Genomic DNA, 111,645 nt, shown 5'->3' with positions numbered 1-111,645 from the left:
ATCGAAGACTTCAGCTTCTTCATAAGCTCCCACACGAATTGCTTGATTCACTAGCGAAAAGCGATTGGGTTTCGACCCGAGAGAGACGATTGGGTCTGTAGCTCAGTTGGTTAGAGCGCACCCCTGATAAGGGTGAGGTCGGCAGTTCGAATCTGCCCAGACCCACCAATTGTCATGGGATGTGGCCGATCTGTAGATGGGGCCATAGCTCAGCTGGGAGAGCGCCTGCTTTGCACGCAGGAGGTCAGGAGTTCGATCCTCCTTGGCTCCACCATTAACTCGATAATCGCTGAAAGCTCAGAAATGAGTGCTGCTTGGGCATCCTGCCGGATGTTTGAGGGTATTGATTTCTGGTCTTTGCGCCAGAAGTGTTCTTTAAAAATTTGGGTATGTGATAGAAGTAGATTTGAGTGATCACTTTCACTGGTGGTTATTCAAGTCAAGGTAAAATTTGCGAGTAAAATTGCGGATTTTCGGCGAATGTCGTCTTCACGTTATTAGACAGTAACCAGATTGCTTGGGGTTATATGGTCAAGTGAAGAAGCGCATACGGTGGATGCCTTGGCAGTCAGAGGCGATGAAAGACGTGGTAGCCTGCGAAAAGCTTCGGGGAGTCGGCAAACAGACTTTGATCCGGAGATGTCTGAATGGGGGAACCCAGCCATCATAAGATGGTTATCACACACTGAATACATAGGTGTGTGAGGCGAACCAGGGGAACTGAAACATCTAAGTACCCTGAGGAAAAGAAATCAACCGAGATTCCCTTAGTAGTGGCGAGCGAACGGGGATTAGCCCTTAAGCTTCTTTGATTTTAGCGGAACGCTCTGGAAAGTGCGGCCATAGTGGGTGATAGCCCTGTACGCGAAAGGATCTTAGAAGTGAAATCGAGTAGGACGGAGCACGAGAAACTTTGTCTGAATATGGGGGGACCATCCTCCAAGGCTAAATACTACTGACTGACCGATAGTGAACCAGTACCGTGAGGGAAAGGCGAAAAGAACCCCGGAGAGGGGAGTGAAATAGAACCTGAAACCGTATGCGTACAAGCAGTGGGAGCCTACTTTGTTAGGTGACTGCGTACCTTTTGTATAATGGGTCAGCGACTTATTTTCAGTGGCGAGCTTAACCGAATAGGGGAGGCGTAGCGAAAGCGAGTCTTAATAGGGCGTTTAGTCGCTGGGAATAGACCCGAAACCGGGCGATCTATCCATGGGCAGGTTGAAGGTTAGGTAACACTGACTGGAGGACCGAACCGACTACCGTTGAAAAGTTAGCGGATGACCTGTGGATCGGAGTGAAAGGCTAATCAAGCTCGGAGATAGCTGGTTCTCCTCGAAAGCTATTTAGGTAGCGCCTCGTGTATCACTGCTGGGGGTAGAGCACTGTTTCGGCTAGGGGGTCATCCCGACTTACCAAACCGATGCAAACTCCGAATACCAGCAAGTGTCAGCACGGGAGACACACGGCGGGTGCTAACGTCCGTCGTGAAAAGGGAAACAACCCAGACCGTCAGCTAAGGTCCCAAAATCCTGGTTAAGTGGGAAACGATGTGGGAAGGCTTAGACAGCTAGGAGGTTGGCTTAGAAGCAGCCACCCTTTAAAGAAAGCGTAATAGCTCACTAGTCGAGTCGGCCTGCGCGGAAGATGTAACGGGGCTCAAACCAGGTACCGAAGCTACGGGTTCAACGCAAGTTGAGCGGTAGAGGAGCGTTCTGTAAGCCTGTGAAGGTCAGTTGAGAAGCTGGCTGGAGGTATCAGAAGTGCGAATGCTGACATGAGTAACGACAATGCGAGTGAAAAACTCGCACGCCGAAAGACCAAGGGTTCCTGCGCAACGTTAATCGACGCAGGGTGAGTCGGTCCCTAAGGCGAGGCTGAAGAGCGTAGTCGATGGGAAACGGGTTAATATTCCCGTACTTCTAGTTACTGCGATGGGGGGACGGAGAAGGCTAGGCCAGCAAGGCGTTGGTTGTCCTTGTTTAAGGTGGTAGGCAGAGATCTTAGGTAAATCCGGGATCTTAATGCCGAGAGCTGATGACGAGCTTTCTTTTAGAAAGCGAAGTGGTTGATGCCATGCTTCCAGGAAAAGCCTCTAAGCTTCAGGTAACTAGGAACCGTACCCCAAACCGACACAGGTGGTTGGGTAGAGAATACCAAGGCGCTTGAGAGAACTCGGGTGAAGGAACTAGGCAAAATGGCACCGTAACTTCGGGAGAAGGTGCGCCGGTGAGGGTGAAGTATTTACTACGTAAGCCCATGCCGGTCGAAGATACCAGGCCGCTGCGACTGTTTATTAAAAACACAGCACTCTGCAAACACGAAAGTGGACGTATAGGGTGTGACGCCTGCCCGGTGCCGGAAGGTTAATTGATGGGGTTAGCGCAAGCGAAGCTCTTGATCGAAGCCCCGGTAAACGGCGGCCGTAACTATAACGGTCCTAAGGTAGCGAAATTCCTTGTCGGGTAAGTTCCGACCTGCACGAATGGCGTAACGATGGCGGCGCTGTCTCCACCCGAGACTCAGTGAAATTGAAATCGCTGTGAAGATGCAGTGTATCCGCGGCTAGACGGAAAGACCCCGTGAACCTTTACTATAGCTTTGCACTGGACTTTGAATTTGCTTGTGTAGGATAGGTGGGAGGCTTTGAAGCGTGGACGCCAGTTCGCGTGGAGCCATCCTTGAAATACCACCCTGGCAACTTTGAGGTTCTAACTCTGGTCCGTTATCCGGATCGAGGACAGTGTATGGTGGGTAGTTTGACTGGGGCGGTCTCCTCCTAAAGAGTAACGGAGGAGTACGAAGGTGCGCTCAGACCGGTCGGAAATCGGTCGTAGAGTATAAAGGCAAAAGCGCGCTTGACTGCGAGACAGACACGTCGAGCAGGTACGAAAGTAGGTCTTAGTGATCCGGTGGTTCTGTATGGAAGGGCCATCGCTCAACGGATAAAAGGTACTCCGGGGATAACAGGCTGATACCGCCCAAGAGTTCATATCGACGGCGGTGTTTGGCACCTCGATGTCGGCTCATCACATCCTGGGGCTGAAGCCGGTCCCAAGGGTATGGCTGTTCGCCATTTAAAGTGGTACGCGAGCTGGGTTTAGAACGTCGTGAGACAGTTCGGTCCCTATCTGCCGTGGACGTTTGAGATTTGAGAGGGGCTGCTCCTAGTACGAGAGGACCGGAGTGGACGAACCTCTGGTGTTCCGGTTGTCACGCCAGTGGCATTGCCGGGTAGCTACGTTCGGAAGAGATAACCGCTGAAAGCATCTAAGCGGGAAACTTGCCTCAAGATGAGATCTCACTGGAGCCTTGAGCTCCCTGAAGGGCCGTCGAAGACTACGACGTTGATAGGTTGGGTGTGTAAGCGCTGTGAGGCGTTGAGCTAACCAATACTAATTGCCCGTGAGGCTTGACCATATAACACCCAAACAATTTGATGTTTGCGTGTCAGACGGTTGAAGTCGACAAACAAACCGAAGATCAGCAACACTCGCAAGTAACATCGAAACAGACATCACATACCCAATTAGGGGAAGCGACTCAACACCGACTCCCCAACCGAATTGCTTGACGACCATAGAGCGTTGGAACCACCTGATCCCATCCCGAACTCAGTAGTGAAACGACGCATCGCCGATGGTAGTGTGGGGTCTCCCCATGTGAGAGTAGGTCATCGTCAAGCTCTTATCCCAAACCCCCGATCGGAGTAATCCGGTCGGGGGTTTGCTTTTGCGCTGAAGAAAGCCGCTGTAGGCACTGGCTGCTCCTGGCTCGGTGCGTCGAAGGGTTGACCGAACAGCGTGGGGGTAAGACGTGGCAGTGCGGGCCTTGTTCTGAGGCGCGTCTGCCTGCGATCTATATCGAGAGCTGTGGTAATGCCGTCAGATAGCGTCGATGCTGAAATCAGCGTTGTCGTTTTCTGCTGACCAACGGCTGCGCGATAAGCCGCGGGCCAGGCTGTCCTCGGGCGGCTATGCGTAGGCGCCCGCCAGACCGCGTACCAATGGCAACGCATCGGTAACCCCACACGGTCGCTCACCGCTACTGAGTGTCTTCGTCTTCGTCCGACTGACAGCTCACAGCGGCGTTCTCCGCTCGTTTAGAATGAGCACTTTGCTCGGATATTTGCCATGCCGGAATCGGCTGCTACGCCAGGGCTTGAGGAGGTTCCGCTCGAGCAGCTGGCCGCTTGTCCTGAATGTGACCTGCTGATGCTCAAGCCAGCGCTCAACCTCGGTGAGGTTGCCGAGTGCCCGCGTTGCGGTTGTGAGCTGTTTCGCTTGCGCCATCGTATCGTCGGGCCTGGAATGGCCTTGGTGCTTGCCGCGTTGCTGTTGTACTTCCCTGCCAATTTTCTCCCCATCATGCAATTGAATCTGCTTGGCAGGGTCACCCAAGATACCGTCTGGAGCGGTGTGCTGAGCCTCTATAACAGCGGCATGCAAGGCATTGCCGTAGTGGTATTTCTTTGCAGCATGGCGGTGCCGTTGCTGAAGCTGCTGTGTCAGCTCGCAGTGCTGTCGTGCATTGCTTTCGATCGAGCAAAGCCGTTAGGCGTGGCGCTCTATCGGACCTATCACCATCTACGGGAATGGGGAATGCTGGAGGTCTATCTGCTCGGCATCTTGGTATCGATCATCAAGCTCAGGGATATGGCCGAGCTTAGCCTTGGTATTGGGCTGGCGTGCTTTGCCGGTCTGCTGGTCGTTCAGGTCTGGCTAGAGTTGGTGATGTCACCGCACCAGGTCTGGGAAGCCTTGTCGGAGCGTCGCGATGCGCGCCGCTGACGCCGGGTTGATGGTTTGCCACGAGTGTCACCAGCTCAATCGAGCCGACGCCGGCCAGCGCCATCAGCGCTGCACCCGCTGTGGCGCCCGCGTGCATATGCGCAGGCCCAATAGCATCGTTCGAACCTGGGCGCTTTTGATCACTGCAGCACTGCTCTATCTGCCGGCCAATCTTCTGCCGATCATGACGGTGCGCATGCTCGGCAGCGGCACACCGGATACGATCATGTCCGGCGTCGTCACCCTGGCCAAGCACGGCATGTTTCCGATTGCCGCTGTGGTGTTCATCGCCAGCATTCTGGTACCGACCTTCAAGCTGGTCGGGATCGCGATGTTGCTGTTTTCGGTGCAGCGCCACCATCCGATGTCGCCGCGCCAGCGGATTCTGGTTTTTCGCTTTATCGAGTGGATCGGACGCTGGTCCATGCTCGATATCTTCGTCATCGCCATTCTGGTGGCAATCGTCAATTTCGGCAGCCTTGCCAGCGTTGAAGCCGGCTTCGGCGCAATAGCCTTCGCCAGCGTGGTCGTCCTGACCATGCTGGCTGCGATCACGTTCGACCCTCGTCTGATCTGGGATAACACGGAATCCGGGAACAAGCATGACTGACTTGCCACAAGCCAATACCCGTCCTGCCTCAAGCTGGTCGGCCATCTGGATTCTGCCGCTGATCGCTCTGATGATCGGAGCGTGGCTCGCCTGGCAGGCCTATAGCGAGCGAGGCATCCACATCGAGGTGGTCTTCGAGAGTGCCGAGGGTATCGAGATCGGCAAGACGTCGGTGCTCTACAAGGGCATGACGATCGGTGTCGTGCGTGATCTGCGCCTAGGCGACGATGAGCGTCGGCAAGTCGTGGTTGCGGACATCGAGATGAACAAGGACGTCGATGGCTACCTGCGCAGCGGTACACGCTTCTGGCTGGTCAAGCCCAGCGTCACGCTAGCCGGGATCACAGGCCTGGAGACGCTGGTGTCGGGCAACTATATCGGCATCAGCCCTGCCGATGGCGAGCCGACCAAGCGTTTCGTCGCGCTGGCGGAAGAGCCACCGATGTCGGATAGCCGTATCGGCCTGCACCTGACGCTCAAGGCCGAACGCCTCGGTTCGCTGAATCGCGGCAGCCCAGTGTTCTACCGGCAGATCCAGGTCGGGCAGGTGAAGAACTACGTGCTCGCCGAGGACGACAGCACTGTCGAGGTGCAGCTGTATATCCAGCCGGAGTACGCGCATCTGGTGCGCAAACACACGCGATTCTGGAACGCCAGCGGTGTCACCGTGGACGCCGGGCTGACGGGCGTGAAGTTTCGTACGGAGTCGCTGGCCAGCATCGTGGCCGGCGGCATCGCCTTTGCCACGCCAGCGCACCGCAAGGACAGCCCAGCCACCGACCCGAGCATTCCGTTCCGTCTTTACGAGGACTTCGATGCCGCCCAGGCCGGTATCAAGACGCTCGTATCGCTGCAGGATTTCGACGGGCTGCAGGCCGGTCGCACGCCGGTGATCTACAAAGGCATGCAGGTCGGTTTGCTGAAGAAGCTGGATATCGATTCGGACCTCAGCGGCGCGCAGGCCGAACTCTCCATCGACCCGCTGTTCGAGGACTATCTGGTCGAGGACACGCAATTCTGGGTGGTCAAGCCATCGGTATCGGTCGCCGGCATTTCCGGGCTCGAGGCCCTCGTGCGCGGCAATTACATTTCGGTTCGCCCTGGCGAGAAGGGCGCCGAACCCCGGCGCAATTTCGCCGCGCGAGCCAAGGCGCCGCCGCTGGATATACGTTCTCCGGGGCTTCACTTGGTGCTGACCGCCGACAATCTCGGCTCGCTGGATGTCGGCAGCCCGGTCCTCTATCGGCAGGTACGGGTTGGCTCCGTGCAGAGCTACCAGTTCTCGCGCGACCAGCAGCGGGTCGTGGTTGGCGTGCATATCGAACAGCCCTATGCCGATCTGGTGAACAGCTCGAGCCGCTTCTGGAACGCCAGTGGCATTTCCCTGACCGGCGGACTGTCCGGTATAGAAGTGCGCAGCGAATCGCTGCAGAGCCTGCTGGCCGGCGGCATCGCTTTCGAGACGCCGGATCCGCACGCGTCGGCCACCAGGAAAGTGCCCCGCTTTGAATTGCACAAGGACAGGGATAGCGCGATACGACGCGGTACCTCGATTGAGATTCGCCTGGACCGCGGCGACGGCCTCGGTGCCGGGACGCCGATCCGCTACAAGGGGCTGGAGGTCGGAGAGGTTGACAGTGTGACGCTGAGCGACGACCTCGGACACGTCGTGCTGCAGGCCCGGATTACCGCCGCGGAGTCGCGGATTGCTCGTGCGGGCACGCAGTTCTGGGTCGTACGGCCCGAGCTGGGCATCATGCGCACCGCGAATCTGGATACGCTGGTCAGTGGTCCCTATCTTGAGGTTGCTCCCGGCAAACCGGGTGCGACCGCTCAAGCGCGTTTCGTGGGGCAGGAGCGTGAGCCACAGAAGGCTGGCGAAGGGCTCGCCCTGGTCCTCAGCGCGGCGCGACTGGGCTCGATCAAGCCGGGTAATGCGGTGACCTACCGCGAGGTGAAGGTCGGTGAGGTGACTGGCTATGAGCTCGGTCAGACTGCCGACCGTGTGCTGATCCGTGTACTGATCGAGCCACGCTATGCCGCGCTGGTGCACACCGGCAGCCGGTTCTGGGAAACCAGTGGCTTCGGTGTCGACTTCAGCCTGTTCAAAGGTGCCAGCCTGCGTACCGATTCGTTGGAGTCGCTGATCGAGGGCGGCGTTGCCTTTGCCACGCCTGATGGCGAGCGCATGGGGCAGCGAGCCTTGCCAGGGCAGACCTTTGCCTTGTTCAAGGAGCCGCAGGAGGAGTGGTTCGACTGGGCGCCGAAGATCGAGCTGGGGCAAGCTGCCAGTGTCAGGTGACGCGCTGGCTTGATGATCCGGGTATTGGTGGGCCTAGCCCGTCCCACGCGAGAGCCGGATGCGCATAAAAAAGGGCCCCTGGGGGCCCTTTGTCGTTCAGGGAGATCAGGCCGGCTCTTCGGCCCTTTGGGCTGAGGCAGTGTGCTCGCTGGCGACCGGTTCGCGGCGGCTGATGTATTTCCAGTCCGCCTCGTCGATGTAGATGCCGGCAGGTCCGCTGCCGCCTTCCAGGTCGATGGCGACGTGGGCCGAGACTTGCGGCTTGACCGAAGCGAGGATCGGCACGAAGCCCAGCTGCAGGCTGGTTTCGATCAGCGCCTGCTGGTTGCGCTCGTCGATGTCCGCCGCCTCGTCGAGGTAGTAGGGTAGGCGGATGCGCCCGGCCTGCTCGCGGTCCATCAAGTGCAGCAGCAGGTACATGTTGGTCAGCGCCTTGATGGTCATGGTGGTGCCGTTGGACGCCGCGCCATCGATGTCGGTGTGAATCACCGGCTGGCCGCCGACCTTGGTGATTTCGAACGCCAGCTCGAACAGGTCCTTCAGGCCCAGCTGGTTGTTGTTCGCTGCCACCAGGCGCGCCAGGTACTCCTTGGCTTCCTCGTTCTTCGCGTCCTGTTCGGACGACTGGGAAAGATCGAACACCGACAGCGTCTCGCCTTCCTCGTACTGTCCAGCGCTGTGAATGATCTGGTCGATGTGTTTGAGCGCATCCTTGTTCGGCGCCAGCACGATGCGGAAGCTCGCAAGGTTGGAAACCTGACGCTTGTTGATCTCGCGGTTGAACAGCGCGAGCTGGTGTTCCAGGCTCTCGTAGTCGCTGCGGATGTTGCGCAGCGTCCGGGCGATGTCGGTGACCGCGGCACGGCGCGCCTTGGCTAGGGTCAGCGCCTCGTCTTGACGGTGGGCGTAGGCATTGACCAGCAGCTGCAGGCGGCGCTCGGGGTCTTCCTCGCTATCGAACTTGGCTACGCCTTTCAGGCGCACCTGCGCATACAGCGCCTCGATCTGGCCGTCGACGCGCTGCAGGGCCTGCCAGCTGTCCTGGTAGTCGTTGAGCAGCGGCAGCAGGTTGTCCAGCGAGTCGTCCACCGGGTCCATGAAGGGCGTGCCGAACGGCAGGTTCGCCGGTAACAGCTGGCGGCGGCGCAGGGCGTCTTCGAGGGTGCGCTCCTTGGCTTCCAGGTCGGCCAGTTGGCGACCGACCAGCTGCAGCTTGGCGGACAAATGCTGCACGCGCTCGGCGAAGGCGTCACTGGTGCGCTTGAGTTCTTCCTGGGCGGCTTCGGCCTGCGCCAGCTGTTCCAGCTTCGCCGGCTCCTCGGCGGCCAGGGTCTGGCTGCGGCGGAAATCCTCCAGCGCTTTCTGCGCATCCAGCACGGCCTGGTACAGCGCCTCGGCCTGGGCCTTGCTCGCGGCGCGGTCGACGGCCACGGCATGCTGGGTCTTGAGCTGCTTGAGTTCGCGTTCCAGGCGATCCTTCTGGTCGCGCAGGGCGGCACGGTCGGCCAGCGCCTGCAGCGCCGGTGGCTCGATATGCGAGAGGTCGATGGACAGGCCCGGCACCGAGAAGGTGTCGCCCTTGAAGCGATCCAGCACGGCCTCGACCGCCTTGACCCAGTCGTCGCCCTCGGCGGTGATGCCCTTCTCGCCCAGCGGCAGGCTGAACAGCTGGCCGTTGAACAGGCGCATCAGTCGATCCACATCGGCCTGGGAGAACTCCTCGCGCAAACGCGAGTAGCTGTTGTTGTCCGCATGGTCGAGCTGCTGCTTGACCGACTTCAGGCGCTTTTCCAGGTCGCGCAGACGTTCGTCGAGGTCCTCGCTGGAGAACTGGCGGGACTGCGCCAGCGCACCGGCCAGCTCGTCGTGGGCGTCCTTGGCGGCGAGCAGCTGCTGCTCCAGCACATGGGCGTCCTCGACCAGGGCGAAACGGTTCTTCAACACCGCCAGCTCGCCGAGCCAGCGCTGGGCTTCGCTGATCTCGCGTTCCAGGCGCATCAACTCGCCGGTCGAGCCGCGCTGTTCGTTCTGCAGGCCGTCCTGCTCGCGACGGTAGTGCTCGGCCTGGATCACCAACTCTTCCTTGCGCGCATCGGCGTAGTCGTGCCAGGTGCCGAGCAGGTTGTCGAGCAACGGCGACAGGCGATGCAGCTTGCCGCGCAGCAGCTCGCGCTGAGCGACACCGGAAGCCAGCGCCTCGACCAGCGGGCCGGCGGCGACCAGCGCCTGGTAGTCCTGCTCCATGCGGCGCACATCGCGGAAGGCTTCTTCGGTGGCGGCGATGTAATCGACGCTGCCCGAGCGCAGGCTGTGCTCGAAGGCATCGAGGAACAGCTGCTTCAATTTGGCCGCGGTGATCTCCCGCATGTGGAGGAGGTTGATAAACAGCGCGCGGAAGGTTTTCAGGCTCTGCTCGCTGGTCGAGCGCAGCGGGATCAGCGTCATGTCCAGCGGGATCGAGGTGTGCCCGCCGACCAGCAGCCGACGCAGTTCGTCCGGCTTGGCCTCGTAGGCCTTGATGCCGGCGCGTTCGAGGTTGGCGAACAGCTCGCGCTGGCGCAGGCAGGTGCCGTTCTGCTGGTAATGGTCGAGATCCAGCGAGCCCTGATAAACGAAGAACTGATGGCCGAAGCCGCCGCCCGGACCTCGGCCGGCCACGCCGATCACGTGCGGGCCGTGGGGCAGCATGACTTCGACGAGGATGTAGCTGGTGTCCGAGGCGAAGTAGAACTTGCGCGACTGCTCGAGGCTGTACTTGCCAAAGCTCATGTCCGACATGCGCGCCAGGATCGGGAACTGCAGCGCGTTGATCGACGCGGACTTGCCGAGGTTGTTGGCGCCGTAGACCGACAGCGGGTTTTCCAGCGGAAAGATGCCGAGGCTGTAGCCGGCGGTGTTCAGCAGGGCGAAGCGGCGGATGCCGTAGCGTTCCTGGCTCATGCTTCAAGCTCCTTTTCTTCGGCGATGGCACGGGCCAAGGCGTCTTCTTCCGACTCTTCGGCCGCTTCCTCGATGAGGATGATGTCGTCTTCGATGTCGTCCTCGGCGATCAGCTCCGGGGCCGGCAGCGGCAGGTCGCTGCTGTGCAGGCTGGCAGCCAGATCTCGGTCCTGCTGCACCGACAGGCAGACGTCGAGGAAACGGTGCATCGGCGGCAGAAAGCGGTAGACGCCGTTGCTGTCCTCGGCGAAGCCCAGCTGCGTCAGGCGGCGGATGACCTTTTCTTCCAGCTCTTCCTGGGTGGTGACTTCGGCCTGCAGGAAGAGGTCGCGGTACTTGTCCAGCAGCGCCGGCAGTTCATCGCGGCCAAGGCTGCCACCGTCGAGTACGGCCAGCGGATCGCGACCCTGGTCGGCCAGGTGCTCGACGAGGATGAAGGTGAACAGCGCCAGGCGCTGGGCGGTCTTGTTCACCTGCGCGCCCATCTGCTCGGGGACGAAGTAGTAGAAGCCGCGCGCATCGCAGACCAGCTCGAAGCCGAGCGCCTTGAACAATGCGCGGTACTGGTCCTGCATGTTCGACAGCTGCGCGTAGGGCTCCGGCTCGCTGCGCGACAGGTGATAGCCCTTGAACAGCTCGCGGAAGATCGGCGCCAGCTGGGTCATTTCCTTGAGGTCGATGTTCATTCAGGTCGCTCGGATATCGTCGGGGTGACGGTGGACAAGCTGCGCGTTGTCCACCCTACATAGGAATCAGCCATTGGCGTTGGCTACCAGCGCAAACGAGCTGAGGCTGACGCGGTGCTCGCGGGTCAGGTATTCACGACGCTCCAGGCGGTCGCGCTGGAAGCGGGCGTCGCGGGACAGGCGCGAAAACCAATAGAGCAGCTCGTCGGTGGCGCCCTCGGGTTCCTGTTCCAGCAGCCAGGCCATCAGGTCCGGCAGCGGCAGTGCCTGCTGGCAGCGCTCGATCATCTCTCTAGCGGTGCGCGGTGCGCGCGGCTGCTCGCCCTTGCGTTTGCCGCTGGCCCGCGGGAACTGCGCCGGCTTCGGCTCGAAGCGGGCCAGGGCATAGACGTAGGCTTCGACCTGGCTGGCGGTGCCGAGAAAGGTGCTCTGCGGACGGGTGAACAGCGGCAGTGAAGCCTGCGGCACGGCATCCAGGCCCTTCTTGCGGATCGCTGACAGCGCCAGCGCGGCGCCGCGGGTCACGGCGTTGTGCCGACGGGCTTCCTCGCGCAGCGGCAGCAGCAGCTCGCGGGCCTTGCGCAGGGTCAGCTGGGCGGTGGTCTGCATTTCGAGGATGCGCGCATGGGTGCGCAGCAAGAGGTCGTCGTCCACCAGCTGGCCGATGCGCTGCTGCTCGCCGAGCAGTTTCATCAGCACCTGCTCGACGCGATGCACGCCCTGCTCGAAGGCGCCATCGGCGGAGACCAGCTGGATCATCGGCTCGACGTACTCGTCCCAGGTCGCCAGGACTTCGGCATAGCGCTGGCGCAGTGGAATCTGGCGGTCGCTGGTCTTGGCCCGGTCGGCCACGGCGACCAGGGCCTGTTCGTCGTTGTCGAGCTTCTTCAATACATCGCGCACGCGCATGTCGAGCAGGCGAAGCTGGCGGGCCAGGTCGTTGCCGTCGCGAATCTCGAAAGCATCGAGGATATGCCCGGCCAGGCGCTCCAGGTGGCGCAGGTAGGCTTCGATCTCCAGGCACAGGCCGAGACGGTGCTCGCGGCGCAGGTAAGCGAGGAAATCGTGGATCTGCGCGTTCAGCTCGAAGCGGTTGGGGCTTTTGGCCACCGGCACCAGGATATCCAGGCGGATCCACTGGTCGAGCAGGGCGGTAATGTCGGTGGGCGTGCCTTCCGGCAGTTGCGCGGCCAGCTGATGACGAAGTTCGATCAGGCTCAGGGTGCCGGCGTCGAAACGCTCGCACAGTGGCTCGAGCAACGTCCAGTGTTCGGCGAGGGCACGCAGTACGCGCTTGGGTTCGATCATCGGGGCGCCAGTCCAGCCAGTGAAAAAGCGCGAATTGTACTGCATTGAGCTCCGGGTGAAGGGCCTCCCGGCGACTGGAAACGCACTACGTGACGTCAGGCGGGTAATTCACCCGAACGTCATCGCACCTGGGCTAGGCTGTCTGCCATCGGCATTAGCCGCCGGTAGTGGCATTACCGGATGTCCTGAATCATGACGAAGTGTTGAAAAACTATTCCGATATGCGTTGGTAATCGGCACAATTCGCGGCTTTTGCAAACGGGGAGCTGCCGGCTCCCGCCGGGGCGAACTACCTGGGGGCACCTAGACATGATCAAGACGCCGTATTACCTCATCGATAAGCAGAAGCTCCTGGGCAATCTGGAGAAGATCGCCTACGTGCGCGAACAGTCCGGTGCCAAGGCACTGCTGGCGCTCAAGTGCTTCGCCACCTGGTCGGTGTTCGACCTGATGCAGCAGTACATGGATGGCACCACGTCATCGTCGCTGTACGAACTCAAGCTCGGCCGGCAGAAGTTCGCCGGCGAAACCCATGCCTACAGCGTGGCCTGGGCCGACGACGAGATCGAAGAGATGGTCGCCAACTGCGACAAGATCATCTTCAACTCCATTGGCCAGCTGGAGCGCTTCGAGGCCGGCACCGAGGGCACCATCCGTGGCCTGCGCGTCAATCCGCAGGTGAGCAGCTCGGATTACCTGCTCGCCGATCCGGCGCGGCCGTTCAGCCGCCTGGGCGAGCACGACCCGGCGAAGATCGAGGCGGTGATCGGCAAGATCAGCGGCTTCATGTTCCACAACAACTGTGAGAACTCCAGCTTCGAGCTGTTCGACCAGATGCTGACCACCATCGAGGAACGCTTCGGCCACCTGCTGGAAAAGGTCGAGTGGGTCAGCCTCGGCGGCGGTATCCACTTCACCGGCGAAGGCTATCCGCTCGATGCCTTCTGTGCGCGGCTGAAAGCCTTCTCGGAAAAATTCGGCGTGCAGGTCTACCTGGAGCCGGGCGAGGCGGCGATCACCATGAGCGCCTCGCTGGAAGTCACGGTGCTCGACACCCTTTACAACGGCAAGAGTCTTGCGGTGGTCGACAGCTCCATCGAGGCGCACATGCTCGACCTGCTGATCTACCGCCTCAACGCCAAGATGGCGCCCAACGACGGCGAGCACAGCTACATGGTGTGCGGCAAATCCTGTCTGGCCGGCGACATCTTCGGCGAATACCAATTCGATCGTCCGCTGGCCATCGGCGATCGGCTGTCGTTCATCGACGCGGCGGGCTACACCATGGTCAAGAAAAACTGGTTCAACGGCCTGAAAATGCCGTCCATCGTGGTAAAGCAGCTCGACGGCAGCGTCGAGGTGGTTCGTGAGTTCGACTTTAACGATTATCTGTCCAGCCTTTCCTGAGGCCGCAGTACAAGGGGGTGAAACAATTGAAGAAAAACGTTCTTATCATTGGTGCAGGAGGTGTCGCCAAGGTGGTGGCCCATAAGTGCGCGCAGCACAACGACGAACTCGGTCGTATTGCTATCGCGTCGCGCAACATCTCCAAATGCCAGGCCATCATCGACAGCGTGCAAGCCAAGGGCGGGCTCAAGCAGCCTGGCGAGATCAAGGCCTATGCGCTGGACGCCATGGACGTGGAAGCGACCAAGGCACTGATCCGTGAAACCGAATCGCAGATCGTCATCAACGTAGGTTCTGCCTTTCTCAACATGTCCGTGCTGCGCGCCTGCATCGACACCGGCGCCGCGTATCTCGATACTGCGATCCACGAAGAGCCGGGCAAGATCTGCGAAACGCCGCCGTGGTATGGCAACTACGAGTGGAAACACCTGGCCGAGTGCCAGGAAAAGGGCGTCACCGCCATCCTCGGCGTCGGTTTCGACCCGGGCGTGGTCAACGCTTACGCTGCCCTGGCGCAGCAGGAATACTTCGACAAGATCGAGTCGATTGACATCCTCGACGTCAACGCCGGTTCGCACGGCAAGTATTTCGCCACCAATTTCGACCCGGAAATCAATTTCCGCGAATTCACCGGTCAGGTTTACAGCTGGCAGAACAGCCAGTGGGCGACCAATCGCATGTTCGAGGTCAAACGCACCGACGACCTGCCGGTCGTGGGCGAACAGAGCCTCTACCTGACCGGTCATGATGAGGTGCACTCGCTCTCCAAGCACCTCGACGTGCCGAACATCCGTTTCTGGATGAGCTTCGGCGAGCATTACATCAACGTCTTCACCGTGCTGAACAGCCTTGGCCTACTCTCCGAGCAGCCGGTGCGCACCGCCGAAGGCCTGGAAGTGGTTCCGCTCAAGGTGGTCAAGGCCGTGCTGCCCGATCCCGCCTCGTTGGCACCGGGCTACACCGGCAAGACCTGCATTGGCGATCTGGTCAAAGGCACGAAGGATGGGGAGCCGCGCGAGCTGTTCATCTACAACGTCGCCGACCATGAAGAAGCCTATGCCGAGACCGACAGCCAGGGCATCTCCTACACCGCCGGCGTACCGCCGGTTGCCGCCGCGCTGCTGGTAGCGCGTGGCGAGTGGGATGCGCAGCGCATGGTCAACGTCGAAGAGCTGCCGGCCCAGCCGTTCCTCAAGCTGCTCGATGTGATGGGGCTGCCGACCCGCATCAAGGATGAGCGCGGCGATCGGGCCTGGGATCAGGCTTGATCGGCTGCGCGTCGGCCCTGCTGCGTTAAAAACAGGCTCGGAATGCTCATTTACAGCAGTAAACTCCGCTTCCTCGCCTGTTTTTGCCTTGCATGGCTCTAGCTCGCTCGATCAGCCTAAAGCCCGCCTAAAGGCGGGCTTTGTGTTTTCTGGCGTAGGGTGGAAAACGCCGAAGGCTTTTCCACCGACGGGGAACGCTGGTGGAAAACGCTTCGCGGTTTTCCACCCTACGCGACAACAACCCAAGCCAAACGCAGCTTCGCCTTCCCGCTTTGTTCATTTCACGCGACAATCCGCGGACTACAGCGCCCCCTGAGAGGCGCTCGGCAGCCGTGAGGATTTCCTATGAGCAGCAATGATCGCGTCATCATCTTCGACACCACCCTGCGCGACGGCGAGCAGAGCCCCGGCGCTTCCATGACCGGTGAGGAAAAGCTGCGCATCGCCCGGGCGCTGGAGCGGCTGAAGGTGGACGTGATCGAGGCAGGCTTTGCTATCGCCAGCCCCGGCGACTTCGCCGCGGTGAAGCTGGTCGCCGACAACATCAAGGACAGCACCGTGTGCAGCCTGGCGCGGGCCGTCGATGCCGACATCGAACGCGCTGCCGAAGCGCTGGCCGGCGCCAACTCCGGGCGCATCCACACCTTTATCGCCACCAGCCCGATCCACATGCAGTACAAACTGCGCATGCAGCCAGATCAGGTGGTGGAGCAGGCCGTGCGCGCGGTGAAAAAGGCGCGCAGCCTGTGCGCCGACGTGGAGTTCTCCTGCGAGGATGCCGGGCGCTCCGAGATCGATTTCCTCTGCCGCATCATCGAAGCCGCCATCGACGCCGGTGCGCGCACCATCAACATCCCGGACACCGTCGGCTACGCCATCCCGCACCAGTACGCCGAGACCATCCGCCAGCTGCTCGAGCGCATCCCCAATGCCGACAAGGCGGTGTTCTCCGTGCATTGCCATAACGACCTGGGCCTAGCCGTGGCCAACTCCCTAGCTGCAGTGGTCGCTGGTGCGCGCCAGGTGGAATGCACCATCAACGGCCTCGGCGAGCGTGCCGGCAACGCCGCGCTGGAAGAGATCGTCATGGCGATCAAGACCCGCCAGGACCTGCTCAACGTGCACACCCGCATCGAGACCGAGCACATCCTCGCCGCCTCGCGTCTGGTCTCGGGCATCACCGGCTTCCCGGTGCAGCCGAACAAGGCCATCGTCGGCGCCAACGCCTTTGCCCACGAGTCCGGCATCCACCAGGACGGCGTGCTCAAGCACCGCGAAACCTACGAGATCATGTCCGCCCAGTCAGTCGGCTGGAACGCCAACAAGATGGTCATGGGCAAGCACTCCGGCCGCGCCGCGTTCCGTTCGCGCCTGGATGAGCTGGGCATCGTGCTCGAAGGCGACGAGCTGAATGCGGCGTTCGCCCGCTTCAAGGAGCTCGCCGACAAGAAGCACGAAATCTTCGACGAAGACCTGCAGGCGCTGGTCTCAGACACCCTGGCCAACGAAGCGCCAGAGCACTTCAAGCTGGCCAGCCTGGAAGTCGCGAGCAAGACCGGCACGATCCCCGAGGCCAAGCTAGTGCTCAGCGTCGACGGCGTCGAGCGCAGCGCCCAAGCCCAAGGCTCCGGCCCGGTGGACGCCACCTTCAAAGCCATTGAGGCGGTCGCCGAGTCGGGCGCCACGTTGCAGCTGTATTCGGTCAACGCCATCACCCAGGGCACCGATTCCCAGGGCGAAGTGACCGTGCGACTGGAGAAGGGCGGGCGCATCGTCAATGGCAACGGCGCCGATACCGATATCGTCGTCGCTTCGGCCAAGGCTTACCTCAACGCGCTGAATCTGATGCAGGTCGGCGCCAAGGCACATCCGCAGGTGGAGGGCGTTTGATCAACGAAGCCCGGCGTCGCGCCTACCTCGACGCCATGCAGGTGGCCAGCTGGCTGCCGCGTACTGAGCTGCCGTTCGCCGCACCGTCGCGGCCGGAGTTGCTGCTGCCAGTCGCGCTCGATGCGGAGCCGGACGTTGCCGCCGCTCCGCCAGCAGCCGAGGTGCCGGTGGCCGCGCCGGTAGTGGAACGGGCACCCGCAGCACCTGCAGTCGAGCCGCCGCAAGCGCCGCGCCCACGTATCGTTATGCCGGAGCCCAAGCAGCCGGAGCCGGTTGCTGCCGCGGCGGAAGAGCAACTGGCCGAGCCGGCCAAACCCATCGAGCCGCCGCCACGCTTCTCGCTGCAGTTGCTGCGCGCCGGCAATGTCTTGCTGGTGGTGGAATTGCCCACCGGCGAATCCTTCCAGAGCCGCGACCCGGCCTACATCCTGCTCAAGGACCTGCTGCGCGCGGCACGCCTGCCGGATAAGCCGCAGCAGGTTGGTGATGGCGAGCCGATCCGCTGGCCGCTGCTGAACAAGGGCAGCCTCGATCAGGGTGGCGAGGCCGCACGCGATTACGTGCAGGGCGTGATGGCCGCCGAGCTGGAAAACATGGGCTGCGATTGCATCTGGCTGATCGGCCGCCCGGCGCTACGTTTCGCCGGTGAAGTGGATGTCGACGCCTGCTATCGCGAACTGGCTGTCGAAGGGCTCGGTCGCGCACTGGCGATGCCCGGCCTGGAACAGCTGATGGAGCAGCCGGCTGCCAAGGCCGAGCTGTGGAAAACCCTGCGCCGCAGCATGCCGCGCTGGCATATAGGTAGTTCGCGTGATGAGTGATGCTGTCAGCTTCCGCCCGATGACCGCGGCGGACATCGAAGCCGTGTTGAAGATCGAATATGCCGCCTTTAGCCATCCCTGGACGCGCGGCATCTTCAACGATGCGCTGAGCGCCTACGAGTGCTGGGTGATGTTCGAGGGCGAGCAGCAGGTCGGTCACGGCGTGATCAACCTGATCCTCGACGAAGCGCACCTGCTCAACATCACCGTCAAGCCGCAAAGCCAGGGCCGCGGCCTCGGCCTGCGCCTGCTCGAGCACCTGATGGAGCGCGCCCGCGAACGCGGCGGGCGCGAGTGCTTTCTCGAAGTGCGTGCGAGCAATACCACGGCCTATCGGCTTTACGAGCGTTTTGGCTTCAACGAAGTCGGCCGGCGCCGTGCGTACTACCCGGCGGCAGACGGCCGTGAAGATGCGCTGGTGATGGCCTGCACGTTGCTGGATTGATTACTGCGGGCTGAGGCCGTGGCTCTGGGCTGGAGTGCGCTGGACCCACGTCTCGCGATTCCCGATCTGTCTGACGTCGGGATTGCAGTCGTAGGGTGGATCACGATCCACCGATCCACCGTGCTCACGTCATGGTGGATGTGAAAAACGACATCCACCCTACGCCTACTCGGTCGAATGCAGGAGCGGCTTTGGCCGCGCTGCTCGCTAGTGCCGTCAGCGGAAGATCGCGAAGAAGGCCCTGGTGAGTAGGATCACCTCTGTGGCAGCGTCGCAATCGTAGGGTGGATCACGCCTCACCGATCCACACGTGAACGTGTCATGGTGGATGTAAAAAGCGACATCCACCCTACGCCCTGTGGAAGTCGGACGAGGCCGCTCTATTCCCCCGGCCACTTGTCCCGGCCTGAATCCAGCGGCGCTTCGCCTTCCAGTTCTTCATCCGACAGCACGCTGTCGTCCTCGCGCAAAACCGCCTCACCGCTACTGAGGCCGGTGTCTTCGTCGCCTTCGGCCGGGCCATCCCAGGGTTTGCCGTCGAGCGGGTCGTAGCGGCCGAGTTCGGCTTCGTCGAGATCCACGTCGGCGCCGATCTCATGCTCTGAAACCACGCTCAGATCCTGATCCGCCGGCTCGCCATGGCCACGTTCATTCGGCCCGCGCGCACCGTCCTCGGGAATCAGCGTTTCCGGCGCCATGTCATCCATGGTGGTTTCGCCATCCGGCACTTCGCCGGCCGTCATGCCTGCTTCGGCGGCGCGGTCGGCGGTGAACTCATCGGCCACCTGCTCACCGGGCACTTCGTCACCGATGCGGCCCTTGCGCTCGTCGCGGCGCTGGTCGAAATCGAGCTGTTCGATTGAGCCCATGCGGTCTTCGGTGTCGTCGATTTCCGTCGGGGTGTAGGGTTTTTGATCGCTCATGATCGTCTCCTGTCAGGACATCGGTCTTGCAGGTTGTGACCTGGCCGCACGTGGAAGATTCAGGCTCCGGCTGGCCGGAATCACCGTTCGGGTCCATCCTTTCCCGTTGCCGTAGATGCCTGACCGTATTGGTGAAAAGGGGGACGAACCACCGCGCGTGATCTGGAGTCCTACTTTGCATGAATGATCAAAACGACCAACCCGCGCCAGAGGCACGGCGCTACGCCTTCTTCTTCGATGTTGACGGAACGCTGGCTGAGATTCAGCCGCGACCAGAACTCGTCTTCATTCCACCGGCCACCCTCGCGGCCTTGGAACGCCTGCATGCTGGCGGCATTCCCGTCGCCGTGATCTCCGGCCGACCGCTCGCACAACTCGATGCGCTGCTGGCGCCGCTGCAACTGCCCGCCGCTGGCGTACACGGTGCCGAACGCCGTGATGCCACGGGTAAGCTGCGCAATCTGGCGCTCGACAGCCAGGCGCTGGAGTTAATCCAGCGCGAGTTGCAGCAGGCATGTAGCGAACATCCCGACCTGCATCTGGAGAACAAGAGCGTCGCCTTCGCTCTGCATTTCCGCCAGGCGCCCGAGCTGGAAGAGGTTGCCCGCAACCTGGCCGAAGACTTCGCCCAGCGTTACGCCGAGGTACTGACCCTGCAGCCCGGCAAGTGTGTGTTCGAGCTCAAGCCTCGCGGTGCGAGCAAGGGCGAGGTGATCCGCGCCTTCATGCAGGAAGCGCCGTTTGCCGGTCGTACCCCCGTGTTTCTTGGTGACGACCTCACCGACGAAGCCGGCTTTGCCGCCGTCAATGCACTCGGCGGGCGATCCATCAAGGTCGGCGATGGCCCCAGTGAAGCCCGCGAACGGGTGGCCTCGGTGGCCGATGTCGGCGCCTGGGTCGAGGCGCTGTTGAACGAACTCGGCGTGTCGGCCGAACCCATAACAAAACCCGATTAGAGCGAGATTTTCTGCCATGAGCCGTTTAGTAGTGGTTTCCAACCGCGTGGCGCCCATCAAACCAGGCAAGGTGGCCGCCGGAGGTCTGGCGGTCGGCGTCTACGATGCGCTGCGCCAGGCCGGTGGCATTTGGTTCGGCTGGAGCGGCGAGATCAGCGCAACGCCTACCATCAGCACCGAAGAGGTGGGCAACATCACCTATGTCACGCTGCCGCTGAACAAGCGTGACTACGACCAGTACTACCGCGGCTTCTCCAACAACACGCTCTGGCCGATCTTCCACTACCGCATCGACCTGGCGCGCTACAGCCGCGAAGAGTACGACGGCTATCGACGGGTCAACGGCATGCTGGCGGAGAAGCTCAAGCCGCTGCTCAAGCCCGACGACATCATCTGGATTCACGACTATCACCTGATCCCCTTCGCCGAAGCCTGCCGCCAGCTGGGCATCCGCAACCGCATCGGCTTCTTCCTGCACATCCCGTTTCCCGCACCGGAAATCCTCACCGCGATTCCGCCGCACAACGAGCTGCTGAAGACGCTCTGCTACTACGACCTGATCGGCTTCCAGACCGACACCGACCGCCTGGCCTTCCAGGACTACATTACCCGTGAGGTACGCGGCGTGATCGAGCCGGACGGCAGCCTGACTGCGTACGGGCAAAACTTCCGCGCCGGGGTGTATCCGATCGGTGTGGTGCCGGACGAAATCCAGCAGCTCGCCGAAGGCTACAAAGGCCGCGCCCACCCCATGCGTCGGGCCAGCGACACCAGCCGCCAGACCATCATCTCGGTCGACCGCCTGGACTACTCCAAAGGGCTGGTGGAGCGCTTCCGTGCCTATGAAGAGTTTCTCGACCGCTATCCCAAACACCGCAACAACGTCGAGTTCCTGCAGATCGCGCCGACCTCGCGCTCCGACGTGCGCACCTATCAGCACATTCGCGAGCAGCTCGAGAGTCAGGCCGGGCATCTCAACGGGCGCCTCTCCGACCTCGACTGGACGCCGCTGCACTACCTCAACAAGAGCTATGACCGCCGCGTGCTGATGGGCCTGTTCCGCACCGCTGACGTCGGCTTCGTCACGCCGCTGCGCGACGGCATGAACCTGGTCGCCAAGGAATACGTCGCCGCGCAGGACCCGGAAGATCCCGGCGTGCTGGTGCTGTCGCGCTTTGCCGGCGCCGCGCGCGAGCTGACCTCCGCGTTGATCGTCAACCCGTACGACTGCGTCGGCATGGCCGAAGCCCTCGACCGCGCGCTGAGCATGTCCCTGGCCGAGCGCAAGGACCGCTACGAGCACCTGATGCGCGCCATCCGTGCCGCCGATCTGGATGCCTGGCGTGACAACTTCATGCGTGACCTGCGCTCGTTCGTCTCCCAGCCCAGCACCACAGTCACCGAGACGGAAGAGTTCGTCGAGCCGGACTGATTGCCCGCGCGAGCCGGCCTTGCTTGTCAAAGACCGGACCGGCTCGTAAGGTGCGGGGCCGAACCATAGGGACAACGTAGATGAGCGAGCTGGAACCGCTGTTCGAGAACAACGCCCGCTGGGCCGAGGCCATTAAGGAAGAAGACCCCACCTTCTTCGAGAAACTGTCCAAGCAGCAGGCGCCGGAATACCTGTGGATCGGCTGCTCCGATGCCCGCGTGCCCGCCAACGAGATCGTCGGCCTGTTGCCGGGCGATCTCTTTGTTCATCGCAACGTCGCCAATGTCGTGCTGCACACCGACCTCAACTGCCTGTCGGTCATCCAGTACGCGGTCGACGTGCTCAAGGTCAAACACATCCTCGTCACCGGCCATTACGGCTGCGGTGGCGTGCGCGCCTCCATGCGCGACGACCAGCTGGGCCTGATCGACGGCTGGCTGCGCAGCATCCGTGACCTCTACTACGAGCATCGCGTGCACCTCTCCAAGCTGGCCAGCGAAGAGGAGCAGGTCGACCGTCTCTGCGAGCTCAACGTCATCCAGCAGGTGGCCAACGTCAGCCACACCACCATCGTCCAGAACGCCTGGCACCGCGGCCAGCCGCTGGCCGTGCACGGCTGCATCTACGGCATCAAGGATGGCCTGTGGAAGAACCTCAACGTCACCGTCAGCGGGCTCGATCAGCTGCCGTCGCAGTACCGCCTGCGTCCGCCGCGTAACGCCTGATGAACAGCCGCCACGCCCCGGCATTCGCCGGTCTGCTCATCGCTGTGCTCTGCTGGAGCGGCAACGCGCTGGTCGCCCGTGCCTTTTACGATCAGATTCCGCCGCTGAGCCTGTCGTTCTGGCGCTGGGTGCTGGCCACCACGCTGCTGCTGCCCTTCGTGGCGAAAGGCATCTGGACCCATCGAGCGGACCTGCGTGCTGCCGGCTGGCGCTTGCCGGTAATCGCCGCGCTCGGCATTGCCAGCTACAACTCACTGCTCTATACCGCCGCGCAAAGCACCGAGGCGATCAACCTGACGCTGGTGAACACCTGCCTGCCACTGGCGACCTTTATCGGTGCGGGCTTTCTGCTCGGTGAATGGCCATTGCGCCGCGCCTGGTTCGGCATGGCCGTGGCGGCGGCGGGGCTGCTCTACCTGATCAGCCGTGGCAGCTGGCAGACGTTCGCCAGCCTGTCGTTCCAGCGCGGCGACCTCATCATGCTGCTGGCCGTGCTGGTGTGGGCGCTGTACACGCTGCTGCTGCGGCGCTGGTCCGGTTTCCTCATTGTGCCCCCGCTGGTGCTGCTCGGCGTGCTGATGCTGCTTGGGGTGCCGCTGATCCTGCCGTTCTACCTGTACGAACTGAGCCGGGTAGGGGGCTTCGCCGCCACGCCAACCAACCTCGGCGCCATCGGATACACCGCCGTGTTCGCCTCGCTGATCGCCTACCTCGCCTGGAACCACGGCGTAAAAGTCGTCGGCGCCGCCAAGGCCGCCATGGCCAGCTACCTGATGCCCGTGTTTACCGCACTGCTCGGCTGGCTGCTACTGGACGAAGCCCTGCAGCCCTTCCACTGGATCGGCGGAGCGCTGATCTTCGCCGGCTTGCTGCTGGCCACGCGGCCGTCGTTTCGCTAAGCCACAGGGCTTTCCGTGCAGCGGCCGAGCACGCCCCCGCCTAGATCACACGGGTCGAGGCAGTAGCGATCCCGATGCGGCAGCCGGCGAACGACCCACACCAAAGCTGGCCCTCGACCGTTCGTAACTAAGCGTTTGAAAAGGATAAAAAATCTGCGGGCCAGGGTTGACAGCCCAAATTCACAAGAGAATAATGCGCGCCACTTGGCTACATAGCTCAGTTGGTTAGAGCGCAGCATTCATAATGCTGATGTCCCAGGTTCAAGTCCCGGTGTAGCCACCAGACACAGAAAGGCGGTTAGCGAAAGCTAACCGCTTTTTTTGTTTTGTCCGGTGACTACACGCTGGCTACGGCTCGCTTTGGCAAGGATGCTATGAAGAATATCGCCGTATGGCTGTTCAGAACTGCAATGGTTCTAGGTGTGCTTGGGTGGTCTGCCCTTGGTTTGCTGGGTACGGAATGTCTGTTCTTTCTCGAGTCTGAAGACAACCAGACCGAATGTTTTGCCGTCGCTTTCTATGTTTATCAGCTCCTTTTGCTACCGGCGACCGTGTTGTCGCTCGTTGCTTTTGTATGGCTGACGAGGCGGCAGCACAATGCGGCTTTGCTCTTGATCATCATCCCGTTTCTGTTTGTTAAGTTTCACTTGTTCTGAGTCGGAGCCTTCGCTTCTGTTCGAAGTGCTTGCTCTGTAAGCGCGCAGATAAGCGAAGTGCTGATTCCAGATGATCCGCAAAAGGCGGCTCATAGCGCGTAGCCCTCGTGACTGGCGATCCTTCCTCGCGTTTAGTTGCCGCCCACTAGACATCCCAAGGCCCCTGGCCAAAGCTAGCCGCCTTTTTCGTCCCATCTATTTGCTGTTCCGTTTACCGAGGTAAACCATGCCTGACCGTTTTGATGAAATCCGTGCAGAGCGGGATGTTCGTTCCGTGGAGCCGTCCGTTTACAACCGTGATCCCCACGCCGGATTGTGGAAGCAGATCGCGTTGGGGATTGTGGTGGGTTATCTGGCGTTGGGCGTTTTGAGTGCCGTGGGTTGGGCGGTGTTTGCGCGGTTTGCGTTGGGTAGTCTGCAGATTGCTGTGCTGTGAAGGTTAGGGCGATAGGCTAGTGAGCAGAGTCTTGTGAAGGCCGCGGTATCAGAGGGCTGTGGCGCCTTAGGTAGCCGTTGACGCTGCCCATGGCTCGGCGCAGAATCGGCGCCATTTCGCGGGGAGCAATCCTCCGCTAGCGGTTTTTCTTTGCTGTCTTAAGGGCGTGTGATGAATACGTTGCTATCTGCGGTCTCGGTGGTGGTTTGTGTGCTGGCAATCAGTGCGGGTGTGATGCTGGATGTTCGCAGTAAGCCGAGCGATGAGGCGAAGCGGGCGTATACCGCGGAGCGGGTGAACGAGATTCTGCGGCGCGGCCCCAAGCAGGGCTGAGTCGAGAGGCGAAGCAACGGATAGAAGAAGAGGCGGCCCGAGGGTCGCCTTTTTCATGCCCGGAAAAAAGCCGGGCGCGGGGCCCGGCGAAGTCCAACGAGGAGAGGTGCTGCGGCGTGGTGCTTACCAGAGTGGCAGGCTGTAGCTGACGATGAAGCGGTTCTCGTCCAGGTCGCTCTGGAAGTTGCTGCGCGTGGTGGCGTTGCGCAGCTTGAAGCCGAGGTTCTTCAGCGGGCCGCTCTGGATGACGTAGGCGATGTCGGTGTTGCGCTCCCAGGTCTTGCCTTCGCTGGCGCCGGCGCCACGGTCGACGTTGTCACCGGAGACGTAGCGGGTCATCAGGCTCAGCCCGGGAATGCCCATGGCGGCGAAGTCGTAGTCGTAGCGGACCTGCCAGGAACGCTCGTCCTGGTTACCGAAGTCGTTGATCTGCAGCAGGTTGATCAACGCGTTATCGCCACCGGCGACGTAGGCGAAACCGGTATCGCCGCTCATGTGCTGGTAACCGCCAGTAAAGGCGTGACCGCCATGCTTGTAGGTGAACAGCGCGCCGAAGGCATCGTTGTCGACGTTGCTGCCGCCATCGTCGGTGGAGCGTACATAGCGCAGGTCGGTCTTGAAGCTCTGCGACTCGCCGATCGGCAGCACATGGACCAAGCTGAGGTTGTGCTGGTCGTAGATGCCGTCCAGCCCACCGTAGTAGTAGCTGGTGCTGAGCTCGGGCGACCAGGCGTAGCGCGCGCCGGCGAAGAGGAATTCGTCGCTGCTGGTCTGGCTGCCGAACTGGATGTTGCGGCGGCCGCCGTTGAAGGCGGTCATTTCCTCGTTATCCGAGGAGTTGCGCTGGTTGACGCGGTCGAGCTTGCCGAGGTCCAGGGTCAGGCCTTCGATCTCCTTGCTCTGCAGCCAGGCGCCGCGATAGGTCTGCGGCAGCAGGCGGCTGTCGTTGCGCATCACCACCGGCAGGATCGGTTGCAGGGTGCCGACGTGCAGGGTAGTAGCGGATAGCTTTGCCTTGGCCGTGATGCCAGCGGAGCCGTAGTCGTCCTGGGCGCGGTTGGGCGCTTCGCGGTCGCTCTGCAGGATGCCGGTGCCGACGCGGTCGGGGCTGGAATCGAGCTTCACTCCGAGCAGGCCGATGGCGTCGACGCCGAAGCCGATCGGGCCTTCGGTGTAGCCGGATTCCATTTTCAGCATGAAGCCCTGGGCCCATTCCTCGGCCTTGGATTGGCCGTCGCCGGAGCGGAAGTCGCGGTTCATGTAGAAGTTGCGCAGGTCGATGCTGGCCTTGCTGTCTTCGACGAAGGCGGCGCTGGCTGGGCCGGTGGCGATCACTACGGCGCCGCCGCAGAGGATGTGGCAGAGGGATTTGTGGTGCGGTCGCATGGTATTTCCTCTTGTTGTTGTTTTGGGCCGCTCTCGGGCGGCTACAGGGCATAGAGCGAAAGGCGTGCCAGTGGCGGGAGTACCGGCTTTGATCGGCTGAATGCCGCGCGCCAGAGCGGTTGCGTGGTGCGGTGGCAGGCCTCGGGTGCGGTCAGCGAAGCGTCCGGCTGGCTGGACATGTATGGCGTGCGGCCAGCTTTGGCGGGGCGGTGTCCAGCGCTGCGGACGGTTGAGGGAGGGCGCCGGCCCGGGAGCTGGCGCCGGTCAGCTGCTAGCGGGCGCCCTTACGGCTCTGTACGCAAACGAAGCTCGATGCGGCGTTCACATCGCCCTTGCCGACGTACTTCGGCCAGCCGGGGTATTCGCACAGCGGGCGGGTGCGGCCGGGCACGCCGACGCTATCGGCGACGACCTGTTTGCGCGGCGCACGACCCTGTTCGACCCAGTCTTCCAGTGCGCTCAGCGAATCCCAGGCGGCGTTGAACACGGTGCTGGCGGCGTGGCCGTAGCCGGGGATCTCGTAGTAGCGCAGGAAGCGCTGTGTCTTGCCTGGTCCCATGTCGCGGCGCACGCGCTCGTAATACTCGGCGGTGGCGCGGGTGCTCACCAGCTGGTCGGAGCTGCCGTGGGCCATGAGGATCTTGCCGCCGTTGCGGGCGAAGGCGGAAAGGTCGGTCCGGTTGACGTCCTGGCGCAGCGACAGCTCGCTGATGCGCGCCTGCCATGGGCCGGGGTTCTGCGGGTCGAGGGTCAGCGAGTTGAAGGTGGGGTTGCGCGTCACGAAGAAGCGCACCCATTCATCCCAGAAGCCGGAATGGTAGGGCGCGCCCTCGGCGAAGCCGGTGCCGTGCACGGGCATCGGATAGCTCGGCTGCAGGGTGTTGAGGCCGAGGCGGTTGACCACCAGCTGCAGGCCTTCCCCCGGCCGGCCGAGGTCGGTGCCCCAGGTGTTGAAGCCGGGGTAGTGGGTCTCGCCGCTGGCCAGCCGGAAGTTGAAGCGGATCGGGCTGTTGAACACCCGCAGCGCCTGGATTTGCGCATCCGACAGGCAACGCTGCGAGGTGTCGGCACCGCCCGGGCAGCGCAGCGGTTTGCCGTTGAGCTTGGCACGGGCCGGGTCGAACTGCGTATTGCACGCGGCCTGATGGCTGATCACGCCGTCGCGCACGCCATCCAGCTTGTCGCAGGCCTGCATCGCGGCTTCCAGCAGTGCGGCGCGTTTTTCCAGGCTGGGAAAGGCGCCGGGCTGGGCGAGGGCGCGGGTGATGCGGCCGAACTGCAGGTCCAGCGCCAGGGCGTTGTAGGCGGGGTAGAGGACGATGGCGCCGTGGAAGTCGGTCGGCCATTGCTGCACCACGGCCAGCGCCTCGCGGCCACCGGTGGAGCCGCCGGCGAAATAGCTGCGCTCGGGCGCGGCGCCGTAGCGTTGTTCGATCAGGTAGATGGCGGTATCGCGGGTCTTCTTCAGCGCATCGTGAGCGTAGTTGGCCAGCGCTTCGTCATTCCAGGCGAAGGAGCCGGGGCTCAGCGGATCGGCGACATGCCCGGAATCGCTGCCGAACACCGCGTAGCCACGGCCGAGCGGCGTGGGTTGATCGACCGGGCCGGCGGGTACGTTGCCGGCGACGTTCGGTACCGTGCCGTTGTAACCGCCGCCGCCAAACATCATCGCTTTGCGGTTCCACTGTTCGGGCAGCACCAGGCGCATGCGGATTGCCGGTGCGGCGGGGTCGACCGGGCGAATCTCGGCGCTGACATCGCAATAGGCGCCAAAGGTCTGCGGTGCGCTGCCCCCGGCTGCCACCGGGGTCGCCGCGGTGACGTGGGCACCGCTAGTGGGCAGGCCGATGGCCTGGGCCGGGATCTCGCGGCCCAGCAGTTCGGTACAGGTTGCCGCCTGAGCGGACTGGCTGGCCAGCAGCGCCACGGCGAGGGAGGCCAGGGGCAGGGAACAGCGCGCAAGCGAGTTGCAGGATGAATGCATCATTGAGGCTTTCCTTCTTCTTGTTGTCGGGCCGTGCGCCACGCGGGCGCAGCAGCGCTCAAGCCAATGCCATGCCACCGCCACGGACGCACGCGCAGCAGGCGATGGCCGGTCGCCGCGCTTGCGGCGAAGGCTCTGGCGCAGGGATCGGGTCGATAACGGGGAAGGTTGCGCGGGGTGCCTGGGGCTCAGGCGGGCGAGGCAGGGTGTCCGGTGCGCTGGACGACTGTCCGCCGCGCCGGACACTCAGGTGGCTAGTTGTAGCGGCCGTTCAGCCCGCCGACGCTGTAGCGCCCGGCGCCGAGCAGCAGGATGGCCAGCGAGCCGAACAGGAACAGACCCTGCAGTTCGATGGCCCAGCCACCCATCGGCCCGATGTCGAACAGTTCGGCCCGGTGCGCCAGGGCGAGGGCGACGACCATGTTGCCCAGCATCAGCAGGGCTCCGAGGCAGGTGTACAGGCCGACGATCACCAGCAGCGGGCCGACCACTTCGCCCAGGAACACGCCATAGGCGAGAAAGGCCGGCAGCCCCATGCCGGCCAGCATGCCGCCGATGCCGTCCACGCCATGCAGCAGCTTGTGGATGCCATGCAGCAGCATCAGTACGCCGACCGAGAGCCTGAGAACCAGTTTGCCTGCATCGTCTGTCATCGTTGCGCGTCCCCTTGCGGCGCCGGGAATCGGCGGCCCTGCCTCCAATGTAGATCAGCCGCTTTGACATTGCCGACTCGCCACTGGCGGCCAGCCCTCGGACTAGACCGCTCAGCGCTGGCTCAGGCCGTGTTGCTGCAGCTTGCTGTAGAGGCTGGCGCGGGAGATGCCGAGTTCCATCGCGGCACGGCGGCGGTTGCCCTTGCAGGCGAGCAATGCGCTTTGCAGCGCGCGACGCTCGGCCTGGGCGATGGTCTGGGCCAGCGGTTGCAGCGGCAGTTCTTCGAGACTGGCTGCCGCTGCGGCTTGAGCAGGTGGAGACACGGCTGCCAGATGGCTGCTGGCGTCTACTGAGCGTGCCTGATCGCCGAGCAATGGCATCAAGTGTGCCGCCTGCAGCTGCGGGCCATCGGCGGACAGCTGTGCGCGTTCCAGCAGGTTGCCCAGCTCACGCACGTTGCCGCGCCAGGGTTGCGCGCAGAGCAGCGCCAACGCCTCCGGGCTCAGCTCCATGGGTGGCTGCCCGGAGCGGTTGGCGATGTCGTCGAGCAGATGTTCGACCACGGCGGGGATATCGCTGCTGCGCTCGCGCAACGGCGGCACGCGCAGGGCCAGGACATTGAGGCGGTAGTAGAGGTCGTCGCGGAACTGGCCGGCGGCGACCTTGGCTTCCAGATCGATATGCGTGGCGGCGATCACCCGCACGTTGAGCGCCTTGACCTGGTTGGAGCCGAGCGGCTCGACTTCCTGCTCCTGCAGTACGCGCAAGAGCTTGGCCTGCAGCGGCAGCGGCAGGTCGCCGATCTCGTCAAGGAACAGCGTGCCGCCGTTGGCCACTTCGAACTTGCCGATGCGCGCCTTGCGGTCGGCGCCGGTAAAGGCGCCGGGAGCGGTGCCGAACAGTTCGGCCTCCACCAGGCTTTCCGGAATCGCCGCGACGTTGACCGCGACGAAGGGCCCGCGTGCCCGCGGCGAGAGGTTATGGATGCCCTGGGCCAGCAGCTCCTTGCCGGTGCCGGTCTCGCCACGCAGCAGCACCGTGGCATCGAGCTGGGCGGCGCGCCGGGCCTGGCGCTTGATCTCGCTGGCGGCCGGGCTGTTGCCGATGAAGCCGGCGATGGTGTAGCGCGCCCGGCGCGCCTTGGCCAATTCGTTCTGGGTGGCCACCAGCTGGGTCTGCAGGCTGGTGTACTTGGACATCAGCGGCTTGAGATGCCGCGCGCGGTCGAACAGCACGAAGCCCAGCGCGCCGACCAGGGTGCCGTCCTCGTCGCGCAGCGGAATGCGGGTGACGACGAAGTGCTCGTCGCCGAAGGCCATCAGGTCGAGCATGCTCGGCTGGCCGCTTTCCACCACCTCGCGCAGGCGGCTGGCCGGCAGCACTTCCTCGATCTCCTTGCCGAGCACGCTGGATGGGTCGCGGATGCCGACCTTCTCGGCGTACTTGTCGTTGATCCAGACGATGCGCGCCTGGCGGTTGACCGCGATGGTGCCCTCGCACTGCGCGTTCAGGTGATCGAACAGCAGCGGCATGGCCACGGCACGGAAGCGTTCCGGGGAAACGCCAACGATCAGGCCGTGGTTGTCGAGTGCGTCGCGGGCAATGCTCATGGGCAGTCAGGTCCGTTCTTGGTCGGCCGATTATGGTTGGCCCCGGCTGCCACGGGCAAGGCAGCCGGCTGGCTCAGGGCTGGGAATACACTTCGTTGGGCAGCCAGGTGGCCAGCGGGGCGAAGTAAAACACCAGGGCCAGGCCGATCAGCTGGATGACGATGTAGGGCAGCACGCCGAGGTAGACATCGCGGGTGGTGATGCCAGGCGGGCAGACGCCCTTGATGTAGAACAGCGCGAAGCCCACCGGCGGCGTGAGGAACGAGGTCTGCAGGCACAGCGCGAAAAGGATCGCGAACCACAGCGGATCGACGCCCATGGAAAACAGCACCGGCGCCACCAGCGGCAGGATGATCAGGGTGATCTCCACCCAGTCGAGGAAGAACCCCAGCAGGAAAGTGATCGCCAGCACCGTGAGCAGCACGCCGGTCTGGCCGAACGGCAGGCCGGTGAGCGCCGCGCGGATCACATCATCGCCACCCAGACCGCGCAGCACCGCAGCGAACACCGTGGCGCCGATAAAGATGCCGAAGATGAACGCGGCGGTGCGGCTGGTCTGGTACAGCGCATCCTTGAGCACCGGCAGATTCAGGCGTCGGCTGGCCGCGGCCATCAGCAAGGCCCCGAAGGCGCCGACTGCCGAAGCCTCGGTGGTGGTGGCGATGCCAAAGAAGATCGAGCCGAGCACGGCGAAGATCAGCGCCAGCGGCGGCACCACGGCCCAGAACACGTCGAGCAGCGCGCGGGCGTCGAGCTTCGGCCGGTTGGCCGGAGCCGGGGCGAAGTCCTTTTTCAGCCAGGCGACGACCACGATGTAGAGGATGTACATCAGCGCCAGCATCATCCCGGGGATCAGCGCGCCCATGAACAGCTTGCCCACCGAGGCTTCCGAGGTGCCGAGGCGGTCGGCCATCAGCACCAGCATGATGCTCGGCGGAATCAGGATGCCCAGCGTCCCCACCGAGCAGGCGGTGCCGACGGCGAGGCTCTTGTTGTAGTTGGCCTGCAGCATCGGCCCGATGGAAAGCATGCCGAGCAGTGCCACCGAGGCACCGACGATGCCGGTGGAGGCGGCGAGCAGGATGCCGACCACCACCACCGTTACCGCGTAGCCGCCACGCAGCGGGCCGAGTACGCGCACCAGGCTGTGCATCAGGCGTTCGGCGATGCCGGAGCGGTCGAGCATGATGCCCATGAAGATGAACAGTGGCAGGGCCACCATCAGCTCATTGGCGACGATGCCGTAGATGCGCGCGTCGAGCACGCCGATGGTGCCGTCCCAAGTGAACCAGAGATTGGCGTCGAAGTGTTCCACCAGCAGATAGCCGAGCACGGCGAACAGCAGGCCGATGCCGGCCAGCGACCAGGCGACCGGAAAGCCGAGCAGCAGCAGGCCCATAAAGCTGGCGAACATGGCGATGACGAGGATTTCTTCCAGACCCATGATTGCGACTACTCCATCAGGGCTGCGAACGAACGCGGTCGCGCTCGTCCGAGGGGGCCGTCAGGGCCCGCGGGAAATTGAACAGCAGGGTGCTGCAGCGCAGCGCGCGGGACAGCAGCGCCAGTGCCACCAGCAGCAAGCCCAGCGGCAGCACGCTCTTGAAGATGAAGCGGTAGGGCAACCCACTCGGCGCCTGGGAACGCTCGTTGTAGAGGTAGGCCTTGTAGGCGTAGGGGATCAGCGCATCGATCATCAGCGCGATCACCGGCAGGGCCAGCAGCAGGATGGCGATCAGCTCGATCCAGGCCTGACTGCGCAGGCTGAAGCGTTCGCGCAGCACGTCGACACGCACATGGTCGTCGCGCACCACGGCATAGGCGAGGGCGAGCATCAGGGCGGCGCCGAACAGGTGCCAGGACAGTTCCTCCAGCGCAATGGAGCCGCGTGAGAGCGCGAAGCGGCTGAACACATTGGCCAGCACGACCAGCAGCACCGCCAGCCAGAGCCAGGCGCTGGCTTCGCCGATGGCCACCAGCAGACGATCCAGCGGCCGCGAGATGCGGTTGTACGGCAGCGCGTCGGGCGCTGGCGCATCGGGAGAGACGGGCTTGAAGGACACGGCGGACCTCGAAATCTCGACACAAGGGATAGGAGGCGGGCACGCTACCGTGCCCGCGGGTTAGTGGCCTGTTTGGTAAGTCTGGTTGGTCAATTTCGGCGCCCATGGCCCCGATGCAGCGTTGCTGCTCAATGCCTCAACCCACTCACCGCACAGGCCACAGCGCGTAGCCGTCAGTCGTACTTGTAGAAGTCGCGCGGCAGGTAGCCCATGCCGTGCCAGATCGAGTGGTGCTTCATGAACTCGCGCTGGCTGGTCAGCACGCGCTTGAACATCTCGTCCTTGGCGGCCATCTCGTCGAGCACTTCATCGGTGACCTTCTGCAGCTCGCGCAGTACCGGCTCAGGCAGTACCTGGGCCTTCACACCCTGCTTCTGGTAGTCACGCAGGGCGGTCGGCTGGGCCCACTCGCTTTCGGCGAAGCCCTTGAGGGTGGCCGACTCGCAACCCATCTCGATCAGCGCGCGACTTTCCGGCTTGAGCTTGTCCCAGACGTCCTTGTTCACCAGCAGGTGCGAGGTAGTCAGCGTCTGGTGCCAGCCGGGCATGATGTAGTTCTTGATGATCTGGTCCAGGCCCAGCATCTTGTCCACCGCCGGCTGCGAGAACTCGGTGGCGTCGATGGTCTTGCGCTCCAGCGCCTGGTAGATCTCGCCGCCCGGCACCATGGTCACCGAGGCGCCGAGCTTTTCCAGCACCTTGCCGCCGATGCCGGCGAAGCGGATGCGCAGGCCGTCGAAGTCCTCCAGCTTCTCGATGGGCTTGGCGAACCAGCCGGCACCTTCCGGGCCGATGATGCTGCACAGCATCGGGTGGATGTTGCGCTGGGCATAGATCTCCTCGAGCAGCTTCTTGCCGTCGCCCTGGTAGTACCAGGCCAGGTGCGCCGGCGGCTCCATGTTGAATGGCGCGCCGGAGTACAGCGGCAGGGCCGGAATGGTGCCCTGGTCGTAGCCGATCCAGGTGTAGCCGGCCGGGTACTTGCCGCTGCTAACCGCATCCATGATCTCGAACGGCGGCACCAGCTCGCCCGGCTCGTAGTAGCGCAGCTGGATATCACCGCCGGACACCGCCTTGAGTGATTCGGACAGATGCTTGACCGGTGTGGAGAGGCCGATCAGGTGCGAGGGGAAGGCCAGCGGCACCTGCCAGCGGATCTTTTCCGCGGCACTGGCGACGCCACTGAGCAGGCTGGCGCCGAGTAGGGTGGTGGCGCCGATGGCGCAGGCGATACGGGAGAGTTTGTTCTTGGTCGACATGCAGGTTTCCTTCTTGTTGTTGTTCTGGTGCCCGAGGGCGGACGCGTAACCGCCCGTGGGTCGAGGGCGTTAACAGGCCAGAACAAGAACAGAGGCCGAGCCGATGCTGCCGATCCGGCGCCAGTCTTGTTCTTTGGTTTGTTCTGGCGTCGTAGGCTGGATTGCAGGTTCTGTGCCTATCGCCCGCGGATGAGGAAAGGCGCGGTCTGCAGCGGCGTTCGAATGTTTGCAGGGCGATAGCGGTGTCCGCTGCGGCAGACACTGCTCAGGAGGAAATGCGGCAGTGTCCGAAATTCTGGAACATGTCCAGTTATGTGGACGACTGAATAGCTGACTGCGGGCAAACGAAATCCGGCGTTGCGCGGGACGCGACGCCGGATGAGAGAAATGGGGGAGAGGAGAGCGATCAGCTGGCGGCTTGTTTGGCCAGGGTATTTTCCAGGGCGGTGCGGCAGCGTTCCTCGGCGGTGTCCAGCTCCAGCTGCATCTGCTGGATGTCGAGCAGCTGCTGCTCCAGCTGCTGGCGCCGCTCGGCGATCATCTGCAGCATGATGTTCAGCTGCTTCTGGTTGCCGGCCTTGGGGTCGTACAGCTCGATCAGCGTCTTGCATTCGGCCAGCGAGAAGCCGATGCGCTTGCCGCGCAGGATCAGCTTCAGCGCGACGCGATCCTTGCCTGAATAGATGCGTTCCTGACCGCGGCGGGTCGGCGTGAGCATGCCCTGTTCTTCGTAGAAGCGGATGGCGCGAGTGGTGATATCCAGCTCGTTGGCCAGGTCGGAAATGCTGTAGGTCTGTTTAGCCATGATTCTTCCGATCATCCTCTGTCACGCCCGGCGAACCGGGCGCGTGTCTGCCAGCATGCCCTGCCGCGACGGTGCGCTCAGGGGCGTTCGACTGCCAAGGCTACTCCCTGGCCACCACCGATGCACAGTGTTGCCAGGCCCTTGCGAACATCGCGACGCTGCATCTCGTGCAGCAGGGTCACCAGGATGCGGCAGCCCGAGGCGCCGATCGGGTGGCCGAGGGCAATGGCGCCGCCGTTCACGTTGACCTTATCGGCATCCCAGCCCAATTCCTTACCGACTGACAGCGCCTGCACGGCGAAGGCTTCGTTGGCTTCGATCAGGTCCAGTTCGGCCAGCGACCAGTTGGCTTTCTCCAGGCAGCGGCGGGTAGCGGAAACCGGGCCGATGCCCATGATCGCCGGGTCGACGCCCGCGTTGGCGTAACCGGCGATCTTCGCCAGTACCGGCAGGCCCAGGGCCTCGGCCTTGCTGGCGCTCATCAGCACCACCGCGGCGGCGCCGTCGTTGAGGGTCGAAGCGTTGCCGGCGGTGACGCTGCCGTCCTTCTTGAACGCTGCGCGCAGACCGCCGAGGGAATCGGCCGTGGTGCCGGCGCGGGGCTGCTCGTCACGGGCGAAGGCGAGCGGATCGCCCTTGCGCTGCGGGATCAGCACCGGGGTGATCTCGGCATCGAAGCGGCCGCTTTCGATGGCGGCGGCGGCACGCTGCTGCGATTGCGCGGCGAAGGCGTCCTGCTGGGCGCGGTCGATGCCGTACTTGTCGGCCAGGTTCTCGGCGGTAATGCCCATGTGGTAGTCGTTGAAGGCATCCCACAGGCCGTCGGTGATCATGCTGTCGACCATCTGCGCGTGGCCCATGCGCAGGCCGGTGCGCGCGCCGGGCATGACGTAGGGCGCCAGACTCATGTTCTCCATACCGCCAGCGATGACCACCTCGGCGTCGCCGCAGCGGATCGCCTGCACGGCCAGATGCACGGCCTTGAGGCCCGAGCCGCAGACTTTGTTCAGCGTCAGGGCCGGTACGGCATGCGGCAGGCCGGCCTTGATCGATGCCTGGCGTGCGGTGTTCTGCCCGGCGCCGGCGGTGAGCACATGGCCGAGGATGACTTCATCGACCTGGGCCGGATCGATGCCGGTTTTTTCCAGCAGGGCGCGGATCACGGTGGCGCCCAGCTCGACCGCCGGCACATTGGCCAGCGCGCCCTGGAAACTGCCGATGGCGGTGCGGGTTGCAGCTACGATGACGACGTCTTGCATGACGGACTCCGAATAAAAAAGCGTTACGCCGGGGCGTAACGCGAGGGCCAGACACGCGGCCTGGCTCCGGGAAAGGGTGCCCTCGAACGACAGGGGGCAAGCCGTTGGTCAGCGCGCTGGCAGACCGGTCAATGCCGCAGTATACGGGCGCCTCAGTGACTGGCCAGTGCTGGCGGGCAGCCGGCTCGAGGGCGTTCGGGGCAGGCGGGAAGACGCGGCGGACAAGGGATGCTCCGGCGTTCTTCCCGCACGCTGGCTTCAGCGCTGGATCGGGCTGCAGGTAGCCTCTTGCAGCTCATCGAAGCTGACGCCTTCGGCCAGTTCGACCAGCTTCAGGCCTTGCTCGGTGACGTCCAGTACGCCGAGGTCGGTGATGATCCGGTCGACCACGCCGAGGCCGGTCAGCGGCAGATCGCAAGCCGGCAGGATCTTGTGCGCGCCGCCCTTGGCAGTGTGCTCCATCAGCACCACGACGCGCTTGACGCCGGCCACCAGGTCCATCGCGCCGCCCATGCCCTTGACCATCTTGCCGGGGATCATCCAGTTGGCCAGGTCGCCCTTTTCCGACACCTGCATGGCACCGAGGATGGCCAGGTTGATGTGACCGCCGCGGATCATCGCGAAGCTTTGCGCGTTGTCGAAGAAGCTCGAGCCGGGCAGCGCGGTGACGGTCTGCTTGCCGGCGTTGATCAGGTCCGGGTCGATCTCTTCCTCGGTCGGGAAGGGGCCGATGCCGAGCAGACCGTTCTCGCTCTGCAGCCAGACGTCCATGCCCTCGGGGATGTAGTTGGCGACCAGGGTCGGCAGGCCGATACCGAGGTTGACGTAGAAGCCGTCCTGCAGCTCCTGGGCGGCGCGCTGCGCCATCTGTTCACGTGTCCAGGCCATGGTCTCAGCTCCTCACCGTGCGTTTTTCGATGCGTTTTTCCGGGTTCGGGTTGTGCACGATGCGATGCACGTAGATGCCCGGCAGGTGGATCTGGTCCGGGTCCAGCTCGCCGGTCTCGACGATCTCCTCCACCTCGACGACGCAGACCTCGCCGGCCATCGCTGCCAGCGGGTTGAAGTTACGCGCGGTCTTGCGAAACAGCAGGTTGCCGGCCTTGTCGGCCTTCCACGCCTTGACCAGGGCCAGGTCCGCGGTGAGGGATTCCTCCATCACGTACCACTCGCCTTTGAACTGGCGGGTCTCCTTGCCTTCGGCCACCAGGGTGCCGTAACCGGTCTTGGTGTAGAACGCCGGGATGCCCGCGCCGCCGGCACGCAGCTTCTCGGCCAAGGTGCCCTGCGGGGTAAATTCCAAGGCCAGCTCGCCGGCCAGATACTGGCGCTCGAACTCCTTGTTCTCACCCACGTAGGAGGAAACCATCTTGCTGATCTGCCGCGTCTCCAGGAGCAGGCCGAGACCGAAGCCGTCGACGCCGGCGTTGTTGCTGATGGCAGTCAGGTCTTTCTTGCCGCTGTCGCGCAGGGCGGCGATCAGCTGCTCGGGAATGCCGCACAGGCCGAAGCCGCCGACGGCGATAGTCATGCCGTCCTGAACCAACCCTTCCAGGGCGTGGGCGGCGCTGGGGTAAATCTTGTTCATGAATTACCTCTACTTGTTGTTCTGTCTGCGCCGGGCGCTACCTGAATGGGCGCCCGACGAATAGGGTTTAGCAAGAACGATGCCGCTAACCGGCTTGCCTGGCGCGGGCTACCCGCGAACCGTTGACACGCCCCAGCAGCTGGCTGATGCGCTGGCCGGCGGCGATCAACGCATCGAGGTCGATGCCGGTGGCTATGTCCAGCCCGTTGAACATGTACAGCACGTCTTCGCTGGCGACATTGCCGCTGGCGCCTTTGGCGTAGGGGCAACCGCCGAGGCCGGCGACCGAGCTGTCGAACACCGCGATGCCTTCCAGCAGGCTGGCATAGATATTCGCCAGCGCCTGGCCATAGGTGTCGTGAAAATGCCCGGCGAGTCGTTCGCGTGGCACTTCACGAGCTACCGTGTCGAATAGCGTGCGGGTCTTGCCCGGCGTGCCGGTGCCGATGGTGTCGCCAAGGGAAACCTCGTAGCAGCCCATGGCGTAAAGCTCGCGGGCGACTTCGGCGACCTTGGCCGGTGCCACCTCACCTTCGTAGGGGCAGCCAAGCACGCAGGAAACGTAGCCACGCACACGGATGTCCTGCTCGCGGGCTGCCTCCATCAGCGGCGCGAAGCGCGCCAGGCTCTCAGCGATGGAGCAGTTGATGTTCTTCTGCGAGAAGGCTTCGGAGGCGGCACCGAACACCGCGACCTCCTTCACACCGGCCTCAATCGCCGCTTCCAGCCCCTTCATGTTCGGCGTCAGCGCCGCGTAGGTGACGCCCGGCTTTTGCTGGATCTGCGCGAAGACCTCGGCGGAGCCCGCCATCTGCGGCACCCATTTGGGCGAGACGAAGCTGCCGACTTCGATATAGGACAGCCCGGCGGCGCTCAGGTCGTCCACCAGGCGCACCTTGTCCGCCACGCTGATCGGCTGCTGCTCGTTCTGCAGACCGTCGCGCGGGCCGACTTCCACCAGCCGGACCTGTTTGGGCAGGCTCATATGTCCTCCTGGGGTGAGCGCGATTGGCGCGCTCACCGGTTTATTTCTGTCATCCGGCATCCGGACGGGGCCGGTGCCTGGTGTCGGTGGAAAAGCCTGCGGCGTTTTCCACCCTATGGCCTTGCGTTCATGCGTAGGGTGGACAACGGCGAAGCCTTGCCCACCTTGTGCATCCTTCAGGCCTCTTCCATCTCCAGCAGCACCGCGCCTTCGCTGACCATCTCGCCTTCGCTGCAGAACAGGCTCTTGACCACGCCGGCCTCGGCACTGCGGATGCTGTGTTCCATCTTCATCGCTTCCAGCACGATCAGTGCGGTGCCGGCCTCGACATGCTGGCCGGCCTCCACCAGTACACGAACGATGCTGCCGTTCATCGGCGCGGTCAGGCCGCCGTGATGCTGGTGGCTTGCTTCGGCTTCTGCGATGGGGTCGAAGGCGCGCACGGCCAGCCATTCGCCGTTCCACTGCAGATACAGCGCACCACCCTGGCGGATCGCCCTGGGCGTGCGCGCGTTTGGCTGCTGCGCTGCGGGATCGACCTTCAGCCGGCGGCTCTCGCCATTGCACTGCAGATGCAGGCTGATCTGCGCCGGCATGCCGAAACGCAGCCCGCTGCGCTTGGACCACGGCGAATGGGCATCGTCGCCGCGAACGGTGGCCGGCTCGCTCTGCACGAAGCACTCGGCAGCCTGTTGCCAGAAGGCATCGGACAGCTCGCCGGCCGGACGCAGCAGTTCGCTTTCGTGGCGTGGAATAAAGCCGGTATCCAGCTCGGCCTCGGCGAATGCGCGGTGGCCGACGACGCGGCGCAGGAAGGCGAGGTTGGTGCGCACGCCGCCGACGGCGGTCTCGTCGAGCATGGCCAAGAGGCGCAGACGCGCTTCCTCGCGGTTCTCGCCCCAGGCGATCAGCTTGCCGAGCATGGGGTCGTAGAACGGCGACACCGTATCGCCCTCGGCGACGCCGCTGTCGACGCGACGCCCCGGGCCTTCCGCCGCTTCACGGTAGAGCTCGAGGGTGCCGGTGGCCGGGAGGAAATCGTTGTCCGGGTCTTCGGCGTACAGCCGCACTTCGATGGCATGACCGATCAGCGGCACCTGCGCCTGGCTGATCGGCAGCGGCTCGCCGCGGGCGACGCGAATCTGCCAGGCAACCAGATCGAGGCCGGTGATGGCCTCCGTGACCGGGTGCTCGACCTGCAGGCGGGTATTCATCTCCATAAAGAAGAATTCGCCGCGGGCATCGAGCAGGAACTCCACCGTGCCGGCACCGACGTAGCCGATCGCCTGCGCCGCCTTTACCGCCGCCTCACCCATGGCGCGGCGCAATGCCGGGGTCAGGCCGGGCGCCGGCGCTTCCTCGATGACTTTCTGATGGCGGCGCTGGATCGAGCAGTCGCGCTCGTTGAGGTACAGGCAGTTGCCGTGCTGGTCGGCGAATACCTGGATCTCCACGTGACGCGGCTTGAGCACGTATTTCTCGACCAGCATGCGCGAATCGCCGAACGACGACTGCGCCTCGCGCTGGGCGGAGGCCAGCGCTTCGGCCAGATCGGCCTCGCGCTCGACCACCTTCATGCCCTTGCCGCCACCGCCGGCGGTGGCCTTGAGCAGCACCGGGTAGCCGATGGTCTCGGCGGCGGCGCGGAAGGTTTCGTAGTCCTGGGCCTGGCCGTGATACCCCGGCACCAGCGGTACGCCGGCTTCTTCCATCAGCGCTTTGGCGGCGGACTTGCTGCCCATGGCGTCGATGGCAGAGGCGGGCGGGCCGAGGAAGATCAGCCCGGCCTGTTCGATGGCGCGAGCGAACTCGGCGTTCTCCGAGAGGAAGCCGTAGCCCGGGTGGATCGCCTGGGCACCGCTGGCGCGGGCTGCTTCGATCAGCTTGTCGATGCGCAGGTAGCTCTCGGCCGGCTTGGCGCCGCCGAGGTCTATGCGGATATCGGCTTCGCGGGCGTGGCGCGCGCTGGCGTCGATGGCGCTGTGCACGGCAACGGTGGTCAGGCCCATGGCCTTGGCGGTGCGCATCACACGGCAGGCGATCTCGCCGCGGTTGGCCACCAGCAGGGTATCGATAGGACGATTCATTACTTGTTCTCCTGCCAGGCCGGCTTACGTTTTTCCAGGAAGGCGCTCAGGCCTTCCTGACCTTCCGGGCTGGTGCGCAGGCGCGCGATGGCCTGTTCGGTGGTCTGGCGCAGGTCGGCGTCGAAATCGCCGTCGCCCACCTCCAGTAATAGCTCCTTGCAGGCCTTGAGCGCCTGCGGGCTGTTGAGCAGCAGGTTGTCGACCCATTGCTCGAGCGCGGCGTCCAGTTCACTGGCCGGATAGGTTTCGGCGAGCAGGCCCAGTTCGCGGGCGCGCTGGCCGTCGAAGCGTTCGGCGGTCAGCGCGTAGCGGCGGGCGGCGCGCTCGCCGATGGCCTTGACCACGAACGGGCTGATCACCGCCGGGGCCAGGCCGATGCGGACTTCCGACAGGCAGAACAGCGCGTCGCTGGCGCCGATGGCCATGTCGCAGCAGGCGATCAGCCCCAGCGCGCCGCCGAAGGCCGCGCCCTGCACCACGGCCAGGGTCGGCTGCGGCAGCTGGTAGAGGCGCTGCATCAGCTCGCCGAGTTCATGGGCGTCGGCGAGATTGGCCTGGTAGTCGAGCTTGGCCGACTCGCGCATCCAGCCCAGATCGGCGCCGGCGGAGAAATGCTTGCCGCGCCCGCGCAGGATCAGGAAGCGGATGCCCGCATCGTCCTGCACCTGGGCCAGCGCCGCGTTCAGTTCGCCGATCACCCGGGCGTCGAAGGCATTGTTCTTGTCCGCGCGGTTGAGCCAGAGGGTGGCCACGCCGCGCGCGTCTTTGTTCAGTTCGATGGTCTGGAAATCGGTCATCTCGGCATCCTCGATGCGACTGCAGTCGCCGGCGCGCTTGGCTGCCGGCGGCTCGGATTACATGCGGAACACGCCGAAGCGGGTCGGCTCGATCGGCGCATTCAGCGCGGCGGACAACGCCAGCCCGAGCACCTCGCGGGTCTGCGCCGGGTCGATCACGCCGTCGTCCCACAGTCGCGCGCTGGAGTAATAGGGATGCCCCTGGCGTTCGTACTGCTCGAGGATCGGCTGCTTGATCGCTGCTACCTCGTCGTCGCCGAGACTCTTGCCGGCACGCTCGCTCTGTTCCTGCTTGACTTGGGCGAGTACCCCGGCGGCCTGTTCTCCACCCATCACGGCGATGCGTGCGTTGGGCCACATCCACAGGAAACGCGGGTCGTAGGCGCGGCCGCACATGCCGTAGTTGCCGGCACCGAAGCTGCCGCCGATGAGCACGGTGAATTTCGGCACCTGGGCGCAAGCCACCGCGGTGACCAGCTTGGCGCCGTGCTTGGCGATGCCGCCGGCCTCGTATTTCTGCCCGACCATAAAGCCGGTGATGTTCTGCAGGAACAGCAGCGGAATGCCGCGCTGGCAGGCCAGTTCGATGAAGTGCGCGCCTTTCTGCGCCGCCTCGGCGAAGAGGATGCCGTTGTTGGCGAGGATGGCGATCGGGTAGCCGTGCAGATGGGCGAAGCCGCAGACCAGGGTGGTGCCGAACAGCGCCTTGAATTCATCGAACTCGCTGCCGTCCACCAGCCGCGCGATCACTTCGCGCACGTCGTAGGGTTGCTTGGCCTGGGCCGGAATCACACCGTACAGCTCGTCGGTGGCATACAGCGGTGCACGCGGTTCGCGGGTCTGCAGCTGGCCAAGCTTGCGCCAGTTGAGGTTGGCCACACAGCGGCGGGCGATGGCCAGCGCGTGTTCGTCGTTCTCGGCGTAATGGTCGGCGACGCCGCTGGTCTTGCAGTGCACGTCGGCGCCGCCCAGGTCCTCGGCAGTTACCACTTCGCCGGTGGCAGCCTTCACCAGCGGCGGGCCGGCGAGGAAGATGGTCGCCTGGTTGCGCACCATGATGGCCTCGTCGGCCATCGCCGGCACGTAGGCGCCGCCGGCGGTGCAGGAGCCCATCACCACTGCGATCTGCGGGATGCCCATGGCGCTCATGTTGGCCTGGTTGAAGAAGATGCGGCCAAAGTGTTCGCGGTCCGGGAACACCTCGTCCTGACGCGGCAGGTTGGCGCCGCCGGAGTCCACCAGGTAGATGCAGGGCAGGCGATTTTCGCGGGCTACGGTCTGCGCGCGCAGGTGCTTTTTCACCGTCAGCGGGTAGTAGGTGCCGCCTTTAACGGTGGCGTCGTTGGCGATGATCATGCACTCGACGCCTTCGACGCGGCCGATACCCGCGACCACGCCGGCGGCGGCGACGTCTTCGCCGTAGACCTCATGGGCGGCCAACGGCGCGAGTTCGAGAAAGGCCGAGCCGGCGTCGAGCAGGGTGTCGATGCGCTCGCGCACCAAGAGCTTTCCGCGTGAGACATGGCGCTGCTGGGCGGTGGCGCCACCGCCTTCGCTGACGCGGCCGAGCAGGGCGCGCAGGTTGTTCACCTGGTCGAGCATCGCCGCGCTGTTGGCGGCGAACTCCGGTGAACGGGTATTGATCTGGGTGTGCAGGATGGCCATGGTTGGCTCCGTTCAATTCCATCATGGATGGCTCTGCCATCCACCGACTGCGGTGGAAAACGCTTCGCGGTTTTCCACCCTACGAGGCTGGGGCGTTCTTTCCGCCCGCAGGCTCACCTGGATTCGTTGAACAGCTCGCGGCCGATCAGCATGCGGCGGATCTCGCTGGTGCCGGCGCCGATCTCGTAGAGCTTGGCGTCACGCAGCAGGCGGCCGGTGGGGAATTCGTTGATATAGCCGTTGCCGCCGAGGATCTGGATCGCCTGCAGGGCCATCTGCGTGGCGTTTTCGGCGGTATAGAGGATCACCCCGGCGGCGTCCTTGCGGGTGGTCTCGCCACGGTCGCAGGCCTGGGCGACGGCGTAGAGATAGGCGCGGCTGGCGTTGAGCTGGGTGTACATGTCCGCCACCTTGCCCTGGATGAACTGGAACTCGCCGATGCTCTGACCGAACTGCTTGCGGTCGTGGATGTAGGGCACCACCACATCGAGGCAGGACTGCATGATCCCGGTCGGGCCGCCGGCCAGCACCACGCGTTCGTAGTCCAGGCCGCTCATCAGCACCTTGACGCCGCCGTTCTCGAGGCCCAGCACATTCTCTTCCGGCACCTCGACGTCATCGAAGAACAGCTCGCAGGTGTTGGAGCCGCGCATGCCGAGCTTGTCGAACTTGTTGCCGCGGGAGAAACCCTTCCAGTCGCGCTCGACGATGAACGCGGTGATGCCGTGCGCGCCCTTGTCCAGGTCGGTCTTGGCGTAGATCACGTAGGTGTTGGCGTCCGGGCCGTTGGTGATCCAGGTCTTGCTGCCGTTGAGCACGTAGCGGTCGCCGCGCTTTTCGGCGCGCAGCTTCATGGAGACCACGTCGGAGCCGGCATTCGGCTCGCTCATGGCCAGCGCACCGACGTGTTCGCCGCTGATCAGCTTGGGCAGGTAGCGGGCCTTCTGCTCGGGGTTGCCGTTGCGGTTGATCTGGTTGACGCACAGGTTGGAGTGGGCGCCGTAGGAGAGGGCGACCGAGGCCGAGCCGCGGCTGATCTCTTCCATCGCCACCACGTGGGCTAGGTAGCCGAGGCCGGCACCGCCGTACTCCTCGGAGACGGTCACGCCGAGCAGACCCATCTCGCCGAATTTCTTCCACATGTCCGCCGGGAACAGGTTTTCCTGATCGATGGCTTCGGCGCGCGGGGCAATCTCGGCGGCGACGAAGGCCTGCAGCTGCTCGCGCAGCATGTCGATGGTTTCACCGAGGGCGAAATTGAGGCTGGAGTAGTTCATGGGGCCACCTGCTTGTCTTGTAATTGTTCTGTTTTCAGAGGATTCGTTCGTCCGGCGGAGTGCAGGCCGGCGCTCTGGTAGCGGTTCTAGGTCATCGGTATGGATGATCGTTCGCTGCTTTACGTTAACGTAAAGGTCCGCTGCGGGTCTGTCAACACACTGCCGAGTCGGCATGTCTGCAAGCATAGGCCTGCCAAGGTGCGGCCGCCGGTAGTCGGTCCTACGGTGGTGTTTCGTCGGTGGCGGGGCACTCGCCGCGAGGCTGGCGGGACTAAACAGGCAGTGGCCGCAACGCCGGCCTGCCACCGACGAGAAAACTCCATGCCCCGCATCGGCTTCGCCTGCATGTATCGCCACCCGCAACAGAGCCTTTCGCTGAAGGAGCTGGAGCGCATCGAGCGCACCTTCAATCCGCGCAGCACCACGCTGCGCTGGATGGCCTCGGCGGGACGCGAAGCGGCGGAGGCGAAGCTCGAGGAGATCGTCGCGCACAACCTGAGCGCTCAGCGGGTGTTGCTCGAATACGTCGCCACGTTACCGCCGATGCTGCGCATGTTGCGCCTGTCCAGCGACTTGCTGCCGTTCTACAGCCATGCCGAGATCGCGCCGTTCTATCGCCGTGCCGAAATGCAGCGCCGCCTCGAGGCGGGTTTCGCCGCAATCGGCGAGCTGGCGCGGGCTCACGATATCCGCCTGTCGATGCATCCCGGCCAGTACTGCGTGCTGGGATCGGACAAGCCCCAGGTCGTGGAAAACAGCCTGGCGGAATTCGAATACCACGCCGACATGATCCGCATGATGGGTTACGGCCGGCGCTTCCAGGACTTCAAATGCAACCTGCATATCGCCGGGCGTCTCGGCGCCGAGGGGGTGCGTGCCGTGTGGCCGCGCCTGTCGAGCGAGGCGCGCCACTGCATCACCTTCGAGAACGATGAAAAGACCTATGGCCTGGACGACTGCCTGAGCCTCGCGGACCTCGCGCCGGTGGTGCTGGATATCCATCACTGCTGGATTCACGAGGGCCGCTACATCGAGCCGGACGACCCGCGCATCGAGCGCGTTCTGGAAAGCTGGCGCGGCGTACGGCCGACCATGCACTACTCGCAGCCGCAGGAGAGCCTGATGGAGCTGGGCTTCGCGCCGGAGCGGAAGCTGGAAATCCCCGAGTTGCTGGAGCAGGTCAGCAAGCGCGACCTCTATGCGCATAGCAAACGCATGTGGAACCGCTGGACGAATCGCTATGCGTTTCAGTTTCTCGATCGCTTCGACATCATGCTCGAAGCCAAGGACAAGAACCTCGCCGCGCTGGATTTCCATCAGGAGTACCAGCGAAAGTGCGTGACGGCGCCGTAGCCGGCAGATGTGGTTGTCGCCTCGGCTCGTTCTGGTGGGCTGAAGCCCACCCTACAACGTTGCCGTTATGCTCGCCGCACCGTAGTGGTTCGACTGGCTACGATCTCCCAGTAGGGTGGGCTTTAGCCCGCCAAGGGGGCACCGCAGTTTCCGTGAGTCGAAGCCCATCAGTGAGGCGCCCCACTAGGGCTGCAGCCAGGTTATACATCACCAAATACTGGCCATTTGACTACGTGCTACCCCTCGACTTTCGCCTACCCTGCGACATATTGTCAGCTGGTTACCTTTACGTTAACGTAATCGTGGCCTAGGGTGACTGTCAGCAGCGCCAGCGCCCTTGCGAGCACGCCTCATAACAAACATAAGACTGAGGAAAATCGTCATGAGTCTTCCGAGCTATACCTGCGGACCGCAGAGCAAACCCCTGTTGCCCATGACCATCGGCGCGGCGTTCGACCGTACCGTGGAGCGCTTCCCTCTGCGTGAGGCCCTGGTGGTGCGCCATCAGCAGCTGCGCTACACCTGGGCGGAACTGGCGGAGGCGGTGGACCGTTGCGCGCGTGGCCTGCTGGCCCTCGGACTGCAAGCTGGCGAACGAGTGGGCATCTGGTCGCCGAACAATGCCCAGTGGTGCATCACCCAGTTCGCCACGGCGAAGATCGGCGTGGTGCTGGTCAACATCAATCCCGCCTACCGCCTCAGCGAACTCGAGTACGCCTTGAAGCAATCCGGCTGCCGCTGGCTGATCTGCGCCGATGCCTTCAAGACCTCCGATTACCACGCCATGCTTCACGAGCTGCTGCCGGAGCTGGAAAGCGCTGCTGTCGGCGCCCTGCAGAGTCATATGCTGCCGGAGCTGCGCGGGGTGATCAGCCTGTGCGACAAGCCGGTGGACGGCATGCTGCAGTGGCAGGCGCTGATGGAGATGGCCGAGCAGGTCGGCCCCGAGCAATTGCGCCAGTGCGGCGAGCGCCTGCAGTTCGACGACCCCATCAACATCCAGTACACCTCCGGCACCACGGGCTTCCCCAAGGGCGCCACGCTCAGCCACTACAACATCCTCAACAACGGCTACATGGTCGGTGAGAGCCTCAGGCTGACCGAGCACGACCGCCTGGTGATCCCGGTGCCGCTGTACCACTGCTTCGGCATGGTCATGGGCAACCTCGGTTGCGTTACCCATGGCACCACCATGATCTATCCGAGCGCCGCCTTCGAGCCGCTGGCGGCGCTGCAGGCCGCGGCCGAGGAAAAGGCCACCGGCATGTACGGCGTGCCGACCATGTTCATCGCCATGCTCGACCACCCGGAGCGCCAGTCGCTGGACCTGAGCAGCCTGCGCACCGGCATCATGGCCGGCTCGACCTGCCCGATCGAGGTGATGAAACGCGTCATCGACGACATGCACCTGGCGGAAATGCAGATTGCCTACGGCATGACCGAAACCAGCCCGGTCTCCACCCAGACCAGCGCCGACGACGACCTGGAACGCCGCGTGACCAGCGTCGGCCGCACCCAGCCGCATCTGGAAAGCAAGATCGTCGACGAGCACGGCGCGGTAGTGCCGCGCGGGCAGATCGGCGAACTCTGCACCCGCGGCTACAGCGTGATGCTCGGCTACTGGAACAACCCTGACGCCACCCGCGAGGCCATCGACGGCGCGCGCTGGATGCACACCGGCGACCTCGCGGTGATGGACGATGAGGGTTACATCAAGATCGTCGGCCGCAACAAGGACATGATCATCCGCGGCGGCGAGAACGTGTACCCGCGCGAGATCGAGGAATTTCTCTTCACCCATCCGGCGGTCGCCGACGTGCAGGTGATCGGCGTGCCGGACAGCAAGTTCGGCGAGGAGATCGTCGCCTGGGTCAAGCTGCACCCGGGCCATCAGGTCGAGGCCGAGGCGCTGCGCGAGTTCTGCAAGGGCCGCATTGCCCACTTCAAGACGCCGCGGCACATCCGCTTCGTCGACGACTTCCCGATGACCATCAGCGGCAAGGTGCAGAAGTTCCGCATGCGCGAAATCAGCGTGGTCGAGCTGGGCATCAGCGAACAGCACTGACCGGCACCGGCCGGGTTTGCCCGGCTGTCCCCTTCGAAGTCCGTTCACGTTTACGGAGCTTTCCATGACGCTGCCCATTACTCAGCCGATCAGCCGTTTTCCGCTGCCCGATAGTCTCGACGCGCTACCCGCCGACCTGCGCGAACGGATTCTCGCCGTGCAGGAAAAGGCCGGTTTCATTCCCAACGTGTTTCTCATGCTGGCCCATCGGCCGGCGGAGTTCCGTGCCTTCTTCGCCTATCACGATGCGCTGATGGAGCGCGAAGCCGACAGCCTGACCCAGGCCGAGAAGGAGATGATCGTGGTGGCGGTCAGCGCCGATCACGGCTGCCTGTATTGCGTGGTCACCCATGGCGCGATCCTGCGCATCCTCGCCAAGGACGCGCAGCTGGCCGACCAGATCGCCGTCAATTACCGCACCGCGCCGATCTCCGAACGTCAGCGCACGATGCTCGATTTTGCGGCGCATCTGGCCGCTGAGCGCGGCGTGCTGGACGACGCCTGGCAGGGACGGCTGGAAGCCCAGGGCTTCAGCCTCGACGACATCTGGGACATCGGCGCCATCGCCGGGCTGTTCGGCCTCTCCAACCGCCTGGTGTCGATGGCGCGCACCCCGCCCAACGACGAGTTCTACCTGCTGGGCCGCGTGCCCAGAAGCACCGCGCGCTGAGCGCGACACCGCATTACCGCATGACGTGGTAATCCGAGCCCGGGCAGTTCGCAGTCGGGCTCAACAGCTGCATCAACGATCACAACAACAAGAGAGAAAGCTATGCAACTGAAACCAGCAAGCCGAACCGTCCTGTCCGCCAGCATCGCGGCCATCGCCCTCGGTGCATCGAACGTGGCCTCGGCCGCTTTCATCGAAGACAGCAAGGCCGCTGTCGAACTGCGCAACTTCTATATGAACCGCGACTTCCGGCAATCTGGCGCCGCTCAGTCCAAGGCCGAGGAGTGGGCCCAGGGCTTCATCCTGAAAATGGAGTCCGGCTACACCGAAGGCCCGGTCGGCTTCGGTCTGGATGCCATCGGCCTGCTCGGCGTCAAGCTCGACTCCGGCTCCGGTCGCGGCGGCACTGGCCTCCTGCCACGCTCGGCTTCCGGTGAACCGGCGGACGACTACGGCACGGCAGGCCTGACGGCGAAGGCCAAGCTGTCCGCCACCACGCTGCACGTGGGGACCCTGCAACCGGTGATTCCGGTGCTGATGCGCAACGACAGCCGCCTGCTGCCGAACATCTATCGCGGCGCCTGGCTGCAGAGCAAGGACGTCGAAGGCCTCACGCTGGATCTCGGCATGCTGGATCGCACCAGCTACCGCGACTCTTCCAACTACGAAGAGATGACGGTGTTCAATGGCGGGCTGCGCAACATTACCTTTGGCAGCAATACGACGAGCGACGAGTTTCTCTTCGCCGGCGGGCGCTACGACTGGTCGCCACAATTGGCCACCAGCTATTACTACGGTGGGCTGGACGGCATCTACGACCAGCACAACCTCAGCCTGGTCCATGTGCTGCCGATCGGCGAGTCGCAGAGCTTCAAGACCGACCTGCGCTATGTGCGCTCCACCGACGATGGCGGCAGCAACGTCGACAACGATGCCTTCGGCGCGCTGTTCACCTACAAGCATGGCGGTCACGCCTTTACTGGCGGTTACCAGCACATGAGCGGCGATACCGGTTTCGCCTACGTCGCCGGTGGCGATAACGCGTTGATCAACCTGCTGCAGATCAACGATTTCGGTAACCAGGACGAGCGTTCCTGGCAGGTCCGCTACGACTACGACTTCGCCGCCATGGGCATTCCCGGGCTGAGCCTGATGACTCGCTACGTCTCCGGCGATAACGTCGACCGCGGCGCTGGCGCCAGCGAAGGCAAGACCTGGGAGCGCAACACCGACATCGCCTACGTCATCCAGAGCGGCCCGCTGAAAAACCTTGGCCTCAAGCTGCGCAACGCCACCACGCGAAGCAACTTCCAGAGCGATCTGGACGAGAACCGCGTCATCGTCAGCTACAGCCTGCCGTTGTGGTAACCGCGAAACCGCTGTGAACCTCCTCGTTGGAAATTTCCGGGCCGCATAGGCCCGGCTTTTTCTGCGTCGGCCGGGTCTTCTCTCGGCGCTCGCGGTTTGCATCGCCGATGCAAACCAACTACCTCAATGGCGCGGCAAATACTGGCCTTTTGCCTCTGATTTGCCCGCTTTACCGCTCAATCAGCCGTTTGAAAAAGCTACTTGCCGTATACGGAAACTGATTGTTATCGTTTACGTAAAGGTCATGCAGCGACCTGCGCCATAACCAACAAAAACAATCAAGGTTAGAGGGCACCCCATGGAACCAGAGTTCGTGCTGGAAACGCGCGGCCTGACCAAGGAGTTTCGCGGCTTCACCGCCGTGGATTCCGTCGATCTGAAGGTCCGTCAGGGTCACATCCATGCGCTTATCGGCCCCAATGGCGCCGGCAAGACCACCGTATTCAATCTGCTCACCAAATTCCTCACGCCCACTCGCGGCGAGATCCTCTATCGCGGCAAGAACATCACCTCGATGAAGGCCAACGAGATCGCCCGGCTCGGCCTGGTGCGTTCGTTTCAGATTTCGGCGGTGTTCGGCCACATGAGCGTGCTGGAGAACGTGCGTGTCGCGCTGCAGCAGAAGATGGGCAATTCCTTCCACTTCTGGAAGTCCGAACGCAGTCTGCGCGAGCTGGACGACAAGGTGATGCAGCTGCTTGCCGAGGTCGACCTGCAGTCCTTCGCCCAGACCCTCGCCGTCGAGCTGCCCTACGGCCGCAAGCGCGCGCTGGAGCTGGCCACCACCCTGGCGCTCGACCCCTTCGTGCTGCTGCTCGACGAACCGACCCAAGGCATGGGCAGCGAGGACGTCGACATGGTCGTCGAGCTGGTGCGCAAGGCGGCCGCCAACCGCACGGTGCTGATGGTCGAGCACAACCTCAGCGTGGTCAGCCGCCTGTGCGATCGCATCACCGTGCTGGCGCGCGGCTCGGTTCTCGCCGAAGGCGACTACGAAAGCGTTTCGGCCAACCCGCAGGTGCGCGAAGCCTATCTCGGCAGCGAAGCCGCGACACTCGAGGAGGCGCACGCATGACCCCACCCATGGACCGCGATCAGCTGCGCGTCAGCGATCTTCACGCCTTCTACGGCGAGTCGCACATTCTGCATGGTGTCGATCTGGTGGTCGGCCGCGGCGAGCTGGTGACCCTGCTCGGACGCAACGGCGCCGGGCGCTCCACCACGCTGCGGGCGATCATGAACATGGTCGGGCGCCGCACCGGCTCCATCGTGGTCAACGGCAACGAGACCATCGGCATGCCGGCCCACCAGATTCCGCGGCTGGGCGTTGGCTACTGCCCGGAAGAGCGCGGCATCTTCGCCAGCCTGAGCGTCGAGGAGAACCTGCTGCTGCCGCCGACGGTGCGCAGCGGCGGCATGAGCCTGGACGAACTCTACGAGATGTTTCCCAACCTCTACGAGCGCCGCTTCAGTCAGGGCACGCGGCTCTCCGGCGGCGAGCAGCAGATGCTGGCCATGGCGCGCATCCTGCGCACCGGTGCCAACCTGCTGCTGCTCGACGAGATCACCGAAGGCCTGGCGCCGGTCATCGTGCAGAAGCTTGGCGAGGTACTGATCAAGCTCAAGCAGCGCGGCCTGACCATCGTCCTGGTGGAGCAGAACTTCCGCTTCGCCGCGCCGTTGGCCGACCGCCATTACGTCATGGAGCACGGCCGCATCATCGAGGAGATCGAGGCGGCGGAGCTGGATTCGAAGAAGGACTTCCTCAATTCCTGTCTCGGGGTGTGAACCTCAGGAAGCTGTAAACCGGCCGCAGTGGATGCCGGCCCGAACCACAACAAAAACAATCGAGAGTGGTGAATACATGAGCTTTTTCCGCAAGAGCGCGAGCGCCATCCTGGCTTCTTCCCTGATCGCTTCGGCCGCCCAGGCCGAGATCAGCAACGACGAAATCCGCATCGGCTACCTGGCCGACATGTCCGGCACCTATCGCGACCTCTCCGGCCCGGGCGGCCTGGAAGCGTTGAAGATGGCGGTGGAGGATTTCGGTGGCAAGGTCGACGGCAAGAAGATCGTTGTCTTCCATGCCGACGACCTGAACAAACCGGACGTCGGCGCCAATACCGTGCGCCAGTGGATCGACGAGCGCAACGTCGACATGGTGACCGGCATGGTCGCCAGCTCCGTGGTGCTGGCGGCAAGCAAGGTGGTGGAGCAGGGCGGCAAGCTGGCGCTGATCTCCGGTGCCGCGGCGTCCAGTATCACCAACGAGTTCTGCTCGCCGAACCACATCCACTGGACGTACGACACCTATGCGCTGGCCAACGGCACGGCCAAGGCTGTGCTCGCCGATGGCGGCAAGAGCTGGTTCATCCTCACCGCCGACTATGCCTTCGGTCATGCCATGGAAACCGACATCACCAAGGTGGTGGAAGGCGAGGGCGGCAGCGTCGTCGGCAAGGTTCGCCATCCGTTCCCGAGCAATGATTTCTCTTCCTACATGCTGCAGGCGCAGGGTTCCGGTGCCGAGGTGATCGCCCTGGCCAACGCTGGTGCCGACACGGTCAACTCGCTGAAAACCGCCAGCGAGTTTGGCGTTACCCAGTCCGGGCAGAAGCTTGCCGGCATGGTGGTGTTCCTCAACGACATCCATGCCATGGGCCTGGATGTGACGCAGGGCCTGATGCTGACCACCGGCTGGTATTGGGACATGAACGATGAAACCCGCGCCTGGGCCAAGCGCTACTACGAGCGCACCAAGCGCATGCCGGGCATGGTGCATGCCGGCATCTATTCGGCCACAACGCATTATCTGAACGCTGTAAAGGCCGCCGGCACCGACGAAACCGTCGCGGTGCGTGCACAGATGGCCAAGACCCCGGTCAACGACATGTTCGCCAAGGACGGCCGTATCCGTGAGGACGGCCGCATGGTGCATGACATGTACCTGGTGCAGGTCAAGACACCGGCCGAATCGACTGGCGAGTGGGACCTGTACAAGATCGTCAGCACCATTCCGGGCGAGCAGGCCTACCGGCCGATCTCCGAGACCCAGTGCACCAAGCTGGTCGCCAAGGACTGACCGGCTGATCCGCGCCATACCCGGTCGGCAACGGCCGGGTGCCACGGACTTCCTTTGGGTGGTGAACCATGACTCTCGTATTCGGCGTACCCCTGAGCGTGCTGCTCGGGCAGTTGCTGCTCGGTCTTATCAACGGGGCGTTCTACGCGCTGCTGAGCCTGGGCCTGGCGATCATCTTCGGCCTGCTGCGCATCATCAACTTCGCCCATGGTGCGCAGTACATGCTGGGCGCCTTCGTGGCCTTCCTCGGGCTGAACTACCTGGGTGTGAGCTACTGGTTCGCGCTGGTGCTGGCGCCGTTGGTGGTGGGTTGCCTGGGCATGGCCATCGAGCGCGGCCTGCTGCGGCGCATTGCCGGTGAGGATCACCTTTACGGATTGCTGTTGACCTTCGGCCTGGCGCTGATCGTCGAGGGCAGCTTCGTCAAGCTGTTCGGCGTGTCCGGCTCGTCCTATCCGATGCCGGAGTTGCTGCGTGGCGGCTTCAATCTCGGCTTCATGTTCCTGCCGACCTACCGCGCCTGGGTGATCGTCGCCGCACTGGTGGTGTGCCTGGCGACCTGGTACGTCATCGAACGCACGCGGCTGGGTTCCTATCTGCGCGCCGGCACCGAGAACCCGAAACTGATGCAGGGCTTCGGCATCAACGTGCCGCTGCTGGTGACCCTGACCTACGGCTACGGTGTGGCTCTGGCGGCATTCGCCGGCGTGCTGGCTGCGCCGATCTACGCGGTGACGCCGGGCATGGGCTCGAACCTGCTGATCGTGGTGTTCGCCGTGGTGGTGATCGGCGGCATGGGCTCGATCCTCGGTGCCATCATCACCGGCATCGCCATGGGTCTGATCGAGGGGCTGACCAAGGTGTTCTATCCGGAAGCTGCCAACACCGTGGTGTTCCTGGTCATGGTGGCGGTGTTGCTGATTCGTCCTGCGGGACTCTTTGGTAAGGAGGCATGAGCATGACGAATCCGGCAAACGTGCAGGCCGCATCGCTGCGGCAGGCCAGTGTGGTACGCGAGCGCAGGCACGCGGCCGCACGGCGGCAGAAGATTTTCTATGCGGTGTTGCTGGTGATCGCGCTGTTGGCGCCGCTGGCGGTGTATCCGGTGTTCCTGATGAAGCTGCTGTGCTTCGCCCTGTTCGCCTGCGCCTTCAACCTGCTGCTCGGCTACGCGGGGCTGCTGTCCTTCGGCCATGCGGCGTTCTTTGCCACCGGCGGCTACATCACCGGCTACATGCTGAGCAGCTACAGTGGGCTCAGTACCGAGCTGGGGATACTCGCCGGCACCCTGGCCTCGACGGTGCTCGGTGCGCTGTTCGGCATGTTGGCGATCCGCAGGCAGGGCATCTACTTCGCGATGATCACCCTGGCGCTGGCGCAGTTGGTGTTCTTCGTCTTCGTTCAGGCGCCGTTTACCGGGGGCGAGAACGGTCTGCAGGGCGTGCCGCGCGGGCATCTGTTCGGCCTCGTCGACATGAAGAACAACATGGCCATGTACTACTTCGTGCTGGCGGTGTTCGTCATTGGCTTCGCCATCATCCAGCGCACCATTCACTCACCGTACGGCCAGGTGCTCAAGGCCATCCGCGAGAACGAGCCGCGTGCGGTGTCGCTCGGCTACAACGTCGATCGGCACAAGCTGCTGGCGTTCGTGATTTCCGCGGCGCTTGCCGGCCTGGCCGGCGCGACCAAGACCGTGGTGTTCCAGCTGGCCTCGCTGACCGATGCGCACTGGCACATGTCCGGCGAAGTCATCCTGATGACCCTGCTCGGCGGCGTCGGCACCATCCTCGGCCCGCTGGTTGGCGCCACCGTGGTGGTGACGCTGCAGAGCTCGCTGTCGAATGGCCCGCTGGGCGAGTGGGTGCACGTCATTCTCGGGGTGATCTTCGTGCTCTGCGTGCTGCTGTTCCGCTCTGGCATCGTCGGCTGGCTGGAACGGCTGGTGAAGCGCAACTTCAAGTAACAGCTGGATGCGGCACCGCCCGGATTGCGCCGGGCGGTGCCTTGCCTTTCGAACCCGGCGGTTAGATGCGTGCCTAACCTGCAGACCCCTCGAGAGGACGCCGTCATGCCTGGTATCGAATCGCACCAACCCTCGCCGCCGTTCTGGCCGTGGCGAGCCGACGAATCGCCGCTCAACGATCTGGACGACGCCGAAAGCGACACCGAGCTGGACGGCCCGGATGAGCTGCCGGAAGAAGTGCTCGAGCAACTGCAGAAAGAAGCTCCGCCTCCTGATCCAATGCCTGATCCGGGGCCGCTGTAAAAGGCTTCGGCCATTGCTTCCGCTGAAGAACGAAAAGGCCCCGACGAATAAGGGCCTGACGCAGCGTGCAGTGGTCGTAGTAAGTGACTTGCTATGGGAGCGGCCACTTGGCTCTACACACATCCTGGTTGCGATGATTGCTGCCAGTTTTAAGGATCACGGCCAACAAATCGCTGCCTAGTTGCGCGCCGAAATATATCGATACATTCGCACATCCGTATGCGGGCATTTGCAACATCCGTGTAAAGAAGCATCAGCATTGTGATCGCCAGTTCAACCACGTACAGGAATGATCATGAAGCGTATAGCCTTGACTGCCATGCTGTTCACCAGCGTTTTTGCCACAACCGTATTTGCCAGCCAATACGACAAGCCCGGTTTTGTCACCGAGGTAGAAGATGGACGTCTGTGGGTTTTTCGCGCGGACTCAGCCGAACTGAAGGAATTCAAGGCAACTGGTGAGCCTGCCAAGCAATTCACCGAGATCGGCGCCGGGCCGGATGGCATGACGGTGAAGTCAGCCGATGCTCAGACTCTCGCGGACTACCTGAAGTTGATCAAGCAATAACGGCAGCCTGCATCCTGGCGGCGCTGCTGCAATGGCAGTGCCGCCTCGCCACTCCTGGCCATGCCCACCATGCTGGACGGTTTCATCGTCTGCCGGGCGTTTTTTCGCCAGTAGGTGGCTGGTCTCAAGTCCGGCGTCTTTCATGCGCGAGAGCATGAACTGCATGGCTTCCGCGTTGACTCCGCGCGCTGTTGCGGCTGCCAGCAGCCTGGGGTCGTCCAGCGGTAGCGATTCTACCGTTACGCTAGATCAGCCTTGTCGATCCAGCTGTCGATTCGGGCCGCCCTCGCGAACCCAGAACAACGTTGCACCCGCCACCGCCGCCGGCATGATGAGCAGGTTCAATACCGGTACCAGCAGTGCCGCGTAGGTCACCGCACCAAAGCTCAGGCTTTGCCAACGTCGCTGGCGCAACCAGCCCATCATGTCCGCCCAGCTCAGCTTGTTGTTGTCTGCCGGGTAGTCGATGTATTGAACGGCCATCATCCATACGCCGAACAGCAGCCATAACGGTGCGGCAGCAAGGTTCAGCACGGGGATGAATGAAAGCACCAGCAGCGCCAGGGCACGCGGCGCGAAATAGGCCAGCTTGCGAAGTTCGCGGCCAATCGTGCGTGGCAGCATGGCCAGCAGTTCGGCCCAGCTGAAGGGCGGCGCGGCATCCTCACCGCGTACCACCACCTCGACCTTTTCCGCCAGAAAGCCGTTGAACGGAGCGGCGATGATGTTGGCCAGCATGGTGAAGCTGAAGAACACCATCAGCACCACCAGCGCGACGAACAAGGGCCATAGGATGTATTCGAGAAAGGCGAGCCAGGTCGGCAGGTTGGGCATGAAGGTGTCGACCCAGCCGCTGAACTGGCCGACCGCGAACCAGATCAGGCCGAAGAACAGCAGCACGTTCACCGTCAGCGGCAGGATCACGAACAGACGCAGCCCCGGGCTGAGCACCAGGCGCAGGCCTTCGCGCAGGTATTGCGGGCCGGAAAGGGCGGATACGGGCATTGGCGTCTCCTGAATAAGGCGGGGTTTCGTCGAGAGGCGTGGCGCAGCGGGATAGTCGATGACTATGGGTTGTATGCAGAAGCTGAATTATCCGCGGCGGCAGCGGATGGCTAAGGTGGCTTCCAACGGTTTTCGGGTCATCCGCTCCTTCAGCCTTCCCCTAGTGCTTGGGATGACCCTTTTTATTGCGGGAGCCGGGCGATGCCCGACTCGCTTGTGGGGAGCAGCGAAGCGCTATTGCTTGCGTTTGATGGGTTGGGTATCGAAACGCACGCCGGGCAGGCCGGTTTCCATCAGCGCACGAATGTTGCGGTGGTCGCTGCCGTTCGGGTTGGCCAGTACCGCCTGATAGTGCTCGCCGAATGCAAGCAGAGCCTCTTCTGTACTGAACCCTTCCAGCAACGCCAGGCCCAGCGTCTTGCAGGAACCTTCGTTCTCGCCGGCGGCGTTCTCCAGTGTGCCGTTGACGAAGCGGCTCGGCTGATAGTCGTAAGCGCCTTCGATGAAGGCGAGTGTTTCGCTGAACGCGTGGTTGCGATTGCGCAGGCTGGCGCGGAAATCCTTCAGGTCTTTCATTCTTTCTGTGCCTTGTCGAAAGCGGCCTGCTGCTCGGCAGTCGCTTCCTTCTGATAGCGTTTCTTCCATTCGCTGTACGGCATGCCATACACCTCTTCGCGGGCCTGGTCGATGCTGACTTCGATCTCCAAATCGTCCGCGGCAGCCTTGTACCATTTCGACAGGCAGTTGCGACAGAAACCGGCGAGGTTCATCAGGTCGATGTTCTGGGCATCGGGACGGGTGCGCAGGTGCTGGACCAGGCGGCGGAAGGCAGCGGCTTCCAGTTCGGTGCGTTCTTGATCGTTCATCTCGTGGGTCTCGGCGTTGGCTGAGGTCGGCCGGATCATAACCTCGCGTCAGTGAGCCGGCCAGCCTTGCGCAGGTTCAATCCCGATGCGCTGCCAGGGTGATCGATACGGACTCGGCGAAGCGCAGCGCGTGGGGTTTGTCGACTTCCACTTCGGCGTAGCGCACCTGCGGGTAGCGCATGACCAGGTCGAGAATCTCCTGGGTCAGCCGTTCAAGCAGGGCGAAGCGATTGTCTTCGACGTGCTGGATGATCGCCTTGGTGATGGTGCGGTAGTTCAGTGCCTGTTCGATGTCGTTCTCACGCACCGCCTCGGCGGCCGGGTAGAGCATGGTCAGATTGATCAGCACGTCCTGGCGATTGAGGATTTCCTCTTCCTTGATGCCGATATAAGTGCGTAGGCGTAGATCCTTGACGCGGATGCGCGCCATCGCGGGTTCCAGTCTGGGCATGGGGACTCCTTGCAGTCTTCAGATCAGGTGGCGGCCGCCGTTCACGGTCAGTGTGGTGCCGGTGACGTAGGGGTTGTCGAGCAGGTAGCGCAGGCTCTGATAGATCACCTCGGCGCCGGGTTCGATGCCCAGCGCGGACTTGGCCAATGCCTTGCGGCGATATTCGGCGTCGTCGTCCGCGTTGAACTGGATCAATGCCGGGGCGATGCCGTTGACCTTGATCGCCGGGGCGAGGCTGGCCGCAAAAGACAGCGTCAGGTTGTCCAGACCCGCCTTGCTTGCCGCGTAGGCGATATGTTTCTTGCTGCCTTTGCGGGTGACGTCGTCGCCGATATGCACGATGTCCGCCGGCCCGCCGTGGCGCAGCAGGTCGGCGCAGTGCAGGTTGATCAGGTAGGGCGCGAGCATGTGCACCTGAAACAGCTGACGGAACGCCTCGGCTTCCTGCCCGGGCGCATCCGGGCGCCATTCGGAGGCGTTGTGGACGATCGCTCTCAGGCTTGCGGTCTGCTGTCGGAGTGCGGCGATAAAGCCCGTGATACCTGCTTCATCGCTGAAATCTGCCTTCAGCGTGTGAGCGCCGAGCGTGCGCAGTCGGTCGATGCTGTCGCGTTCGCGGCGGTAGGTGACGATAACCGGGAAGCCGTCTTCCAGCAGCCGTTCGGCACAATGCAGTCCGATCCGCTGGCTGGCACCGGTGATGAGAATCGGGGCCTGGTGCATGTATATCCACTGCCGGAAATGGGCGGACCGCCGACCTGCGAGGCGGTCACTAACAGGCGTGGCAGCTTACACCAGATCGGCGGGCACCTCAGGCTGCAAATCGGGATGCAAACGTTGGTGCTGGCGATAGAGGAAGGAGCGGATGCGTTCGGCGTCCTTTTCCTGGGTGTATTCCACTTCGTAGGCGGCCATCCCCCCCTTGAGCTCACGAACACGATGAGCGTCGATCTCCAGCGGGGTGTCATCCGGAAGCGCCAGACGCAAGTGGAAGTGCTTGGGCGGCTTGCGATCCTTGCCGGCATCTACCAGGAGGCCGTGCGGAGACAGCTCATGGACGCTGAGCGAGCTTTCGCCGCCATCGTTCTTCAGCAGGGGCAGCGGCTCGTCCAGATGCAGGCGCCATGCACGTGTGGTTGGCCCGCGCTCGTAGATCACCGGCGGCGCCAGCTGCAGGTCGAGACTGTGTAATTCGTCTTCCCTGAGCTGCAGCGGGAAGGACATGCGGAAATCCTCGAATTCCGCCTGCAATGACAGGTTGGCGCGAGCGGCCAGCTGCAGCAGCAGTTCGTTGGATTGCGCGCCGCCGTCGATCCGAAAGCCTGTCGTGCGCTCGGCGCTGGTGCTGCCATTGCGCTGCATCAACTTGCGGATGAAGGTCAGTTCGTCTTTGCTGAGTATCGTCTGTTCCGCCATGCGGACACCCTCGGAGGGACAGTGCCCTCCAGGTTTTGGTGTAGCGCAGCAATGCCACGTTACGCCTGCGATCGACATGGTCGCGATGGGGCAATCGGCCCTATGACAAGTGGGTGCGGTGGGGGTTCCGTGCGCTGCGCTTTTTCTGGATGGACGGCTTTGCCTGAGCAGGGCGTGCCGACCAGACCCGGCGATTGCGGCATAATGCGCAGCTTTGATTGCCTCGGAGCGCACATGAAAGTCGCCATTCTTTCCGGGAGCGTCTACGGCACCGCCGAAGATGTTGCCCGTCACGCCGAACGCCAGCTGAAAGCCGCCGGTTTCGAAACCTGGCACGATCCCCGCGCGCAGCTGCCGCAGATTCTCGAGTTCGCACCTGAAGCGCTGCTGGTCGTGACCTCGACCACGGGCATGGGTGAGCTGCCAGACAGCTTCATTCCGTTGTACTCGACCATCCGCGATCAGTTTCCGGCGTGGAGCGGCTTGCCCGGTGGCGTCATCGCACTGGGTGATGCCAGCTATGGCGACACCTTCTGTGGCGGCGGCGAGCTGATCCGCGAGCTCTATGCCGAGCTGGGCGTACGCGAAGTCGTGGAGATGCTGCGCCTCGACGCCAGCGAGACGGTGACACCGGAGTCCGACGCCGAACCGTGGCTGGAAGCGTTCGCTGCGGCCTTGCGCGCCTGAGTGTGGCTCGCCAGGTCAGCGGCCTGGCTGCAAGGGCAACTGCCGGGGCAGCACAGGGCTGGCTAGAATCCAGGCCATCGTCACGACAATAACAAGAGGTGCCCCCGATGACTGCGCTGCACGCTATGCCTTCCCTGGAAACCCAAGTCAGCCCCGCCGAATGGCAGGCGCGGGTCGATTTGGCCGCCTGCTACCGGCTGGTCGCGCTGCATGGCTGGGATGACCTGATCTTCACGCACATCTCGGCCAAGATTCCCGAAGCCGATCACTTTCTGATCAATCCCTACGGGTTGATGTTTCACGAAATCACCGCCTCCAGCCTGGTCAAGGTCGATCTTGCCGGCAACAAGGTGATGGACAGCCCGTACGACATCAATCCCGCCGGTTACACCATTCACAGCGCGGTGCATGAGGTTCGCCATGACGTCGCCTGCGTCATGCACACCCACACCGCCGCAGGGGTGGCGGTCTCTGCGCAGCGTCAGGGCGTGCTGCCGATCAGCCAGCAGTCGTTGTTCGTGCTGGCCAGTCTCTCGACCCATGGCTATGAAGGTGTGGCGCTGAATCACGACGAGAAAGCGCGCCTGCAGGCCGATCTTGGCGAAACCGCTTTCATGCTGCTGCACAACCACGGTCTGCTGACCTGCGGTAGCAGCATCGCCGATACCTTCCTGATGATGTTCATCTTCCAGCGCGCCTGCGAAATCCAGGTCATGGCGCAGGCCGGTGGCAGTGAGCTGATCGCCATTCCGGAGCAGATCCTGGCTGGTGCCAAGGCCATGGCGGCGGGTGTGACCCGTACCCGCTCGGGCATGGGCGGCGCGTTGGCTTGGCCGGGTCTGCTGCGCAAGCTGGACGCACAGAGTCCAGGTTACGCCCAGTAAGTGATGCCCGCGCTACATCGCCGCCCTGGCGAACTGCAGTAATTGCGGATAGAAGTGGCGGAAGTCCTCGAGCAGTGGGTCGTACAGCTGTTCCAGTTCTTCCAGTCCGCCGGCCAGGCCATCCGGCCGGCTGAGGCGCCGGCTCATGTTTGCCAGCACTCTGCCCAGTACCTCGAATTCGCGGTAGCTGCCCAGCCAGTCGTGCGCTGCCATGTGCGGGGCGATAACGGCGAGTTTGCCGGGCAGCGCGGGCTCTTCGTTCAGCGCTCGATAGGCGCGTTGGGTGAACTGATCCAGGGGTTCGCTGGAGTAGTCCGGCCAGTTTGCCGCCAGACAATGATCGAAGAACAGGTCCAGCAGGATGCCGGCGTAGCGGCGTCGTTCGCTGGGGAAGCGTGCTTTGGCCTGCAGCACCAGCGGATGGCTGTCGGTGAAGGCGTCGATCCTCCGGTGCAGGCGGATGCCGGCCTCGATCTGCGCCGGCCAGCGGCCCTGCAGCGGGCCTTTGACGAAGTCCCCGTAAAGGCTGCCGAGCATGTCAGCCGGGCCGGGCCCGCCAAGATGAAGGTGTGCGAGATAGTTCATGGGCGAAGCTTAGCGCAGCCTCGACAGGTGGTCGCTATGCGGCCTCTCGAGCGGCCTCCTGGACCTGCCCAAACAGTGCCTGCTCGATCGCCCGCTGCGCTTGGTCGGCGAGTGCTTTACGGCTAAGTGAGGCCACAGGAATCGGGGCCAGCAGATGGATTTCCACTTCCGCCATGTCATTGGCCAGCAGCCTGCGCAGATGCGCCGATAGTTCGTCGTCGTCGATGAAGGGCGCCACCGTATCTGGCTTGCCGTCGCGCAGATAGCGGATGGCAACCGGTTGAACGGCGCAGCCGGCCTCGATTGCGCAGGCGAACAGCCGGGGGTGGAAGGTGCGCACGCTGCTGCCGTCGGTCGAGGTGCCTTCCGGGAAGATCAGCAGATGGCGGCCCTGGTGGAGGTGGTTGGTCAGCTGCTGATTGATCTGCCCGGCGTCGCCGGCCCCGCGGCGGATGAACAGTGTGCCCGCCTGGCGGGCCAGCCAGCCAAGCACCGGCCAGCCGGCGACCTCGGCCTTGGCCAGGAACGACAGTGGCCGCAGCATTCCCAACAGGGGGATGTCGCACCAGGACACATGGTTGGCGACCCAGAGCATTGGCTGCGCCGGCAGCTCGCCAATGACGCGTACCCGATAGGGCAGCGCAGCGGCCAGGCGAACCATGAACCAGCGGGTCAGCTGTTGTCGGCGTTGCAGGGAGGCACGTAGCGCGATGCGTTCGCCGACACCCAGCGCGGCCGCCAACAGCAACCCGAGCAGGATCACCGCGGCGACCCGCAGCAGTCGCCCGTACAGGCGCAACCGCGACATCTATACCGCTGCCTTGAAGTGGCGGGCGTAACGCGGGCACAACTCCTCGCGCTTGAGCAGGATGAAGACGTCAGCCACCTGAAACTCCGGGTCCCAGCAGGGTTCGCCACAGATCTTCGCGCCGAGGCGCATATAGGCCTTGAGCAATGGCGGTAGCTGAGCAGTGACGTTGTCGGCAAGGTCCAGTTCGGGAAGCGGCGTTCGCGGCTCCGCATGCAGCAGCTCGGTGCACAGATGGCTGTCGCGCAGGCGCTGCATGATCGCCCGGGCCTGAATGCCGCCGTCGCGCATGGGGATACTGGCGCAACCCATCAGGTAACGATAACTGCCCTGATTGAGCACTTCGGCCAGTTCGCTCCACAGCACGGCGATCGTCGCGCCATTGCGATAGGCCGGTGCGACGCAGGTACGGCCTATCTCGAGCACGGGCTCGTTGATGTCAGCCAACCCGTGCAGAGCGAATTCCCCTTCGCTGTAGAAGCGGCCCAGCTGTCGTGCGGTCAGGTGGTCCAGCAAGCGCGTGGTGGCGACCAGCTCGCCACTTGCCAGGTCGCGCACACCGATGTGCCGGCAATGAATGTCGAAGTCATCCATGTCCAGACCGAGCTCTGCGCCTTGCAACTGGGCGTCGAATTCAGTGCTGAATACCCGATAGCGTAAAGCCTGAGCTTCGCGCACAGCCGATTCGCCCTCCAGGCGCTCGGCTCGAAGTTGACGCGTGCTGCGTGGATCGACGATGGCATTCATGCTCTGTCTCCTTGTCCGCCGGGGCGGTGGCGGGTTGGCGATGCAACGCGAGCGTCTGGTTGTTATCGTTGGGCTCGAGTGTTTGGCTGGATCAGGCTAGGAGCGGAGCATGTCGCCGTTGTTACGATCGGATGATGGTTGGATGACGGTGGGCCGGCCGCCTGTGCTCGTGGAGCTCTGGAGATGAACATGCCGTGGAAACGACTGGCCGGCCCGTTGCGGCCGGTGGCAGCAGATGCGGGCCTGGCTGCCTGGTACGCAGGCGTATGCGAGGGCGCCGACACTACCGATCCCTTTTCCCTGGCTGCATATGGCGGCCGAATGGCGGCCACGCCAGGTCTGGCTTTCCTCGCCGGCTACCAGGCCGCGTTGCGCGCACTCTGGCCGGCCGCCCCGGCGGGGCTCGGGGCATTCTGTGCAACCGAGCGGCGCAGATTGCGTCCCGCTGATATGACGATGCGCTGCGATGACGGCCACCTGAGCGGCAGCAAGGACTTCGTCACCGCTGGTGAAGCGGTGCAGTGGTTGCTGGTATCGGCCAGGGAGGAGGGCGCCGATGAGCCGCCGCGGCTGGGGCTGTACGTCGTTGAGCCGACCGCCGCTGGCGTAGCGCTGGCCCCTGGGGCGCAGCTGCCGATCGTGCCGGATATCGCCCATGGGCGTTTGCGTCTCGAGCGAGCCTCGGGCAAACGTCTAATCGGCGACGGCTGGAGTGATTACGTCAAACCGTTCCGCACCCATGAGGATATCCACGTGCTGGCGGCGCTGACCGCTTGGCTCTATGGCGTAGCCCTGGAGGAAAGTTGGGCGCGTAGCCTGATGCTGCGCCTGCTGGGCATTCTCACCGGGGCGGCCGAGGTGGCCCGGCAGCCTGCGCATGAGCCCGCGACTCATCTTGTGCTGGCGGCATTACTTGAGCAATTTGCCGTCCTGCAACCCGATGTGGAAAGGGCATTGTCAGTCTCCGGCAGCTCCCGCAGCGCGTTATGGCAACGTGATCGAGCCGTGCTGGGCCTTGCACGTGAGGCTCAGGCGCGGCGCCTGCAACAGGCTGTTGTAGCGCTTGGGCTTGGCGAGGCGGTGTGAGCGACGGTGTGCCTGTCACATCGGCTTGGGAACTCTACAGAGCCGGCTCTGGCCTTATAGGGGCGATGTTTACGCGGCCGGTGGCTCGCCAGCTGGTGCTGAGACATATGCTGCTGCGGCTGCCTTGCCTTGCTGACGCGCCTGGGTAAGCTACCGCGTGGTTCGCCGCCCGGTGGGGCGGGCCAGTTCGCAATTGCGCCTCGCAATGCCGACCGGAAAAAGGGATTTCATGTCTTTTCGCTGTTTATCTGATTCAACGCTTCGGCCTGCGACTGGCTTCGCCCTGAGTGAAGCCCCGTGATGCTGGCCGGGTCGGTTTTCCCGTGGCGCAGCGATAACCGCTTTCGTCTGTTGGTCGATGGCCCGCAGTTCTTTCCGGCCATGTTCGAGGCAATCGACCGGGCCGAACGCCGCGTAGATCTCGAGCTGTATCTGGTGGAGGATGGGAACTGTTTCGACGGTCTGCTGGAGCCTCTGCTGCGCGCGGTGTCACGCGGCGTGCGGGTGCGGTGCTTGTTCGACGGCTTCGGTTGCCTGAAGCTGGGCCAGGCCAACCGGGATCGGCTGACCCAGGCGGGCATCGAGCTGCGTCTGTACAACCCACTTTCGCTGCGTTTGAAACTGCGCAATCTGCATCGTGACCACCGCAAATTGCTGCTGGTAGACGGCTGTATCGGCTATGTCGGCGGCACCGGCGTTACCGACGAGTTCTGGAATCCGCGTGAGCCCGCCATGCATTGGCACGAAGTGATGGTCGAGATGACCGGGCCGTTGCTGCAGGACTGGCAGGAGCTGTTCGACAGCCAGTGGGTGCATTGCCTGAAGCGGCGGATCTGGCAGCTGCCCCTGCCGAACAGGGCGCCGCGCATACCGCTGCTGCCTGATGGCTCCGGGCTCGGGCGCGTCGCCTATTCCGCAGCGCGCCAGCACCGCGACGTCCTGCTCAGCCTGTTGCGTAACCTGCGTCGCGCGCAGACACGCATCTGGCTGGCAACGCCGTATTTTTTGCCCACCGGCAAGGTGAGGCGGGCGCTGATCCGCGCGGCACGCCGCGGCGTTGATGTGCGTCTGCTGCTGACCAGCCGTAATACCGATCATCCGCCGGTGCGTTACGCCGGGCAGCGCTTCTATCCGCGCCTGCTGCGGGCCGGCGTGCGAATCCACGAATATCAGCCACACTTCTCGCACCTGAAAATGGTACTGGTCGATGACTGGGTCAGCGTCGGTTCGTGCAATTTCGATCACTGGAACCTGCGCTGGAATCTGGAAGCGAACCTCGAGGCGATCGACGCTTCGCTGAGCGGGCAGGTGCAGGCGTGTTTCGAGCGCGACTTTCAGGACAGCATCGAAATCGACCTGGCCAGCTGGTACGCCCGGCCTCTGCACCTGCGGCTGTATCAGCGGATGTGGGGGTTGATGGATCGTTTGCTGGTGAACATCTTCAATCGCGGCGGCTGAAGCTGTCGCGTATCGGAGCGAAGCTCCAAAACCGCGTAAGGAGGACGAGCCAATGGCGGCAAAGAACATTCTGATGCTGGTGGGCGACTACGCCGAGGACTACGAAACCATGGTGCCGTTCCAGGCGCTGCAGATGGTTGGTCATCGTGTACACGCGGTATGCCCGGACAAGAAGGCCGGCGACAGCGTGCGTACGGCGATTCACGATTTCGAAGGCGATCAGACCTACAGCGAAAAACCGGGTCATAACTTTGCGCTGAACTTTGACTTCGCCGCCGTGCGCGCCGAGGACTATGACGCCTTGGTGATCCCCGGTGGCCGAGCGCCTGAATACCTGCGCCTGAATGAGCAGGTGCTGGCACTGGTGCGTGCATTCGATGAAGCCAGGAAGCCGATCGCCGCTGTTTGCCACGGCGCGCAGCTGCTCGCTGCTGCCGGGGTGCTGAAGGGGCGCGCCTGCAGTGCCTATCCCGCTTGTGCGCCGGAAGTGAAACTGGCCGGGGGCGATTACGTGGATATCCCGGTTGACCAGGCGCATACCGAAGGCAATCTGGTCAGCGCGCCGGCGTGGCCAGCGCATCCGGCCTGGCTGGCAGGCTTTCTCAAGCTGCTTGGCACCGAGATAAAACTGTAGGATGCGCTTCGTGCCGCTCCGCAAGCCGCGGGGCGGCCACGCCAATCAACATCGGCGGCTTTGGCCGCCCCAGCAAGAGCGCTGTCTGTGTCTGCTACCCCCAACGATCCGCTGCACGGTGTCACCCTCGAAACCATGCTCACCGAGCTGCAAGCCCACTATGGCTGGGATGGCTTGGCCCAGCGTGTGGATGTTCGCTGCTTCAAGAGCGAGCCGAGCATCAAGTCGAGTCTGACCTTCCTGCGTCGTACGCCTTGGGCGCGGCAGAAAGTGGAAGCGCTGTTTGTGCAGCTGCGTCGCCGCGGCTGATTCGTCTAGCGTGATGGGCAAGCAAAAAGCCCGGCACTAGGCCGGTCTTTTCGTTTTTCCGCTGATGCGATTACTGCACTTCGACCGCCAGGCTGTCGGCGATCTTCTTCTGCCAGATCGCCGGGCCGGTGATGTGCACCGACTCGCCTTTGGTATCGACGGCCACAGTGACCGGCATGTCCTGCACTTCGAACTCGTAGATCGCTTCCATACCCAGTTCGGCGAAGGCCAGCACCTTGGACTTCTTGATCGCCTGGGCGACTAGGTAGGCGGCGCCGCCGACGGCCATCAGGTACACGGCCTTGTTGTCCTTGATCGCTTCGATGGCGATCGGGCCACGCTCGGACTTGCCGATCATGCCCAGCAGGCCTGTGCTTTCCAGGATCTGGCGGGTGAACTTGTCCATGCGGGTCGCGGTGGTCGGGCCGGCCGGGCCAACCACTTCATCGCCAACCGGATCGACCGGGCCGACGTAGTAGATGAAGCGGCCCTTGAGGTCCACCGGCAGCTCTTCGCCTTTGTTCAGCATGTCGACCATGCGCTTGTGCGCGGCATCGCGACCGGTGAGCATCTTGCCGTTGAGCAGGATGGTCTCGCCCGGCTTCCAGCTCTGCACTTCTTCCGGCGTGATGGTGTCGAGGTTGACGCGACGCGCGCTCGGGCCGGCTTCCCAGACGATTTCCGGGTAGGCGTCCAGCGGCGGAGGGGTGAGTTCGGCAGGGCCGGAACCGTCCAGCACGAAGTGCGCGTGGCGGGTGGCGGCGCAGTTCGGAATCATGCACACCGGCAGCGAGGCGGCATGAGTCGGGTAGTCCATGATCTTTACGTCGAGCACGGTGGTCAGGCCGCCCAGGCCCTGAGCGCCGATGCCGAGCTGGTTGACCTTGTCGAATAGCTCCAGACGCAGTTCTTCGATGCGGTTCTGTGGCCCGCGGGCTTTGAGCTCGTGGATGTCGATCGGATCCATCAGCACTTCTTTCGCCATTACCGCGGCTTTCTCCGCGGTACCGCCGATGCCGATGCCAAGCATGCCCGGCGGGCACCAGCCAGCGCCCATGGTCGGCACGGTCTTCAGTACCCAGTCGACGATGGAGTCGGACGGGTTGAGCATGGCCATCTTCGACTTGTTCTCGGAACCGCCACCCTTGGCCGCAACGTCCACTTCCACTTTGTCGCCCGGAACGATGGAGTAATGGATGACAGCTGGCGTATTGTCCTTGGTGTTCTTGCGGGAACCTGCCGGGTCGGCCAGGATCGAAGCACGCAGGACGTTTTCCGGCAGGTTGTAGGCGCGGCGCACGCCCTCGTTGATCATGTCGTCCAGGCTCATGGTGGCGCCATCCCAGCGCACATCCATGCCTACACGAACGAACACGGTGACGATGCCGGTGTCCTGGCAGATCGGGCGGTGGCCGGTGGCGCACATGCGCGAGTTGATCAGGATCTGCGCCATGGAGTCGCGCGCGGCCGGGGATTCTTCACGCAGGTAGGCTTCGTGCATCGCCTGAATGAAATCCACGGGGTGGTAGTACGAAATGAACTGCAAAGCGTCGGCGACGCTTTGAATCAGGTCGTCTTGCTTGATCACGGTCATGCAGCGCGTCCTCATGGCGGGGCGGTAAGAGGCGCATCGGGAGTGGCAGTCGACGCGCCGCGAAAAAATGCGCGGCAGTATAACGCGTCGAGCTGCGCGGTACACGGATGGACCAGGAGCGACGGGAATGCCGGCTAGGTTTTTGTTTTTTGTAGGCGTAAAGTGCGGCAAATTGCCACGGCGGGATGGACCCCTATGAGTGCGATGCGTGACGAGACCGAGGAGCTGGCGTTGCAGCAGCTGGTCACTCGGCGATTCGCAATGGCCTCGGTGACCTATGGGCTCGCTTTGATGCTGACCTGGGTGGCGGTGGCAGGTGGTTTCTACGAAGCCTCCACCGCCAGCGCGATCACCCATTCGGCACTTATCGTGGTAAGTCAGCTGCTGTTCTTCTGGCTGTTTCACCGGGGGATCAATCTGCGCTTCAGAGATCCCAGTCTGACCGAGCCTCAGGTGCTGGTGGCGCTGCTGTGGCTGACCTATTTCCTCTTCAACCTCGGTAGCGCGCGCGGCTCATTGCTGGTGCTCTACCTGCTGGTGCTGATGTTCGCTGTTTTCTTGCCACCGAAGGTATTCGTTCGTTATGCCGCGCTGGCGTTCCTCAGTTTCGTCGGCTTGGCGGCCATGGATTACTACCTGCAGCGCACGGTAGACACCACGGTGTTTCTGCTTCAGGCCAGCGTATTGCTGGTGACCCTTATCTGGATGTGTCTGTTCGCCGGACATGTCTACCGCCTGCGCCAGCGTATGCGCCAGCGGCGCTATGCGCTGCAGGCCCACCAGGACACCCTGCGTGGGATGATGCGCCAGCTTGAGGACCTGGCATCCACCGACGAACTGACTGGCCTCTACAATCGGCGACGCTTCCTGCGCATCGCCGAAGGTGAGCTGAACCGGCTGCGCAAAGGCCATCAATCGGGCCTGGCGTTGATCGATCTGGACCACTTCAAGCGCGTCAACGATATCCATGGCCACGCCGCCGGAGACCGCGTGCTGCAGACCTTCGCCAGCGTAGCCAGGTCCTGCCTGCGCGATGACGATGTGCTGGCCCGTTACGGTGGCGAGGAATTCGTCCTGTTGCTACCCAACACCGATGCCGAGCAATTCAGCGCCTGTTGCGAGCGCCTGCGTGAAGCGTTCGCCAATGCCGAGCCAGAGGATGTCGATATCGCCGCCGGGCATCTCAGCCTGTCGATCGGCCTCACCTTGCTGAATGCCGGGGATGACCTGGACGCTGCCTTGCAGCGTGCTGACGAAGCGCTCTACCGCGCCAAGCGTGCTGGGCGTAATCGCTGCGAACCGGCATGGGCCACCAGCGATGCCTGAGCTGTATTGCGCCGGCCAACGCTGGACGGTCGCGCCCGCGACGAATCTGCTCGATGCCTTGATCGGCGCAGGTCTGCCGGTGCCGTACAGCTGTCGTGCCGGTAGCTGCCACGCCTGCCTGGTGCGCTGTGTCGACGGTGAACCGAATGATCTTCAGCCGGACCTGCTGTCACCCGAACAGCGCGCCGCGGGTTGGCGACTGGCCTGCCAATGCCGCATCGACGACGACCTGGGTGTGCAAATCTTCGATCCCCGCCGTGACGGACTGTTGGCTCAGGTCGAAAGCGTGCAATGGCTGAGTGCCAGCGTGCTGCGCCTGCGTCTGCTACCGGAGCGGCCGCTGCGCTATTGCCCGGGCCAGCACCTGCTGCTGTGGGCGGCAACTGGTATCGCTCGGCCGTATTCGCTGGCGAGCCTGCCGGGTGAAGATCCCTGGCTGGAATTTCATCTCGATTGCAGTCGCCCCGGCGCTTTCTGCGACGCTGCCCGGAACCTGCGTCCAGGCGATGCGTTGCAGCTAGGCGAGCTGCATGGAGGCGCGTTGCACTACGAGCCGGACTGGTCCGAGCGGCCGTTACTACTGCTGGCGGCTGGCACAGGGTTGGCGCCGTTGTGGGCGGTGCTGCGCGAAAGTTTGCGGCAGGGGCATTGCGGGCCTATTCGACTGCTGCATGTCTGTGGCGGTGATCACTACTTGAGAGCCCCGCTACACGAACTGGCGAGCAGCCATCCGAACCTGCGACTTGAATGGGTCGATCCGCGAGAGGGCGAAAGCGCCCTGCGTGCGTTGAAACCAGCATCGCGTAAGGAAATCGCCCTGCTCTGCGGTGGATCGGGATTTGTCGCGACATGCGCCCGGCAGCTGTTTCTTGCGGGCTTGCCGCGTGGGCAGATATTCAGCGATGCGTTTGTTGGCGCGAGCCCTTCGCCACCCGCGCACCCGCATCCTGTAGAAAGCATGAGGCCGGCATAAGCCGGCCTCATGTCAAATCCCGTCGAGCTTACTGATCGCCCACCCGCAGGATTTTCATCGTGTTGGTGCCGCCGGTGCTGTCGTGGTAACTGTCACCCTTGGTGAGCACCACCCAGTCGCCGGGCTGCACGATGTTGCGCTTGAGCAGTTCCTCGACGGCCATCTGACTGACCTTGTCGGCAGGCAGCGCCGCTGGATCGAATGGAATGGTCTGCACGCCACGGAACAGCGCCACGCGAGCCTGGGTTTCGCGATGCGGCGAAAAGGCGAAGATCGGCACTGAAGAACGGATACGCGACATGATCAGCGGCGTGTACCCACTTTCGGTCAGGGCGATGATCGCCTTGACGCCAGGGAAGTGGTTGGCCGTGTACATCGCAGCCAGCGCAGCGCTTTCGTCACAGCGTTCGAATTGTTGGCCAAGACGGTGCCCGGACTTGGTACTGGTCGGATGCTTTTCCGCGCCGCAGCATACGCGGGCCATGGCCTTGATCGCCTCGACCGGGTATTCGCCGGCGGCACTCTCGGCCGAGAGCATCACTGCGTCGGTGTAGTCCAGTACCGCGTTGGCTACATCGGACACCTCGGCGCGGGTCGGCATCGGGCTGTGGATCATCGACTCCATCATCTGCGTCGCAGTGATCACCACCTTGTTGTGCCGGCGGGCGTGCAGAATGATCTTCTTCTGGATGCCGACCAGTTCGGCGTCGCCGATTTCAACGCCCAGATCGCCGCGCGCAACCATCACGCCATCGCTGGCGCGGATCAGGCCGTCCAGTGCTTCATCATCGGCAACCGCCTCGGCACGCTCGATCTTGGCGATCAGCCAGGCGTCGGAGCCGGCTTCGTCGCGCAGGCGGCGTGCCAGCTCCATGTCCGCTGCATCGCGCGGGAAGGAGACTGCAAGGTAATCCAGCTGCAGGTCCGCGGCCAGTTTGATGTCGGCCTTGTCCTTGTTGGTCAGCGCCGGTGCAGTCAGGCCGCCACCTCGGCGATTAATGCCCTTGTTGTCCGACAGCGGTCCGCCGATCAACACGGTGCAATGCAGTTCATCAGCCGTGGCGTTGTCGACGCGCATCACTACGCGCCCGTCATCAAGCAGCAGTTCGTCGCCGACGGTGCAGTCTTTGACCAGGTCCGGATAGTCGATACCGACCACTTCCTGGTTGCCGGCATCGCGCGGGTGGGTCACGGAGAAGCGAAACCGGTCGCCTTCCTTGAGTTCGATGCGCTTGTCGGTGAACTTGGCGATACGGATCTTTGGCCCCTGCAGGTCTCCGAGCAGCGCGACGAAGCGGCCATGGCGGGCGGCGATTTCGCGAACCAGCTCGGCCCGGGCGCGATGCTCTTCTGGGTTGCCGTGGGAGAAATTCAGGCGGGCGACGTCCAGCCCGGCGACGATCATCTTTTCCAGCACCTCCGGCGAGCTGCTGGCTGGGCCTAGGGTGGCGACGATCTTGGTGCGACGCGGAATCATTCAATTGCTCCTTTTTCTGGCTGGCTGCGAGGCTACTATGCTCGCCGGTTGTAGTCATCGCTCGGCGGGCACTACTCTTTCGGCCCGGTCTGACAGGCTGTCTGCAGGTTTTTCCAATACGGTCGATACAGGTGGCATACGGAGGAACCCATGCGCACCTTGATCATCATTTTTCTGAGTCTTCTGACCGTCGGCTGCAGCAGCCGTCATGCTTTCGATCGCCACCTGGATGCGGCTTATCAGCACTACGAGGCGGACAACTGCGAGCGGGTGATGCAGTCTCTGTCGCAGGCGGAACGGCGCAGCAAGCCGCGCAGCCAGGTGCAGCCGGAGATTTCCCTGCTGCGCGGGCAATGCCTGGAGCGCCAGGGATTGTTCGTTGACGCTGGCGAAACCTACCGCTTCATCGTCGAACGCTACCCGGCCAGCGAATATGCCTACCGTGCCCGAGCGCGCCTGGAGACGCTGAGGCAGCTGGGCCACTATCATGTCGAGCCGCCAGTGGTCGTTCAGCCGGCCAAGCGCTGACTTCGTGAAATTCAGGTGAGGGAACATGCGAGCGTTGCTTCTTACCGCCATGCTGCTGCCGACGCTGGCCTGCGCACAGATCTATCGTTGGACCGATGCCGATGGTCGCGTGCATTTTGGCCAGCGCCCAGCCGCCGGGGCCGAGCAGGTCGAGGTGCGTCCGCAAGTGGTTGAGCGGGACGAGCAGACCCGCGAGCGTGAGGCGCGCAGCGAACGTTTCTTCGACGCCCGGCGGCAGGAACAGCAGGCAGCGCGCGAGCAGGCCAGCCAGCTTCAGGCCGCCCGGGAGCAGGAGTGCCAGGGGCTGCGCAGGCAACTGTCGCAGCTGCAGCTCGGCGGACGATTTTTTCGTAACAATGCGGCAGGAGAGCGCGTCTACTACAGTGAAAGTGAAGTAGAGGCGGCTCGACAGCGCCTGGCGACGCGTATCGGCCAGGAATGCAGTTGAGCCGACAGGACTCGAATTGCAGGGTTAAGGCTGAAGGCTCCGACGACATGAACATGGCGAACCAGCGTCGTATCCAGCGGCATCAGTTGCCGTACTACCTCAACGTATTCAACCGGTTCACCGAGAAGCCGCTGGGCTTTATTGGCAATCTGTCGGAAGGCGGACTGATGTTGATCAGTCCCTATCCGATGATGCTCGGTGTCCGTTTCGAGATGCGCCTGAAGATTCCCGGCCAGACTGGCCAACCGCGTCATGTGGACTTCAGCGCGTTCAGCCTGTGGTCCAGCGAGGATGTCACGCCGGGCAGTTACGACACCGGTTTTTCCCTGATCGACCCGCCCGGCGAAATCCGCGAAATGATCTCCGCGTTGCATCACTACTTCAGCTTTCAGCCGATGCTGCACATCCCGCTGGCGCATCATTCCAGCCCGGCACCCGACCGATTTACCGACAAGGATTGCTGTCACGGTCTGTAAGGCGTCTACAGCGTCCCGGTCTTCTTCCATGCCAAGTAGCGTCCGACCAATGCCGGTCCTAGATCGCACGGCTGGACGTCGAGCATCGGCATGCCATTGGCGATGAGGCGTTTGTGCAGCGCCTGGCGGGCGCTCAGGTAGTCCTGCGCGCCGCAGTAGTCGAGCGCGTCATCCAGGCTTTGCACCGGCCGCAAGCGCAGCTGATCCAGCACTTCTTCGCGCAGGCTCACCAACAGCACGCGGTGACGGCGCGAAAGTCGCTTCAGCGCAGCGTGCAGCTCCCCATCGTCTTCGTCGCGTAGATTGCTCAGTACGATCACCAGTGCCTGGCGCTGCTGGCGGGCCAGCAACTGCTCGACCGCTGCGCCGTAGTCCGCCGGTTGCTGGGTGGGCTGCAGGTCGTAAAGGCTGTTCAGCAGTACGTGCAGCTGTTGTTGCCCCTTGGCTGGCGCAACATGCCGTGGCTGTTCGCCGGCGAAGGTGCAGGCACCCACTGCATCGCCCTGGCGCAGTGCGGCATAGGCAAGCAACAGGCCGGCATTGAGTGCGTGGTCGAAGTGGGTGAGTTCCCCATCCTGGCTACGCATCCGCCGCCCGCAGTCGAGCATCAGCATGATCTGCTGGTCGCGTTCGTCCTGATACTCGCGGGCAATCGGAGTGCGCGCGCGTGCCGTGGCCTTCCAGTCGATCTGCCGCAGCGTATCGCCCTCGCGAAATTCGCGCAGTTGATGAAACTCCAGCCCCAGTCCGCGCCTCGGCTGCTGGCGTACGCCGAGGCGGTTCAGCCAGATGTCGATCGCCTGCAGCCCGGCGCCGTGCAACTGGGCGAAGTCGGGGTACACCCGCGTCTCGTCGGTCAGTGGCAGCTGGCGTTTGCTGCGCCATAGTCCCATAGGACTGCTCAGCTGCATGTCGCAGCGCTGGAAGAAGAAGCGTCCGCGCCTTACTGGGCGCAGTCGATAGGCGAGTTGGCAATGCTCCCCGAGCTCAAGGCGCATGCGTTGCGGCAGCTGTTCGAAAAGCATCCCATCCGGCACGTGGTCGAATAGCTCCAGTTCGACAGCGCGGGAGTGCTCGTTGCGCACCAGCAGCTGCACATTGCTCCAGTGGCCCAGCGGCAGGTTTCCCGACAGGCTGCGTTGCAGCGCAGGCGACGGCAGTCGCGTCAGATTGAAGGCATCGACTAATGCCAGCATTCCCAACGCCAGCAACAGGCCCCACCAAGCGGACTGCCAGTGCCCGGCCTCAACGCCGAGCGCAGCGAGAATGCCAAGGAGAATGGCCAGCAGCGCCAGCGCGGTCAGCGCAACGAGCAGGCGACGTGATGGCGTCATGCGCGTGGCGCCGCGACCTGATCGAGTAGCTGCTGCAGCACCTGGTCCACCGACAGTCCTTCGATGTCCAGTTCTGCCGAAAGGCGTACGCGATGGCGCAGTACCGCCAACGCACAGCCCTTGATGTCATCTGGCGTGACGAACTCGCCACCGCGCAGCAGCGCTCTGGCGCGACCACCGCGAACCAGCGCGATCGATGCGCGGGGGCCGGCACCCAGCGCCAGGCCTGGCCAGCTGCGCGTGCTGCGCGCCAGGCGCACGGCATAGTCGAGCACCTGATCGTCCAGCGGCAGTTCGCTGGCAATCTTCTGCAGGGCCAGCACATCGCGGGCCTGCACCAGCTGGCGCAAGGCGCTGACGTCGAGCATATCGGCCCGTGCCGAACGTGTGACCTGACGCACCAGCTCCAGCTCTTCGTTCGCCTGCGGGTAATCCATGCGCAACATCAGCATGAAGCGGTCGAGCTCGGCTTCAGGCAACGGATAAGTTCCCTCCTGCTCGATGGGGTTCTGCGTAGCCATGACCAGAAAGGGCTGCGGCACGGCCAGGGCCCTGCCTTCTAGGGTCACTTGCCGCTCCTGCATCACCTCGAGCAGCGCAGCCTGAGTCTTGGCTGGCGCACGGTTGATTTCATCGGCCAGTAGAAGGTTGGTGAAAACCGGTCCCTTGCGCAGCTTGAACTGCTCGCTCTGCATGTCGTAGACAGCATGGCCGGTGACGTCACTGGGCATCAGGTCCGGGGTGAACTGGATGCGCGAGAACTCGCCGCCAAAGCAGCGCGCCAGCGCCCGTACCAGCAACGTCTTGCCCAGTCCGGGAACGCCCTCGATCAGCACGTGGCCGCCAGCGATCAGCGCAGTAAGGACGCCGTCAATGACCTCGTGCTGGCCAACGACCGCCTTGTGTAGCTCTTCGCGCAGCGCCTGGGCGAGCTGGCTGGCTCGCAGACGCTGGCTCGCTGGAGTGGCGCTCGGAGCGGCGCTGTTCGATTCGGAGGTGTGTTCGCTCATAGGGCATTCCTGAGGGTTTGCAGGTGGGCGACCTGCCGGGTGAATTCGGTGGCTGACAGGCGTTGCTGCGGCAGCGGACGCATGGCCTGTTCGATGCTGGCAGGCGGCAGGCTGGAAAGTTGTGCGAGCAAGGTCAGCTGTCCGCTGAGCGGAAGCTGGGCGAAGCCTGGATGGCACTGGCTGGCTCGGCGCTGAATGTCTTGCTGGAGACGCTGCAGGAGGCTTTGCTCGCGTTCATGGCGTAGCAGAAACTCGGCCGATCCGCGCAGATGCTCCTGCAGCTGGCGGCGCGCCGGGTTGGCGGGCGATAGCTGCGGGCCGAAGCGCTGCCCGGCATGCCAGAGTGCGAACAGCATGAGCAGCCCCAGCGCTGTGAGCAACTCTGGGAAATGACGGCGCAGTTGTGCCAGCAGACTGTCGTGTTCGCTGCGGTGCACCAGGGTTACTTCGCTGTCCTGGGTCAGGTACCAGAGCAGCCAGGCGTGATCGTACTGGTCGATGTTGCGGTTCTGCCAGATCCAGCTGTCGGTCAGTGCGGTGACCAGCCCTTCGCCGTGCTGCAGTTGCAGCATATGCGTAGCGCCTGCGCTGTTGGCCCAGGCGTGGGCGCGGTTATCGGCGTCGTAGAGATGGAAATCGGTATCGAAGGCGAGATAGGCCGGCGCGCTTTCGTTCTCCAGATACAGCTTGGTCAATTGCGGATGCTGTTCAGCAGCGGACGGCTGTGGCACTTGGGTGTCGTTATCCAAATCCCTGGTGGAGTACTGCTGCAGATTGAGTTGATCGAGTAGTAGATCGCCGCTTTTGCCGGTTTTCTCATCCCACAGCCGCTCTGCGACTATCACCAGATGTCCGCCGGCCGCCGCCCAGTCCAGCACTCGGTCGGTCTGTCCAGGCGTCATGTTGCGGCGATCACCGAGCAGCAGCAGGGTCTGGCCGCTGGCAGACAGCGACTCCAGCCCGGCGACGCCTTCGTGGTGGGTTACCCGCAGGCCAAGGTCGCGCAGGAACAGCTCGGCGGCCAGATAGTCATTGCTTCGAGCCTGCGGCGCCGGGCCATGTTCGACGACGTCCTCATATGGCTGCAATTGGCCGGCCAGCCAGATGATCAGCAGGCCGAACAGCAGGACCACAGCGGCGGTGAGAAGGCGCACGCGTGGCCGAGTCATGGTCGTGTCCTCACGGCAAACAGGGCTCGCCAATCGGCGCACAGTGCGTCGCGCACCTGAACTTCGGCCGTGCAGTGTCCGTAAGCCTGTCGTTGCCAGTGGAGGGTGAGCTGTTCAGCAAATCGCGACAAGGGCTCGACTTGCAGGTCACGTACCTGCCGCAGAACCTCGCCCTCGGTATGCGCCGCCTTCAACGGCAGCTGGAAATCGTTAAGCAAATGGCAGAGCAAGCCGCGATACAGCAGCGCCAGCGCGGCCCGTGGGTCTTGTTGCCAGAGCCGTTCGGCCTCGCCGGCGATATCGTCCGGCAGGCTTTGCGGAGCGACATCAAGGCCGAACAGCTGCGTCGGCGGCTCCATGCGGCGCCGGTTCGGCAATCGCATACGGCCGCCGAAGGTCTGCAACCACTCGCGGTAGCGCCACAGTACAAGCGCGACGAGCAACGCCAGCGCGGTCCAGAGCAGAACCTCGAGGATCTGCGCCAGGCGTTCCAGGTCACCCCTGAACGAGCCGCCCTGAAGCAGGCGCTCGATCAGGCGTGCCAGCGCACCGGGCTGCTTTTCTTCGTTGTCACCATCCCCCAGCCGCCAGCGTGTAACCGTTTCGCGGTGCTGAAAGGGCGGTTGGTCGAGCAAGGCGTCGATCCGCTCGCGGGCGGCCTCGCTGGTCATGGGCTGATTGAGCAGGCGTTTGCTTTTCGGGCCGGGCTGAGTTTCGTCGGCCTGGGGCGCGGGAGCTGCCCAGGCCAGCTGTTGCGTTGGCAGGAGCAGCAGGCTGCAGGCAAGCAGCAACATCGGCAGAGCGCCGAGCAGGCGCTGACGCAGGCGGCGGAAGGCCAGTTCGATATCCCAGGCTTCCAGATGGGTGCGACGGTTGAGATAGAGACTGAAACCGCAGGCGACGTAGATCGGCTCCCAGACGATGAGCACCAGCACGTAGAGCAGGTTGGACAGGTGCTCGAGCCAGAGCCATTCCCCGCTGAGCCCGAGCAGGTCTTCCCAGTTCCAGCGCTGAACCAGCTGCGCGGGTAAGAGGAAATACAGCGCGCCGAGCAGACCGAGCCAGAGTGCACCCTCCAGATGCACGCCGACGACAGTCAGCCAGCTCGCCGCGCGCCCGTTGCGCAGGCTCAGTGTGACCAGACGCTGCGTGCGCGCTTTGCCGGCGAGCCCCTCAAGTTGTTGCACAGGGAGGTCGAAACTGCGTGTTGTACTCAGGCGGCGCCAGGTCAGGCTGGCGAACCATTGCGATCGCAGCAGGCCAGGAAAGGCTTTCAGGCTTTCCCGGAAGCCGGGCGTTTCGCCGAACAACGCTCTGGACAGAATGTGCAGCGGTAGCCGCTCATAAAGCGGCTTCAGCCACCAGAACAACAGCAGCGCCGCGCTGGGGTGCTGCCAAAGCAACAGGCTGATCAGGCCGAAAATCGGCAGCGTGATGGCCGCCCAGGACGCCATCAACAGCTTCGCGTGGCGCCTGGCGAGCAGGGTGCCGAGGTCCAGCGCTTCCCATGGACTACGTGGGCGGATCGAGACGCAGGCATCACTCAGCTGCATGTTGACCTCGCCCGGCGAGGCAAAAATAAGCGGCGACGATCAGCCAGAGCAGCGTGCCGACGATGTACTTGATTGCAGGTGTGGCCAGGGTCATGGATGACCAATAGGCTTCGACGAACGCGGCGATGAGCAGGAAAAGTGTGGCACCACCTACCAGCTGAATACCGCGTTTGGCTGCCTGACGCAGCGCCTCGGCGCGCGTCTGTCGTCCCGGCGCCAGCAGCGCTACGCCTAGCTGCAGTCCCGCTGCGCCCGCCAAGGTTATTGCGGTCAGTTCGAAGGCACCATGACCGATGACGAACGACCAGAATGGCTGGTGGTAGCCGATGCTGCTCAGGTGGCCGGCCACTGCGCCAATCGTCAGGCCATTGAACAGGAGAAAAAACAGCGTGCCGAGACCGAACAGCAATCCGCTGGCGAATGTCTGGAAGGCGATGCCGATGTTGTTCATTACGTAATAGCCGAACATCAGCCAGTCGTCGCCGGCACCTCGCTCGGCGAAGCGACCCAGACGGCTCGCGTCCGGATCGTACATCTGTTCCATCTGTGCTACCTGATCGGGCGGCAGGACGCTGTAGACCAGCTCAGGGAAGGCATATACCAGGGCCGCCATGCCAATCAGACTGCCGTAGAACAGCAGGCTGGCGGTTAGTACGTAACGCCATTGGTCGCGGACTTCGCGCGCAAAGCCGCCAACGATGAACCCCAGCACCCGCCCTGGCAGAGGGCTGCGGTGCCGGTAGAACTGCTGATGACCGCGCAGGGTGAGCTGACGCAGCTGGTCGACCAGCTGGCTGCTGTAACCGCGAGACTCGGCTAGCGCCAACTGCTGGCACAGTTGGCGGTAGGCGGCGGGGAAACTGCTGGCTTGGCTGGGGCTCGGTTTGCCACGCTCCAGTGCGTCGAGTCGGGTGGCGAATTCATGCCAGTCCGCCTGATGCAGGCGTTCGAATGCAGCCTGCTTCATGGTGCACCTACCAGTGAGCGTGCAATGCCATGGATCTTCGTCTCGGCGTGCTCTTCGGTGGTTCCCAGGGGGGCGGCCAGAATCGAGGCCAGTTCCAGACGGCGTTCAGCAGAAAGGCTGCCATGGCGCTCGGCAAAGCCGATTAGCGCGCGTTGCTCATCGAGGGTCAGCGCGAGGGGAGTGGGGGCCGGCTCGGCTTCAGGAAGCGGAGGGCGTGCCATGGACTTTTCCTGATAGACCACCAGCGTGCCGGCCGCAAGGTCGCCGAGTCGTTTGAAGGCTGGGTGGCCCAGGCAGCTCAGGGCGCCAAGAAAATACCCGAACGGCAGCATGTCGACGAATCGCAGCAGATTACGGGTGAGCGAGGAAGACCAGCCGACCGGAGTGCCGTCGTCGTGCACGACGCGTAGGCCCAGCCAGGATTTGCCCGGTGTGCGACCTTGATTCAGCACCTCGAAGAGCACCATGTACCACCATTGCACGAGGAACAACAGCAATGTGGCCAGGCCCATGCCGAATTTGCCCAGCAGTCCGAGCGTGATAAACAGGGCCAGCAGGATGGCAGCGCGAATCGCCAAGTCGATGGCAAAGGCGAGCGCGCGAGGCACCAGCCCGGCAGGGCGCAGAAGCAGATCGATGCCCTCGGGTGTCTCGACGCGGAGGTAGGTATCGAGCAGGGCTTGTCGGTCGAGTGTGGAAGGCAAAGGTAAGGTCGTCTGAGGCCAGGCAAAGGTCGATGCTATGCGGCAACCGCCGCTGCGGCAATGCGCAGAGTCTCGTGCTTGAGCCCGGCGCGCCGATCGGGTGCGATTATGGCGAAATGCCTGCTCGATTGCAGGATGCCGTTCGCAGAGCGGTGCGCCGCTTAAACACATCTGCAGTGCCAGCCTGGTACCGGCCTGGGTCTGCGATGTGTCGGTTCGGCTGATAGACTGCAGCGCTGATCGAGAAGGACCCTCCCGTGACCCCAAGCATCTTCTGGTACGACTTCGAAACCACCGGGATCTCCCCCAGCCGCGACCGCCCGTTGCAAGTGGCGGGCATTCGCACCAACGAGGCGCTCGAGGAAATTGGCGAGCCGCTGAACATCTACTGTCGCCCCTCAGACGACATTCTTCCGCATCCTGCCGCGTGCCTGGTTACTGGAATCACGCCGTCAGTCTTGCAACAGAAAGGATTGTGCGAAGCGGAGTTCATCCAGCGTCTGCATCAGCAACTGTCCACGCCCGGGACCTGCGGTGCCGGTTATAACAGCCTGCGCTTCGACGATGAGGTGACCCGCTACAGCCTATACCGCAACTTCTACGATCCTTACGCGCGTGAATGGCAGGGCGGCAACAGTCGTTGGGATCTGATCGACCTGGTGCGTACCGCTTATGCGTTACGTCCGGAGGGTATCGCCTGGCCTGAGGAGGATGGCCGGGTGACGCTCAAGCTTGAGCGCCTGAGCGTGGCTAACGGGCTGGAGCACTTGAACGCTCACGACGCCCTGTCCGATGTGCGCGCCACCATTGGCCTGGCCAGACTCATTCGAGATCGCCAGCCACGGCTGTATGACTATCTCTTCAGCTTGCGGCGCAAACAGGCTGTGCTCGACCAGATCACTTTGCTCGAGCCGCTGGTGCATGTGTCCGGCCGTTTTTCGGCAGCACGGCATTATCTTTCCGTGGTGCTGCCGCTGGGCTGGCATCCGCGCAATCGCAATGCATTGATCGTCTGCGATCTGCAGGCAGATTCCCAGCCGCTCTTGCAGGAAACCTCCGAAACCTTGCGGCAGCGCCTTTATACCCGTCGCGATCAACTCGCCGAAGGCGAGCTGCCGGTGCCCTTGAAGTTGGTACACATCAACAAGTGTCCGGTGCTGGCACCGCTCAAGGTGCTGCGCGAAGCAGATATTCAACGGCTGGCTCTGGATATGCCGCTCTGCCAGGCTCGCGCCGCTGCATTACGTGAGCAACGGCAAGTCTGGAGCGGCAAGCTGGAGGAGATCTATCGTGAGGAAGGCTTCGTCGGAAGCGAAGACCCCGAGCAACAGCTGTATGACGGTTTTCTCGGCGACCGCGACCGGCGGCTGTGCGACCAAGTCCGCAGCCTGGCTCCTGCCGAGCTGGCGGGATATCCGTGTCGATTCGACGATGCTCGCCTCGAGGAGCTGTTATTCCGTTACCGCGCACGAAACTTCCCCGAAGCGTTATCCGCTGAGGAGCAAGCGCAGTGGCGTCGGTTCTGCCAGCAACGACTGAGCGATGATGCCTACGGAGCACCTAACACGCTTGCACAGTTCGAGGCGGGTATTGAGCAATCCATGGTTACTGCCACGCCCGCGCAGCAACAACTGTTACAGCAATGGCGCGACTACGGCCTAGGGCTGCGCGAGCGCTACGGGCTGGCTAACTAGTTCGCCGAAAGACTTTGGCAGTGCGTGGGGAAGGTGGCGGTTCGCAGAGCTGAAACTAAGGTAAAGGTAGGCAAATAAAAAACGCCATTTCCCGACATCGCTGATTAATGTCGAGAAATGGCGTTCGATTTAAACCGTAAACGCTTAGCCGAGAAGGGTGGCCCAGCTTTCCACGGTTTCGGAGCCCCACTGGGCTTTCCATTCTTTCAATGTCTTGTGATTGCCACCTTTGGTTTCAATCACTTCGCCGCTATGCGGGTTCTTGTACTGCTTCACGCGGCGCGCGCGCTTGCTGGTCGCCGGAGCTTTTGTAGCGCGCTGGCTTTTGCCGTTACGAGAGGCTTCCGGATCAAGCAGGGCAATGATGTCGCGCAGGGACTTCTGATACTCGCCCATGAGTTCGCGCAGCTTACCTTCGAACTCCAGTTCCTTTTTCAGTTTGTCGTCTTCGGAAAGCGACTTCAGGCGCTCTTGAAGTTCCTTGATGGCTTCCTCAGTAGCGCGATACTCATTGATAAGTGACATGTGACTTCCTTGGGATAGGTTTGAACGCAAGTGGCAGCAATCATAGTCCTGCGTAATCCGCAAGTAAATATAGACCTGGTTAAAAACCGACCATTTTCTTGCAGGAATATTTCATGCGCGGCAGGCGCTGGAGTGCCGGAGAGCAAGGCTTTAAAAACAATCGAAAACGTTTTTTAAACGGAAAAGTTTTTTCGATGGTTTTATGTAGTTCCTAAAAACGCTTAGCTCGCTAGCGCCTCTGCCTCATGCCGGGAAGTTGGTCAGCGGCGGTTGGCTGTCAAACGCGATGGCTGCGCTTTTACCTGCTGGGCTAGAATGCCGCGTTTCCTTTGAGCCGGAGTAACCTTTAATGCGCACTTTCAGGCTGGTCATTGCCTGTCCCGATGGCGTTGGCATTGTCGCCAAGGTCAGTAACTTCCTCGCCACCTACAATGGCTGGATCACTGAAGCCAATCATCACTCCGACCACCAGAGTGGCTGGTTCTTCATGCGTCATGAAATCCGCGCAGATTCGCTGCCCTTCGATCTCGAGGGTTTCCGTCAGGCGTTCGCGCCGATCGCCCGTGAGTTTTCCATGGAGTGGCGCATCACCGACTCCGAGCAACGCAAGCGCGTGGTACTGATGGCTAGTCGGGAATCGCATTGCCTGGCCGATCTGCTGCATCGCTGGCACAGCGGTGAGCTGGATTGCGACATTCCTTGCGTGATTTCCAACCATGACGACCTACGCAGCATGGTCGAGTGGCATGGCATTCCCTACATTCATGTACCGGTCGATCCTGCGAACAAGCAGGAGGCCTTTGCCGAAGTCACCCGTCTGGTGCGCGAACAACGCGCCGATGTGATCGTGCTGGCGCGCTACATGCAAATTCTGCCGTCGGAGCTGTGCGACGAGTTTGCCCAGCGCGTCATCAATATCCACCACAGCTTTCTGCCATCGTTCGTCGGTGCCAAGCCCTATCATCAGGCGTCGCTGCGTGGCGTGAAGCTGATTGGGGCGACCTGTCACTACGTCACCGAAGAGCTCGATGCCGGGCCGATCATCGAGCAGGACGTGGTGCGCGTCAGCCATCGCGACAGCATTGAGGACATGGTCCGTCTCGGCAAGGACGTGGAGAAGATGGTGCTTTCGCGTGGCTTGCGCTATCACTTGGAAGACCGCGTGCTGGTACACAGCAACAAGACGATGGTGTTCAACTGACGATCCGGAGTCGCCGTGACCGATCCCCTCGAGCGTGCCGTAGCCAAAGCGCCACCGATCATCGGTAGTGGCTGTACTCAGCGATACGATCCCGAAGCGTTGTCGCCCGAGCAGGGTGCCGAATTTGCTGACGCCGCGGCACTCTGGGCGCGGTTGCAGCAAGAGCAGAAGCAACCCGAGCCAGTTCCGGATGCTAATGCGAGCGGCTCGTGCGACTCCGCAGAGCGCGACAAGGAGGCTGGACGATGAAGTCAGTGATGGATCGTCTGGTGCTCGGCGCAGATGCAACCGGAGAGCCGAACACCCAGTCCCTGCGACTGGCCAACCGACACGGATTGATTGCCGGTGCCACGGGTACCGGCAAAACTGTGACCTTGCAGCGCCTGGCCGAGCAGTTCAGTGATGCAGGCGTTGCGGTCTTCGCCGCAGACATCAAGGGCGACCTGTGCGGGCTGGGCGCCGCTGGCGCACCGCAAGGCAAGATAGCCGAGCGGATCGCCAGCATGCCCTGGCTGGACCATCAGCCCCAGGCGTATCCGGTGACCCTGTGGGACGTGCATGGTCGCAGCGGCCATCCGTTGCGTACCACCTTGAGCGAGATGGGGCCGCTGTTGCTCGGAAATCTGCTGCAGCTGACCGATAGCCAGCAGGCTGCGTTGTACGCTGCGTTCAAGGTGGCAGATCGAGACGGCTTGCTGTTGCTCGATCTGAAAGACCTCAAGGCACTGTTGGCGCACCTCAAGGCTGAACCGCAGCTGTTGGGCGAGGACAGCGCATTGTTCACCGGCGCCTCGTCGCAGGCGGTCTTGCGGCGTCTGGCGACCCTCGAGCAGCAGGGTGTCGAAGCGCTGTTCGGCGAGCCAGCCCTGCAACTTGAGGATCTATTGCATCCGGCAGCAGATGGTCGGGGTCCTATTCACCTGCTCGACGCTAGTGTGCTGGTGCATGAAGCACCTAAGGTTTATGCGACGTTCCTGCTGTGGTTGCTGGCTGAGTTGTTCGAACAGCTTCCGGAACGCGGGGACGCCGACAAGCCGGTGCTGGCGTTGTTCTTCGACGAAGCCCACTTGTTGTTCGGCGATACGCCCAAGGCGTTGCAGGAGCGACTGGTGCAAGTGGTTCGGCTGATTCGTTCGAAAGGGGTGGGTGTTTATTTCGTCACCCAGTCTCCCGCTGACCTGCCGGACCAGGTTCTGGCGCAGCTTGGGCTACGTATCCAGCATGGCTTGCGGGCCTATACGGTGAAAGAGCAAAAGGCGCTGCGCTCGGTGGCCGATGGTTTCCGCGCCAATCCCGCGTTCGCAACGTTAGACGTTCTGACCCAACTGGGGATTGGAGAGGCGCTGGTTGGCGGGCTTGAGGAAAAAGGCACACCGGCGATGGTGCAGCGCGTGGCGATTGCCCCACCTCAGTCACGAGTAGGACCGCTGAGCGAAGCCGAGCGGGCGCTGCTTATCGCGCGGTCCGGCCTGCGCGGCCGATACGACAGGCCGGTCGATCGTGAGTCGGCTTATGAGATTCTCAGCGCTCGGGCAGCGCAAACCATCGAGCAGCCTAAAGGCGTCGCTGAAAAGCCTCGGCGAGGGCCGCAGGCGGCCAATGCGGATCTAGGCGATCTGGCCGGGCGAGTGGTGAAAAGTGCCTTGAGCCAGGCAGCCAGTCAGTTGGGGCGACAATTGGCCAGAGGATTACTTGGCTCGTTATTGGGCGGTAGGCGCTGATTTCACTGCGCCGTTACTTTCAGGCAGCACAATCAGCACGAGCTTTGCGCCCACAAGTCAACAGCGACGCATTCGGAAGGGCGGGCGTTATGCCTGTTCGGCCACTGTGCTTTGGCAACTCGATTGTTTTTCCTGCTCGAGCTTCTGCAGTTCCTGTTTAAAAACTTGGTCGAGAACAGTTGGTTTTTTTCGCCATGGCTTGCGCTCGGGCTCGCGTTCAGCGGCGTAAGTCGTGATTTCACCGCCATACACATTGGTGAAGCGCTGCGCCTGGCGCTCAAGTTCGGCGCGCAGTTCGTCTTTCGTCACGTAAGAGACCCTTCTTGGGAAAGTTTTTGTAAGACGCAGCTGAAGCAAAAAGAGTGCGTCTGCAGTTGTAACTAGAAATTTTGTGTTCCGTTCCTCAATCGCTTCAGCTTGTTGGACGGAGGCCAATTGAAAAGGTTTTTTCGGATCACGAGCAAGCTTGAAAAACGAGGAGTAGTTCAAAAAAGAGGGTTATTGCATATTCATTACGCACGGCGTTTTACGATTTGAAAGTATGCGCCTGCGAGCCCGCGCAGAACCAGACTCAGAATGAGAAAAACCCGCCGTAGCGGGTTTTTCTGTCTCACTGCCCGCGTTGCTAGCGAGCGACTTTGGCTTCGTTGCTCTGTTCGGCGCGCCCATAGACGTCATCGAAACGCTCGATATCATCTTCACCCAAGTAGCTGCCGGACTGAACTTCGATGATTTCCAGCGGGATCTTTCCAGGGTTGGCCAGGCGGTGTACCGAGGTGATCGGAATATAAGTCGACTGGTTTTCGGTAAGCAGGAAGGTTTTCTCGTTACAAGTCACCTGGGCAGTACCTGACACAACGATCCAATGCTCAGCGCGATGGTGATGCATCTGCAGGGAAAGGCTGGCGCCCGGGTTCACGCAGATGCGCTTGACCTGGAAGCGGCCGCCCATGTCCACCGAGTCGTACCAGCCCCATGGGCGGTACACCGCGCAGTGGTTCTTGGTTTCGCTGCGGTCCTGAGCGTCGAGCTTGCTGACCAGTTTCTTGACGTCCTGCACCTTGTCCTTGTGGGCGACCATCATGGCGTCTTTGGTTTCCACGACCACGATGTCTTCCAGGCCCAGCACCGTGACCAGCTTGCCATTGCCGTGGACCAGGCAATTGCGCGAGTCCTCGGCGATCACGTCGCCTTTGAGCACGTTGCCATTCTGGTCCTTCTCGTGCACATCCCAGATCGACGACCAGGAGCCGACATCGCTCCAGCCGGCGGACATCGGAACCACACAGGCCAACTGAGTCTTTTCCATCACGGCGTAGTCGATGGAGTTGTCCGGGCAGCAGGCAAAGGTGGCCGGATCGATCAGCACTTCGTCGCCGTTCTTCACGCTGCGCTCGAGCGCGACCCAGCAGGTGTCGTAGATGTCCGGGTCGTGCTTCTTCAGTTCATCCAGGAAGACACTGGCACGGAACAGGAACATGCCGCTGTTCCAGTAGTAGTCCCCGGACTCCAGGTAGCTCTGTGCGCGTGCTTCGTCCGGCTTCTCGACAAACTGGGCGACGCGCTTGATGCCATCCGGCAGACCGGTATTGGCGTCCTGGCTGCCACGGATGTAGCCGTAACCGGTTTCGGGGCGGGTCGGCGGCACGCCGAAAAGCACCATCTCACCGTTCTCGGCGGCATTGGTGGCCAGCGCCAGGGAGCGCTGGAAGGCTTTCTGGTCTTCGATCACATGGTCAGCCGGCAGGACCAGCAGCAGCTCGTCGCGGCCTTCCTCGATCAGCTTCATCGCGGCGATGCCAATGGCCGGTGCAGTATTACGGCCGAAAGGCTCGAGCAGAAGGCCTTGAACGCCAAGTTTGCGGGCAGCCAGCTGCTCCTTGACGATGAAACGGTGGTCCTTGTTGCACACCAAAAGCGGTTGCTGCATGCCATCAAAAGCCAGGCGTTCGACGGTCTGCTGGAACAACGTCTGCTCGCCGGTGAGCGCAAGGAATTGCTTGGGGAACGACTTGCGGGAAAGGGGCCACAGTCGGGAGCCGCTACCGCCTGAAAGAATAACCGGGATCATATTGCTTCTCCTGAATCGTTTCGAAGGTCGTTCTACTTGTCCGTGGCGCCAGCTGAAGGCGCCTGCGTGTTCGTGTTCTTCAGTTCGCTACCGCCGGGCCTGGCTGGCTGGAACGAATCGTTCCGCCCCGAAGCACCGGCTCGGGATTGCGATGTACTGGGGGTGTTCGTTTATCGCAGCGTCATGGTCAGGGCTGGATGCGTCTATCGTGCAACGCCGCTATAGGCAGCTGGCATTGAACGTCGATTGCAGCCCGGCAATGAGGTGAATAGCGCCGTCGTCGCGCGCGTTGTCGGATGGGGGTGGTGCGTTTGCATGGCCGTAACCCTCTGTTCGTGCCTTGCTCGGCGTTTGCCGTACCAGATGCCGCGTTGGTTCTGGTCGACGCCGTGGCCATTGGCCGGATGTTCAGCCGCATCACTGGCTGAGCTTGCGCTAGCGCCGAGGTCGCTTTGCGATCTAGGGCGGAGCGGTTTACAAGATTGATGACCCAATGCACGTTCATGTGCGACGTCCCTTTCCACCTGGAATTGTCGGTACGCGCTTATGATTGCCAGCTGTGCTCGATAGTTCCCACGTCAGCTACCGTTGATCGGTGAGTTTTTGACTGGGTGCTCAGCGCCTTACGGCATCGGCCAGCGTGTCGGGCGGCTGAGCGAAGATGCGCCGGCGCAGTGTGGGAAAGCCGAACGGCGATATTGGCTGCGAGGAAAAGCGGCGGAACCGGGGAGGCCGCCGCCGCGGGCTGGCGTAGTCAGCTCTGCGCAGGGTCGCGGCGGAAAACCAGGTGGTCCGCTGACGAATCGTCTGGGCTGTAGCGATAGCCATCGTAATCGAAGGCGGAAAGCTGGCCAGGATTGCCGATGCGTTCCTTGATCACCCAGCGGGCCATCAGGCCTCGTGCCTTCTTCGCATAGAACGAGATGATTTTGTACTGGCCGTTTTTCATGTCCTTGAAGTCGACATTGATGACCCGTGCATTCAAGGCCTTGCGCTTGACGGCACTGAAGTACTCATTCGACGCCAGATTGAGGAGAACGTCATCCCCTTGTTCCGCAAGTGCCTCATTCAGCCAGTTGCTGATGCGCTCGCCCCAGAACGCGTACAGGTCCTTGCCGCGTGGATTGGCCAGCTTCGTGCCCATCTCCAGTCGGTAAGGCTGCATCAGGTCGAGTGGTCGCAGCAGGCCGTATAACCCGGACAGCATACGCAGGTGCTGCTGTGCGAACAGCAGATCGCTCTCGGTGAAATCCTCGACGCTCAGCCCGGTGTAGACGTCGCCTTTAAAGGCGAGCAGCGCCTGCTTGGCGTTCTCAGGTGTGAAGTCAGCCGACCAGCTGCCGTAGCGCGCGACGTTGAGGGCCGCAAGCTTGTCCGAAAGATGCATGAGTTCGCTGATCTGCGCGGGTGAGTAATCGCGCAACTGGTCTATGAGCAGCTCCGAATGCTCCAGATATTGCGGCACGGTAAATCGTTCAGTTATCGGGGGTGTTTCATAGTCGAGCGTTTTGGCTGGGGAAATCACCATCAGCATGTACAGGTCTCCTGTCTGATGGGCGCGATTGTAGGGGGATGAGCGTGGTGGCTCCAGCTATGGGGGCCATAGCCATGGTTGACCTTCCCCACGTAGCAAGGCGCAAGCTAGGAAATGTCAACCAAGGAGTTCGTATGTCTGACTGCAACCACGCACAGTGGCAACCGCCGCACGACTACCGTCCGCTGGAGCGAACCTCCGAGCGCCAGACGTGGGCGGTGGTCATTCTGACCGGATTGACCATGCTGGCGGAGATTGCCGCCGGTTACTGGTTCAACTCCATGGCCTTGCTGGCAGACGGTTGGCATATGGCTTCGCACATGGTCGCCATTGGCCTGGCCGCACTGGCATATCTTCTGGCGCGGCGCTATGCGGCGGACCATCGATTCGCGTTCGGAACCTGGAAGATCGAGGTGCTGGCCGGTTTCACCAGCGCATTGCTGCTGGTCGTGGTGGCGTTGTTCATGATCGGCGAGTCGCTGACGCGATTCTGGTCACCCGCAGAAATCGGTTTCGACGCGGCATTGATGGTCGCAGTGATTGGCTTGCTGGTGAATCTGCTGTCCGCCTGGTTACTGCGCGATCAGCACGATCACGATCACGGTGAGCTCGCGGACGACCATTCGCATGATCACGCTTCCGGTGGAAAGGACCTGAATCGACATGCAGCCTTCATTCATGTGCTGACCGATGCGCTGACGTCGGTAGCTGCGATCATCGCGCTGCTGGGTGGCAAGTTTTTTGGCTGGGGCTGGCTGGACCCGGCGATGGGTATCGTCGGTGCACTGGTCATTCTCGTCTGGGCACGTGGCCTGTTGCGCGACACGGGCAAGGCATTGCTTGATCGGGAGATGGATGACCCACTGGTGAACAGGGTTCGGGAAGCGCTGCAACAAGTGCCGGACACTGAGGTCACCGACCTGCATCTGTGGCGAGTAGGGCGTGCGCAGTACAGCTGCATTCTGAGCGTGGTTACCCATCAGGCGCACACGGCGGACCAGTACAAGGCCGCGTTGCAGGCATTCCCCCAGCTGGTGCATGTCATTGCTGAAGTGAATCGCTGCGACGAAAGCGCACACCTTGATCGCTGACAATAACGCGCCGGAAACATGCGAGCCAAGGCCGTTTGGTCGATTCGTGAAAAAAAGCCGCATTCAACGGAAAAGACTTTTGCCTGTCATAACTTTTACGGTATTACCGAATTCAGACCGCCGAACCCTGCGACACAGGTGGCGGCTCCTGGGCAGCCCCGAATCCCCTGGTTGCCCTCGTCCGCTCACCTGAATCGCATGGCGGTCACTCTGCAGCGAAGGGTTTCGGCTCTTCGTTTCTGGCCCAGAAGAAGGTGATCGGTATGGATGACTACGGCAGACCTCGCGCGACCCAGCCCACGCTCTACGTCCTCGACACGAATGTACTGATCCACGATCCCAACGCCTTGCTGAACTTCCAAGAACACCAGGTCGCGATTCCCATGACCGTGCTGGAGGAGCTAGACCAGCTCAAGACCGGCAAACACAGCGTGGCGGCTGAGTGCCGTCAGGCCATCCGTCTCATCGATAAGTTGCTCGGTGATGCCACGCCGGAAGAGGTCGAGCTGGGCGTCCCCATTCAACGTGGCAAGAGCGGCCCATGCGGCAGTCTGTCGATCCTCATGAGCAAGCACGGCGAGTCCAACGGATTGCCGGAAGATCTGAACGACAACAAGATCATCAATCAGGTGGTTGGGCTCAGCAAGCAGCGGCCTGCGGTGCCGGTGGTGCTGGTGACCAAGGACATCAACATGCGTCTGAAGGCGCGTGCCTGCGGTGTAGCAGCGGAGGACTACCATACCGATCAGCTGGTCGACGATGTAGGCCAACTATCACGTGGCTATCACAGCGTTACCGGCTCTTTCTGGGATCGCGTAAGCAAGGTCGAGACCCATCAGGGCCATGGGCGCACTTGGCACCGTGTACAGCTGACCGACAACCTGCCGGCCGTGCATATCAACGAGTTCATCATCGACGAACAGGGTTTCGTTGGCTGGATCAAGGGCATAAAGGCTGACGAACTGCTGCTGCTCGATCTGCATCAGGAGCCGCTGCTGCATCAGGAAGCCTGGGGGCTGAGACCGAGGGATATTCACCAGGCGTTGGCGCTGTTCGCCTTGCTCGACCCGGACATTCATCTGGTCAACCTGTCCGGCGCAGCCGGTTCGGGCAAGACCATTCTCGCCCTGGCTGCTGCCATTGAGCAGACCGTGGTCAGCAAGCGCTATCGGCGCATCATCGCCACCCGCAGTGTGCAGGGATTGGACGAAGATATCGGCTTCCTGCCTGGTACCGAGGCGGAGAAAATGGAGCCCTGGCTGGGCGCAATCACCGATAACCTCGAAGCGCTACACATGGAGGACGAGAACACCCACGGCAGTATCGATTACATCCTGCAGAAGGTGCCGTTGCAGTTCAAATCGCTGAACTACATTCGCGGGCGCAGCTTCCAGCAGAGTCTGATCCTGATCGATGAATGCCAGAACCTCACGCCACACCAGATGAAGACCATCATCACCCGTGCGGGTAACGGCTCGAAGGTGGTCTGTCTGGGCAACCTGGCGCAGATCGATACGCCTTATCTGTCGGCAACCAGTTCGGGGCTTACCTATCTGACCGAGCGTTTCAAGGACTTCTCCCACGGCGTGCACATCACCCTGCAAGGGGTGCCGCGTTCGGTATTGGCCGAATACGCCGAAGCGCACATGTAAGCGGCGACACCATCCAGGCGATGCCCGGTAGTACCTCTTACGGGGGCGGGTTCATCGCCGGCGGCTGGGGTAGACTCGTGATTTTACGATCAGGAGCGCCAGATGCTCACCCATCTCGATTCCCAAGGCCGGGCCAGCATGGTCGATGTGACTGACAAGGCCGTCACCGCCCGTGAAGCGGTAGCCGAGGCGCGCGTTCGCATGCTGCCGCAGACCCTGCAGATGATCCAGCAGGGCGGCCATCCCAAGGGCGACGTCTTTGCGGTCGCACGTATCGCTGGCATACAGGCGGCGAAGAAGACCTACGAGCTGATTCCCCTGTGTCATCCGCTGCTGCTCACCAGCATCAAGGTCGAGCTGGCGGCTGATGGTGAAGACAGCGTACTGATTCGCGCCACCTGCAAGCTGGCCGGGCAGACCGGCGTCGAAATGGAGGCGTTGACCGCTGCCAGCGTCGCCGCGCTGACGATCTACGACATGTGCAAGGCGGTGGATCGCGGCATGGTCATCGAAGGCGTGCGTCTGCTGGAAAAACTGGGTGGCAAAAGCGGTCACTGGCAGGTGCAGGCATGATTACCATCCAATTCTTTGCCCGTTATCGTGAAACCCTCGACTCAGATGGTGAGAGCCTGCAATGGGATGCCTCACTTGTCAGCGTGGACGATGTGCGCCAGCGTCTGCTTGCGCGAGGCGGTGTCTGGGAGGTGCTTGCCGAGCAGAACTTGATGTGCGCCCGTAATCAGGAACTCTGTGGCCTCGATGAGCCTGTCGCCGAGGGCGACGAACTGGCTTTCTTTCCCACAGTGACCGGAGGCTGAGCATGGCGGTACGTGTACAGACGGCAGCGTTCGATCCCGGTGCCGAACTCAATGCGCTGCATGCGGCCAATCTTGGGATTGGTGCGGTAGCTGGGTTCGTCGGATACGTAAGGGATTTCAATGACGGTCATGATGTCGCCGGGATGTTTCTGGAACATGCGCCGGGAATGACTGAAAAGGCGCTGGAAGAGATCATCATCGAAGCCGAGCAGCGCTGGCCGCTGCTGCGGCTGGATGTGCTGCATCGCGTTGGTGTGCTGGAGCCTGGTGAACCCATCGTGTTCGTCGGCGTGGCGAGCGCGCATCGTGAAGCCGCCTTCGATGCCTGTCGTTTCGTAATGGATTATCTGAAGACGCGGGCGCCATTCTGGAAGAAGGAAACCACGCCGTCCGGTCCGCGGTGGGTCGAGGGCCGTTCCAGTGATCAGGTAGCTGCCGAGCGTTGGGGCGAGAAAGGCTGAGCTTTCAGTAGAAGGTGATGTACATCTTGAAGGCCAGCGTCGAGAACATGGTCAGCACGCCCAGGCTGAGCAGCCCTACGCCCCAATCGCGATCGCGGTAGTTGTAACCCACGCAGAGCAGGATGAACCCGATGACGATAAGCGTCAGAAGCCAGTGAAAGCTTTCCATCGGTGTCTCCTTGCGTTCGGAATCTAGCTATGACTTTAGCCGCTTCAGGGGCGTGAAGGCCTGATACAGATCATTGACAGGTAAGGCAGGGACGCGGCGAACGCCGCGTCCGATAGGCTCAGCGTGAGTGAGGTACTGGCGCAAGCAGTTCCGCGGGCGGCATTTCGCACTGGATCTTGCGACCGATCAGCGCCTCGATGGGAGGCAGTGCGAACGCATCGTCCTCGCCGGCGAAGCTGATCGATGTGCCGCTGCTGCCGGCACGGCCGGTACGACCGATGCGGTGAACATAGTCGTCAGGGTCTTCCGGGAGGGTGAAGTTGATCACGTGGCTGATGCCGTCGACATGGATGCCACGGCCGGCGACGTCGGTTGCCACCAGTACGCGAATCTTGCCTTCGCGGAAGCCTTCCAGCGTGCGAATACGCTTGTGCTGCGGCACGTCGCCGGACATCTGGGCGGCACTGATGCCATCCCGGGTCAGGCGCTCTTCGATACGCCGCACTTCATCCTTGCGATTGGCGAAGACCATCACCCGGGTCCAGTCGTTCTGGGTGATCAGGTTGTACAGCAGCTTGTACTTGTCACTGCCGGCCACGGCAAAGACGTGCTGTTCGACGGTGTCGCTGGCCACGTTTTCCGGCTCGATCTCGACCACGGCGGGGTTGGTCGTCCACTGCTGCGCCAGGTTCATTACATCGTCGGTGAAGGTGGCAGAGAACAGCAGGGTCTGGCGCTCGCTCTTGGGAGGCGTCTGCCGGATGATCTGGCGAACCTGTGGGATGAAGCCCATATCGAGCATACGGTCGGCCTCGTCCAGCACCATCACCTCGACCATGTCGAGATGCACCTCGCCGCGCTGGTTGAAGTCCAGCAGGCGACCAGGGGTGGCAACCAGAATGTCGCAGTACCGCGATTCCAGTTGCTTGAGCTGTTTGTCGAAGTCCATACCGCCGACGAAGCTCATCACGTTCAGGTTGGTGTACTTGGTCAGATCCAGTGCGTCATTGGCGATCTGCACCACGAGCTCACGGGTGGGCGCAATGATCAGCGCGCGCGGCTCGCCCATGTAGCGATCGCGCGGCGGTGGCGTATCGAGCAGCTGCGTGATGGTGGAGATAAGGAAGGCTGCAGTCTTGCCGGTGCCAGTCTGTGCGCGGCCAATGGCATCTCGGCCAGCAAGGGTGTAACCCAGCACCTGCGCCTGGATCGGTGTGCAGTAAGGGAAGCCCAGATCATGAATCGCGTGCATCAGCTCTGGGGCGAGCTTGAAGTCATGGAAGCGGGTCTTGCCTTCGGCCGGCTCTACCGCGAAGTCTTCCAGCTTCCAGGCAGGCGCTGCAGGTTTGGCCGGCTTGGTGTTACGCGGGCGCCGGGGTTTCTCGGAGCGCTCAGCGGACTGTGGCTTGGATGGAGTCTCGGGTGTGGGGGCTTGCTGCTCTACGGGGGCACTGGGTTGTGGCCCCTCGTTGACCGCAGCGGGACCGCTGTCGGCTGTGCCGGCCCGCTCATCCGGGGCCTTGCCAAAGATTTTCTTGAGTGCTTTGAGCACGGTCTTCTCGTCTTCGAATTGGGAAAGTGTCGCGCGCCAGTGTAATGCAAGACGCAGATGTGGCGAAGCTTCGCGCTTCCGCGGGCGAGCTTTCAGCCGCAGGCAAGGTTTCACCCTTGCCTTGGCTGCAACGGCGCGCAAGGTAGGTTACCCCGTGGCGCCCGTTGAAGGCTTAGCCGGGCACGCACAAGCATATATAGCGGCGGTTCAGCGTATGCGGCGAGAGAGATGGTTTTCTCTCCGACTGAGTCGCAGGTTTCGAGTCTCTCCAGCCGCAACCTGAGCTCGCTTCGTTCCACGTCGTTTAACAGCGGCTGGGTGTAGCTATTTCAGTCCGGGCGCGCAGGCCTTTTTCGCTTCATGGTGGCGTCCGACCGACCGACCGACCGACCGACCGAGCGAGTCTGCTCCCTCGCGCATTGTTCATTACGGCCCTTCCGCTGGCCTGGTCAGGCAACGCTAGGTCCGCTCCCTGCCTTACGCAGACAAGCGTTGTCGTTATTCCTGCAAGACTAGGTCTTGACTGCGCGGGGCGCTCCGGTCAGGCCAGAAGCGCTGCGAGCCAGTCGCCGATGTCGTGGATTTCCTCGGCAACCACCTCGTGGCCCATTGGGTAGTCGTGCCAGGTTGCCTTGACACCCGCATCGTGCAGGCACTGATAAGCGACACGGCCCATTGCCGAGGGCACCACATCGTCGCGACTGCCGTGCAGACACAGCACTGGATAATGCAAGGCCTCTGGTGAAAAGGCCGGGGAGGCGCCGAAGGTGGGCGCGTAGGTCGAAAGGGCGATGACGCCCCCTAGCGGGCCGCGCCAGCGAAGGAACGCGGTGTGCAGCACCACTGCGCCGCCTTGGGAAAAACCTGCCAGGAAGATCCGCGCTGGGTCGATGCCGGCATCGCGTTGCGCCTCGATAAGGGCGATCACCTGTTGCGCAGAGGCTTCCAGCTGTTCGCTATTGATGGCGCGCGCCGGGCTCATCGCCAGGATGTCGTACCAGCTGGGCATGCTCCAGCCGCCATTGATGGTCACCGGGCGTGTTGGTGCCTGCGGCAGCACGAAGCGCGTGCTCTGCAAACGCTGCTGCAGAGCCGTCGCCACTGGCTGGAAGTCATATCGATCGGCGCCCAGGCCATGTAGCCAGATGACGCAAGCATCAGCTACGTCAGTGGGTTCGAGGATCAACGGTTCGCTCATGAATCGGCTCCAGTTAGGGGCAGGTCGCCTCGACTTGGGGCAGTTAAGTTCTGCCAGCGAGGAAGTAGCGCGAGGTTACCCGCTACTGCGTATCGATAGAACCCGTGCGAGAGCCTCTCGTTCACACCACTTGATGAGCTGGTACGCAGCTTGCTTCGTCCAGTCCGCCCTGGTCGGAAACGGCCTGTAAATATGGGGCGCGGCGATGAAGTCAAACAACATTGCCGATCATCCAAGGGCGGCTAGACTCAGGTCAGGCTGGCGTCGCTTCGTTGTTGCTGGACGGGCATCGAGGGGACGTGATGCCGGAACCCGAGAATAAGAAAGCAAACTGGAGGTTTCGATGATTAGGGTGAAATCCACACTGGCTGTGCTGGGTGCTGCGTCACTGCTGGGCATCAGCGGGCTTGCGCAGGCGGGGGCGACCCTTGATGCAGTACAGAAGAAAGGATTCGTGCAGTGCGGCATCAGCGATGGCCTTCCGGGCTTTTCCTACGCCGATGCAAAGGGGCAATACCTGGGGATCGACGTGGATGTCTGTCGCGCGGTGGCCGCGGCCGTGTTCGGTGACGCCAGCAAGGTCAAATACAGCCCGTTGACCGCCAAGGAGCGCTTTACCGCCCTGCAATCTGGCGAAGTGGATGTTCTGTCGCGTAACACCACCTGGACCAGCTCGCGTGATGCAGCCATGGGGCTGAACTTCACCGGCGTGACCTATTACGACGGCCAGGGCTTTCTGGTGAACAAGGAGCTTGGCGTTTCCTCGGCCAAGGAGCTGGACGGCGCCACGGTGTGCATCCAGGCCGGCACCACCACCGAGCTGAACCTGTCCGACTATTTCCGCGCCAACGGGCACAAGTACACCCCAATCACCTACGACACCTCCGATGAAAGCGCCAAGTCGCTGGAATCTGGGCGCTGCGATGTACTGACCTCCGACCAGTCCCAGCTCTATGCGCAACGCATCAAGCTTGCGGATCCAGAACATTATGTCGTGCTGCCGGAGGTGATCTCCAAGGAACCACTCGGCCCGGCCGTTCGCCAGGGTGACGAGGAGTGGTTCGATATTGTGCGCTGGACGCTGTTCGCCATGCTCAATGCCGAAGAGCTCGGCGTGACCTCGGCCAACGTCGAGGAAATGGCGAAGAGCACCAAGAACCCTGACGTAGCACGCCTGCTGGGTGCCGAAGGAGAGTACGGCAAGGATCTTAGGCTGCCGAAGGATTGGGCGGTGCAGATCGTCAAGCAGGTGGGCAACTATGGTGAGATCTTCGATCGCAACGTCGGCGCTGGCAGCGAGCTGAAGATCGAGCGTGGCCTCAACGCCCTGTGGAACAAAGGTGGATTGCAGTACGCGCCGCCGGTGCGTTGAGCCTCCGTGGCCGGCCTCGTGCCGGCTCGTTTCATGGATGAGTACGGCCGATCCGCGAGGGTCGGCCGTGCGGCATGAGGATTTTCGATGCGTTCGATCGCCAGAGGCACTGCGCCCCGACGTTCGCTGCTGACCGATCCACGAGTACGCGCCTGGGTCTTCCAGGTGATTGCAGTGTTGGCAGTGGTGGCGTTCGGCTGGTACCTGTTTCATAACACCCAGAACAACCTTGCCCATCGTGGCATCACGTCCGGATTCGGCTTTCTCAACAACGCCGCCGGCTTCGGCATTTCCCAACACCTGATCGACTACAGCGAAAGCGACAGCTACGGGCGCGTTTTCTGGGTCGGTCTGCTCAATACCCTGCTGGTCAGCGTGATCGGGATTGTTCTGGCCACCATCATGGGCTTCATCCTTGGCGTAGGCCGGCTCTCCAGCAACTGGCTGATCCGTCAGCTGGCGACACTCTATATCGAGATATTCCGCAATATCCCGCCGTTGCTGCTGATCTTTTTCGTCTACTTTGCAGTCATCAGCCCGCTGCCAGGGCCGCGCAACAGCCTGAGTCTGTGGGACGTGGTATTCGTCAACAACCGCGGCGTGCAGATGCCGGCACCCAGCGCTGCCGATGGTTTCTGGTCGTTTTGGCTGGCGCTGCTCGTCGCGCTGGTTGCGGTGGTGCTGCTCAACCGCTGGGCGCGCGCCCGGCGACATGCGACCGGGCGGATGTTTCCGGTGTTTTGGACCAGCCTCGGGCTGTTTCTCGTCATTCCCTGGCTGGTGACTTTCATTGCAGGCGCACCTTTCACCTGGGAAGTGCCGGAGTTGCAGCGCTTCAACATTCGCGGAGGCTGGGTGGTGATCCCCGAGCTGGTTTCGATCGTGGTGGCGCTGTCGGTATATACCGCGGCGTTTATCGGCGAGACCGTGCGCTCGGGCATCCAGTCGGTCAGTCACGGCCAGACCGAGGCCGCCGCATCCCTTGGCTTGCGTCCGGGACAGTTGCTACGCCTGGTGATCGTTCCGCAGGCCCTGCGGGTGATTGTGCCGCCACTGACGAGCCAGTACCTGAACCTGGCGAAGAACTCGTCCCTCGCGGCTGCGATCGGCTATCCGGACATGGTGTCGCTGTTCGCCGGTACGGTGCTCAACCAGACCGGGCAGGCCATCGAAACCATGGCCATCACCATGAGTGTCTATCTGGCCATCAGCATCAGCATCTCGCTGCTGATGAACTGGTACAACAAGCGCATTGCGCTGATCGAGCGGTGAGCGCATGACCATTCATACCTTCAAGCCCGACCTGCCCCCACCGACAATCAGTATCGGTGCGCTCGGCTGGTTGCGGGCGAATCTGTTCTCCAGTTGGGTCAATACCCTGCTGACCCTGGTGGGGCTGTATCTGCTCTGGCTGATCGTGCCGCCGGTGCTCGAGTGGGCGATCTTCAAGGCGGACTGGACCGGCGAGACGCGCGCCGATTGCAGCCGCGAAGGTGCCTGCTGGGTATTCATTCAGACCCGATTCGGCCAGTTCATGTACGGCTTCTATCCCACGGAGCTGCGCTGGCGGGTCGATGCGGCGGCCTGGCTGGCGATCATTGGTGCAGCGCCGCTGTTCCTGCGGCAGATGCCGCACAAGTTGCGCTACGGCCTGGGCTATCTGCTGGTCTACCCATTGTTGGCCTACTGGCTGTTGCACGGCGGCTTCCTCGGCCTGCAAACGGTGCCGACCAGCCAGTGGGGCGGGCTGATGTTGACGGTGGTGATCGCCGCCGTGGGCATCGCCGGCGCCTTGCCCCTGGGCATCCTGCTGGCGCTCGGGCGGCGCTCCGACATGCCAGCGATCCGTGTGCTCTGCGTGACCTTCATCGAGTTCTGGCGTGGAGTGCCGCTGATCACCGTGTTGTTCATGTCTTCGGTGATGCTGCCGTTGTTCCTGCCCGAAGGCATGAACCTCGACAAACTGCTGCGCGCGATGCTGATGGTGGTGTTCTTCGAGGCCGCCTATATCGCTGAAGTGGTGCGTGGTGGCCTGCAGGCGATCCCCAAGGGGCAATACGAGGCGGCGGCAGCCATGGGCCTGGGCTACTGGCGCAGCACGCTGCTGGTGATTCTGCCGCAGGCGCTGAAGCTGGTGATTCCGGGCATCGTCAATACCTTCATCGCCCTGTTCAAGGACACCAGCCTGGTGATCATCATCGGCCTGTTCGACTTCCTCAACAGCATCAAGCGCGCTACGGCGGACCCGGCCTGGCTGGGCATGTCCACCGAGGGTTACGTGTTCGCCGCGCTGGTGTACTGGATGTTCTGTTTCGGCATGTCCCGCTATTCCATGCGCCTGGAGCGCAAGCTGGACACCGGCCACAAGCGTTAGGAGTGAGATATGAGTGATTCAATCGCACAGGCCGGGCAGGCGAGCGAGCCGGTCATCCGCATGCAGGGCGTGCACAAGTGGTTCGGGCAATTTCATGTGCTCAAGGACATCAACCTGTCCGTGCGCCAGGGCGAGCGCATCGTGTTGTGTGGGCCGTCCGGCTCTGGCAAGTCCACCACCATCCGCTGCCTCAATCGCCTGGAGGAACACCAGCAGGGGCGCATCGTCATCAATGGCGTCGAGCTGACCAGCGACCTCAAGCAGATCGAGGCGATCCGCAGCGAAGTCGGCATGGTGTTCCAGCACTTCAACCTGTTCCCGCACCTGACCGTGCTGCAGAACTGCACGCTGGCGCCGATGTGGGTGCGCAAGCTGCCGCGACGGCAGGCCGAGGAAATCGCCATGCATTATCTGGAGCGCGTGCGCATTCCGGAGCAGGCCAACAAGTTTCCCGGCCAGCTCTCCGGCGGTCAGCAGCAACGCGTGGCGATCGCCCGTGCGCTGTGCATGAAGCCGAAGATCATGCTGTTCGATGAACCGACTTCGGCACTCGATCCGGAAATGGTCAAGGAGGTGCTGGACACCATGGTCAGCCTCGCCGAAAGCGGTATGACCATGCTCTGCGTGACCCATGAGATGGGCTTCGCCCGCACCGTGGCGGATCGGGTGATCTTCATGGACAAAGGCGAGATCGTCGAACGGGCCGAGCCAGAGGTGTTCTTCACCAACCCGGTCAACGACAGGACCAAGCTGTTCCTCAGCCAGATCCTGCACTGATCCAGGCCGGGCCAGGCGCGCCGTCGGAGCACGCGGCGCCTGGCAGTGTTCAGCCTTAGCCTCGGCCGCCGTCATGGGCTAGAATACGCGCCCCGACTGCTCCCCCCTCCGAGGCTGTTCCGACGATGTTGATCCTGCGCGGCGCTCCCGCTCTTTCCGCCTTCCGTCATGGCAAGCTCCTGGCACAACTGGCCGATAAGGTCCCCGCCGTCAGCGGGTTGTATGCCGAGTTCGCCCATTTCGCCGAGGTTTCCGGCACGCTTGGCGCGGATGAGCAGAACGTACTGACCCGCCTGCTGAAGTACGGCCCCAGTGTGCCGGTGCAGGAACCTGCTGGTCGGCTGTTCCTCGTGGTGCCTCGCTTCGGCACCATTTCGCCGTGGTCGAGCAAGGCCAGCGATATCGCCCACAACTGCGGGCTGGAGAAGGTCCAGCGGCTGGAGCGGGGTATCGCCTATTACGTGCAGGGCGAGTTTTCCGATAGCGATGCACAGCTGATTGCCGCAGCGCTTCACGACCGCATGACGCAAATGGTGCTGGATCGTTTCGAAGCAGCCGCCAACCTGTTCAGCCATGCCGAGCCCAAGCCGCTTACTGCGGTGGACATCCTCGGTGGCGGCCGCGCCGCGCTGGAAAAGGCCAATATCGAACTGGGCCTGGCCCTGGCCGAAGACGAAATCGATTATCTGGTCAGCGCCTTCCAGGGCCTCAAGCGCAACCCGCACGACATCGAGCTGATGATGTTCGCGCAGGCCAATTCCGAGCATTGCCGCCACAAGATCTTCAATGCCAGCTGGGACATCGACGGCGAAAGCCAGGACAAGTCGCTGTTCGGCATGATCAAGAACACCTACCAGATGCACAGCGAGAACGTGCTGTCCGCCTACAAGGACAACGCGTCGGTCATCGTCGGCCACACCGCAGGGCGTTTCTTCCCCAATCCTGAAACCCGCCAGTACGGCGCGGTGCAGGAGCCGGTGCACATCCTGATGAAGGTGGAAACCCACAACCACCCGACCGCGATCTCGCCGTTCTCGGGTGCTTCCACCGGTTCCGGTGGCGAGATTCGCGACGAGGGCGCCACCGGCCGCGGCGCCAAGCCAAAGGCCGGTCTGACCGGTTTCACCGTCTCCAACCTGAGCATCCCCGGCTTCGAGCAGCCATGGGAACAGGCCTACGGCAAGCCGGAACGCATCGTCACGCCGCTGGACATCATGATTGAAGGCCCTCTGGGCGGCGCCGCGTTCAACAACGAGTTCGGCCGCCCGGCGCTGACCGGTTACTTCCGTACCTTCGAGCAGTCGATCAACACGCCGCGCGGCGACGAGGTGCGTGGCTATCACAAGCCGATCATGCTCGCTGGCGGCATGGGCAACATCCGTGAAGATCACGTGCAGAAGGCCGAGATTACCGTTGGCGCCAAGCTGATCGTGCTCGGCGGCCCGGCCATGCTGATCGGCCTGGGCGGCGGCGCCGCCTCCTCGGTCGCGACCGGTGCCAGCTCGGCCGATCTGGATTTCGCCTCGGTACAGCGCGAGAACCCGGAAATGGAACGCCGCTGCCAGGAGGTCATCGACCGCTGCTGGCAGCTGGGCGACCAGAACCCCATCGCCTTCATCCATGACGTCGGTGCCGGTGGTATCTCCAACGCCTTCCCGGAACTGGTCAACGACGGTGGCCGCGGTGGCCGCTTCGAACTGCGCAACGTGCCCAACGACGAGCCGGGCATGGCCCCGCATGAGATCTGGAGCAACGAGTCCCAGGAGCGTTACGTACTGGCCGTCAGCGCCGTCGATTTCGAGCGTTTCCAGGCTATCTGTGAACGTGAGCGTTGCCCGTTCGCAGTCGTCGGCGAGGCGACCGAAGAGCCGCACCTGACCGTTACCGACAGTCACTTTGGCAACACCCCGGTGGATATGCCGCTCGAGGTGCTGCTCGGCAAGCCGCCGCGCATGCACCGCAGCGCCAGCCGCGAAGCGGAGCTCGGCGATGACTTCGATGCGGCTACTGTCGATCTGAGCGAAGCCGCCACCCGTGTGCTGCGTCACCCCGCGGTCGCCAGCAAGAGCTTTCTGATCACCATCGGTGACCGCAGCATTACCGGCCAGGTGGCTCGCGATCAGATGGTCGGCCCTTGGCAGGTGCCGGTCGCCGACTGCGCCGTCACGGCTACCAGCTACGACGTTTACACCGGCGAAGCCATGGCGATGGGCGAGCGTACGCCGCTGGCGCTGCTGGATGCTCCGGCATCGGGCCGCTTGGCTATTGGCGAAACGCTGACCAACCTCGCAGCGGCACGCATCGATAAGATCTCCGACATCAAGTTGTCCGCCAACTGGATGGCCGCCGCCGGCCACCCTGGCGAAGACGCGCGGCTGTACGACACCGTGCGCGCCGTCGGCATGGAGCTGTGCCCGCAGCTAGGCCTGACCATTCCGGTGGGCAAGGACTCGATGTCGATGAAAACCCGTTGGAGCGAGGAGGGCGCAGAGAAAAGCGTGACCTCGCCGATGTCGTTGATCGTTTCCGGCTTCGCTCCGGTAACTGATATTCGCCAGACCCTGACCCCGCAGCTACGCCTGGACAAGGGCGCCACCGACCTGATCCTGATTGATCTGGGGCGCGGGCAGAACCGCATGGGCGCTTCGATCCTCGCGCAGGTATACGGTCAGCTTGGTCGCCAGGCACCCGACGTCGATGATGCCGAAGACCTGCAGGCATTCTTCGCCGTGGTCCAGGGGCTGAATGCCGACGGTCTGTTGCTGGCTTACCACGACCGTTCCGATGGTGGTCTGCTGACCACCGTGCTGGAAATGGCATTTGCCGGTCACTGCGGCCTGAACCTCAATCTCGATGGTCTGCTGGAAAGCGCCGCAGATGTCGCACCCATGCTCTTCAACGAAGAGCTTGGCGCGGTGATCCAGGTGCGTCAGGACGACACCGAGATCGTACTGGCGCAGTTCAGCGCTGCCGGTCTGGGTGACTGCGTCGCAGTCATCGGTCAGCCAGTCAACAATGGCCATGTGTCGATCAAGCACGGCGAAACCGAGGTATTCAGTGGTGATCGCCGGTTGCTGCAGCGTCAGTGGGCGGAAACCAGCTATCAGATCCAGCGTCTGCGCGACAACGCCGAATGCGCCGATCAGGAGTTCGACGCGCTGCTGGATGAGGACAACCCGGGTCTGAGCGCCAAGCTCAGTTTCGACGTGAACGAAGACATCGCCGCGCCCTACATCAAGCGTGGCGTTCGTCCGCAGATTGCGGTGCTGCGCGAGCAGGGCGTCAACGGCCAGGTGGAGATGGCCGCGGCGTTCGACCGTGCCGGTTTCGCCGCTGTCGACGTGCACATGAGTGACATTCTTTCCGGACGTGTCAGCCTCGAGGAGTTCAAGGGCCTGGTCGCCTGCGGTGGCTTCTCGTACGGCGACGTGCTTGGCGCCGGTGAAGGCTGGGCCAAGTCGATTCTATTCAACGCGCGTGCACGAGATGGCTTCCAGGCCTTCTTTGAGCGCAAGGACAGCTTCGCCCTCGGCGTGTGCAACGGCTGCCAGATGATGAGCAACCTGCACGAACTGATCCCGGGCACGGAGAACTGGCCGCACTTCGTACGCAACCGCTCGGAGCAGTTCGAAGCTCGGGTGGCGATGGTCCAGGTGCAGGATTCGCCATCGATCTTCCTGCAGGGCATGGCGGGCTCCCGTATGCCTATCGCCATCGCCCACGGCGAAGGCCATGCGGAATTCGAGAGCGAAGAGGCCATGCTGCAGGCGGATCTCTCCGGCACCGTGGCGCTGCGCTTCGTGGATAACCACGGCAAGGTCACCGAGCGTTACCCGGCCAACCCGAACGGCTCTCCACGTGGTATCACCGGTCTCAGCAGCCGCGATGGCCGCGTGACCATCATGATGCCGCACCCGGAGCGAGTGTTCCGTGCCGTGACCAACTCCTGGCGGCCTGACGAGTGGCATGAAGACGGTGGTTGGATGCGCATGTTCCGTAATGCGCGGGTCTGGGTCGACTGACCGAACGGGGCTTTCTGACCGTTCCTGAAAAGCCCACCGATAGCATATCGGCGGGCTTTTTCATTTGTGACGAAGGTCTATGAACCGGCGGCGCTATGGGGCGTCTGAGCTATGACGCGGCGCACTATATGGCGCGCGCATGGATGGCAGTATGCCACTTAGCCCGACAGATCGAGGTCGGTTTCATCTGCATGGAGAGGTCGATGTACAAGCTGTGTTTCTATGTTCCAGACAGTCATCTGGAAGCGGTCAAGAAAGCAGTGTTCGCCGCGGGCGCTGGTCGCGTTGGCGCGTATGACAGCTGCTGCTGGCAGGTGCTCGGACAGGGGCAATACCGTCCATTGGAGGGCAGCCAGCCGTACATCGGCCAGATGGGGCAGGTCCAGCATGTACCTGAGTGGAAAGTCGAGATGGTGGTTACCGATGAGCTCATCCACGACAGCGTGAAAGCGATGAAAAAGGCTCACCCATACGAGACGCCGGCTTTCGACGTCTGGCGTTTGTCAGATATGCAGTTTTGACCTGCGAGCCGCAGCTCGCGCTGGCTTAGGTCTGCGCCTTGGGGCGTGCTACGGGCGAATCTCGATCAGTGTGCCGTCCTTCACCAGCGTCCATATCTCCCGCATGTCATGGTTGCTCAGCGCGATGCAGCCTTCGGTCCAGTCGAGAGTGTGAAAGAACCACTCAGGATATTCCTCATCCAAAGGTGTGCCGTGGAGCATGATCATGTTGCCCGGCGGAACACCTTCCTGCTGTGCGCGGGCCAGATCGCGGGCGTTGGGATAGGAGATGTGCATCGACAGGTTGTACTTGTCGCTCGTCTTGCGCCAGTCGATCCAGTAGAAACCTTCGGGTGTGCGCAGGTCGCCTTCGCGCAGTTTCGCTCCCCGCGGTTGCTTGCCCAACGAAACGCGATAGCTCTTGAGCGTCTGGCCGGAGCTGACCAGGTGAAGTTTGCGTTCCGACTTGATTACCAGCACCTTGTCGATCGGTGTGCTACCCAGGCTGGGAGTCGCATTGGCGTAGGAGGGCGCGGTAAAGGTGAGGCAGAGCAAAGCGAACAGCCAGCGCATCAAGGCATTCCTGGGAGACTTCATCAGACCTGTATGCGAGCGCGGCCGGCAAACGAATCAATCGGCATTTGCCTGGTTCTGCTGGCGGCTTCGATAGCCGGTCACGGCTTCATTGCGCACCGGGAAGGTCTGCTGCACCCGGTCGGCGAAGAAGCATTCTAGAGTACGGCCGATGGTGGGAAAAGCCAGCTCGGACCAAGGGATATCCTGTTGCTCAAAGAGTTTTACTTCCAGGCTCTCATCCCCGGCAGAGAAGTCCAGATCGACCAGTTGAGCGCGGAAGAACATGTACACCTGGTTGATGTGCGGCAGGTCGAACAGGGTATACAGCTGCAGATCGCGAACCCGCGCGCAGGCTTCTTCGAGCGTCTCGCGTACTGCGGCCTGCTGCAGGGTTTCGCCGTTCTCCATGAAGCCGGCCGGCAACGTCCAATAGCCCTTACGTGGCTCGATCGCGCGCCGGCAGAGTAGTACGCGGTCATCCCAGACGGGGACGCAGCCGGCGACGATTCTCGGGTTCTGATAATGCACGGTGTGGCAGTTGTCGCAGACGAAGCGCGGCCTGTTGTCGCCGTCCGGTATGCGGACCAGCACTGGGTCGCCGCACTGGTTGCAATATTTCATCGGTGCATTCCTATCGGTTAAGACGAATCTTGGTGCGTTCATGCCGATTCGGCAAGGAGTGCGCAGCGTTAGCCGGCTGGCTAAACGCTGCGCTGTACGCGTCAGTTACATCGACATCGCGGCGGTACATTTGACTGTTCGATAGACCTTTTCGAGGCCTTGGGCCGTTACGCCTTTCATGCCATGATGCCGGTCAAAGACGAAATGAGAAAATTCATGCTGGAGACAATACTCCACCGGGTGCGCGCTTATTCCCCGCATCTCCTGGAGCCGGAAGGCCGTCTGCCCGAGGCGGCAGTGTTGATGCCGATCACCCGTAGCGAATCGCCGGAGCTGGTGTTGACGCTTCGCGCCGCCGGCCTGTCCACCCATGGCGGAGAGGTCGCATTTCCAGGCGGTCGTCGCGATCCGGAAGACCGCGACCTGCTGCATACGGCGTTGCGTGAGGCCGAGGAGGAGGTCGGGCTAGCGCCGGGCATGGTCGAGGTTGTCGGGCCGCTCAGCAGTCTGATATCGGTGCACGGCATTCATGTCACGCCCTATGTCGGGCTGGTTCCGGACTATGTCGAGTATCGCGCCAATGATGCCGAAATTGCCTCGGTCTTCTCGGTGCCGCTGGAGTTCTTCTGTGAGGATCCACGGGAAGTTACGCACCGTATCGATTACCAGGGACAGAGCTGGTACATCCCGTCCTACCGCTATGGCGAATACCAGATATGGGGCCTGACGGCGATCATGATCGTCGAGCTGGTCAATGTCATATATGACGCCGGCATCGAAATGCGCCGCGCGCCTGCCGCTTTCATCGATCTGTCCGGGCGCAGCGAGCCCTGAACGGCTGCGCTGCATGGGTGATCGGCGATCCATCCGTACTGACAACAAGAAGAGGTGTGTCGTGAAATACCGTCTGGGAGAGTCGCGGGTCGAAGCGCATCCGCAAAGCTGGGTTGCGCCCAATGCCACCTTGGTCGGCAAGATCCGCCTGGACGCTGGCGCCAGTGTCTGGTTCGGTGCCGTTCTGCGCGGCGATAACGAGCTGATCCATATTGGTGAAAACAGTAACGTCCAGGACGGCAGCGTGATGCACACCGACATGGGGCATCCGTTGACCTTGGGCACAGGGGTGACAGTTGGCCACAACGCCATGCTGCATGGCTGCACGGTTGGCGACTACAGCCTGATCGGTATCAACGCCGTAGTCCTTAACGGCGCGAGGATTGGCAAGCACTGCATCATCGGCGCCAATACCCTGATTGCCGAAGGCAAGGAAATTCCCGATGGTTCGCTGGTGGTTGGTTCGCCGGGCAAGGTGGTGCGTGAGCTGACCGAGGAGCAGAAGAAAATGCTTGAAGCCAGCGCTGCCCATTATGTGCATAACGCTCAGCGCTACGCCCGCGACTTGGAATTGGATGAGTGAATACGCAGGAAAAACCGGTTGCCTCGCCGTGCGTCAGCCTTTGTGCCCTGGATGAACACGACCTGTGCGTCGGTTGTCAGCGCAGCGCGGATGAAATTCGCCGCTGGGGATTGATGGACGACGACGAGCGCCGCCAGGTGCTGCAGCGTTGCGGCGAAAGAGCTCGTCTCAGCGGCCAGCTGATGTAGCAGGGCGCTTGTCGCACTCGTTTGTTCTACGTTTTGAGGAGTTCCCATGCCACGAGTAGGCACACCATTATCTACCAGCGCTACGCGCGTCCTGCTTTGCGGAAGCGGCGAGCTTGGCAAGGAGCTGGTAATCGAGCTTCAGCGCCTCGGTGTCGAGGTGATCGCGGTAGATCGGTATGCCAACGCGCCGGCCATGCAGGTTGCGCATCGCAGTCATGTGATCGACATGCTTGACGGTTCAGCGTTGCGTGCCGTGATCGAGCAGGAGCGACCGCACTACATCGTGCCGGAGATCGAGGCCATCGCCACGGCCACGCTGGTCGAGCTGGAGCGCGAAGGCTACAGCGTGATCCCAACGGCTCCGGCTGCGCAGCTGACGATGAATCGCGAGGGTATTCGCCGCCTCGCCGCCGAAGAGCTCGGGCTGCCGACCTCACCCTATCGCTTTGCCGACTCGCTGGATGAGTGTCGGGAGGCAGCGTTGGCCCTAGGTTTCCCTTGTGTTATCAAGCCCGTGATGAGCTCCTCCGGCAAGGGGCAGTCGGTGCTGCGCAGCGAAGCCGATATCGAGACCGCATGGGACTACGCTCAGGCTGGCGGTCGCGCCGGGCGTGGTCGGGTCATCGTCGAAGGTTTCATCGATTTCGATTACGAAATCACCTTGCTGACCGTCCGTCACGCGGGCGGGACGAGCTTCTGCGAGCCGGTCGGTCATCGCCAGGAGAAGGGCGATTATCAGGAGTCCTGGCAGCCGCAGCCGATGGAGCCGGCGGCGATGGCCGAGGCACGGCGAATCGCTTTGGCCGTCACCGACTCGTTGGGCGGGCGGGGTGTATTCGGGGTCGAGTTGTTCGTCAAAGGCGATCAGGTCTGGTTCTGCGAAATATCGCCGCGCCCTCACGATACTGGCCTGGTTACGCTCGTATCGCAGGACCTGTCCGAGTTCGCTCTGCACGCACGGGCCATCCTTGGTCTGCCAATTCCGGTGATTCGTCAATTTGGCCCAGCCGCGTCGGCGGTGATTCTGGTGGAGGGCGAGTCCTCCGAGGTGAGCTTCGGCAACCTCGGCGGCGTGCTGGCGGAGCCGGATACAACGCTGCGTTTGTTCGGCAAGCCGGGTGTCAGTGGGCAACGTCGAATGGGGGTCGCATTGGCGCGCGATGTATCTATCGATGCAGCTAGGGAGAAGGCGTTGCGTGCGGCCGCTGCGGTAGCTGTCGAGCTTTGAAGGCTGCGGAGTCGGCGCCCTGCCGGCTCCGTCAGTTTTGCTGCTGGCTGTCCGCCGGTGAGTGGCCAATCGTCCAGGCGCGGACGCTTTTCACCCGATTGTCGGCGGCCTGCAGAATTTCCAGCCGATAGTTGCCGATCTGAAGGCAGATGCCGCTATCGGGCATGTGTTCCAGTGCTTCAGTGATCAGCCCGTTGAGCGTCTTCGGGCCGTCACAAGGCAGCTGCCAGTCCAGCGCACGGTTTACTTCGCGGATGTAAGCTGCGCCATCGATGACCAGTGTGCCGTCTTCCTGCGGGTGGATATCGGGGCTGCGCAGGGCGTCCTGATTGCTGAACTCGCCAACGATCTCTTCGAGGATGTCCTCCAGCGTGACGACGCCGCGCACATCGCCGTATTCATCGACCACGATGCCGATCCGTCGCTTCTGCTTCTGGAAATTCAGCAGCTGGGTCGAGAGTGGGGTGTTCTCCGGTACGAAATAGGGCTCACTGCAGGCCGCCAGCAGGCTCTCCTTGGTCAGCTGGTCATGGCTGAGCAGGCGGGCGATCTGCCGCATATGAACGATGCCTTCGATCTGGTTGATGTCGTTGCGAAACACCGGCAGGCGCGTATGAGGTGTGGTGCGCAGTTGACTGATGATCGACTCGAGGTCGTCATCGAGGTCGATGCCGGTGACTTCGTTGCGCGGGATCATGATGTCGTCGACGGTCACGCGCTCTAGGTCAAGAATGCCCAGCAGCATGCTCTGGCGGTTCAGTGGCAGATCGCTGCCCGACTCGCGCACGACGCTACGCAGTTCTTCGGTAGAGAGGCTGTCGTTGCCCTTGTTCGACAGGTCGACGCCAAGCAGCCTGAGCAGGCCGTTGCTCACCCAGCTCAGCATCGCGACCAGCGGGTAAAGCACCTTCTGCAGCATCTTCAGCGGCAGGCTGACCGGATAGGCGACGATCTCCGGGCGCAGCGCTGCCAGTGTCTTAGGTGTGATCTCGCCGAAGATCAACAGGATGATGGTCAGGCCGATGGTGGCGATGGCGATCCCTGCCTCGCCCCAGAGCTGCATGGCCAGCACCGTGGCAATGGAGGAGGCGAGGATATTGACGAAGTTGTTGCCGACCAGAATGGTGCCGAGCAGGCGGTCGGGGTGCGCCAGCAGCTCGCTGGCGCGGCGCGCGCCTCGATGGCCTTCCTTGGCCTGATGCCTGAGGCGATAGCGGTTGAGGCTGAGCATGCCGGTCTCGGAGCTGGAAAAGAAAGCCGAGCACAGCAGCAGAAAGACCAGCAATCCGACCAGAAAGCCGGGATGTAGATTTTCCACGAGTGACCTGTTCGCGTCAGATATGCAGGATGAATTCGCGGACCAGCTTGCTGCCGAAATACGCCAGCATCAGCAGGCAGAAACCAGCCAGCGTCCAGCGGATGGCCTTGTAGCCGCGCCAGCCGAGTTGCTGGCGGCCCCACAGCAGCAGGCCGAAGACGACCCAGGCGATCACTGAGAGGAGTGTCTTATGGACCAGGTGCTGGGCAAAAAGATCGTCTAGAAACAGCCATCCCGAAAGGAGTGAGGCGGATAGCAATACCCAGCCTGCCCAGAGGAAGCCGAATAGCAGGCTTTCCATGGTCTGCAAGGGGGGGAAATTGCGGATCAGACCAGAGGGGTGCTTGTGTTTGAGGTGGTGATCCTGCAGCAGAAGCAGCAAGGCCTGAAACACCGCGATGGTGAGCATGCCGTAGGCCAGAATCGACAACAAGATGTGCGCGAGGATGCCGGGCTCCTCGGTGATTGCTGGCGCTGTGCCGGATGGCGCGAACTGGGCGAAGAGTACGGTGAGGCAACCCAGTGGGAACAAAAGCAGCAGCAGGTTCTCCACCGGCATCCGGTGTAGCGCCAGCAGAATCAGCAAAATGACGGAGGCTGCGATCAAGCTCGAAGCATTGAAAAAATCGAGATGCAGGCCGCTGGGTGACAGCAGCTGAATGAACAGACTTGTGCCATGGGCAAGCAGCGCAAGCAGGCCGAGGCCTAGCAAAAGGCGCTTGTCCGGCGCAGCACGCTGTGCCAGACGCATACTTTGATAGCCCGTGACGCCGGCATAAAGAGCGGCTGCGGCAAGGCTGGGTAGCAGAGGGTGCATAGGTTCCGGTAACGGGCTCGAAAGGTCGTGAGTGTGGCACAAACACCGGAGGCACAAAAGCTGCGTCAAGGTTACGCAGCTCATGGCGGGAACTGCTTCGTGCGCGTCCGGCACTGGCGCACCTTCAGCGGGGGTTAATCGGTGGCACTGGTCGCGTCTGCTGCGAAAAGCGACGCTGGCGGGGGTACCGGCGGGGCGTCTGCACCTTCTATAATCCCGCCCTTCAGCACATCCAGCGTGGAATGGCTCATGTTCGAAAACCTAACCGACCGCCTCTCACAAACGCTTCGCCACGTCACCGGTAAGGCCAAGCTGACCGAGGACAACATCAAGGACACCCTGCGTGAAGTGCGCATGGCGCTGCTCGAGGCCGACGTCGCGCTGCCGGTGGTCAAGGAGTTCGTCAATCGGGTGAAGGAGCGTGCCGTCGGCACCGAGGTGTCGAAGAGCCTGACGCCCGGCCAAGCGTTCGTGAAGATCGTTCGCGCCGAACTGGAAGAATTGATGGGCGCGGCCAACGAGGATCTGGCCCTTCAGGTGACGCCGCCGGCCGTAGTGCTCATGGCGGGCCTCCAGGGTGCGGGTAAGACCACCACCGTGGGCAAGCTGGCGCGCTTCCTCAAGGAGCGCAA

At 62.7% G+C, this 111,645-nt stretch carries 105 protein-coding genes, 3 tRNA genes and 2 rRNA genes (1 of these 110 cut by a window edge); 62 read left to right on the top strand and 48 right to left on the bottom strand.

What is annotated here, in order from left to right; translation table 11 throughout:
* Positions 1 to 91 precede the first annotated feature (91 nt).
* From UIB01_RS16400 to UIB01_RS16370, 7 genes are all read left to right on the top strand, one after another.
* Positions 92 to 168: transfer RNA gene (locus tag UIB01_RS16400), tRNA-Ile, on the top strand.
* Between the two features lie 30 nt (positions 169 to 198).
* Positions 199 to 274 (top strand) — tRNA-Ala (locus tag UIB01_RS16395).
* A 255-nt stretch (positions 275 to 529) separates the two neighbouring features.
* Positions 530 to 3,420: ribosomal RNA gene (locus UIB01_RS16390) — 23S ribosomal RNA — on the top strand.
* Positions 3,421 to 3,569: 149 nt separating this feature from the next.
* Positions 3,570 to 3,685: ribosomal RNA gene (gene rrf, locus UIB01_RS16385) — 5S ribosomal RNA — on the top strand.
* Between the two features lie 448 nt (positions 3,686 to 4,133).
* Positions 4,134 to 4,790 carry a paraquat-inducible protein A gene (locus UIB01_RS16380; protein ID WP_038662830.1) on the top strand — a complete coding sequence of 219 codons (657 nt, stop codon included), beginning with the start codon at positions 4,134 to 4,136 and terminating at the stop codon, positions 4,788 to 4,790.
* Complete coding sequence (locus UIB01_RS16375) at positions 4,777 to 5,400, top strand: paraquat-inducible protein A (protein WP_038662827.1); 624 nt, start codon at positions 4,777 to 4,779, stop codon at positions 5,398 to 5,400. The genes UIB01_RS16380 and UIB01_RS16375 overlap by 14 nt, the downstream gene beginning before the upstream one ends.
* A complete protein-coding gene (locus UIB01_RS16370) occupies positions 5,393 to 7,702 on the top strand; it encodes a PqiB family protein (protein WP_038662824.1) in 2,310 nt (769 codons plus the stop codon). The genes UIB01_RS16375 and UIB01_RS16370 overlap by 8 nt, the downstream gene beginning before the upstream one ends.
* 105 nt (positions 7,703 to 7,807) lie before the next feature.
* Here UIB01_RS16370 and mksF read toward each other — a convergent pair whose 3' ends face one another.
* The 3 genes from mksF to mksB all read right to left on the bottom strand — a co-directional run bounded on the left by mksF (position 7,808) and on the right by mksB (position 12,636).
* Complete coding sequence (gene mksF / locus UIB01_RS16365) at positions 7,808 to 10,642, bottom strand: Mks condensin complex protein MksF (RefSeq protein ID WP_038662821.1); 2,835 nt, start codon at positions 10,640 to 10,642, stop codon at positions 7,808 to 7,810.
* Positions 10,639 to 11,328: an Mks condensin complex protein MksE gene (gene mksE, locus UIB01_RS16360; RefSeq protein ID WP_038662818.1), complete on the bottom strand. Its 690-nt coding sequence runs from the start codon at positions 11,326 to 11,328 to the stop codon at positions 10,639 to 10,641. The genes mksF and mksE overlap by 4 nt, the downstream gene beginning before the upstream one ends.
* A 66-nt stretch (positions 11,329 to 11,394) precedes the next feature.
* Complete coding sequence (gene mksB, locus UIB01_RS16355; RefSeq protein ID WP_180983578.1) at positions 11,395 to 12,636, bottom strand: Mks condensin complex protein MksB; 1,242 nt, start codon at positions 12,634 to 12,636, stop codon at positions 11,395 to 11,397.
* 309 nt (positions 12,637 to 12,945) lie between these two features.
* Here mksB and UIB01_RS16350 point away from each other — a divergent pair, with 309 nt between their 5' ends.
* The 5 genes from UIB01_RS16350 to rimI all read left to right on the top strand — a co-directional run bounded on the left by UIB01_RS16350 (position 12,946) and on the right by rimI (position 18,467).
* Positions 12,946 to 14,043 carry a carboxynorspermidine decarboxylase gene (locus tag UIB01_RS16350; RefSeq protein WP_038662812.1) on the top strand — a complete coding sequence of 366 codons (1,098 nt, stop codon included), beginning with the start codon at positions 12,946 to 12,948 and terminating at the stop codon, positions 14,041 to 14,043.
* Between the two features lie 26 nt (positions 14,044 to 14,069).
* Positions 14,070 to 15,311 (top strand): saccharopine dehydrogenase family protein, encoded by a 1,242-nt coding sequence (locus UIB01_RS16345; RefSeq protein WP_038662810.1) that lies wholly within the window; start codon positions 14,070 to 14,072, stop codon positions 15,309 to 15,311.
* Positions 15,312 to 15,656: 345 nt separating this feature from the next.
* On the top strand, positions 15,657 to 17,201 hold the full coding sequence (locus UIB01_RS16340; protein WP_038662807.1) for a 2-isopropylmalate synthase: 1,545 nt from the start codon (positions 15,657 to 15,659) through the stop codon (positions 17,199 to 17,201).
* Positions 17,198 to 18,022, top strand: coding sequence for a hypothetical protein (locus UIB01_RS16335; RefSeq protein ID WP_038662804.1), 825 nt, complete (start codon positions 17,198 to 17,200; stop codon positions 18,020 to 18,022). Before UIB01_RS16340 ends, UIB01_RS16335 begins: the two co-directional genes overlap by 4 nt.
* On the top strand, positions 18,015 to 18,467 hold the full coding sequence (rimI, locus tag UIB01_RS16330) for a ribosomal protein S18-alanine N-acetyltransferase (protein WP_038662801.1): 453 nt from the start codon (positions 18,015 to 18,017) through the stop codon (positions 18,465 to 18,467). Before UIB01_RS16335 ends, rimI begins: the two co-directional genes overlap by 8 nt.
* 380 nt (positions 18,468 to 18,847) lie before the next feature.
* Here the strand turns inward: rimI and UIB01_RS16325 are convergent, their stop codons facing one another.
* A complete protein-coding gene (locus tag UIB01_RS16325; protein WP_038662798.1) occupies positions 18,848 to 19,390 on the bottom strand; it encodes a hypothetical protein in 543 nt (180 codons plus the stop codon).
* Between the two features lie 179 nt (positions 19,391 to 19,569).
* On the opposite strand from UIB01_RS16325, the gene otsB reads away from it, so the two are divergent.
* From otsB to UIB01_RS23305, 8 genes are all read left to right on the top strand, one after another.
* A complete protein-coding gene (gene otsB, locus UIB01_RS16320) occupies positions 19,570 to 20,346 on the top strand; it encodes a trehalose-phosphatase (RefSeq protein WP_038662797.1) in 777 nt (258 codons plus the stop codon).
* A 16-nt stretch (positions 20,347 to 20,362) separates the two neighbouring features.
* Positions 20,363 to 21,778 (top strand): alpha,alpha-trehalose-phosphate synthase (UDP-forming), encoded by a 1,416-nt coding sequence (gene otsA / locus UIB01_RS16315; protein WP_038662793.1) that lies wholly within the window; start codon positions 20,363 to 20,365, stop codon positions 21,776 to 21,778.
* A gap of 80 nt (positions 21,779 to 21,858) precedes the next feature.
* Positions 21,859 to 22,503, top strand: coding sequence for a carbonate dehydratase (gene can, locus UIB01_RS16310; protein WP_003298965.1), 645 nt, complete (start codon positions 21,859 to 21,861; stop codon positions 22,501 to 22,503).
* Complete coding sequence (locus tag UIB01_RS16305) at positions 22,503 to 23,402, top strand: DMT family transporter (RefSeq protein WP_038662788.1); 900 nt, start codon at positions 22,503 to 22,505, stop codon at positions 23,400 to 23,402. Before can ends, UIB01_RS16305 begins: the two co-directional genes overlap by 1 nt.
* A 206-nt stretch (positions 23,403 to 23,608) precedes the next feature.
* Positions 23,609 to 23,685 (top strand) — tRNA-Met (locus UIB01_RS16300).
* A gap of 91 nt (positions 23,686 to 23,776) precedes the next feature.
* On the top strand, positions 23,777 to 24,058 hold the full coding sequence (locus tag UIB01_RS16295) for a hypothetical protein (RefSeq protein WP_038662785.1): 282 nt from the start codon (positions 23,777 to 23,779) through the stop codon (positions 24,056 to 24,058).
* Positions 24,059 to 24,284: 226 nt separating this feature from the next.
* The gene (locus UIB01_RS16290; protein WP_038662782.1) at positions 24,285 to 24,494 is read left to right on the top strand and encodes a hypothetical protein; all 210 of its coding nucleotides are present in this window, start codon (positions 24,285 to 24,287) and stop codon (positions 24,492 to 24,494) included.
* Between the two features lie 171 nt (positions 24,495 to 24,665).
* The gene (locus tag UIB01_RS23305; protein WP_180983579.1) at positions 24,666 to 24,827 is read left to right on the top strand and encodes a hypothetical protein; all 162 of its coding nucleotides are present in this window, start codon (positions 24,666 to 24,668) and stop codon (positions 24,825 to 24,827) included.
* A 123-nt stretch (positions 24,828 to 24,950) separates the two neighbouring features.
* Here UIB01_RS23305 and UIB01_RS16285 read toward each other — a convergent pair whose 3' ends face one another.
* From UIB01_RS16285 to UIB01_RS16210, 16 genes are all read right to left on the bottom strand, one after another.
* Positions 24,951 to 26,213: an OprD family porin gene (locus tag UIB01_RS16285; RefSeq protein ID WP_038662778.1), complete on the bottom strand. Its 1,263-nt coding sequence runs from the start codon at positions 26,211 to 26,213 to the stop codon at positions 24,951 to 24,953.
* A 271-nt stretch (positions 26,214 to 26,484) separates the two neighbouring features.
* Positions 26,485 to 28,200 carry a tannase/feruloyl esterase family alpha/beta hydrolase gene (locus UIB01_RS16280; protein ID WP_038662775.1) on the bottom strand — a complete coding sequence of 572 codons (1,716 nt, stop codon included), beginning with the start codon at positions 28,198 to 28,200 and terminating at the stop codon, positions 26,485 to 26,487.
* 251 nt (positions 28,201 to 28,451) lie between these two features.
* A complete protein-coding gene (locus tag UIB01_RS16275) occupies positions 28,452 to 28,850 on the bottom strand; it encodes a DoxX family protein (RefSeq protein WP_038662771.1) in 399 nt (132 codons plus the stop codon).
* Positions 28,851 to 28,961: 111 nt separating this feature from the next.
* The gene (locus UIB01_RS16270) at positions 28,962 to 30,461 is read right to left on the bottom strand and encodes a sigma-54 interaction domain-containing protein (RefSeq protein ID WP_038662768.1); all 1,500 of its coding nucleotides are present in this window, start codon (positions 30,459 to 30,461) and stop codon (positions 28,962 to 28,964) included.
* 73 nt (positions 30,462 to 30,534) lie between these two features.
* Positions 30,535 to 31,905, bottom strand: coding sequence for a TRAP transporter large permease (locus UIB01_RS16265; protein ID WP_038662766.1), 1,371 nt, complete (start codon positions 31,903 to 31,905; stop codon positions 30,535 to 30,537).
* A 16-nt stretch (positions 31,906 to 31,921) separates the two neighbouring features.
* Positions 31,922 to 32,524 (bottom strand): TRAP transporter small permease subunit, encoded by a 603-nt coding sequence (locus UIB01_RS16260; RefSeq protein WP_038662763.1) that lies wholly within the window; start codon positions 32,522 to 32,524, stop codon positions 31,922 to 31,924.
* Positions 32,525 to 32,697: 173 nt separating this feature from the next.
* A complete protein-coding gene (locus tag UIB01_RS16255) occupies positions 32,698 to 33,783 on the bottom strand; it encodes a TRAP transporter substrate-binding protein (protein ID WP_038662759.1) in 1,086 nt (361 codons plus the stop codon).
* A 406-nt stretch (positions 33,784 to 34,189) separates the two neighbouring features.
* A complete protein-coding gene (locus UIB01_RS16250; protein ID WP_038662757.1) occupies positions 34,190 to 34,588 on the bottom strand; it encodes a MerR family transcriptional regulator in 399 nt (132 codons plus the stop codon).
* A gap of 77 nt (positions 34,589 to 34,665) precedes the next feature.
* Positions 34,666 to 35,847 carry an acetyl-CoA C-acetyltransferase gene (locus UIB01_RS16245; RefSeq protein WP_038662754.1) on the bottom strand — a complete coding sequence of 394 codons (1,182 nt, stop codon included), beginning with the start codon at positions 35,845 to 35,847 and terminating at the stop codon, positions 34,666 to 34,668.
* A 258-nt stretch (positions 35,848 to 36,105) separates the two neighbouring features.
* Positions 36,106 to 36,735, bottom strand: a complete 630-nt coding sequence (locus UIB01_RS16240) for a CoA transferase subunit B (RefSeq protein ID WP_038662751.1) — start codon at positions 36,733 to 36,735, stop codon at positions 36,106 to 36,108.
* Between the two features lie 4 nt (positions 36,736 to 36,739).
* Positions 36,740 to 37,435: a CoA transferase subunit A gene (locus tag UIB01_RS16235; protein WP_038662748.1), complete on the bottom strand. Its 696-nt coding sequence runs from the start codon at positions 37,433 to 37,435 to the stop codon at positions 36,740 to 36,742.
* Positions 37,436 to 37,520: 85 nt separating this feature from the next.
* Positions 37,521 to 38,420, bottom strand: coding sequence for a hydroxymethylglutaryl-CoA lyase (locus UIB01_RS16230; RefSeq protein ID WP_038662745.1), 900 nt, complete (start codon positions 38,418 to 38,420; stop codon positions 37,521 to 37,523).
* A 176-nt stretch (positions 38,421 to 38,596) separates the two neighbouring features.
* The gene (locus UIB01_RS16225) at positions 38,597 to 40,507 is read right to left on the bottom strand and encodes an acetyl/propionyl/methylcrotonyl-CoA carboxylase subunit alpha (RefSeq protein WP_038662741.1); all 1,911 of its coding nucleotides are present in this window, start codon (positions 40,505 to 40,507) and stop codon (positions 38,597 to 38,599) included.
* Positions 40,507 to 41,304: a gamma-carboxygeranoyl-CoA hydratase gene (locus tag UIB01_RS16220; RefSeq protein WP_038662738.1), complete on the bottom strand. Its 798-nt coding sequence runs from the start codon at positions 41,302 to 41,304 to the stop codon at positions 40,507 to 40,509. Before UIB01_RS16220 ends, UIB01_RS16225 begins: the two co-directional genes overlap by 1 nt.
* Before the next feature lie 57 nt (positions 41,305 to 41,361).
* Complete coding sequence (locus UIB01_RS16215) at positions 41,362 to 42,969, bottom strand: carboxyl transferase domain-containing protein (RefSeq protein ID WP_038662735.1); 1,608 nt, start codon at positions 42,967 to 42,969, stop codon at positions 41,362 to 41,364.
* A 113-nt stretch (positions 42,970 to 43,082) separates the two neighbouring features.
* Entirely contained in the window at positions 43,083 to 44,246 is a 1,164-nt protein-coding gene (locus UIB01_RS16210; RefSeq protein WP_038662732.1) for an isovaleryl-CoA dehydrogenase, read from the bottom strand.
* Between the two features lie 321 nt (positions 44,247 to 44,567).
* On the opposite strand from UIB01_RS16210, the gene UIB01_RS16205 reads away from it, so the two are divergent.
* The 11 genes from UIB01_RS16205 to UIB01_RS16155 all read left to right on the top strand — a co-directional run bounded on the left by UIB01_RS16205 (position 44,568) and on the right by UIB01_RS16155 (position 55,621).
* On the top strand, positions 44,568 to 45,599 hold the full coding sequence (locus UIB01_RS16205) for a UV damage endonuclease UvsE (protein ID WP_038662729.1): 1,032 nt from the start codon (positions 44,568 to 44,570) through the stop codon (positions 45,597 to 45,599).
* Positions 45,600 to 45,981: 382 nt separating this feature from the next.
* Complete coding sequence (locus UIB01_RS16200; protein ID WP_038662725.1) at positions 45,982 to 47,664, top strand: AMP-binding protein; 1,683 nt, start codon at positions 45,982 to 45,984, stop codon at positions 47,662 to 47,664.
* A 64-nt stretch (positions 47,665 to 47,728) separates the two neighbouring features.
* Positions 47,729 to 48,334 carry a peroxidase-related enzyme gene (locus UIB01_RS16195; RefSeq protein ID WP_038662722.1) on the top strand — a complete coding sequence of 202 codons (606 nt, stop codon included), beginning with the start codon at positions 47,729 to 47,731 and terminating at the stop codon, positions 48,332 to 48,334.
* A gap of 102 nt (positions 48,335 to 48,436) precedes the next feature.
* Positions 48,437 to 49,702, top strand: coding sequence for an OprD family porin (locus UIB01_RS16190; protein WP_038662719.1), 1,266 nt, complete (start codon positions 48,437 to 48,439; stop codon positions 49,700 to 49,702).
* A 298-nt stretch (positions 49,703 to 50,000) separates the two neighbouring features.
* A complete protein-coding gene (locus UIB01_RS16185; protein ID WP_038662717.1) occupies positions 50,001 to 50,777 on the top strand; it encodes an ABC transporter ATP-binding protein in 777 nt (258 codons plus the stop codon).
* Positions 50,774 to 51,490 carry an ABC transporter ATP-binding protein gene (locus tag UIB01_RS16180; RefSeq protein WP_038662714.1) on the top strand — a complete coding sequence of 239 codons (717 nt, stop codon included), beginning with the start codon at positions 50,774 to 50,776 and terminating at the stop codon, positions 51,488 to 51,490. The genes UIB01_RS16185 and UIB01_RS16180 overlap by 4 nt, the downstream gene beginning before the upstream one ends.
* Before the next feature lie 76 nt (positions 51,491 to 51,566).
* Positions 51,567 to 52,784 carry an ABC transporter substrate-binding protein gene (locus tag UIB01_RS16175; RefSeq protein WP_038662711.1) on the top strand — a complete coding sequence of 406 codons (1,218 nt, stop codon included), beginning with the start codon at positions 51,567 to 51,569 and terminating at the stop codon, positions 52,782 to 52,784.
* Positions 52,785 to 52,852: 68 nt separating this feature from the next.
* Positions 52,853 to 53,740, top strand: a complete 888-nt coding sequence (locus tag UIB01_RS16170) for a branched-chain amino acid ABC transporter permease (RefSeq protein ID WP_003280114.1) — start codon at positions 52,853 to 52,855, stop codon at positions 53,738 to 53,740.
* Positions 53,741 to 53,742: 2 nt separating this feature from the next.
* Positions 53,743 to 54,750, top strand: coding sequence for a branched-chain amino acid ABC transporter permease (locus UIB01_RS16165; protein WP_038662708.1), 1,008 nt, complete (start codon positions 53,743 to 53,745; stop codon positions 54,748 to 54,750).
* Positions 54,751 to 54,855: 105 nt separating this feature from the next.
* On the top strand, positions 54,856 to 55,053 hold the full coding sequence (locus tag UIB01_RS16160) for a hypothetical protein (protein ID WP_038662705.1): 198 nt from the start codon (positions 54,856 to 54,858) through the stop codon (positions 55,051 to 55,053).
* Between the two features lie 295 nt (positions 55,054 to 55,348).
* Positions 55,349 to 55,621, top strand: coding sequence for a hypothetical protein (locus UIB01_RS16155; protein WP_038662702.1), 273 nt, complete (start codon positions 55,349 to 55,351; stop codon positions 55,619 to 55,621).
* Between the two features lie 249 nt (positions 55,622 to 55,870).
* Here the strand turns inward: UIB01_RS16155 and cysZ are convergent, their stop codons facing one another.
* From cysZ to UIB01_RS16125, 6 genes are all read right to left on the bottom strand, one after another.
* The gene (gene cysZ, locus UIB01_RS16150) at positions 55,871 to 56,626 is read right to left on the bottom strand and encodes a sulfate transporter CysZ (protein WP_038662699.1); all 756 of its coding nucleotides are present in this window, start codon (positions 56,624 to 56,626) and stop codon (positions 55,871 to 55,873) included.
* 234 nt (positions 56,627 to 56,860) lie between these two features.
* Positions 56,861 to 57,202: a HopJ type III effector protein gene (locus UIB01_RS16145; protein WP_038662696.1), complete on the bottom strand. Its 342-nt coding sequence runs from the start codon at positions 57,200 to 57,202 to the stop codon at positions 56,861 to 56,863.
* Entirely contained in the window at positions 57,199 to 57,492 is a 294-nt protein-coding gene (locus tag UIB01_RS16140; protein ID WP_003285880.1) for a DUF1244 domain-containing protein, read from the bottom strand. Before UIB01_RS16140 ends, UIB01_RS16145 begins: the two co-directional genes overlap by 4 nt.
* A 76-nt stretch (positions 57,493 to 57,568) precedes the next feature.
* Positions 57,569 to 57,943 carry a dihydroneopterin triphosphate 2'-epimerase gene (gene folX / locus UIB01_RS16135; RefSeq protein ID WP_003285881.1) on the bottom strand — a complete coding sequence of 125 codons (375 nt, stop codon included), beginning with the start codon at positions 57,941 to 57,943 and terminating at the stop codon, positions 57,569 to 57,571.
* An 18-nt stretch (positions 57,944 to 57,961) separates the two neighbouring features.
* On the bottom strand, positions 57,962 to 58,666 hold the full coding sequence (folM, locus tag UIB01_RS16130; protein ID WP_038662693.1) for a dihydromonapterin reductase: 705 nt from the start codon (positions 58,664 to 58,666) through the stop codon (positions 57,962 to 57,964).
* Positions 58,667 to 58,732: 66 nt separating this feature from the next.
* Entirely contained in the window at positions 58,733 to 59,359 is a 627-nt protein-coding gene (locus UIB01_RS16125) for a PilZ domain-containing protein (protein WP_038662691.1), read from the bottom strand.
* 234 nt (positions 59,360 to 59,593) lie between these two features.
* Here UIB01_RS16125 and UIB01_RS16120 point away from each other — a divergent pair, with 234 nt between their 5' ends.
* Together UIB01_RS16120 and UIB01_RS16115 are read left to right on the top strand one after the other, a co-directional pair.
* Entirely contained in the window at positions 59,594 to 60,046 is a 453-nt protein-coding gene (locus UIB01_RS16120; RefSeq protein ID WP_038662688.1) for a flavodoxin, read from the top strand.
* A 107-nt stretch (positions 60,047 to 60,153) separates the two neighbouring features.
* Entirely contained in the window at positions 60,154 to 60,930 is a 777-nt protein-coding gene (locus UIB01_RS16115) for a class II aldolase/adducin family protein (RefSeq protein WP_038662685.1), read from the top strand.
* Between the two features lie 12 nt (positions 60,931 to 60,942).
* Here UIB01_RS16115 and UIB01_RS16110 read toward each other — a convergent pair whose 3' ends face one another.
* Genes UIB01_RS16110 through olsB form a run of 3 tightly spaced genes read right to left on the bottom strand, consistent with a single transcriptional unit; the run spans position 60,943 to position 63,070 of the window.
* On the bottom strand, positions 60,943 to 61,515 hold the full coding sequence (locus tag UIB01_RS16110; protein WP_038662682.1) for an acyl carrier protein phosphodiesterase: 573 nt from the start codon (positions 61,513 to 61,515) through the stop codon (positions 60,943 to 60,945).
* Between the two features lie 34 nt (positions 61,516 to 61,549).
* Positions 61,550 to 62,323 (bottom strand): lysophospholipid acyltransferase family protein, encoded by a 774-nt coding sequence (locus UIB01_RS16105; RefSeq protein WP_038662679.1) that lies wholly within the window; start codon positions 62,321 to 62,323, stop codon positions 61,550 to 61,552.
* Positions 62,324 to 63,070: an L-ornithine N(alpha)-acyltransferase gene (gene olsB, locus UIB01_RS16100; protein ID WP_038662676.1), complete on the bottom strand. Its 747-nt coding sequence runs from the start codon at positions 63,068 to 63,070 to the stop codon at positions 62,324 to 62,326.
* 183 nt (positions 63,071 to 63,253) lie between these two features.
* Between olsB and UIB01_RS16095 the strand changes: the two genes are divergently transcribed.
* The 4 genes from UIB01_RS16095 to UIB01_RS16080 all read left to right on the top strand — a co-directional run bounded on the left by UIB01_RS16095 (position 63,254) and on the right by UIB01_RS16080 (position 66,557).
* Positions 63,254 to 64,156 carry an acyl-CoA dehydrogenase middle domain-containing protein gene (locus tag UIB01_RS16095; protein ID WP_038662673.1) on the top strand — a complete coding sequence of 301 codons (903 nt, stop codon included), beginning with the start codon at positions 63,254 to 63,256 and terminating at the stop codon, positions 64,154 to 64,156.
* A 300-nt stretch (positions 64,157 to 64,456) separates the two neighbouring features.
* A complete protein-coding gene (locus UIB01_RS16090; protein WP_038662670.1) occupies positions 64,457 to 65,614 on the top strand; it encodes a phospholipase D-like domain-containing protein in 1,158 nt (385 codons plus the stop codon).
* A 52-nt stretch (positions 65,615 to 65,666) separates the two neighbouring features.
* On the top strand, positions 65,667 to 66,248 hold the full coding sequence (locus tag UIB01_RS16085) for a DJ-1/PfpI family protein (RefSeq protein WP_038662668.1): 582 nt from the start codon (positions 65,667 to 65,669) through the stop codon (positions 66,246 to 66,248).
* An 87-nt stretch (positions 66,249 to 66,335) separates the two neighbouring features.
* Entirely contained in the window at positions 66,336 to 66,557 is a 222-nt protein-coding gene (locus tag UIB01_RS16080; RefSeq protein ID WP_038662665.1) for a VF530 family protein, read from the top strand.
* A gap of 70 nt (positions 66,558 to 66,627) precedes the next feature.
* Here the strand turns inward: UIB01_RS16080 and UIB01_RS16075 are convergent, their stop codons facing one another.
* Positions 66,628 to 68,151, bottom strand: a complete 1,524-nt coding sequence (locus UIB01_RS16075; RefSeq protein WP_038662662.1) for a fumarate hydratase — start codon at positions 68,149 to 68,151, stop codon at positions 66,628 to 66,630.
* A 195-nt stretch (positions 68,152 to 68,346) separates the two neighbouring features.
* On the opposite strand from UIB01_RS16075, the gene UIB01_RS16070 reads away from it, so the two are divergent.
* Entirely contained in the window at positions 68,347 to 69,477 is a 1,131-nt protein-coding gene (locus UIB01_RS16070) for a GGDEF domain-containing protein (protein WP_038662658.1), read from the top strand.
* Entirely contained in the window at positions 69,470 to 70,450 is a 981-nt protein-coding gene (locus UIB01_RS16065; RefSeq protein ID WP_038662655.1) for an iron-sulfur-binding ferredoxin reductase, read from the top strand. The genes UIB01_RS16070 and UIB01_RS16065 overlap by 8 nt, the downstream gene beginning before the upstream one ends.
* A 28-nt stretch (positions 70,451 to 70,478) precedes the next feature.
* Here UIB01_RS16065 and pyk read toward each other — a convergent pair whose 3' ends face one another.
* Complete coding sequence (pyk, locus tag UIB01_RS16060) at positions 70,479 to 71,927, bottom strand: pyruvate kinase (RefSeq protein WP_038662653.1); 1,449 nt, start codon at positions 71,925 to 71,927, stop codon at positions 70,479 to 70,481.
* Between the two features lie 150 nt (positions 71,928 to 72,077).
* Here pyk and UIB01_RS16055 point away from each other — a divergent pair, with 150 nt between their 5' ends.
* Genes UIB01_RS16055 through UIB01_RS16045 form a run of 3 tightly spaced genes read left to right on the top strand, consistent with a single transcriptional unit; the run spans position 72,078 to position 73,379 of the window.
* Positions 72,078 to 72,455 (top strand): tetratricopeptide repeat protein, encoded by a 378-nt coding sequence (locus tag UIB01_RS16055; RefSeq protein ID WP_038662650.1) that lies wholly within the window; start codon positions 72,078 to 72,080, stop codon positions 72,453 to 72,455.
* A gap of 25 nt (positions 72,456 to 72,480) precedes the next feature.
* Positions 72,481 to 72,903, top strand: a complete 423-nt coding sequence (locus UIB01_RS16050) for a DUF4124 domain-containing protein (protein ID WP_038662647.1) — start codon at positions 72,481 to 72,483, stop codon at positions 72,901 to 72,903.
* A 47-nt stretch (positions 72,904 to 72,950) separates the two neighbouring features.
* On the top strand, positions 72,951 to 73,379 hold the full coding sequence (locus UIB01_RS16045) for a PilZ domain-containing protein (RefSeq protein WP_038662644.1): 429 nt from the start codon (positions 72,951 to 72,953) through the stop codon (positions 73,377 to 73,379).
* Positions 73,380 to 73,384: 5 nt separating this feature from the next.
* On the opposite strand, the gene UIB01_RS16040 is transcribed toward UIB01_RS16045, so the two are convergent.
* From UIB01_RS16040 to UIB01_RS16015, 6 genes are read right to left on the bottom strand one after another with little or no spacing between them, the layout of a single operon-like run.
* Positions 73,385 to 74,713, bottom strand: coding sequence for a DUF58 domain-containing protein (locus UIB01_RS16040; RefSeq protein WP_038662641.1), 1,329 nt, complete (start codon positions 74,711 to 74,713; stop codon positions 73,385 to 73,387).
* Entirely contained in the window at positions 74,710 to 75,723 is a 1,014-nt protein-coding gene (locus tag UIB01_RS16035) for an AAA family ATPase (protein WP_038662637.1), read from the bottom strand. Before UIB01_RS16035 ends, UIB01_RS16040 begins: the two co-directional genes overlap by 4 nt.
* The gene (locus tag UIB01_RS16030; RefSeq protein WP_038662633.1) at positions 75,720 to 76,892 is read right to left on the bottom strand and encodes a DUF4350 domain-containing protein; all 1,173 of its coding nucleotides are present in this window, start codon (positions 76,890 to 76,892) and stop codon (positions 75,720 to 75,722) included. The genes UIB01_RS16035 and UIB01_RS16030 overlap by 4 nt, the downstream gene beginning before the upstream one ends.
* Positions 76,889 to 78,445 (bottom strand): DUF4129 domain-containing protein, encoded by a 1,557-nt coding sequence (locus tag UIB01_RS16025; RefSeq protein ID WP_038662631.1) that lies wholly within the window; start codon positions 78,443 to 78,445, stop codon positions 76,889 to 76,891. The genes UIB01_RS16030 and UIB01_RS16025 overlap by 4 nt, the downstream gene beginning before the upstream one ends.
* Complete coding sequence (locus UIB01_RS16020) at positions 78,432 to 79,412, bottom strand: stage II sporulation protein M (RefSeq protein WP_038665888.1); 981 nt, start codon at positions 79,410 to 79,412, stop codon at positions 78,432 to 78,434. Before UIB01_RS16020 ends, UIB01_RS16025 begins: the two co-directional genes overlap by 14 nt.
* Positions 79,409 to 80,116: an RDD family protein gene (locus UIB01_RS16015; protein WP_038662628.1), complete on the bottom strand. Its 708-nt coding sequence runs from the start codon at positions 80,114 to 80,116 to the stop codon at positions 79,409 to 79,411. Before UIB01_RS16015 ends, UIB01_RS16020 begins: the two co-directional genes overlap by 4 nt.
* Positions 80,117 to 80,373: 257 nt before the next feature.
* On the opposite strand from UIB01_RS16015, the gene sbcB reads away from it, so the two are divergent.
* Positions 80,374 to 81,810 carry an exodeoxyribonuclease I gene (gene sbcB, locus UIB01_RS16010; RefSeq protein ID WP_038662625.1) on the top strand — a complete coding sequence of 479 codons (1,437 nt, stop codon included), beginning with the start codon at positions 80,374 to 80,376 and terminating at the stop codon, positions 81,808 to 81,810.
* Positions 81,811 to 81,954: 144 nt separating this feature from the next.
* Here sbcB and mvaT read toward each other — a convergent pair whose 3' ends face one another.
* Positions 81,955 to 82,335: a histone-like nucleoid-structuring protein MvaT gene (gene mvaT, locus UIB01_RS16005; RefSeq protein WP_038662622.1), complete on the bottom strand. Its 381-nt coding sequence runs from the start codon at positions 82,333 to 82,335 to the stop codon at positions 81,955 to 81,957.
* Between the two features lie 349 nt (positions 82,336 to 82,684).
* On the opposite strand from mvaT, the gene purU reads away from it, so the two are divergent.
* Genes purU through UIB01_RS15990 form a run of 3 tightly spaced genes read left to right on the top strand, consistent with a single transcriptional unit; the run spans position 82,685 to position 85,257 of the window.
* Complete coding sequence (gene purU / locus UIB01_RS16000) at positions 82,685 to 83,536, top strand: formyltetrahydrofolate deformylase (protein ID WP_015277908.1); 852 nt, start codon at positions 82,685 to 82,687, stop codon at positions 83,534 to 83,536.
* 15 nt (positions 83,537 to 83,551) lie between these two features.
* Entirely contained in the window at positions 83,552 to 83,785 is a 234-nt protein-coding gene (locus UIB01_RS15995) for a hypothetical protein (RefSeq protein ID WP_038662616.1), read from the top strand.
* Complete coding sequence (locus UIB01_RS15990; RefSeq protein ID WP_038662613.1) at positions 83,782 to 85,257, top strand: helicase HerA-like domain-containing protein; 1,476 nt, start codon at positions 83,782 to 83,784, stop codon at positions 85,255 to 85,257. The genes UIB01_RS15995 and UIB01_RS15990 overlap by 4 nt, the downstream gene beginning before the upstream one ends.
* Positions 85,258 to 85,344: 87 nt before the next feature.
* Here UIB01_RS15990 and UIB01_RS15985 read toward each other — a convergent pair whose 3' ends face one another.
* From UIB01_RS15985 to yaaA, 3 genes are all read right to left on the bottom strand, one after another.
* A complete protein-coding gene (locus UIB01_RS15985) occupies positions 85,345 to 85,566 on the bottom strand; it encodes a hypothetical protein (RefSeq protein WP_038662608.1) in 222 nt (73 codons plus the stop codon).
* A gap of 316 nt (positions 85,567 to 85,882) precedes the next feature.
* Positions 85,883 to 87,328, bottom strand: a complete 1,446-nt coding sequence (locus UIB01_RS15980) for a mannose-1-phosphate guanylyltransferase/mannose-6-phosphate isomerase (RefSeq protein WP_038662605.1) — start codon at positions 87,326 to 87,328, stop codon at positions 85,883 to 85,885.
* A gap of 754 nt (positions 87,329 to 88,082) precedes the next feature.
* Positions 88,083 to 88,862: a peroxide stress protein YaaA gene (yaaA, locus tag UIB01_RS15975; RefSeq protein ID WP_038662602.1), complete on the bottom strand. Its 780-nt coding sequence runs from the start codon at positions 88,860 to 88,862 to the stop codon at positions 88,083 to 88,085.
* 134 nt (positions 88,863 to 88,996) lie between these two features.
* Here yaaA and dmeF point away from each other — a divergent pair, with 134 nt between their 5' ends.
* The 5 genes from dmeF to moaE all read left to right on the top strand — a co-directional run bounded on the left by dmeF (position 88,997) and on the right by moaE (position 92,884).
* Positions 88,997 to 89,953 carry a CDF family Co(II)/Ni(II) efflux transporter DmeF gene (dmeF, locus tag UIB01_RS15970; RefSeq protein WP_038662599.1) on the top strand — a complete coding sequence of 319 codons (957 nt, stop codon included), beginning with the start codon at positions 88,997 to 88,999 and terminating at the stop codon, positions 89,951 to 89,953.
* A 263-nt stretch (positions 89,954 to 90,216) separates the two neighbouring features.
* Positions 90,217 to 91,605, top strand: coding sequence for a PhoH family protein (locus tag UIB01_RS15965; protein ID WP_038662596.1), 1,389 nt, complete (start codon positions 90,217 to 90,219; stop codon positions 91,603 to 91,605).
* A 102-nt stretch (positions 91,606 to 91,707) separates the two neighbouring features.
* Positions 91,708 to 92,178 (top strand): cyclic pyranopterin monophosphate synthase MoaC, encoded by a 471-nt coding sequence (moaC, locus tag UIB01_RS15960; RefSeq protein ID WP_038662593.1) that lies wholly within the window; start codon positions 91,708 to 91,710, stop codon positions 92,176 to 92,178.
* On the top strand, positions 92,175 to 92,423 hold the full coding sequence (locus UIB01_RS15955; RefSeq protein WP_038662590.1) for a MoaD/ThiS family protein: 249 nt from the start codon (positions 92,175 to 92,177) through the stop codon (positions 92,421 to 92,423). Before moaC ends, UIB01_RS15955 begins: the two co-directional genes overlap by 4 nt.
* A gap of 2 nt (positions 92,424 to 92,425) precedes the next feature.
* Entirely contained in the window at positions 92,426 to 92,884 is a 459-nt protein-coding gene (gene moaE, locus UIB01_RS15950) for a molybdopterin synthase catalytic subunit MoaE (protein WP_038662587.1), read from the top strand.
* A gap of 4 nt (positions 92,885 to 92,888) precedes the next feature.
* Here the strand turns inward: moaE and UIB01_RS23300 are convergent, their stop codons facing one another.
* From UIB01_RS23300 to UIB01_RS15940, 3 genes are all read right to left on the bottom strand, one after another.
* The gene (locus UIB01_RS23300) at positions 92,889 to 93,053 is read right to left on the bottom strand and encodes a hypothetical protein (protein WP_180983580.1); all 165 of its coding nucleotides are present in this window, start codon (positions 93,051 to 93,053) and stop codon (positions 92,889 to 92,891) included.
* Positions 93,054 to 93,171: 118 nt separating this feature from the next.
* Positions 93,172 to 94,605, bottom strand: a complete 1,434-nt coding sequence (gene rhlB, locus UIB01_RS15945; RefSeq protein ID WP_038662585.1) for an ATP-dependent RNA helicase RhlB — start codon at positions 94,603 to 94,605, stop codon at positions 93,172 to 93,174.
* Positions 94,606 to 95,146: 541 nt separating this feature from the next.
* On the bottom strand, positions 95,147 to 95,803 hold the full coding sequence (locus UIB01_RS15940; RefSeq protein ID WP_038662582.1) for an alpha/beta hydrolase: 657 nt from the start codon (positions 95,801 to 95,803) through the stop codon (positions 95,147 to 95,149).
* Between the two features lie 343 nt (positions 95,804 to 96,146).
* On the opposite strand from UIB01_RS15940, the gene UIB01_RS15935 reads away from it, so the two are divergent.
* The 6 genes from UIB01_RS15935 to UIB01_RS15910 all read left to right on the top strand — a co-directional run bounded on the left by UIB01_RS15935 (position 96,147) and on the right by UIB01_RS15910 (position 104,869).
* Positions 96,147 to 97,175 carry an amino acid ABC transporter substrate-binding protein gene (locus UIB01_RS15935; protein WP_038662579.1) on the top strand — a complete coding sequence of 343 codons (1,029 nt, stop codon included), beginning with the start codon at positions 96,147 to 96,149 and terminating at the stop codon, positions 97,173 to 97,175.
* Between the two features lie 87 nt (positions 97,176 to 97,262).
* Positions 97,263 to 98,447, top strand: coding sequence for an amino acid ABC transporter permease (locus UIB01_RS15930; RefSeq protein WP_038662575.1), 1,185 nt, complete (start codon positions 97,263 to 97,265; stop codon positions 98,445 to 98,447).
* Between the two features lie 4 nt (positions 98,448 to 98,451).
* Positions 98,452 to 99,549 carry an amino acid ABC transporter permease gene (locus UIB01_RS15925; protein ID WP_038662572.1) on the top strand — a complete coding sequence of 366 codons (1,098 nt, stop codon included), beginning with the start codon at positions 98,452 to 98,454 and terminating at the stop codon, positions 99,547 to 99,549.
* 9 nt (positions 99,550 to 99,558) lie between these two features.
* Positions 99,559 to 100,326, top strand: a complete 768-nt coding sequence (locus UIB01_RS15920) for an amino acid ABC transporter ATP-binding protein (protein ID WP_038662569.1) — start codon at positions 99,559 to 99,561, stop codon at positions 100,324 to 100,326.
* A gap of 125 nt (positions 100,327 to 100,451) precedes the next feature.
* Complete coding sequence (gene purL / locus UIB01_RS15915) at positions 100,452 to 104,348, top strand: phosphoribosylformylglycinamidine synthase (RefSeq protein ID WP_038662566.1); 3,897 nt, start codon at positions 100,452 to 100,454, stop codon at positions 104,346 to 104,348.
* 203 nt (positions 104,349 to 104,551) lie between these two features.
* Complete coding sequence (locus UIB01_RS15910) at positions 104,552 to 104,869, top strand: YqfO family protein (protein ID WP_038665885.1); 318 nt, start codon at positions 104,552 to 104,554, stop codon at positions 104,867 to 104,869.
* A gap of 48 nt (positions 104,870 to 104,917) precedes the next feature.
* On the opposite strand, the gene UIB01_RS15905 is transcribed toward UIB01_RS15910, so the two are convergent.
* Both UIB01_RS15905 and UIB01_RS15900 read right to left on the bottom strand, forming a co-directional pair.
* Complete coding sequence (locus UIB01_RS15905) at positions 104,918 to 105,421, bottom strand: L,D-transpeptidase family protein (protein ID WP_038662563.1); 504 nt, start codon at positions 105,419 to 105,421, stop codon at positions 104,918 to 104,920.
* Positions 105,422 to 105,478: 57 nt separating this feature from the next.
* Complete coding sequence (locus tag UIB01_RS15900) at positions 105,479 to 106,045, bottom strand: NUDIX hydrolase (RefSeq protein WP_038662559.1); 567 nt, start codon at positions 106,043 to 106,045, stop codon at positions 105,479 to 105,481.
* Positions 106,046 to 106,261: 216 nt separating this feature from the next.
* On the opposite strand from UIB01_RS15900, the gene UIB01_RS15895 reads away from it, so the two are divergent.
* The 4 genes from UIB01_RS15895 (at position 106,262) to purT (ending at position 108,878) form a co-directional block, all read left to right on the top strand.
* Positions 106,262 to 106,879, top strand: coding sequence for a CoA pyrophosphatase (locus tag UIB01_RS15895; RefSeq protein WP_038662556.1), 618 nt, complete (start codon positions 106,262 to 106,264; stop codon positions 106,877 to 106,879).
* Between the two features lie 61 nt (positions 106,880 to 106,940).
* Entirely contained in the window at positions 106,941 to 107,462 is a 522-nt protein-coding gene (locus UIB01_RS15890; protein ID WP_038662553.1) for a gamma carbonic anhydrase family protein, read from the top strand.
* Positions 107,459 to 107,650 (top strand): DUF1289 domain-containing protein, encoded by a 192-nt coding sequence (locus UIB01_RS15885; protein WP_038662550.1) that lies wholly within the window; start codon positions 107,459 to 107,461, stop codon positions 107,648 to 107,650. Before UIB01_RS15890 ends, UIB01_RS15885 begins: the two co-directional genes overlap by 4 nt.
* Positions 107,651 to 107,696: 46 nt before the next feature.
* Positions 107,697 to 108,878: a formate-dependent phosphoribosylglycinamide formyltransferase gene (gene purT / locus UIB01_RS15880; protein ID WP_038662547.1), complete on the top strand. Its 1,182-nt coding sequence runs from the start codon at positions 107,697 to 107,699 to the stop codon at positions 108,876 to 108,878.
* Positions 108,879 to 108,909: 31 nt separating this feature from the next.
* On the opposite strand, the gene UIB01_RS15875 is transcribed toward purT, so the two are convergent.
* Positions 108,910 to 110,196 carry an HlyC/CorC family transporter gene (locus UIB01_RS15875; protein WP_038662544.1) on the bottom strand — a complete coding sequence of 429 codons (1,287 nt, stop codon included), beginning with the start codon at positions 110,194 to 110,196 and terminating at the stop codon, positions 108,910 to 108,912.
* A gap of 16 nt (positions 110,197 to 110,212) precedes the next feature.
* On the bottom strand, positions 110,213 to 111,013 hold the full coding sequence (locus UIB01_RS15870) for a cytochrome C assembly family protein (RefSeq protein WP_038662541.1): 801 nt from the start codon (positions 111,011 to 111,013) through the stop codon (positions 110,213 to 110,215).
* Positions 111,014 to 111,262: 249 nt separating this feature from the next.
* Here UIB01_RS15870 and ffh point away from each other — a divergent pair, with 249 nt between their 5' ends.
* Positions 111,263 to 111,645, top strand: the 5' end (the start) of a protein-coding gene (ffh, locus tag UIB01_RS15865) for a signal recognition particle protein (RefSeq protein ID WP_038662539.1). The gene runs 994 nt beyond the window's last position; the window shows 383 of its 1,377 coding nt (coding positions 1-383); it begins with the start codon at positions 111,263 to 111,265; the stop codon falls past the right edge of the window.

It is taken from the genome of Stutzerimonas decontaminans (assembly GCF_000661915.1).
Taxonomy (GTDB): domain Bacteria; phylum Pseudomonadota; class Gammaproteobacteria; order Pseudomonadales; family Pseudomonadaceae; genus Stutzerimonas; species Stutzerimonas decontaminans.
Note: the sequence above shows the minus strand (reverse complement) of the source record. Positions and strands in the feature narration are given on the sequence as shown.

Excerpts from the sequence above, each read along its gene's own strand:
- UIB01_RS16380 (WP_038662830.1), top strand. The coding sequence starts at position 4,134 with ATGCCGGAATCGGCTGCTACGCCAGGGCTTGAGGAGGTTCCGCTCGAG.
- UIB01_RS16375 (WP_038662827.1), top strand. The coding sequence starts at position 4,777 with ATGCGCGCCGCTGACGCCGGGTTGATGGTTTGCCACGAGTGTCACCAG.
- UIB01_RS16370 (WP_038662824.1), top strand. The coding sequence starts at position 5,393 with ATGACTGACTTGCCACAAGCCAATACCCGTCCTGCCTCAAGCTGGTCG.
- mksF (WP_038662821.1), bottom strand. The coding sequence starts at position 10,642 with ATGAGCCAGGAACGCTACGGCATCCGCCGCTTCGCCCTGCTGAACACC.
- mksE (WP_038662818.1), bottom strand. The coding sequence starts at position 11,328 with ATGAACATCGACCTCAAGGAAATGACCCAGCTGGCGCCGATCTTCCGC.
- mksB (WP_180983578.1), bottom strand. The coding sequence starts at position 12,636 with ATGATCGAACCCAAGCGCGTACTGCGTGCCCTCGCCGAACACTGGACG.
- UIB01_RS16350 (WP_038662812.1), top strand. The coding sequence starts at position 12,946 with ATGATCAAGACGCCGTATTACCTCATCGATAAGCAGAAGCTCCTGGGC.
- UIB01_RS16340 (WP_038662807.1), top strand. The coding sequence starts at position 15,657 with ATGAGCAGCAATGATCGCGTCATCATCTTCGACACCACCCTGCGCGAC.
- rimI (WP_038662801.1), top strand. The coding sequence starts at position 18,015 with ATGAGTGATGCTGTCAGCTTCCGCCCGATGACCGCGGCGGACATCGAA.
- UIB01_RS16325 (WP_038662798.1), bottom strand. The coding sequence starts at position 19,390 with ATGAGCGATCAAAAACCCTACACCCCGACGGAAATCGACGACACCGAA.
- otsB (WP_038662797.1), top strand. The coding sequence starts at position 19,570 with ATGAATGATCAAAACGACCAACCCGCGCCAGAGGCACGGCGCTACGCC.
- otsA (WP_038662793.1), top strand. The coding sequence starts at position 20,363 with ATGAGCCGTTTAGTAGTGGTTTCCAACCGCGTGGCGCCCATCAAACCA.
- can (WP_003298965.1), top strand. The coding sequence starts at position 21,859 with ATGAGCGAGCTGGAACCGCTGTTCGAGAACAACGCCCGCTGGGCCGAG.
- UIB01_RS16305 (WP_038662788.1), top strand. The coding sequence starts at position 22,503 with ATGAACAGCCGCCACGCCCCGGCATTCGCCGGTCTGCTCATCGCTGTG.
- UIB01_RS16295 (WP_038662785.1), top strand. The coding sequence starts at position 23,777 with ATGAAGAATATCGCCGTATGGCTGTTCAGAACTGCAATGGTTCTAGGT.
- UIB01_RS16290 (WP_038662782.1), top strand. The coding sequence starts at position 24,285 with ATGCCTGACCGTTTTGATGAAATCCGTGCAGAGCGGGATGTTCGTTCC.
- UIB01_RS23305 (WP_180983579.1), top strand. The coding sequence starts at position 24,666 with ATGAATACGTTGCTATCTGCGGTCTCGGTGGTGGTTTGTGTGCTGGCA.
- UIB01_RS16285 (WP_038662778.1), bottom strand. The coding sequence starts at position 26,213 with ATGCGACCGCACCACAAATCCCTCTGCCACATCCTCTGCGGCGGCGCC.
- UIB01_RS16280 (WP_038662775.1), bottom strand. The coding sequence starts at position 28,200 with ATGATGCATTCATCCTGCAACTCGCTTGCGCGCTGTTCCCTGCCCCTG.
- UIB01_RS16275 (WP_038662771.1), bottom strand. The coding sequence starts at position 28,850 with ATGACAGACGATGCAGGCAAACTGGTTCTCAGGCTCTCGGTCGGCGTA.
- UIB01_RS16270 (WP_038662768.1), bottom strand. The coding sequence starts at position 30,461 with ATGAGCATTGCCCGCGACGCACTCGACAACCACGGCCTGATCGTTGGC.
- UIB01_RS16265 (WP_038662766.1), bottom strand. The coding sequence starts at position 31,905 with ATGGGTCTGGAAGAAATCCTCGTCATCGCCATGTTCGCCAGCTTTATG.
- UIB01_RS16255 (WP_038662759.1), bottom strand. The coding sequence starts at position 33,783 with ATGTCGACCAAGAACAAACTCTCCCGTATCGCCTGCGCCATCGGCGCC.
- UIB01_RS16250 (WP_038662757.1), bottom strand. The coding sequence starts at position 34,588 with ATGGCTAAACAGACCTACAGCATTTCCGACCTGGCCAACGAGCTGGAT.
- UIB01_RS16245 (WP_038662754.1), bottom strand. The coding sequence starts at position 35,847 with ATGCAAGACGTCGTCATCGTAGCTGCAACCCGCACCGCCATCGGCAGT.
- UIB01_RS16240 (WP_038662751.1), bottom strand. The coding sequence starts at position 36,735 with ATGGCCTGGACACGTGAACAGATGGCGCAGCGCGCCGCCCAGGAGCTG.
- UIB01_RS16235 (WP_038662748.1), bottom strand. The coding sequence starts at position 37,435 with ATGAACAAGATTTACCCCAGCGCCGCCCACGCCCTGGAAGGGTTGGTT.
- UIB01_RS16230 (WP_038662745.1), bottom strand. The coding sequence starts at position 38,420 with ATGAGCCTGCCCAAACAGGTCCGGCTGGTGGAAGTCGGCCCGCGCGAC.
- UIB01_RS16225 (WP_038662741.1), bottom strand. The coding sequence starts at position 40,507 with ATGAATCGTCCTATCGATACCCTGCTGGTGGCCAACCGCGGCGAGATC.
- UIB01_RS16220 (WP_038662738.1), bottom strand. The coding sequence starts at position 41,304 with ATGACCGATTTCCAGACCATCGAACTGAACAAAGACGCGCGCGGCGTG.
- UIB01_RS16215 (WP_038662735.1), bottom strand. The coding sequence starts at position 42,969 with ATGGCCATCCTGCACACCCAGATCAATACCCGTTCACCGGAGTTCGCC.
- UIB01_RS16210 (WP_038662732.1), bottom strand. The coding sequence starts at position 44,246 with ATGAACTACTCCAGCCTCAATTTCGCCCTCGGTGAAACCATCGACATG.
- UIB01_RS16205 (WP_038662729.1), top strand. The coding sequence starts at position 44,568 with ATGCCCCGCATCGGCTTCGCCTGCATGTATCGCCACCCGCAACAGAGC.
- UIB01_RS16200 (WP_038662725.1), top strand. The coding sequence starts at position 45,982 with ATGAGTCTTCCGAGCTATACCTGCGGACCGCAGAGCAAACCCCTGTTG.
- UIB01_RS16195 (WP_038662722.1), top strand. The coding sequence starts at position 47,729 with ATGACGCTGCCCATTACTCAGCCGATCAGCCGTTTTCCGCTGCCCGAT.
- UIB01_RS16190 (WP_038662719.1), top strand. The coding sequence starts at position 48,437 with ATGCAACTGAAACCAGCAAGCCGAACCGTCCTGTCCGCCAGCATCGCG.
- UIB01_RS16185 (WP_038662717.1), top strand. The coding sequence starts at position 50,001 with ATGGAACCAGAGTTCGTGCTGGAAACGCGCGGCCTGACCAAGGAGTTT.
- UIB01_RS16180 (WP_038662714.1), top strand. The coding sequence starts at position 50,774 with ATGACCCCACCCATGGACCGCGATCAGCTGCGCGTCAGCGATCTTCAC.
- UIB01_RS16175 (WP_038662711.1), top strand. The coding sequence starts at position 51,567 with ATGAGCTTTTTCCGCAAGAGCGCGAGCGCCATCCTGGCTTCTTCCCTG.
- UIB01_RS16170 (WP_003280114.1), top strand. The coding sequence starts at position 52,853 with ATGACTCTCGTATTCGGCGTACCCCTGAGCGTGCTGCTCGGGCAGTTG.
- UIB01_RS16165 (WP_038662708.1), top strand. The coding sequence starts at position 53,743 with ATGACGAATCCGGCAAACGTGCAGGCCGCATCGCTGCGGCAGGCCAGT.
- UIB01_RS16160 (WP_038662705.1), top strand. The coding sequence starts at position 54,856 with ATGCCTGGTATCGAATCGCACCAACCCTCGCCGCCGTTCTGGCCGTGG.
- UIB01_RS16155 (WP_038662702.1), top strand. The coding sequence starts at position 55,349 with ATGAAGCGTATAGCCTTGACTGCCATGCTGTTCACCAGCGTTTTTGCC.
- cysZ (WP_038662699.1), bottom strand. The coding sequence starts at position 56,626 with ATGCCCGTATCCGCCCTTTCCGGCCCGCAATACCTGCGCGAAGGCCTG.
- UIB01_RS16145 (WP_038662696.1), bottom strand. The coding sequence starts at position 57,202 with ATGAAAGACCTGAAGGATTTCCGCGCCAGCCTGCGCAATCGCAACCAC.
- UIB01_RS16140 (WP_003285880.1), bottom strand. The coding sequence starts at position 57,492 with ATGAACGATCAAGAACGCACCGAACTGGAAGCCGCTGCCTTCCGCCGC.
- folX (WP_003285881.1), bottom strand. The coding sequence starts at position 57,943 with ATGCCCAGACTGGAACCCGCGATGGCGCGCATCCGCGTCAAGGATCTA.
- folM (WP_038662693.1), bottom strand. The coding sequence starts at position 58,666 with ATGCACCAGGCCCCGATTCTCATCACCGGTGCCAGCCAGCGGATCGGA.
- UIB01_RS16125 (WP_038662691.1), bottom strand. The coding sequence starts at position 59,359 with ATGGCGGAACAGACGATACTCAGCAAAGACGAACTGACCTTCATCCGC.
- UIB01_RS16120 (WP_038662688.1), top strand. The coding sequence starts at position 59,594 with ATGAAAGTCGCCATTCTTTCCGGGAGCGTCTACGGCACCGCCGAAGAT.
- UIB01_RS16115 (WP_038662685.1), top strand. The coding sequence starts at position 60,154 with ATGACTGCGCTGCACGCTATGCCTTCCCTGGAAACCCAAGTCAGCCCC.
- UIB01_RS16110 (WP_038662682.1), bottom strand. The coding sequence starts at position 61,515 with ATGAACTATCTCGCACACCTTCATCTTGGCGGGCCCGGCCCGGCTGAC.
- UIB01_RS16105 (WP_038662679.1), bottom strand. The coding sequence starts at position 62,323 with ATGTCGCGGTTGCGCCTGTACGGGCGACTGCTGCGGGTCGCCGCGGTG.
- olsB (WP_038662676.1), bottom strand. The coding sequence starts at position 63,070 with ATGAATGCCATCGTCGATCCACGCAGCACGCGTCAACTTCGAGCCGAG.
- UIB01_RS16095 (WP_038662673.1), top strand. The coding sequence starts at position 63,254 with ATGAACATGCCGTGGAAACGACTGGCCGGCCCGTTGCGGCCGGTGGCA.
- UIB01_RS16090 (WP_038662670.1), top strand. The coding sequence starts at position 64,457 with ATGCTGGCCGGGTCGGTTTTCCCGTGGCGCAGCGATAACCGCTTTCGT.
- UIB01_RS16085 (WP_038662668.1), top strand. The coding sequence starts at position 65,667 with ATGGCGGCAAAGAACATTCTGATGCTGGTGGGCGACTACGCCGAGGAC.
- UIB01_RS16075 (WP_038662662.1), bottom strand. The coding sequence starts at position 68,151 with ATGACCGTGATCAAGCAAGACGACCTGATTCAAAGCGTCGCCGACGCT.
- UIB01_RS16070 (WP_038662658.1), top strand. The coding sequence starts at position 68,347 with ATGAGTGCGATGCGTGACGAGACCGAGGAGCTGGCGTTGCAGCAGCTG.
- UIB01_RS16065 (WP_038662655.1), top strand. The coding sequence starts at position 69,470 with ATGCCTGAGCTGTATTGCGCCGGCCAACGCTGGACGGTCGCGCCCGCG.
- pyk (WP_038662653.1), bottom strand. The coding sequence starts at position 71,927 with ATGATTCCGCGTCGCACCAAGATCGTCGCCACCCTAGGCCCAGCCAGC.
- UIB01_RS16055 (WP_038662650.1), top strand. The coding sequence starts at position 72,078 with ATGCGCACCTTGATCATCATTTTTCTGAGTCTTCTGACCGTCGGCTGC.
- UIB01_RS16050 (WP_038662647.1), top strand. The coding sequence starts at position 72,481 with ATGCGAGCGTTGCTTCTTACCGCCATGCTGCTGCCGACGCTGGCCTGC.
- UIB01_RS16045 (WP_038662644.1), top strand. The coding sequence starts at position 72,951 with ATGAACATGGCGAACCAGCGTCGTATCCAGCGGCATCAGTTGCCGTAC.
- UIB01_RS16040 (WP_038662641.1), bottom strand. The coding sequence starts at position 74,713 with ATGACGCCATCACGTCGCCTGCTCGTTGCGCTGACCGCGCTGGCGCTG.
- UIB01_RS16035 (WP_038662637.1), bottom strand. The coding sequence starts at position 75,723 with ATGAGCGAACACACCTCCGAATCGAACAGCGCCGCTCCGAGCGCCACT.
- UIB01_RS16030 (WP_038662633.1), bottom strand. The coding sequence starts at position 76,892 with ATGACTCGGCCACGCGTGCGCCTTCTCACCGCCGCTGTGGTCCTGCTG.
- UIB01_RS16025 (WP_038662631.1), bottom strand. The coding sequence starts at position 78,445 with ATGCAGCTGAGTGATGCCTGCGTCTCGATCCGCCCACGTAGTCCATGG.
- UIB01_RS16020 (WP_038665888.1), bottom strand. The coding sequence starts at position 79,412 with ATGAAGCAGGCTGCATTCGAACGCCTGCATCAGGCGGACTGGCATGAA.
- mvaT (WP_038662622.1), bottom strand. The coding sequence starts at position 82,335 with ATGTCACTTATCAATGAGTATCGCGCTACTGAGGAAGCCATCAAGGAA.
- purU (WP_015277908.1), top strand. The coding sequence starts at position 82,685 with ATGCGCACTTTCAGGCTGGTCATTGCCTGTCCCGATGGCGTTGGCATT.
- UIB01_RS15990 (WP_038662613.1), top strand. The coding sequence starts at position 83,782 with ATGAAGTCAGTGATGGATCGTCTGGTGCTCGGCGCAGATGCAACCGGA.
- UIB01_RS15980 (WP_038662605.1), bottom strand. The coding sequence starts at position 87,328 with ATGATCCCGGTTATTCTTTCAGGCGGTAGCGGCTCCCGACTGTGGCCC.
- yaaA (WP_038662602.1), bottom strand. The coding sequence starts at position 88,862 with ATGCTGATGGTGATTTCCCCAGCCAAAACGCTCGACTATGAAACACCC.
- dmeF (WP_038662599.1), top strand. The coding sequence starts at position 88,997 with ATGTCTGACTGCAACCACGCACAGTGGCAACCGCCGCACGACTACCGT.
- UIB01_RS15965 (WP_038662596.1), top strand. The coding sequence starts at position 90,217 with ATGGATGACTACGGCAGACCTCGCGCGACCCAGCCCACGCTCTACGTC.
- moaC (WP_038662593.1), top strand. The coding sequence starts at position 91,708 with ATGCTCACCCATCTCGATTCCCAAGGCCGGGCCAGCATGGTCGATGTG.
- UIB01_RS15955 (WP_038662590.1), top strand. The coding sequence starts at position 92,175 with ATGATTACCATCCAATTCTTTGCCCGTTATCGTGAAACCCTCGACTCA.
- moaE (WP_038662587.1), top strand. The coding sequence starts at position 92,426 with ATGGCGGTACGTGTACAGACGGCAGCGTTCGATCCCGGTGCCGAACTC.
- UIB01_RS23300 (WP_180983580.1), bottom strand. The coding sequence starts at position 93,053 with ATGGAAAGCTTTCACTGGCTTCTGACGCTTATCGTCATCGGGTTCATC.
- UIB01_RS15940 (WP_038662582.1), bottom strand. The coding sequence starts at position 95,803 with ATGAGCGAACCGTTGATCCTCGAACCCACTGACGTAGCTGATGCTTGC.
- UIB01_RS15935 (WP_038662579.1), top strand. The coding sequence starts at position 96,147 with ATGATTAGGGTGAAATCCACACTGGCTGTGCTGGGTGCTGCGTCACTG.
- UIB01_RS15930 (WP_038662575.1), top strand. The coding sequence starts at position 97,263 with ATGCGTTCGATCGCCAGAGGCACTGCGCCCCGACGTTCGCTGCTGACC.
- UIB01_RS15925 (WP_038662572.1), top strand. The coding sequence starts at position 98,452 with ATGACCATTCATACCTTCAAGCCCGACCTGCCCCCACCGACAATCAGT.
- UIB01_RS15920 (WP_038662569.1), top strand. The coding sequence starts at position 99,559 with ATGAGTGATTCAATCGCACAGGCCGGGCAGGCGAGCGAGCCGGTCATC.
- purL (WP_038662566.1), top strand. The coding sequence starts at position 100,452 with ATGTTGATCCTGCGCGGCGCTCCCGCTCTTTCCGCCTTCCGTCATGGC.
- UIB01_RS15910 (WP_038665885.1), top strand. The coding sequence starts at position 104,552 with ATGTACAAGCTGTGTTTCTATGTTCCAGACAGTCATCTGGAAGCGGTC.
- UIB01_RS15905 (WP_038662563.1), bottom strand. The coding sequence starts at position 105,421 with ATGCGCTGGCTGTTCGCTTTGCTCTGCCTCACCTTTACCGCGCCCTCC.
- UIB01_RS15900 (WP_038662559.1), bottom strand. The coding sequence starts at position 106,045 with ATGAAATATTGCAACCAGTGCGGCGACCCAGTGCTGGTCCGCATACCG.
- UIB01_RS15895 (WP_038662556.1), top strand. The coding sequence starts at position 106,262 with ATGCTGGAGACAATACTCCACCGGGTGCGCGCTTATTCCCCGCATCTC.
- purT (WP_038662547.1), top strand. The coding sequence starts at position 107,697 with ATGCCACGAGTAGGCACACCATTATCTACCAGCGCTACGCGCGTCCTG.
- UIB01_RS15870 (WP_038662541.1), bottom strand. The coding sequence starts at position 111,013 with ATGCACCCTCTGCTACCCAGCCTTGCCGCAGCCGCTCTTTATGCCGGC.